This window comes from Rubrivivax gelatinosus, from assembly GCF_004340905.1.
Classification (GTDB): domain Bacteria; phylum Pseudomonadota; class Gammaproteobacteria; order Burkholderiales; family Burkholderiaceae_C; genus Rubrivivax; species Rubrivivax gelatinosus.
Window position 1 is genome coordinate 57,288 of record NZ_SLXD01000008.1, and the last position, 110,620, is coordinate 167,907.

Consider the following 110,620-nt stretch of genomic DNA (forward strand, 5'->3'; position numbering starts at 1 on the left):
GCCGACACGGCGGCGGTGGTCAGCGGCGTCTCGCTGGCCACGGCCACCGGCGCGGCGGCGACGGCGGGCACGCATGCCATCACGGCCAGCGGCGGCGCGGCGTCCAACTACGAGATCGTGCTGCACGAGGGCACGCTGACGGTGGCCAAGGCGCAGCTGACGGTGAGCGCCGACGACAAGTCCAGGATCGCCGGCGAACGCGACCCGGCGCTGACCTACAGCGTCGACTCGAGCCAGCTGCATTACGCCGACACCGCCTCGGTCGTGGGCGGCGTGCAACTCGCCGCGCCCGGCGGCGCCGGGCTGTCGCCTGGACAGTACGCCATCGTCGCCTCCGGCGGCAGCGCGGACAACTACACGCTGCAGTACGTCGACGGCACGCTGACCGTGAAGCCGTCGTCGAACGTCAACTCCGAGAAGCTGGTCGACCAGGTGACGCCGGACTCCGGCACCGGCACCGCGACCACCCCGGTCACGACCGTGCCGCCCTCAGGCGGCGCGCCGGCGCCGACGATCGGCCAACCCGGTTCGATGGTCGTCGTCGGTGGCGGGGTGTCGGGCGGGGGCGAGGCCGGTCTGGTGTCCGGCGGCGCGGCTGGCGCCGCCGTGGACCCGATCGGTTCCAACGGCTCGAGCGCTTCGAGCGGATCGAGCGGATCGAGCGGATCGAGCGGATCGAGCGGATCGAGCGGATCGAGCGGATCGAGCGGTTCGAGCGGTTCGATCGGTTCGATCGGTTCGAGCGCCGATGTCGCCGGCTCGGGTTCGACTGGCTCCGGCTCGGGCTCGGGCTCGGGCTCGGGTTCGGGTTCGGGTTCGGGTTCGGGTTCCGGTTCCGGTTCCGGTTCCGGTTCCGGTTCCGGTTCCGGTTCCGGTTCCGGTACGGAGGCCGGTTCCGCCGGGACTCCGGGCGCCGCGGCGCCGGCCGGGGGCGGCGCCGCGGCGTTGGCCGTCGTCGAGCCGCAGAGCCAGGTCAGCGCGGATTCGGCGAGTGGGTTCCGCTTCGACGCCAGCGCCAGTTTCGAGAAACCGGCCGAGGCCCGCCTGAGCTACAGCGCACGGATGGCCGACGGCTCGCCGCTGCCGCCGTGGATGGCGCTGGACACGAGCACCGGCGTGCTCAGCGGCGTGCCGCCCTCCGGCGCGGCGGCGATGCTGGAAGTGGTGGTCACCGCGCAGACCGAAGCCGGCGCCTCGGCGTCGACCGTCGTGCGCGTGGACGCCGGCCGCTGAACCCGGGACGCCGCGGCCTGCGGGCCGTGGCGTCTCAGCGGCCGCCCAGCGTGCTGCGCAGCGCCGCGCAGCGTTCGACGAGGCGGCGTGCGAGTTCGTCGCGCACGCCACCGAAGCGCATCGCCGGCACCGGGATCGAGATCGCCGCGATCTCGCCCCCGGGCAGGCGCAGCGCCGCCGCCAGTGCGCAGATGCCGGCGGCGTTCTCTTCCTGGTCGACGGCCCAGCCACAGGCCCGGACGGCCTGCAGCTCGGCTTCGAGCGTCGGCCAGTCCGTGAGCGTGGCCGGCGTCAGCGCCGTCAGGCGCAGGCGCGGGCGCAGCAGCGCCAGTTCCGTCGGCGACAGTGCCGCCAGCATCGCCTTGCCCGGCGCGCTGGCATGCAGCGGGAAGGCCACGCCGACGCCGGACTCGGCGCGCAGGCGCTGCGCGCCGGCCACCTGATCGACGAAGACCAGACGTTCTCCGTCCAGCAGCGACAGGTCCACCGTCTCGCCGCACTCGCGTGCCAGCGCCTGCAGCACCGGGCGCGCGAACTCGGCGACGTCGAAACGCGCGGCGGCCGCCAGCGCCAGCAGCGCCGGGCCCAGGCGCACGCCGCGCGTCGGGCTGGCGGCGATGACCAGCTGTTCGCGGTCCAGCGCCTCGACGATGCGCTGCACCGTCGAGCGCGGCAGCCCCAGCAGCCGCGCGAGTTCGCCCAGCGACAGGCCGCCCGGGTGGTCGCGCAGCGCACGCAGCACCGCGGCGGCACGCGCGATGACTTGCACGCCACCCGCGCGCTCGGCACCGCCGCCGGATTCTTCTGCCTCCGTCTTCGCCACGTCCCGCCCCCCGTTCTTCGCGGGCGCGAGTGTGCCATCGGGCTGGCGGTCGGCCAGGGGATGTCGAGTCATCAGGGTTAACCCTATTCCTTTAAACGATCTTGATCCGGATAGTACTGATGCATCGCAAAACGGTACACATGTACCGCATAGCGGTACATCAAACTTCATTCATCCGGAGCACGGCATGACGATCACGGTCCGCGGCATCACCTACCAAGAGAACCTCGACAACGACATGGGGCTGGAGTTCTACGACCTCAGCCATCCGTGGGGCCTGGGGCAGCCCTGCTGGCCCTACTTCGAGGACGTCAAGATCGAGCGCCTGCACACGATGGCGCGCAGCGGCGTGCTGACGCAGCGCATCACGACGGTGATGCACTCGGGCACGCACATCGACGCCCCGGCGCACGTCGTCGAGGGCACGCCGTTCATGGACGAGGTGCCGCTGCCGTACTTCTTCGGCACCGGCGTCGTCGTCTCGATTCCCAAGGGCCGCTGGGAAGTCATCACCGCCGAGGACCTGGAGCGTGCGTCGCCGCAGATCCGCGAGGGCGACATCGTCATCGTCAACACCGGCTGGCACAAACACTACGGCGACAACCGCCAGTACTACGCCTACTCGCCGGGCTTCTACAAGGAAGCCGGCGAGTGGTTCGCGAAGAAGAAGGTGAAGATGATCGGCACCGACACCCAGGCGCTGGACCACCCGCTGGGCACCGCCATCGGCCCGCACGGCCCGGGCTGGCCCAACGGCCTGCTGCCGCAGGTCAACATGGAGTACGAGCGCGAGACCGGCCGCAAGGTCATCGAGGACTTCCCCGAGTGGGAGCCCTGCCACCAGGCGATCCTGCAGGCCGGCATCTGCGGCATCGAGAACGTCGGCGGCGAGATCGACAAGGTCACCGGCAAACGCGTGACCTTCGCCGCCTTCCCCTGGCGCTGGAAGGACGGCGACGGCTGCATCGTGCGGCTGGTGGCCATCGTCGACAAACGCGGCGGCTACCGCATCGAGAACGGCCAGGGCTGAGCGCCCCGGACGCTTCCAAGCTGCAACAGCGGTATGGCGCTGTTGCAGAGCGCCTGAGCGGGGTGAGCGCTGTAAGCCGCCGCCCCGCCGTCCCCCGGTCCCAGGGGCGGTGCCCCGGCGCCGGCCTCCCCACAGTGGCCCAGCCGCGGACTTCGCGGCGCCATCCGGGGAGAGTTCAGATGTTCACTCGTCATTGCGTCGTGTTGGCGGCCGCCTGCGCCGTCGCCGGGAGCGCGGCCGCAGCGTCGGTCGAGCTGCAGAAGGGGACCCTGGGGGCGACCATCGCCGACAGCGGCAACTTCGACTACAGCGCCTACCCCGCGCTGGCCTACGGCGGACGCGAGTTCGTCAACGTCGGGACGCCCAGCAGCTGGTACTGGTTCAGCGCCGGGACGACCCAGCTCGTCGCCCAGTACGGAGCCAACCCCTTCGGTGCCAGCACCTGGGCCGCCGGGCCCGGCGACGCGACGACGGTCGGTGCCTTCGGCGACTGGTCCTTCAGCCAGACGGTGCATCTCGCCTCGGGCAACAAGCTGACGGTGCACCTGAACCTGACCAACACCGGCGACTCCGACCTCGACGGCGTGCGCTGGGGCGTCGGCTTCGATCCGGACCAGGACTACGGGATCGGGACGCCGTTCACGTTCAACCGCATCCTCGGCCAGGGGGCGGGCGCGGCGGTCAGCGCCTACGGCGAGCAATCCGGCCTCACCGTCACGCTGGCCAACGACACCGCGGCCGGCGCGAGCGCCGTCGCCTACGTCAACGCCGGCGACTGCTGCTTCGCCGTCGATCCGGCGAAGGCTCTGGCGAACGGTCAGGCGGCGGGCTACGGGCGCTACGGCGACGACTCGATCAGCCTCGCCTACGACTTGGGTACCGTGGCCGCCGGCCAGACCGTGTCGATCGGCTACTCCTACAGCTTCGCGCCGGCTGCGATCCCCGAACCGGCCACCGCGGCGATGATGCTCGGCGGCCTGGCCCTGCTGGCGGCCCGCCGGCGCCGGGCGGCCTGTTGAGGCCCGCGGCGGCGCTCAGCCGCCCAGCAGCTGGCGCAGCACGTACGGCAGGATGCCGCCGTGGCGCCAGTACTCGACCTCGATCGGGGTGTCGATGCGCAGCGTGACCGCCACCTCGCGCCGCGTGCCGTCGGCGGCGGTGAGGACCAGCGTCGCGTCGGACAGCGGCCGCACCGGCAGCGCCAGCCGCACGTCGACGGTCTCGTCGCCGGCGAGTCCCAGGCTCTGCCAGGACTCGCCGGGCTTGAACTGCAGCGGCAGCACGCCCATGCCGATCAGGTTGCTGCGGTGGATGCGTTCGAAGCTGCGCGCGACGACGGCCTGGATGCCCAGCAGCATCGTGCCCTTGGCCGCCCAGTCGCGGCTGGAGCCGGTGCCGTACTCCTCGCCGGCGAACACGACCGTCGGCACGCCGGTGGCGACGTAGCGCATCGCGGCGTCGTAGATCGGCAGCAGCTCCGGCGTGCCGGTGCCGTCGCGGTACAGCGTGTAGCCGCCTTCGACGCGTGAGCCGTCCTCGCGCGGCGGGATCATCAGGTTCTTGATGCGAACGTTGGCGAAGGTGCCGCGCATCATCACCTCGTGGTGGCCGCGGCGCGCGCCGTAGCTGTTGAAGTCCGCCGGCAGCACGCCTTGTTCGAGCAGGTAGCGGCCGGCGGGCGTCGTCTCGCGGAAGCTGCCGGCCGGCGAGATGTGGTCGGTGGTGATCGAGTCGCCGAACAGGCCGATGATGCGCGCGCCGCGCACGCCCGGCTGCACCGGCGGCGGCGCGAGCTGGAAGTCGCGGAAGAACGGCGGCTCGGCGATGTAGGTGCTCTTGGGCCAGCTGTAGACCTCGCCGCCGGCGCCGGCGATCTGCTGCCACAGCGCGCCCGGCTCGGCCTGCACGCGGGCGTAGTTGCGGCGATAGGCCGCGCCGTCCATCGCGCTGCGCATCAGCGCCGCGACCTCGTCGCTCGTGGGCCAGAGGTCGCCCAGCCAGATCTCGCGCCCGTCGTGGCCGGTGCCCACCGGCTCGGTCATCAGGTCGCGCTGCACCGTCCCGGCGATCGCGTAGGCGACGACCAGCGGCGGGCTGGCGAGGAAGTTGGCCTTCAGGTTGGGGTGGATGCGCGCCTCGAAGTTGCGGTTGCCCGAGAGCACCGCGGCGCAGACCAGATCGTTCGCCGTGATCGCGTCGTTGAGTTCCGGCGCCAGGTCGCCGGCGTTGCCGATGCAGGTCGTGCAGCCGTAGGCGGCAACGGCGAAACCCAGCCGCTCCAGGTAGGGCAGCAGCCCGGTCTTCGTCAGGTACTCGGTGACGATGCGCGAGCCCGGCGCGAGCGAGGTCTTGACGTGCGGCTTGACCGTCAGCCCGGCCTCGACCGCCTTCTTGGCCAGCAGCCCGGCGGCCAGCATCACGCCCGGGTTGCTGGTGTTGGTGCAACTCGTGATCGCGGCGATGAGCACGTCGCCGTTGCGCAGTTGCAGCCCGTCGCCCGCCTTCACGGGACGGCCCAGGCGCGAGGCTGGCTGGCCGAAGCCGTTGGCCGCCACCGGCGCCGAGAACAGCTCGGCGAAGCGGCGCTTGACGTCGCCGATCTCGATGCGGTCCTGCGGCCGCTTCGGCCCGGCCAGGCTGGGCGCGACGGTGGACAGGTCCAGCCGGATCAGCGCGCTGTATTCGATCGCGCCGGCCGCCGGCACGCCGAACAGGCCCTGGGCGCGGAAATAGGCCTCGAAGGCCTCGATCTCGGCCGTCGTGCGCCCGGTGCCGGCGAAGTACTCGACGGTCTTCTCGTCGACCGGGAAGAAGCCCATCGTCGCGCCGTACTCGGGCGCCATGTTGGCGATCGTCGCGCGGTCGGGCACCGACAGCGAGCGCGTGCCCTCGCCGCAGAACTCGACGAACTTGCCGACCACCTTCTCGCGCCGCAGGATCTCGGTGATCGTCAGCACCAGGTCGGTGGCGGTGACGCCTTCGCGCAGCCGGCCGGACAGCTCGAAGCCGACGACGTCGGGCGTCAGCAGGTAGACCGGCTGGTCGAGCATCGCCGCCTCGGCCTCGATGCCGCCGACGCCCCAGCCGACGACGCCGACGCCGTTGATCATCGTCGTGTGGCTGTCGGTGCCGACCAGCGTGTCGGGGTAGACGACGCCGTCGGCGCCGCGGTGCACGCCGCGCGCCAGGTACTCCAGGTTCACCTGGTGCACGATGCCGAAGCCCGGCGGCACCACGCCGAAGGTGCTGAACGCGCCCATGCCCCACTTCATGAACTGGTAGCGCTCGCGGTTGCGCCTGAACTCCAGCTGCATGTTCAGGTCCAGCGCCTGGGGGCTGCCGTAGTGGTCGACCATCACGCTGTGGTCGACGACCAGGTCCACCGGCACCAGCGGCTCGATGGTCTTCGGGTCGCGCCCCAGGCGCTGGGCGACGTTGCGCATCGCCGCCAGGTCGGCGAGCAGCGGCACGCCGGTGAAGTCCTGCAGCACGACGCGCGCGACGACGAACGGGATCTCCTCGCTGCGCGGCGCCTTCGGCGCCCAGCCGGCGAGCTGCTCGACGTGCTCCGCCGTCACCTTGCGGCCGTCGCAGTGGCGCAGCACGCTCTCCAGCACGATGCGCAGCGACACCGGCAGGCGCGCGACGCCCGGGAAGCGCTCGGCCAGCGCCGGCAGCGAGAACAATCGGCCCTCTTCGCCGGAGGCGGTCTCGAAGCGGCGGACGGTCTCGGCGAACGGGTGGGCGGCGGCGTTGCGGGGCATGCGGTTCCTCCGGTGGCGTGGACCGCAGCCATTGTGGGCACGAGGGGGAGGGCGGCTGGGCGGTGGGGCGATCGGGCTGCCGCCGCGCGCGAGCCGCCCCGGATGCCGCTACGCTGGCGCACGAGCATGTTCGCAGGGGGACCGACCGATGATCGTTCGTACATCAGGCCCGATCGCGATGGCCCGCCGAGCTTCCGTCCGGCCGGCATGAGCCACGGTGTCTCTGGCGCCGGAGAAGGCCCGCAGACGCCCGACGGCTGCTCGGTGGAGCTCTATCGCCGCTTGCCCTACATGGGTGAACTCGAGGCCATCGAGCCGGTGTTGATCGAGCATCCTGCGGTGCTCGAACTCGGCTGCGGCACCGGCCGTCTGTGCGCGCGGATGGTGGCGCTGGGGCTGCGGGTCACCGGCGTCGACGAATCGGCCGAGATGCTGGCCCACCTGCCCGCCGGCGTCGAGGCCGTCTGTTCGAGCATCGAGACGCTGGCCCTGGGCCGTCGCTGGCCGGCGGTGCTGCTGGCCAGCCACCTCGTCAACCACCCGGAGTCGGCCGTGCGCGAGGCCTTCGCCGCGGCGGCCTGGCGGCACCTGGCGCCGGGTGGCAGCTTCTTCGTCAAGCGCCATGACACGACGTGGCTGCAGACGGTTCAAGCCGGCTTCCTCGGCGCCGCGAACGGCGTCGCCTATCACGCCGAGCAGGTCGAGCGCCGCGGTGCCGAGGTCTCGATGCGCCTGCGTTACGAGCTGGACGGCGCCAGTTGGTGGCACTCGTTCACGACGATGGCGATGTCCGAGACCGATGTCGAGAGCCTGCTGCGCGCCCAGGGATTCGGTGCGTGCCGATGGCTGGGCGCCGGGCGGCTCTGGGTGATGGCCACGGCGCAGCCGTGACTCGTCAAGGCTAGGCCGCCAGCGCCTCCATCTCCCGCCGCAAGCGCCACGCCGGCAGTTCCGGCCGGGCGATGACGTCGTCCCAGCACAGCATCTGCCCGGCGGCGACCGGGCGCTGGAGCACCAGGTCGTGCGCCAGCCCCAGCGGCAGGCCGCCGTGGGCACGCGAGGCCTCGGCCGGCTGCAGCCGGCCGACCACCGTGTAGCCGCCTTCGCCGTCGAGCGTCTCGCCGGCGCGCAGGTCGCGTTTGGCGGTGGCCACGACGTCGGCCATCCAGGCGGTGGCCGCGCCGGTCGCCTCGCCGCGCAGCGCGACGCTGGCCACCGAATAACCGACCTCCAGCCCGATCAGGTGCCAGCGTTTGTAGAGCGTGAAGTAACGCCCGCTGGGGTCGGTCTTGGCGCCGTACTCCTCGAAGCAGTGGCGCACGTAGTCGGCCTCGCCTTCGACGGTGACCCAGACGCCCATGCGGATGTCGTAGGGGATGGTCGTGCCGTCGCGGCGCAGCGAGGAGATGACCTCGACCATGCCCTTGCGTTCGAGCACGCCGCCTTCGGCCAACGGCCGCGTGACGCCGGGGATCTCGTCGATCGCCGCCGGCGGGTACAGCAGGCCGCCCGAGGGCACGGCCAGCCCGGTGGCGTTGGCGACCGCGGTGCATTCGATCGCCGGCTTGGAGCCGTCGAGGAAGCTGTTGAACATCTTCGGGTTCAGCCCGCCGCGGTCGGCCTGCTCGGGCGTCAGGCCGTAGAAGCCCCAGACCGTCTCCGGCGTCGACTGCGCGAAGTGCGGCAGCCACTTGTGGCCGCGCCCGGCGGCGACGACCGGGAAGCCGCAGGTGCGCGCCCAGTCGACGAGGTCGCAGATCAGCGCCGGCTGGTCGCCGAAGGCCAGTGAGTAGACGACACCGGCCTCGGCCGCGCGCCGCGCCAGCAGCGGGCCGCAGAAGGCGTCGGCCTCGACGGTCACGTTGACGACGTGTTTGCCCTCGGCGATCGCCGCCAGGCAGTGTTCGACCGCGGCCACCGGGTGGCCGGTGCATTCGACGATGACGTCGATCGCCGGGTGCCGCACCAGCGCCTGCCAGTCCTCGCCGACGTGGGTGCGGCCGTCGGCCAGCGCGGCGTCCAGGCTGGGCGCGGTGGCGCGTGCCGGGTCCCAGCCGACACGCTCGAGGTTGCGGCGCGCGCCGTCCGGCGCCAGGTCGGCGATGCCGGCCAGGTGCACGCCGGGCGTGTTGGGCACCTGCGCCAGGTACATCGAGCCGAACTTGCCGGCGCCGATCAGGCCGACGCGGATCGGCCGCCCCTCGGCCGCGCGCCGGCGCAGCTGGGTGTGCAGGCCGGTCTTCATGCCGGGCGGCGCACGCGGCGCATCGGGGGGCAAAGCAGCATCGGAGTCCTTGTTGTGGCGGCAGACGGCTTGACAAGTGTCATGTCCGAGGCTGGGTGGTGCGCTACGGGTCATCCCGGGCGGGTGCGGGTGGAGGACGTGTTAGCACGCCCGTCTCCGCTGCGGGCTTTGCCCGCTACCGGGCCTTCGCCTGGCCACGGGCGCAAGACTGGCGTCTCGTTCGGTCTGCCATTGCGGCCTTGCACTTGATGCGTAGGTCAGGAATATTCCTTCGGCGTCGCGCTCCGGCCGCCGCAGTGCGCCATGGGGCCGACGGTCGTCGGCCATCGGGGAGGAGGTTGCGGAGGTGATGCACGACCCTGGAGAGCGATGGAAGCGCAAGCCGCTGCTGGATGAGAACCCCTGGTCTCTTCTCAGGCCTGTCGGCCTTGCCCGACGCACGGCGCGCGTCGTCATGGCAGGCTGGGTCATCGCGGCCCCCGCTGCGCTCTCGATCCATGAGCCTTTCGAATGGGGCTACGCCGTCGTCGGGATCCTCGGCCTGCTGATGCTCCGCTACGTTCTCCAGCGACTTCGGGGCGTTCCGGCCGAGTTCATCGGCCCGGGCGAGGCCGTCACGGAGGACTGGGCTTTCCAGATCCGCCTCTTCATCGACATCGTGGCGCTGCTCTTGCTGGCCTGGTCCGTTGCAACGCTTGTTCTCGGCTTCGAAGCGCTACGTGCCTGGCTGTCATAGTGCCGGCGGACCGCCTCAGCTGGATCGACAACGCCCATGAGCAGTGCCTCACCGCAGTCCGAAGTCTTCGTCATGCGTTCCCTCACGCCCGCTGAGGTGGACCATCTCGCGACCATCAGTGCGATCAGCTTCGTTGTCGGGGCGTTGGCGATGGCTTGCGTGCTGGGGGTCGCTCTGGCGGTAGCGCTGAAGACCAAGGCTCCCGGGCGCTGGTCCGCCTTCCTCGGCATCGCGCTTGTGTCCGCCTGGTGGGCGCTGGTGCAGTCCATGGGTGGCGATCTCGAAGCGACCTTCGGCCCCGTGGCGCTGCTCGTGACCTACACGGTCTACTCGGTATTCGCCGTGGTCTTCGCAATCGGGTACTGGCGCATGAGCTTCGCTGTCTTCCGGCAACGCGCCACCCCGGCTGCAGACCGTGAGGCCTGATCCCTTGCCGGAAAGAACCTCGGCCGACCGGCCGTGCTGCGCCGGCCGGTCCCCGGCGCCGCGCGTGTCCGGGCGTCCGCGGCCGCTACGCCGGGGCGTTCGACCATGAACCCGGCCACCCCACGTGCCGTCGTGCTTGCGGGGGGCGGTTCGGCGGGACTCGTGCTCCTGGAACTTCGGGCTGCACTGGAAGGTGCCGGCCCCTACAAGACGCTGCCTGGGCTGGAGACGGCTCTCGCCGCCGGATTGGGACTCGGCAACCTCCTGGTGCTGACCGTCGTCGGCCTGGCCGCATGTCGGGTCGGCAGCATGGGCCACGCGGTGCGGCGCCGGGCGGCTTTCGTCGGTCTGGTCATCGTGGCCGCAGCTGCCACCCTGGCGGCGCCTCTGCTGGCCTCGGCGGCGCTTGCAAGCCTCTGCCTGCGTCCGTCTCTCTGTCCGGACATCGGCAATCCTCTGCTGTGGGCTTACCTGCGAGGCTTCACCGGTCTTCCATGGCCGCCGATGGTCGTCGGGCCTCTGGTGGCCTCGGCGATGTATGTCCGCACGAGGCGTCCGGCAGGCCACCCCGGTGATCCTTGATCCCTGTCTGCGCGGCGAACTCGGGATGACCCCGACGGATCCCGGTACGAGTCGATCCCGTTTGGGATAATCTGTTGTCTCAAAGGAGATGAGGTGTGCCGATGAGCATGATGGAGAACAGGGTTCGCAGCGAGGCCGCCGCATCCGCCAAGAGCCGGCGCGCCCCGGTGCGCTCGGCGTCGTCGACGGGTGACGAGTTGCTGAGTCGCCTGCTTCAGGCCGATCCGAGCCAGGAGCCCGGCTTGCTGCAGCGACTGGATGCCCTGTCGCCGCTGCAGACGGTCACGCTGGTCAAGACCGGCGTGCGCGCCGGGTGGGTGCCGCCGCTGGCCAGCAGCCTGGGCATGAGCCGCGACCGGCTCTATGCGACGTTGGGCTTGCCGCGCGCGACGATGGAGCGGCGCCTGGCCAAGGACGAGCCGTTGTCGGCCGAGCAGAGTTCACGCGTGCTCGGCATCGCGCGGCTGATCGGCCAGGTGCAGGCCATGCTGGACGAGTCGGGCACGCCCGCCGGCTTCGACGCCGGTGCCTGGGTGGGGCGCTGGCTCGGCGAGCCCGTGCCGGCGCTCGGCGGCCGCTGCCCGGCCGAGCTGATGGACACCGCCGAGGGCCAGATGCTGGTGGCCAACCTGCTGGCGCGCGCTCAAAGCGGCGCCTACGCCTGAGTGTTCGTCTGGCGCATCGCCAGCGACACCCGCGACTTCCTCGCCGAGGACCTGTCGGGGCGCGGCGCCGAGAAGACCGGCGGGCGCTGGAACCGAGCCGGCAGCCCGGTCGTCTACTGCGCCGGCTCGATCGCACTGGCCTGCCTGGAGACCGTCGTGCATCTTCGGGTCGCCGGCCTGCCGCTGAACCGCTTCCTGGTGCGGGTCGCCATCCCCGACGAGGTCTGGGCCCGCCGCCAGACGCTGCAGGCGGCCTCGCTGCCGGTCGGCTGGAGCGCCATCCCCGAAGGGCTGGTGTCGGTCGAGCTCGGCCTGCGCTGGCTGGCGTCGATGGCGTCGGCGGTGCTCGAACTGCCGTCGGTCATCGTGCCCGAGGAGAACAACTGCCTGATCAACCCGCGCCATCCGGACGCGGCGGGCATCACGGCCTTGAAGCTCAGGAGCTGGAGTTATGACGGGCGGTTCGACCGCAGGGCGTAGGCGCCCCCGAAGGCACGCTGGTGCGTCGACTGGAGGCGGTTCGTTGCGCTCCATGGCGCCTGGGACTCGAGCTTGTCGCGTATGAGAGACCCGATCTCGTTGGAGCTGGCCGGCCCGCTGGGTGGTGCCGCGGCCGACGCGCAGAGGATCCTGCGAAGCCTGCCGCGCTGGTTCGGCGTCGACTCGGCTCTACTCCAGTACGCCCAGGACACGCAGCGACTTCCCACCTTCTGGGCTGCCGAGCGCGGCTGCGCCATCGCATTCATGACACTGAGAGAGCATTTCCCGGCGTCATGGGAGGTGCATTGCATGGCGGTGCAAGCCGACGCACGTGCGAGAGGCGTCGGGCGGCAGCTGCACCGGCATGCCGAGCGCTGGCTGCTCGGGCAGGGTGCGCGCCACCTGCAGGTCAAGACGGTGGCGGCCGGACACCCGAGCGCCGAGTACGCCGAGACACGTTCCTTCTACAAGGCCCTGGGCTATGAGGAACTGGAGGTGTTTCCCGACTTGTGGCGGCCCGGGCTTCCCGTGCTGCAACTGATCAAGGCCTTGAACGGCGCGGCTTGAAACCAGGTCTTGGAGCAGGCCGCCGGGAACCCGGAGGCCGGCAGTACTGCCCGGGTGCTGCTCTTCGCTCTTCAATCCGGTGCGCCAAACAGCGATTGAAGCAATGCCTGGGCTTTCGCCTTGCCCTGCGCCGTGAACACCACCGACCTGGCCTTTCCGGCCGGGTCGGAGATCAGGCCCTTGGCGTGCAGCCGGTCCAGGGCGTCCCAGTCGAAGGACTTCCACGCGCGCTCGCCTTCATGCAGCCCCAGCAACAGCAGCGCGAGAACGGCGTCGTCGATGCGGTCGGTGTCGAGTTTCATGGCCGTCTATCGTCGCGGCACCACTGCCTCGAGGGCAACGGGGTGCCCTCGTCGTTTGTCCGAACGGGGCGCGGGCACACTGGAAGGTACCGGCCTGCAGCTCATCGGCAAGCGACTCGAAACCAATGATGACCATTGAGACCCGTCCCGCGCACCCGTCGGACGTCGAAGCGATCGCCCGTTTCGACGAGTTCAACGGTGACCGGCTGCGTGAGATCGAGGCCGGAACGTGTTTCGTCGCGCTGGCAGGCGACCGGGTCGTCGGTTATGCCAGCTACGAGCCGCGGGGCCTGCTCGGCCAGCCACTGCTGACCTTTCTCTGCGTCAGTGTGGACTTCCGACGGCAGGGCATCGCGACCCGGCTGGTCCGACTCGTCCAGTCGAGAGCCGCTGGTCGCAAGCTGCTGTCTTCAACGGAGGATTGGTGCGTCGGCACGCAACGGATCTTCGAATGCCTGGGCTGGGAGCGTGTCGGACAGATCTCGGGTATCAACAAGGACGGTTCGTCCGAATGGTTCTATGCGGTCGATCTGAGCCGCTGAACCTTCAAACCCCGTCCCAGACGTCCCGCATCACCGCCTCGAACCGCGCCCGGATCGCCCCACGATCCGCCGCCGCCCAGCGCCCGGCCACCAGCGTGCGCTTGAACGGCGCCGCTGGCGCCCCGAACACCAGCCCGTCGAGGCGGTGACTTGGCGGCAGGCCGGCCAACGCTGGTTCAGCGGGGTCGAGTTCGACGAGATCGGCACGCGCGCCGACTTCCAGCCCCCAGCGCTCGAACCCCGCAGCCGTGCCGCCGCCGGCGCGCAGGCGCTCGAACAAGCGCGCCGCGCTTGCCGGCTCGACGCCGGGCGCCGCGGCGACGTTGCGCCGCCGGTGCAGCAGCCGCTGCCCCCATTCCAGCCAGCGCAGCTCCTCCGGCCAGGCGCGCACGACCTGGCTGTCCGAGCCGACCGCCAGCGGCACGCCGGCGTCCAGCCAGCGCGGCAGGTCGCACAAGCCGTCGCCCAGGTCGGCTTCGGTCGCCGGGCAGATGACGACACCCGCGCCGGACGCCGCGACGGCCTCGATCTCCTCGGGCGTCGCATGCGTCGCGTGCACCAGCTGCCAGCGCGCGTCCAGGCCGGCATGGCGCGCCAGCCATTCGATCGGCCGGCAGCCGGTGGCGGCCAGGCAGTCGTCGACCTCGGCGGTCTGCTCGGCGACGTGCACGTGCAGCGGGCCGTCGCAGGCCGCGGCCAGTTCGGCGATCGACGCCGGCCGCGCGGCGCGCAGCGAATGCACCGCGGCGCCGACCGTCACGCCGGGGCGGCCGCGCAGCGTGTCGGCGATGGCCAGCACCTGGCGCGGCGTCGTCGCGAAGCGGCGCTGGTCGGCGCGCAGCGCCTCGGCCTGGAAGCCGGCGCGTTCGTACAGCACCGGCAGCAGCGTCAGGCCGATGCCGGCGTCTTGCGCCGCGTCGGCCAGCGCCTGCGACATCTCGGCCGGGTCGGCATAGGGCCGGCCGTCCAGGTCGTGGTGCAGGTAGTGGAACTCGCAGACCTGGCTGTAGCCGCCGGCCAGCAGCTCGGCGTAGAGATGGGCGGCGACGGCACGCAGCTGTTCGGGCCGCAGCTTCAGCGCGACGCCGTACATGCGGTCGCGCCAGGACCAGAAGTCGTCGTGCGCGCTGTCGCGGCGTTCGGACAGGCCGACAAAAGCGCGCTGGAAGGCGTGGCTGTGGGCGTCGACCAGCGCCGGCAGCACGTCGCCGGCCAGGCGTTCGGCGCCGGGGGGCGGCGCGACGCCGCAGTCGATGGCGGCCCAGCAGCCGTCGGCGCCGGCGGCCAGCCGCACCTGCTCGCGCCAGCGCCCGCCGACCCAGGCGCGTGGCGCCCAGAACTCGCGGTTCACGGCCGCCATGCGAGCATCGTCTCGGCCAGCGTGCGCAGCACGGCGCGCGCGTCGGCGGCGCGGGCCGCGTCCCAGACCGGCGGCATCGCCTCGGCCAGGTAACACGGCCAGGTCATCTCCATCTGCACCGCGTGCACGCCGTCGGGCGGGCGGCCGTAGTGGCGCGTGATGTAGCCGCCCTTGAAGCGGCCGTCGACGACGTGGCCGAAGCGGCTCTGCGCCGCCAGCACCGCCGCCAGGCGTTCGCGCAGCGCCGGCGCACAGGCGTGGCCGGCCGCCGTGCCCAGGTTCAGGTCGGGCAGCCGGCCTTCGAACAACCAGGGCAGCTCGGCGGCGATGCTGTGGCCGTCGAAGAGCACGGCGTGGCCGTGTTCGGCCTTCAGCCGCGCCAGCTCGCCCTGCAGCGCCTCGTGGTACGGCCGCCAGTAGGTGGCGACGCGGCGCTGCACCTCGGCCTCGTCGGGCGTCCGGCCCTCGCGGTACAGCGGCTCGCCGCTGAAGAAACGTGTCGGGCAGAGCTCGGTGTTGTTCCGGCCCGGGTACATCGGCGTGTTCTCGGGCGGGCGGTTCAGGTCGACGACGTAGCGCGCGTAACGCGGCACGATCAGGCTGGCGCCGAGTTCGGCCGCGAAGTCGTAGAGCCGGTCCAGGTGCCAGTCGCAGTCCTCGACGGCCAGCGCGCGCGGCAGCAGCGCGGCGCCGACCTCGGGCGCGATCTCGGTGCCGGCGTGCGGCACGCTGATGACCAGCGGGCCCGTGCCGCGGTGCAGGGTGTAGCTCTCGTTCATCGTGCGATGCCTCCGACGACGCTGCCGCGGCAGGGTGCGCGGCCCATCCAGTAGGCCAGTTCGGCCGGGTGGTCCAGGTCCCAGACGGCGAGGTCGGCGCGCTGGCCGGCCACGAGCCGGCCGCGGTCGGCCAGGCCCAGCGCGCGCGCGGCGTTGACGGTGAAGCCGCGCAGCGCTTCTTCGGGCGTCATGCGGAACAGCGTGCAGGCCTGGTTCATCACCAGCGTCGGCGACAGGATCGGCGAGGTGCCCGGGTTGTGGTCGGTGGCCAGCGCGACGGGCACGCCGGCCTCGCGCAGCGCGGCCAGCGGCGGCAGCTTGGTCTCGCGCAGGCAGTAGAAGGCGCCGGGCAGCAGCATCGCGACGCTGCCGGCGGCGGCCATCGCGCGCACGCCGGCCGGCGACAGCCATTCCAGGTGGTCGCAGGACAGCGCGCCGTGGCGCGCCGCCAGCGCCGCGCCGCCCTGGTCGCTGAGCTGCTCGGCGTGCAGCTTGACCGGCAGGCCCAGCGTGCGCGCGGCGGCGAAGAAACGTTCGACCTGCGCCGGCGTGAAGGCGATGGTCTCGCAGAAGGCGTCGACGGCGTCGACCAGGCCTTGCGCGTGCAGCGCCGGCAGCCAGCCGATCGCGGCCGTGACGTAGTCGTCGACGCGGCCTTGGTACTCGGGCGGCAGCGCGTGCAGGCCGAGGAAGCTGGTGCGCACGGTCAGCCCGGTCTCGGCGCCCAGTCGGCGTGCGACGCGCAGGCAGCGTGCCTCGGCCTCCAGCTCCAGGCCGTAGCCGGACTTGATCTCCAGCGTCGTCACGCCGTCGGCAGCCAGCGCGCGGGCGCGGGGCAGTGCGGCGGCGAAGAGCGCCGCTTCGTCGGCGGCGCGCGTGGCCGCCACCGTCGAGCGGATGCCGCCGCCGGCACGCGTGATGTCCTCATAGCTCGCGCCTTGCAGCCGCAGCTCGAACTCGCGCGCGCGGTCGCCGCCGTAGACCAGGTGGGTGTGGCCGTCGATCAGGCCCGGCGTGACCAGCGCGCCTCCGAGGCGGTGCTCGGTCTCGGGCGCCAGCCCGGCCGGCAGCTCGGCCTCGGGGCCGACCCAGGCGATCGTGTCGCCGTCGGCGAGCAGCGCACCGTCTTCGATCAGGCCCCAGCCCGTGTCGCCGGCCAGGGTCACCAGGCGCGCGTCGCGCCAGAGCGTCGTCGTCATCGGGTGTCTCCGTCGTGCACGGCGATCCAGACGCCGCTGGCGTCGGCGTCGTTCGTGTCCCAGTGCAGCGTGCGTGTGCCGGGCTCGTAGCAGCCGCGCTGCGCGGCGGCCATCGGCGCCAGCGCGAGGCCGCCCCGGGCGCCGCGCAGCATCAGGTTCAGCGCGCGTGCCGGGGCGGCGACGCGGCAGTGCGGCGCATCGCCGCCGTCGAACTCGATCGGCGCCTCGCCGGCGTGCAGGCGCTCGACGCGCCCGCCGAACACCAGCTCGACCGGCCCGCCTTCGACCAGCGCGAACCAGCGCCGCACGCCGGGCAGGGCCGAGAAGGGCGCGTCGGTGTCGAGCTCGGCCAGGCTCAGCCGCCAGCGCCAGGGCGTGCCGCCGGTCAGCAGCTCGCGCGTGCGCCCGGCGCCGTTGGCCCAGGGCTGCGGCACGACGTCGTCGGCGAGCAGCACCGTCACGGCCTGAACCCGCCTTCGAGGTGGTAGCGCGCGCCGGGGTGCACCAGGCGGGCGATCGTGATCGGGCCTTCGAGGCGGCGTGTGCGGCGCACGACGACGAGGCAGGGGTCGCCTTCGGCGATCGCCAGGCGCCGGGCCTCCTCGGCGCTGGCGGCGCTGGCCTCGACGCTGTACTCGGCCTCCCACAGCGGCGCCACCTGCAGCAGGTAGTGCGTCGGTGTCGTCGTCGCGAAATCGACGTCCAGGTAGCCGGGCGCCGCGGCCGGGTTGACGTAGCGGTCTTCCAGCTGCAGCGGCACGCCGTCGGCGCGGTGCACGATGACGGTGTGGAACACCGGCGCGCCCGGCGCCAGCCCCAGGCGTTCGGCCAGCGCCGGCGGCGCCGATTCCTCGGCCTTCAGCAGGACTTCGGCCTCGTGCTGCTGGCCGCGCGCCGCCAGCTCCTCGTGCAGGTCGCGGATCGTCAGCGTCGAGGCCAGCCGGTGGCGCTGCGCGGCGAAGGTGCCGACGCCTTGCGAACGTTCGACCAGGCCTTCGCCCTGCAGCTCGCGCAGCGCGCGGTTGACCGTCATGCGGCTGACGCCGAAACGCGCGACGAGCTCGGCTTCGGAGGGCATCAGCGCGCCCGGCGGCCACTCGCCGCGTTCGAGACCGTCTTTCAGGAAGCGCTTGACCCGCGCGTACGGGGCCTCGGCCGTGTCCGGGGAAACCATGGCCGGATGGTAGTTGCGACGACTTGTCTAGACAAGTACAGTGCAACCCTGATCCGACCCTCCCGCGTCGCCCAGGAGTCGCCCATGTCCGAGTCTTCCGCCCATCCCGCCGGCCCGCGCCCGGTGCGCTCGCCGCGCGGCGACACGCTGCACTGCGCCAACTGGCTGATCGAGGCCGCCTACCGCATGCTGCAGAACAACCTCGACCCCGAGGTGGCCGAGAACCCCGACGCGCTCGTCGTCTACGGCGGCATCGGCAAGGCGGCGCGCAACTGGCGTGCGTTCGAGACGCTGATCTCGACGCTGGAGCGGCTGAAGCCCGACGAGACGCTGCTCGTGCAGTCGGGCCAGCCGGCGGGCGTGTTCCGCACCCATGAAGACGCGCCGCGTGTGCTGATCGCCAACTCCAACCTCGTGCCGCGCTGGGCGACCTGGGAGCATTTCGACCACCTCGACCGCGCCGGGCTGATGATGTACGGCCAGATGACCGCCGGCTCCTGGATCTACATCGGCAGCCAGGGCATCGTGCAGGGCACCTACGAGACCTTCGCCGAAGCCGGCCGCAAGCACTACGGCGGCAGCCTCGCCGGGCGCTGGATCCTCACCGCCGGCCTGGGCGGCATGGGCGGCGCGCAGCCGCTGGCCGCCAGCTTCGCCGGCGCCACCTCGCTGACCGTCGAGTGCCAGCAGAGCCGCATCGATTTCCGCCTGCGCAGCCGCTACCTCGACGAGCAGGCCGCCGACCTCGACGACGCGCTGGCGCGCATCGCGCGCTACACGGCCGAAGGCCGCGCGGTGTCGATCGGCCTGCTGGGCAACGCCGCCGAAGTGCTGCCCGAACTCGTGCGCCGCGGCGTGCGGCCGGACCTCGTCACCGACCAGACCAGCGCCCACGACCTCGTCAACGGCTACCTGCCGGCCGGCTGGACGGTCGAGCGCTGGCGCGCCGCGCAGGCCGACCCGGCACAGCACGCCGAACTGCGCGCCGCGGCAGCCGCCAGCTGCGCCGCGCACGTCAAGGCCATGCTCGCCTTCCACACGATGGGCGTGCCGACGGTCGACTATGGCAACAACATCCGCCAGGTCGCGCTCGATCAAGGTGTCGCCGACGCCTTCGCCTTCCCGGGCTTCGTGCCGGCCTACGTGCGGCCGCTGTTCTGCCGCGGCAAGGGGCCCTTCCGCTGGGTGGCGCTGTCGGGCGACCCGGAGGACATCCGCCGCACCGACGCCAAGCTGAAGCAGCTGTTCCCCGAGGACGCGCACCTGCACCGCTGGCTGGACATGGCCGGCGAGCGCATCGCCTTCCAGGGCCTGCCGGCCCGCATCTGCTGGCTGGGCCTGGGCGAGCGCCACCGCGCCGGCCTGGCTTTCAACGAGATGGTGCGCAGCGGCGAACTCAAGGCGCCGATCGTCATCGGCCGCGACCACCTGGACAGCGGCTCGGTCGCCAGCCCCAACCGCGAGACCGAGGCGATGAAGGACGGCAGCGACGCCGTCAGCGACTGGCCGCTGCTCAACGCGCTGCTCAACACCGCCGGCGGCGCCACCTGGGTCAGCCTGCACCACGGCGGCGGCGTCGGCATGGGCTATTCGCAGCACTCGGGCGTGGTCATCGTCTGCGACGGCAGCCAAGCCGCCGACCGTCGCCTGGCGCGTGTGCTCTGGAACGACCCGGCCACCGGCGTGATGCGTCACGCCGACGCCGGTTACGAGGACGCCCAGGCCTGCGCCCGTGAACAAGGTCTGGACCTGCCGATGCTGGCCCAAGGAGTCTGACGATGCTGCTGCGACCCGGAGAACTCTCGCTCGACCAGCTGCAGGCGATCCACGCCGGCGGCCACAAGCTGATGATCGACCCGCAGGCCCTGCCCGGGCTGCGCGCCAGCGCCGCCGTCGTGCACGCCGCAGCCACCGGCGAGGCGCCGGTCTACGGCGTCAACACCGGCTTCGGCAAGCTGGCCAGCACGCGCATCGGCGAGGCCGACCTCGACACGCTGCAGCGCAACCTGATCCGCTCGCACAGCGTCGGCGTCGGCGAGCCGCTGCCGGCGCCGGTCGTGCGGCTGATGCTGGCGCTGAAGGCCGCCAGCCTGGCGCGCGGCTTCTCGGGCGTGCGCCCGGTGGTCGTCGACACGCTGCTGGCGGTGCACGACGCCGGTCTCGTGCCCTGGGTGCCGGCGCAGGGCTCGGTCGGCGCCTCGGGCGACCTGGCGCCGCTGGCGCACATGACGCTGGCGCTGATGGGCGAAGGCGAGTTCCTGGTCGACGACGACGGCCGCCCGGTGCGGCGCGCCGCGGCCGAGGTGCTGCAGGCCGCCGGCATCCCGCCGCTGACGCTGGCCGCCAAGGAAGGCCTGGCGCTGATCAACGGCACGCAGACCAGCACCGCGCTGGCGCTGCACGCGCTGTTCTCGTTCGAGCCGGTGCTGGAGTCGGCGCTGGTGATCGGCGCGCTGACGGTCGACGCCGCACGCGGCAGCGACGGCCCGTTCGACCCGCGCATCCACGCGCTGCGCGGCCAGCCGGGCCAGATCGACGTCGCCGAGGTCTACCGCCGCCTGCTCGCCGGCAGCGGCATCCGCGCCAGCCATGTCGACGGCGATGATCGCGTGCAGGACCCGTACTGCCTGCGCTGCCAGCCGCAGGTCGTCGGCGCCTGCCTGGACCAGCTGCGCCACGCCGCGCTGGTGCTGCTGCGCGAAGCCAATGCCGTGACCGACAACCCGCTCGTCTTCGCCGAGGATGGCGCGCTGGTCTCGGGCGGCAACTTCCACGCCGAGCCGGTGGCGCTGGCCGCCGACGCGATGGCCACCGCGATCGCCGAGGTCGGCGCGATCGCCGAGCGCCGCATCGCGATGCTGATCGACGCCAACGTCTCGCGCCTGCCGCCCTTCCTGGCGCGCGACGCCGGCCTGAACAGCGGCTTCATGATCGCCCACGTCACCGCCGCCGCGCTGGCTTCGGAGAACAAGTCGCTGGCGCACCCGGCCAGCGTCGACAGCCTGCCGACCAGCGCCAACCAGGAGGACCACGTCTCGATGGCGACCTTCGCGGCGCGCCGGCTGCAGCCGATGATCGCCAACGTCGCGCGCATCCTCGGCATCGAGTGGCTGGCCGCGGCCCAGGGCATCGAGTTCCTGCGCCCGCTGGCGAGCTCCGAGCCGCTGGAAGCCGCGCACGCGCTGCTGCGCGCCGGCAGCCCGGCCATCGACGTCGACCGCTACCTGGCGCCGGACATCGAACACGCCGGCGCGCTGGTCGCCGACGGTGCGCTGGGCCGCATCCTGCACACGCTGCCGGGCTTGCCGCAGCTGTGGTCGCCGGCCTGACTCAAGGATCGTGACGACAGGCCGATAAACCGGTCTGACGTCGGCCGCCCGGCGGGTGGCGGCGTGCCCCCCGCGGCGGTTCGCACGCCGGAGATCCGTCCGTGTCCACGCCACGCCGCCCTTTGCTGCAGCTCTGTCCGCCCGGGCCCGGGCGTCGGCGCTCGTCCGGCTGTCCCTATCCGGACTCGCCCTGCGCGCCGGCCACGCTCGAGCCGCTGGACCTGCTGCGTGCGCCGGTCTGGATCTTCGACATCGACCACCGCCGTGTCGCCTGGGCCAACCACGCGGCGCTGGAGGTCTGGCGTGCCGACAGCCGCGAGGCGCTGGCCGCGCGCGACCTGGGCGCCGACATGTCGACCACCGTGGCCGCACGCCTGGCGCAGTACCAGGCCGACTTCGCGTCGCACGGCGCGGTCTTCAACGAGCAGTGGACGCTGTTCCCCGAAGGGCGCCCGGTGCCGATGCAGATGCAGCTCAGCGGCTGGCGGCTGGAGGACGGCCGCATGGCGATGCTCTGCGAGGGCCGGCCGATCGAACACTCGACGCCCGAGTCGCTGCGCGCCGTCGACGCGCTGCTGCACACGCCGATGATGATCTCGCTGCACGCGCTGGACGGCGCTGCGCTGTATCGCAACCCCGCGGCACGGGCCTCGGTGCGCCGCCACGACGAAGGCCTGCGCGAACGTTTTGCCGACGCCGAGGCGCTGGCCGCGCTGCTGCGCCGCCTGGAGTCCGAAGGCGAGGCGACGCTGACGATGGCCGTGCACACCGCCGCCGGCCCGCGCTGGCACGAGGTCTCGGCGCGCCGCCGCCGCGACGCCGTCACCGGCGCCGAGGTGCTGCTGCTCGGCGAGACCGACGTCACCCCGCTCAAGCAGAGCGAGGCCCAGGCGCGTTTCATGTCCGAGCACGACGGTCTCACCCAGCTGCCCAACCGCGCCGCGGCGCAGGCGCACTTCCGCCGCCTCGTCGAGCAGGTGCGCGCGGCACCGGCGGACCGGCCGCTGAAGGCCGCCGTCGTGCTGATCGACCTGGACCACTTCAAGGACGTCAACGACTCCTGGGGCCACGCCGCCGGCGACGAACTGCTGGTGCAGGTGGCGGCGCGTTTTGCCGGCGCGGTGCGGCGCGACGACCTGGTTGCGCGTTTCGGCGGCGACGAGTTCCTGATCCTGCTGGCCGCACCCGACCCGCGGCGCGAGGTCGCACGCATCCACGCCCGGCTGCGCGAGCGCCTGGCAAGGCCCTTCGAGCTCGCCGGCGTGCAGGCGCGGGTCGCGGCCACCGTCGGCGCCAGCGTCTTCCCCGACGACGGCGAGGATTTCGAGCGCCTGCTGCAGCACGCCGACCTGGCGATGTACCGCGGCAAGGCCGAAGGACGCGACGCGCTCGCCTTCTACGAAGCCGGCATGAGCCTCACCCTGCAGGCGCGCACGCGCATGGAGCAGGAGCTGCGCCTGGCACTCTCGCGCCACGAGTTCGAACTCTTCTACCAGCCGCGTGTCAGCGCCGGCGTGCCGCGAATCGTCGGCGCCGAGGCGCTGCTGCGCTGGCGCCACCCCGAACGCGGCTGGGTGCTGCCGGGCGAGTTCATCCCGGTCTGCGAGGCCGCCGGGCTGATGCGTGAACTGGGCCGGCGGGCCTTCGAGATGGCGGCGCGCCAGCAGGCCGGCTGGTGGGCGGCGGGCCGGCGGCTGAAGCTGTCGGTCAACCTCTCGCCCTGCGAGTTCGAGGATCCCTGGCTGCTCGACGAGATCCAGACCGTGCTGCGCGAGACCGGCTGCCCGCCGCAGGCGCTGGAGATCGAGATCACCGAGTCCATGCTCGTCGCCGAAGGCGAGCGCACCACCCGGCTGGTCGAGGGGCTGCGTGAACTGGGGCTGTCGGTCGCGCTCGACGACTTCGGCATCGGCTATTCGCACCTGGCCTATCTGCAGCGGCTGCCCTTCACCTCGCTGAAGATCGACCGCAGCTTCGTGCAGGCGCCGCCCCAGGAGCGCCCGGTGGCCGAGGCCATCGTCGGCCTGTGCCGGGCGATGAAGCTGCATCCGGTGGCCGAGGGGGTCGAGACCGAGGCCCAGCGGCGCTGGCTGGAGGCGCTCGGCGTCGCCGAGTTCCAGGGCTGGCTGTTCGCGCCGGCGCTGCCGCGCGAGCGTTTCGAGGCGCTGCTCGACGGCGGCACGCTGCCCTGCGCGGCGGCCCCCGCGGATCCGGTGTAACCGCCGGGCGGCTTCGTTCGTATGGCAGGAGGGCGCCGCTTGGGCGTCCGATCGCCATCCACGACGAAGGAGCCCCGATGAACCCGAACGTTTCGCTGCCCGCTGCCACGCTTGCCCTCGCGCTGGGCGCCGCGCTGACCCTGGCCGCCGCCCCGGTGCAGGCCGCCGAGGCCGGCGCCAAGGAGAAGTGCTATGGCGTCGCGATGAAGGGCCACAACGACTGCGCCGCCGGCCCCGGCACCAGCTGCGCCGGCAGCTCGCGCACCGAGCACCAGGGCAACGCCTGGTCCTACGTGCCGGCCGGTACCTGCGACAAGACGATGTCCAAGACCTCGCCCACCGGCTTCGGGCAGACCATGCCGTTCAAGGAGAAGGCCAAGGAGATGGGCAAGGAGATGTGAGCGCCATGCACGCCCGCCTGGCCGGTCTCGGCTTCAAGCCCCAGCACGCGGGCGCGCTGCTGGCCGGCGAGGCCGTGGTCGACTTCCTCGAAGTGCACGCCGAGAACTACATGGTCGACGGCGGCCCGCGGCTGCGCCTGCTCGAGCGCCTGCGCGAACGCTGGCCGCTGTCGGTGCACGGCGTCGGGCTGTCGCTGGGCGGCCTGCAGCCGCCCGACGCGGCGCACCTGGCGCGGCTGGCGGCGCTGGTGCGGCGCTTCGAGCCGCGCTGGGTGTCCGAGCATCTGGCGTGGTCGGCGCACGGCGGCACCTGTTTCCCCGACCTGCTGCCGCTGGTCTACGACGAGGCCGCGCTGGTGCGTGTCGCCGCGCACGTCGACCGCCTGCAGCAGGCGCTGGGGCGGCAGGTGCTGATCGAGAACCCCAGCACCTACCTCGAGTTCGACGCCAGCGTGCTCGACGAAGGCGAGTTCCTCGCCGAACTGGTGCGGCGCAGCGGCTGCGCGCTGCTGCTGGACCTGAACAACGCCTGGGTCGGCGCCGTCAACCACGGCCGCGACGCCTGGGCGCTGGTGGCGGCGTTGCCGCCTTCGGCGGTCGGCGAGATCCACCTCGCCGGCTTCGCCGAGGACCGCGATGCCGCTGGCGCGCCGCTGCTGATCGACAACCACGGCTCGGCCGTCGCCGATCCGGTCTGGGCGCTGTACCGGCGCACCCTGCAGCGCCTGGGCCCGGTGCCGACGCTGATCGAACGCGACCACGAGGTGCCGCCGCTGGCGGTGCTGGCGGCCGAACTGGCGCAGGTCCGCCGCGCGCTGGCCGAGACGCCGGCGGCAGCTGCCGTGGGCGCCGACGCGCCACGCCGCCTGTCCAGGCCGGCCCCGGCAGCGGCAGACGAGCCGCTGCCGGCCTTTGCCGCCGCACTGCTGGACCCGGCCGCGGCCGTGCCGCCGGGCCTGCGGGCCTGGAACGGCTCGGACCCCGCGGTGCGCCTGGCGGTGCACCGCAACAACGTCGCCGCCGCCTGGGTGCGGGCCCTGGCCGACGGCTTCCCGGTCCTGCGCCGGCTGGTCGGCGAGGCCTGCTTCGACACCCTGGCGCTGACCCACGCACGCCACGAACCTCCGCCCGGCCCGGTGCTCGGCGACTGGGGCGACGGCTTCGCCGCGACGATCAGGCGCTGCGAACCGATGCATGGCCTGCCCTGGCTGGCCGAGGTCGCGCAGCTGGAGCGGGCGCGCGTGCGCGCCGCGCTGGCCGCCGATGCCGCGCCCCTGGCCACGGCCGCCGTGCAGGCGCATCTGGCGCACCCCGAGCACCTGCCCGGCGCCCGGCTGCAACTGCATCCGTCGCTGGCGGCGCTGTGTTTCGACCACGCGGCCGTCTCGATCTGGGCGGCGCACCAGGGCGACGAACTGCCGCCGACGCTCGCGACCGACGGCGCCGAGGCTGCGCTCGTGCTGCGCGACGCCGGCGACGCGGTGCTGACGCTGGCCGTCGACGCGCCGGCCGCCACGTTCTGCGCCGCGCTGGCCGCGGGCCGGCCGCTGGGCGCCGCGGCCGCCGAGGCCGGGCCCGCCCTGGACCTGGCGGCGACGCTGGCGCTGCTGCTCCGCCACGCTGCCGTGGTCGGCTGGGAACACCGCATGGAGGCCGCATGAACCTGAAGGAACCGGCCGAGGCCGCGGTGCAGCTGCTCGCGCGCGTGGCCCTCGCCGGCCTGTTCTGGCGCTCGGGCCAGACCAAGGTGGAAGGTTTCGTGCTCGACCTGGCCGAGGGCCGCTTCGAGATCGGCTGGCCGCGGCTGGCGCCGCAGGCCGTCGACCTGTTCCGCGACGAGTACCGGCTGCCCGGGCTGCCGCCCGAGGCGGCGGCGGTGCTGGCCGCCGGCGCCGAGCACCTGCTGCCGCTGCTGCTGCTGCTCGGTCTGGGCACACGCGGCGCGGCGCTGGGCCTGCTGGGGATGACGGCGGTGATCCAGGTCTTCGTCTACCCCGGCGCCTGGCCGACGCACGGCGTCTGGGCGGCGGCACTCGCGTGGCTGGTGCTGCGCGGCGGCGGGCCGTGGTCGCTGGACGCCTGGATCGTGCGCTGGCGCACGGCCCCCGCATGAGCACGTCCGAGCTGATGTGCCCGGGCTGGCCGGGCGCCGAGAATCGGCGCGTGTCACAGCCCGACGCCCCGCCCGCCTCGCCGTCCGACGACGAGTTCGAGCGCCGCATCGCGCCGCCTTGGCGGCGCGCGCACGACGGCGACGAAGCCGCCTACCGCGAGGCGCTGACGCTGGCCGCCGCGCGGCTGCGCGCCTATCTGCGCCGGCGGCTGGCGGCGCGCCCTGACGAGGTCGAGGACCTGGTGCAGGAGACGCTGCTGGCGCTGCACCTGCACCGCGGCAGCTGGGACCCGGGCCTGCCGGTCGGCGCCTGGATGCTGGCGATCGCGCGCCACAAGCTCATCGACCACCTGCGCCGCCATGGCCGCCGCGAGGCGCTGCACGAGCCGCTGGACGAGGTCGGCGACGAGCAGCTCGCGGCGCCGGCGCCCGAGGCCGGCTCGGCGCGCGACCTGCAGCGTCTGCTGCAGGCGCTGCCGGCGGCGCAGCGGGCGGCGATCGTGCTGACGCGGCTGGAAGGCCTGTCGGTGCCCGAGGCGGCGCAGCGCACCGGCGCCAGCGAGTCGGCGATCAAGGTGCAGGTGCACCGCGGGCTCAAGCGGCTCGCGGCCCTGGTGAGGAGAACGGGATGAAGACTGAGCAGTGGATCGAACTGCTGGCCTGTTCGGCCGGCCCGGCGCCGCGCGGTGTCGCGGCACGGCGGCTGACGGCGGCGCTGGGCGCCGGCCTGGTGGCCAGTGTCGCGATCGCGGTGCTGGGGCTGGGAGCCGTGCCGGGCACGATGTTCATGACGCCGGCGCCGTGGTTCAAGCTGGTCTATGCCGCGGCGATGGTCGCCGCCGCCGCCTGGCTGGCGGCGAAGCTGGCGCGGCCGCTGGTCGCGGGTGTGCGACGCCCGGCCACGGCCGTGGCGGCCGTGCTGGCGCTGGTGGCCGCGGCGGGGCTGGCGAACTGGTTCGCAACCCCGCAGGCGGCACGCCTGCCGGCTTTGCTCGGCCACTCGTCGTGGTCGTGCCCGGCGGCGGTGCTGGGGCTGTCCCTGCCGGCGCTGGGCGCCGTGCTGTGGGCCTTGCGTGCGCTGGCACCGACGCGGCCGCGGGCCGCGGGTGCCGCAGCCGGCCTCGCGGCCGGGGCCGCGGGTGCATTCGGCTACGCGCTGTCGTGTACCGAGGCGGCGATTTCGTTCTCGGCGCTGTGGTACACGCTGGGCATTGCCGCCAGTAGCGCGCTCGGCGCGCTTCTCGGCGGACGCGCGCTGCGCTGGTGACGGCGGCTGCCGTCGCCGATCAGAGGGCGCGGATGCGCGAGGCCTGCGGGCCCTTCTGGCCTTGCGTCACCTCGAACTCGACACGCTGGTTCTCGGTCAGCGTCTTGAAACCCGTGCCCTGGATTTCCTTGAAGTGGGCGAACAGGTCCTTGCCGCCGCCGTCGGGCGTGATGAAGCCGTAGCCCTTGCTCTCGTTGAACCACTTCACGGTTCCGGTTTCGGTCGTCATGTCGTCATTTCCTTTCGGTTGGTCAATACAGTCGGAGCGCGCTCAGCGACGCGATCCGTGGTTCTGGGAAGGGGCGGGGGCCGCGCGCCGCTCGAGGTGGCGGAACGTGATGCGGCCCTTGCTGAGGTCGTAAGGCGAGAGTTCCAGCGACACGCTGTCTCCCGCGAGGATGCGGATGTGGTGCTTGCGCATCTTGCCGCCGGTGTAAGCCACCAGGCGGTGGCCGTTGTCCAGCGTCACGCGGAATCGCGAGTCCGGGAGGATCTCGTCGACCACGCCGCGCATCTCGATCAGTTCTTCCTTGGCCATGGGTGCTCCTGTTCCGTGTCGATGGCGGCGTCCCGGTCCTGGGTCCGGGCCACCCAGGCCAGGCCTTCGGTGGTCGCGTGGTGGGCGGCGGCGTCGCGTGTGGTGAAGCGGGGCAGAAGGCGCAGCACGCGGTCATGCGTGGCGCGGCCGCTGCCGCTGCGGATGGACACCGAGGCGGCAAAGCCGTCGGTGTCGTGTCGGGTCAGGGGCGACACGGTGTATCGCCCGACCTGGATCGGTGTGTGGATGAAGGTCTTTCGGTGGGGCGGAGGGCTCCGCCCCGGTATTGCAAAAGCCGCGCGAGGGCGCGACGACGAACGATCGGTACTGAGCCTGCAGGGGTATTCGCTGCGTGCTCGGCGCGGTCCGCTGGGGGACTCGGCGAGTGGAGGTGGATCAGGCCTCGGTCTCGGCGCAGCGTGCCTGCCGTGAGGCAGAAAGGACACGTTCGGGCGAGGCGCACCGCGCATTGTCGCATACCCGCGTACCGTGTGTGGTACTAATGCGCCACACCTGTTCCCGGGGGGCGCATCCCGGGTCGGGGCGGCGGCGCGCCGTGACGCAGTTCACGCGCCGGCGCTGCAGCGGCGCGTGCCCGGGCCGAAATCAGCGGGGACGGCGTGTTCTGATCGCGCCCCGAATGCCGCCCCCGCCCTGATGCCCGCCGATCCTCCGAGACACGCGACGTACCGCGCCGGCGCACTCGCTGCCGTGCGCGACGCCTACGTCGTGCTGCTGCCGATCTCGCTGTTCGGCGTCGTCGCGACGCTGCTCGGGCAGTTCCCGATCCCCGCCGTGCGCGCCTGGCTGGAGAGCCGGCTCGGACAGGGCTGGACCGGCACCGCCGACGCCGTCGTGCAGTCGACCTGGGGCGTGCTGGGGCTGGCGCTGGCGGTGACGATCGCCGCCATGGTCGCGCAGCGTGCGCCGCGCGGCGCCTCGCGTGAGCCGCTGCCGCCGATCTGGGTGGCGATCTCGGCGCTCGTCAACTTCACGCTCTGCGCCAGCGCCACCGGCCCGGTGACGCTGCAGTCCTTCGGCCAGGGCTCGATGCTCACCGGCATCATCGTCGGCCTGGCGACACCGGCGCTGCTGCGCCCGCTGGCCGACTGGGCGCCGATGCGGCGGCTGGCGATCGGCTACGACAGCAATCCGGTTTTCTATCACGCCACCCGGCTGACGCTGCCGATGATCCTGCTCGGCCTGCTGGCCAAGGCGGCGGCCGAGCTGGCGTGGCGGCTGCCGCGCCCGGACCTGCGCTGGGTGGCCGAACAGGCCTCGGACTTCGGCGTCGAGTGGCTGCTGACGCCGCTGGCCGTCGCCGTCAACCAGATCCTGTGGTTCTTCGGCGTGCACGGCGGCAAGGTGCTGGAGTCGCACTTCGGCTTCCTGTTCACGCAGGCCGGCGAGCTGGCCTCGCAGGACCGCGTGCCTCGCGTGCTGATCGACAACTTCGTGCACCTGGGCGGTTCGGGCGCGACGCTGGGGCTGCTGCTGGCGCTGCTGATCGCCGCGCGCGACGGCCAGAACCGGCGCCTGGCGCAGCTGTCGTGGCTGCCGGCGCTGTTCAACGTCAACGAGCTGCTGATGTTCGGGCTGCCGCTGGTGCTCAACCCGCGTTTCGTGCTGCCTTTCGTGCTGGCCCCGCTGGTGCTGGTGCTGCCGCCGCTGCTGGCCCTGCACCAGGGCTGGATCGTGCTGCAGCCGGTGCAGATTCCGTGGACGACGCCGGTGCTGCTGTCGGGCTGGTGGCTGACCGGCTCCTGGACCGGGGTCGGCCTGCAGGCGCTGGGCCTGGGCCTGTCGACGGCGATCTACCTGCCGTTCGTGCGCCGCGACGAGGCTGCACGCAGCGCCGAGCGCCTGGACGCCTTCCAGCACGCCAGCGCCGTCATCGTCAGCGAGGCCCCGCGCAGCGACACGCCGCTGCGCCGCAGCGACCACGTCGGCGTCATCGCCCGCGGCCTGCTGCACGACCTGGAACGCGCGATCGGCACCCCGGCGCTGTCGCTCGTCTACCAGCCGCAGCACCGGCTCGACGGCAGCGTGGTCGGCGTCGAGGCGCTGCTGCGCTGGCAGCACGCCGGCTACGGTGCCGTGCGCACCGACGTCGTCATCGCGCTGGCCGAGCAGGGCGCGGTGATCGCGGCGCTGGGCGCCTGGGTCGTCGACCAGGCCTGCGCACGCAAGGCGCAGTGGAACGCGCTCGGGCTGCCGCAGCTGACGATGTCGGTCAACGTGTCGCCGCTGCAGCTGTCGCAGCCGGGGCTGCACCGCAGGGTGGCCGAGGCGCTCGCGCGCCACCGCCTGCGTCCGGACGAACTGGAGCTGGAGATCACCGAGAGCCGCGGCATCCCGGTCGGCGACACCGCCGACGAGAACCTGGCCGGTCTGGAGGCGCTCGGCGTCGGCCTGGCGATGGACGACTTCGGCATGGGCCACGCGTCGCTGCTGCACCTGCGGCGCTTCCGCGTCGCGGCGATCAAGGTCGACGGCTCGCTCAGCCGCGAGGTGCTGGCGCACCCGGTGAGCGCCGACATCATCCGCGCCATCGCGACGCTGGGCCACACCGGCGGCGCGCGGGTCATCGCCGAGTTCGTCGAGACACGCGAGCAGCGCGACCGCCTCGCCACGCTGGGCTGCGACGTCTTCCAGGGTTATCTCTACAGCCGCGCGCTGCCCGCCGGCGAGTGCCTGGCGTACCTGCTGCGCAGCGTGCAGCCCGTCGAAGCGGCCGCGGGCTGAACAGCCGAGCCGGCGGGCCGTGAAGGATTTCACGGCCTGCGCGTGGCGCAGCGGCATGCCGGGCGGCAACAATCGGCGCCCACTGCCGGTGCGCCGGCGGTGCCCACGCCTGTCTCGATGCCTGCAGTTCCAACGTCGTACACCAAGCTGACCACGGGCTGGGCCGAGGCGATCCGCGACGCCTTCGTGGTGCTGCTGCCGCTGACGCTGTTCGGCGTTTGCGCCACCGTCGTGGCGCAGCTCCCGTTCCCGGCGGTCCGTTCCTGGCTCGACGCCGGCCTGGGCCCGGGCTGGGCTGCCGTCGCGGACGACATCCGGCGCTCGACCTGGGGCGTGTTCGGGCTGGCCCTGGCGGTCGTGCTGGCCGCGATGCTGGCGCAGCGTGCACCGCGCCAGGCGCTCGTCGAGCCCTTGCCGGCGGTCTGGGTCGCGATCTCGGCGCTGCTCAACTTCATGCTCCTGCACGGCGCGGCGGGGCCTTCGCTGGGGTCGGCGTCGCTGCTGGCCGGCATCGCCGTCGGCCTGAGCACGCCGACGCTGCTGCGGCGGCTCGCCGACTGGCGGCTGCTGCGCCGCTTCGCCACCGGCTACGACAGCGCACCGGCCTTTTTCCACGCCGCGCGGCTGACGCTGCCGGTCATCGTGCTCGGGCTGGGCTTCAAGGCGGCGGCCGAGCTGCTGCGGCGGCTGCCGCTGTCGGCGGCCGGCTGGCCGGAGCTGCTGCAGCGCGAGCTGGGCCCGCGCCTGGACGCCGACTGGCTGCTGACGCCGCTGCTGATGCTGCTGCACCAGCTGCTCTGGTTCTTCGGCGTGCACGGCGGCACCGTGATCCAGTCCAGCTTCGGCGCCTGGTTGACGTACTCGCCCGACCCGCTGATGCACGACCGCGTGCTGATGCCGCTCGTGGTCAGCTTCGTGCAGCTGGGCGGCGCCGGTGCGACGCTGGGGCTGCTGGTGGCGATGACGATCGTCGCGCGCGACGGCCCGACGCGGCGTCTGGCGCAGCTGTCGTGGCTGCCGGCGCTGTTCAACGTCAACGAGCTGCTGCTCTTCGGCCTGCCGCTGGTGCTCAACCGGCGCTTCCTGCTGCCTTTCGTGCTCGTGCCGCTGCTGCTGACGCTGCCACCGCTCGTCGCGCTGCACGCCGGCTGGCTGACGCTGCTGCCGGTGCGCGTGCCGTGGACGACGCCGGTGCTGCTGTCGGGCTGGTGGCTCACCGGCTCCTGGGTCGGGGTGGCGCTGCAGCTCTTCGGGCTGCTGGTCTCGACGCTGGTCTACCTGCCTTTCGTGCGTCGTTTCGAGGCCGAGCGCCAGGCGCGGCGGCTGGCCGAGTTCCGGGGCGCGGGCGCGGCGATCCTCGCCGGCGCCGCACTGGGCCGCGCCGACCATGTCGGCGTCATCGCACGCGGCCTGCTGCACGACCTGGAGCGCGCCATCGGCACGCCGTCGTTGTGGCTGGCCTACCAGCCGCAGCACGGGCTGGACGGGCGGCCGGTGGGCGTGGAGGCGCTGCTGCGCTGGAGCCACCCGAGCTACGGCCCCGTGCGCACCGACGTCGTCATCGCGCTGGCCGAGCGCGGCGGGCTGATCGCGCGTCTGGGCGAGTGGGTGCTGGACGAGGCCTGCGCCCGCAAGGCCGACTGGAACACGCGCGGCCTGGGCGCGCTGACGATGTCGGTCAACGTGTCGCCGCTGCAGCTGGGCGAACCCGGGCTCGCGCCGGCGGTGGCGCGCGTGCTGCAGCGCCATGCGCTGAAACCCGGGGACGTGGAACTGGAGATCACCGAGAGCCACGGCATCCCGGCCGGCGAGGCCGCCGACCGCAACCTCGCCGCGCTCGACGCGCTGGGCGTGCGTCTGGCGATGGACGACTTCGGCATGGGCCACGCGTCGCTGCTGCACCTCAAGCGTTTCCGCGTCGCGGCGATCAAGGTCGACGGCTCGCTCAGCCGCGACGTGCTGTCGCACCCGGTGAGCGCCGACATCATCCGTGCCATCACGACGCTGGGCCACAGCCGCGGCGCGCGGGTCATCGCCGAGTTCGTCGAGACCAGCGAGCAGCGCGAGTGCCTGGCGGCGCTGGGCTGCGACGTCTTCCAGGGTTACCTCTACAGCCGCGCGCTGCCGGCCGGCGAGTGTCTGGCCTACCTGGTGCAGGCCGGCTCGCCGGCCGCCGCGGAGGTGCCGGCGGTGCCGGAGGTCCCGGCGGTGCTCAGATGAACATGCCGCCCGAGGCCTCGACGCGCTGGCCGGTGATCCAGCCCGACTCGTCGGCCAGCAGCGCGGTGATCGCGCCCCCGATGTCCTCGGGCCGGCCGACGCGGCCGAGCGCGGTCTGCGAGGCGACGTAGGCGTTGAGCCGGGCGTCGTCGCGCACCGCGCCGCCGCCGAAGTCGGTCTCGATCGCGCCCGGCGCCAGCGTGTTGACGCGGATGCCGCGTGCGCCCAGCTCCTTGGCCAGGTAGCGCGTCAGCACCTCGACCGCGCCCTTCATCGTTGCGTAGGCGGCGTAACCCGGCAGGCTGAAACGCGTCAGCCCGCTGGAGACGTGCAGGATGCGCGCGCCGTCGGCCAGCAGCGGCAGCAGCGCCTGCGTCAGGAAGAACGGGCCCTTCAGGTGCACGTTCATCAGCGCGTCGAAGTCGGCTTCGGTCGTGTCGGCAAAGGCGGCATGCACGCCGAAGCCGGCGTTGTGCACGACGGCGTCCAGCGCCGGCCGGCCGATGCCGTCGGCCAGCGCGCCGCGCAGCGCCTGCACGAAGGCCGGGAAGGCCGCGACCTCGCCGGCGTCGAACTGCAGCGCCACCGCGCGCCGGCCCAGCGCGCGCACCTCGGCGGCCACCGCCTCGGCCTCGGCGGCGCGGCTGTGGAAGGTGAAGACCAGGTCCCAGCCGGCGCGCGCCAGGTGCAGCACGGCGTCGCGGCCGAGGCCGCGGCTGCCGCCGGTGACGAGGGCGGTGCGGGCAGTGGAGAGCGTGTTCATCGGATCGTCCTGTCTCGTGGAGGGCGGCGTGCTGCCGCGGTGAAGCCACTTTAGGAGTTCGTTTCTGCTGGATAAACGCCGTCGATTCGGCAACACTGGTCGACGTTTTCGACCAATCGAGCCGCCATGTCCCCCGAAGACCTGCGCATCGTGCTGCGTGTCGCCGAACTCGGCAGCTTCACTGAGGCCGCGCACCGCCTGGGCCTGCCGCGCGCCACCGTGTCGACCGCGGTGCGCCGGCTCGAGGAGCGCCTGGGCGCGCGACTGCTGCAGCGCACGACGCGGCGTGTCGGCCTCACCGACGACGGCCGGCTGTTCGTCGAGCGCTGCCAGGACGTGCTCGCCGACCTCGACGAGCTGCGCACGATGTTCCAGCAGCAGCCGCAGGCGCTGACCGGTCGGCTGCGGGTGGACATGCCGCTGGCGCTGGCGCGTTCGCTGGTGCTGCCGCGGCTGCCCGAGTTCCTGGACCGGCACCCGGGGCTCACGGTCGAGATCGGCGCCGCCGACCGTCGCGTAGACCCGGTGCGCGAAGGCTACGACGCGGTGATCCGCGTCGGCGCGGTCGTCGCCGAGCAGCTCGTCGGCCGGCCGCTGGGGGCGTACACGATGGTCAACGTCGCCAGCCCGGGTTACGTCGCGCGCCACGGCGAGCCGCGTTCGGTCGAGGACCTGGCCGCGCACCGGCTGGTGCACTACCAGCCCAACCTCGGCGACCGGCCGGCAGGCTTCGAGTACCTCGACGCCGACGGCACGCTGCGCAGCGTGGCGATGGCCGGCGTCGTCACCGTCAACGCCACCGACGCCTACCTCGCCGCCTGCGAGGCCGGGCTGGGCATCATCCAGATCCCCGAGGCCAGCGCGCGTGACGGCGTCGAGGCCGGCCGCCTCGTGACGCTGCTGCCGGCCGTCGTGCCGCCGCCGATGCCGGTGACGCTGCTGCTGCCGCACCGGCGCCACCTGCCGCGGCGCGTGCGCGCCTTCGCCGACTGGGTGGCGACGCTGTTCGTGCCGGCGCCCGGCTGACCGTGCCCAGGAAGGCCTCGACGCACAGGCGGACGGCCGGGCGACACGAAGCGGCGCGCCGGCTATGCTCGCGGCTGCCGCGGCCGGAGCCAGCCGTCCGCGGGAGATGTCCCGGACGCGCAGACAGTCCGCGCCGGGGGCCGCAGAACGCCGACGACGAGAGGTTGGAATGCAGTGCGCGGGAGGGACGCGCTCGTGAGAGGGCCGTGCGCCGGCTGGGCCGCGCTGGCCTGCAGCGTCTGGCTGGGGCTGGGCGGCGTCGCGGCGTCGGCCGAGCCGCGCCTGCCGCCCGAGGGCCACATCGGTCCGGAAGAGCGCGCGCTCGACGAGATGCTGCGCGCCGAGGTCTCCCTCCCGCCCGACGAGCGTGTTGCACGCATCGATGCGCTGCTTGCCGACCCGCGCTGGGCCGCACCCGCCTGGCAGGCCATGCTGGCCGTCGAGCACTGCGCCGTGTCGCAGGGCGCAAGCGCTGCGGTCCTGGCCTCGCTGGAGGCCCGCGCCGGCGGCAGTGCCGACCCCTACCTGCAGGCTGCGGCGCTGAAATGCCGCCAGTGGGTGGCCGACCACGCCGGCGACCCCGTCGACAACTACCGCTACGCGCGCGAAGCCTGGCAGTTGCTCGCCCGGATCCAGCTGCCGACGCTCGCCTTTCGCATCGCCCGGGACTACGCCGACGAGGCCACCTACGCCGGCGCGCTGGACGAGGCGCTGACCGCCGTCGGCCGGGCGCTGGAGATCGCGCGGACCGCCGGCGACCCGCTGCGCGAGGCCGACGCGCTGACGACGCTGGCGATGGTCCAGTCCGACCTCGGTCAGCACGAGGATGCGCTGCGCAACAGCGACCGCGCATTCCGCCTGGACCCGGAGATCTCGCGCAGTGACGACAAGCTGATCGCGCGCAGTTCGCTGCAGATCGCCGCCCGCCAGTACGACGAGGCGTCCGCCTCGCTGCGGCGTGCGATGGAGCTGGCCGAACGCGAGGGCGACCGCGAGGCCCACCTCGCCGCGCGCATCAACCTCGTCGATGTCTACCAGAAGACCCACCGCGTGCCGCAGGCACTGCAGCTGTCCGCCGAGGTCGTCGCCGAGGCCGAGCGCCTGGGCTACGAGTACCTCAAGGCCTACGCCTGGGTGACGCGTGGTTTCGCGCTGGCGGCGGCCGGACAGGTCCCGGCCGGCACCGAAGCCTTTGACCGCGGCCGGGCCTGGTTCGAGAAAGGAGGCCAGCTCGGCGAGGTCGCGCGCGCGCTACGCGACTGGGCGCGCATGATGGCCCGTGCCGGACGCTGGGAGCAGGCCTACCGGGCCGCCGAACGCGCCGACGAACTGCGCGAGCGAACCCAGCGCGAGGCACGCGAGAAGAACGCCAGCTTTCACGCCGCAGTGCTGGAGAGCAGCCGCAAGGATCTGGACATCGAGCGCCTGCGCCACCAGAGCCAGACCGCCCAGCTTCAACTCGAGACCGAACGCCTGAACCGGCGCACGACGGTGGTCGTCGCCGCCGCGGTGCTGCTGTCGGCGGCCTCGCTGCTGTTCGTGCACCTGCGCACGCGTCGCGTGAACCGCCAGCTGCGCGACGCCAACACCGCGCTCGACTACCAGAGCACGCACGACCCGCTGACCGGCGCCTACAACCGGCGCCATTTCGACCGCTACTTCGTCCGGCGCCAGGAGGCCGGCGGCCGCGTGCTGCTGGTGCTGCTGGACATCGACCACTTCAAGGCGATCAACGACCGCCACGGCCACGCCGGCGGCGACCGTGCGCTGCAGGAGACCAGCCGGCGCCTGGCCGACTGCGTGCGCAGCGAGGACTGCATCGTGCGCTGGGGCGGCGAGGAGTTCCTGCTCGTCGTCGACGACCCGGCCGATGCCGAAGCCGAACGCGCGCTCGTGCTGCGCCTGCTCGAGGTGCTGGCCGGCACGCCGATCGAGTTCGGCGGCGTGCGCAAGGCGGTCACGGCGTCGATCGGCTTCGCGTCGGTGGAGCTGGGCGCGGGCTTCGACCTCGACCGCGCGCTGGCCGACATCGACGCGATGCTCTACCGCGCCAAGGCCGGCGGGCGCCACCGTGCGGTGGGCCGGTTCAACGGTGCCGGCGAGCCGGTCGTGCTGCTGCCGCCGCCGGCCGCGGTGGCGGGCATCGCGGCGGCCTGAAGCTGCTGCTTCAGGCGCTGGCGCGGGTCGCGGGCACCATGCCCGACAGCGTCGGCATCGCCGCGCGCATCGCCGCGATGAAGGCCCGCAGCCGCGCCGGCTGCAGCCGGGCCGGCGGATGCAGCAGGACCACCGGCAGCGGCGCCGCGGCCCAGTCGGGCGCCAGCTGCACCAGCCGCCCGGCGGCCAGGTCCTCGGCCACCAGCCACGACGAGATGATCGCCGCGCCGGCGCCGCCGCGGGCCGCCTCGCGCAGCGCGTACAGGCTGTCGGTCGTCAGCCGCGGGCGGATCGCCAGGCGGCGCCAGTGGCCGCTGCGGCGGTCCTGCAGTTCCACCTCGTCGCGGTAGAAGCTGCCGGCGGCCAGCCAGGGCAGGGCGGCCAGCGCCTCGGGTTCCGACGGCGGCAGGCCCTCGCCCCAGACACCCGGCGCGGCGACGACGAAACGTGGCACCTCGGCCAGCCGCACCGCGACCAGCCCCGGCTCGTCGACCGCGCCGACGCGGATCGCGCAGTCCACGCCCTGGCCGATGAAGTCGGGCAGCCGGTCGTGCAGCAGCCACTCGACCGAGACCTCGGGGTGCCGGCGCAGGAAGTCCAGCAAGGGCACGACGAGCTGCTGCTGGCCGAAGGCGTGCGGCACGACGACACGCAGCCGGCCGCGCGGCACGTCCTGCAGGCCGCGCAGGTCGGCTTCGGCGGCGTCCCAGCGTTCGAGCAGCGAACGCGCGTGTTCGTAGCAGCGCTGGCCGTCCTCGGTCGGCGCCATCGAGTGCGTCGAGCGCCGCAGCAGCGTCAGGCCCAGCGAACGTTCGAGCTGCTGCAGCCGACGGCTGATCGTCGGCTGCGTCGTGCCCAGCGCCACCGCGGCCGCCGACAGGCTGCCGGCGTCGACGATGCGCACGAAGGTTTGCAGCAGTTCCAGGCGGTCGGTGCCGGCAAATGGTTTTGTCATGCGCAGAGCGTATGACGGATGTGAATCAGACGCTACTACAACGACTTGCGATGCGTTGGAAGAATTGCAGCCATCGAATCCCCTGCTGGAGTCCACGATGTCCGCTCTTCCCGCTCCCGCTCCGCTGTCGCCGCTGCCCGTGGCCACCCGCCCCGCCTCGCCGCCGGTCGTGCTGATGGCCGCCGGCGCCGGTTTCGCCGTCGCCTCGATCTACTACGCCCAGCCGCTGCTGGCCGCGCTCGGCAGCGAGCTCGGCGCCGGCGCCACCGGCGTCGGCCTGGTGCCGACGCTGACCCAGTTCGGCTACGCCGCCGGCCTGCTGCTGCTGGCGCCGCTGGGCGACCGCAGCGACCGGCGCACGCTGATCACCGCCAAGGCCGCGGGGCTGACGCTGGCGCTGCTGGCCGCCGGCTTCGCGCCGGGGCTGCCGGCGCTGCTGCTGGCCAGCCTGGTCATCGGCCTGGCCGCGACGATGGCCCAGGACCTGGTGCCCGCCGCCGCCGCCTTGTCGGCCCCTGAACGCCGTGGCGCCACGGTCGGCAGCGTGATGACCGGGCTGCTGCTGGGCATCCTGCTGTCGCGCGTCGCCAGCGGCCTGCTGGCGGCGTTGTGGGGCTGGCGCAGCGTGTTCTTCGCCGCCGCGGCGGCGGTCGCGGTGATCGGCCTGGCCGTCTGGCGCGGCCTGCCGCACATCGCGCCGACGACGCGCCTGGGCTACGGCGCGTTGCTGGCCTCGATGGTCTCGCTGTGGCGGCGTCATGCGGCGCTGCGCCGCGCGGCCGCCGTGCAGGGGCTGCTGTCGGTGGGCTTCAGCGCCTTCTGGTCGACGCTGGCGCTGGCGCTGCAGGCGCGCCACGGCCTGGGCGCGGCTGCCGCCGGGGCCTTCGGTCTGGCCGGTGCCGCCGGCGCGCTGGCCGCGCCGCTGGCTGGCCGGCTGGCCGACCGCCGCGGGCCGATGTTCGTCACTCGGCTGGCGGCGGCGCTGGCGGTGCTCTCGTTCGCCGTGCTCGCCGCCGAGCCGCTGCTGCCGACGGCCGCCGCGCTGGCGCTGATCGCGCTTGCCGCGGTCGGTTTCGATTTCGCGATCCAGGCCTCGCTCGTCTCGCACCAGACCCTGGTCTACGGCCTGGAGCCCGAGGCGCGCAGCCGGCTCAACGCGCTGCTGTTCACGACGATCTTCGTCGGCATGGCGGCCGGCTCGGCGCTCGGCGGCCTGGCGCTGACGCACGGCGGCTGGCTGGGCATGGTCGCGCTGGCGAGCGCGGCATCGCTGGCCGCGCTGGTGCTGCGCCTGCGCCCGCTGCGCTGAGTCAGCGCAGCAGCCGCGCGCCGGCGGCCAGCGCCAGCGCCGCGGCGACCAGCGTCGCCATCGCCAGGTTCAGCGAGCTCGCGTGGGCGATGGCGCCGACCAGCGGCGGCCCGGCGAGCAGGCCGACGTAGCCCAGCGAGGACACCGCGGCGATGCCGTCGGCCGGCGTCACGCCCGGCTGGCGGCCGCCGGCGACGAAGAGGATGGGCACGACGTTGGCGAGCCCGGCGCCGACGGCGGCCATCGCGACGATGCCGACCACCGGGTGGTGCAGCAGCAGCGCCGCGCTCATCGCCAGTGCTGCCAGGCCGGCGCTGGCGGCCAGCAGCGTGGCGGCGGGCCAGCGGCTGCGCAGCGCGTCGCCGCCGAAACGCGAGGCCGCCATCGCCGCGGCAAACGCCGCGTAGCCCAGGCCGCCGACGGCCTGGGTCTGGCCCAGCGAATCGGTGAACCAGAGCACGCTCCAGTCGTAGATCACGCCTTCGGCCAGCAGGCCCAGCGCCGCCAGGCCGCCCAGCAGCAGCAGGCGCGGCGGCGGCAGCCGCCAGCCGCGCGGGCCGGCGGGCACCGGCGGGTGGTCGGGCAGCAGCGAACGCGCGGCCACCAGCGACAGCGCCAGCACCACGATCGCCAGCGCGCCGAGCTGCCAGGCGGCCGGCACGCCGGCGGCCAGCAGCACCGAACAGCCGCCGGCGCCAGTCATCGCGCCCAGGCTCCACATGCCGTGGAAGCCGCTGACGACCTTGAAGCCGCTGCGTTCCTCCAGCAGCGTGCCTTCGGCGTTGATCGAGACGTCGTAGAACGCGCCGGCGGCGCCGAACACGACCATCGTCGCCATCAGCGCGGCAAAACCGCCGTGCAGCAGCAGCGTGCCCAGCGCCGCGGCGATGACGGCCGCGGCCACCGGCACCACCTGACGCGGGCCGTGGCGGCCGATGATGCGCCCGGCCACGAGCAGCGCGCCGACGGCGCCGACGGCCGCGGCCAGCAGCGCCAGCGCGAGCTGGGCCTCGTCCAGCCCGTAGCGCGCCTTGGCGCTGGGCACGTGCGCGCCCCAGGCGCCGGTGACGGTGCCGAAGGCGAAGAACAGGGAGCGGACGGCGATACGCGCCGGGCGCAGCGCCCGGGCGGGGGAGGGAGCGGTCAGGGTCATGGGGGCGAACCCCCGATGATGCCTGCCCGCGCGCCGCAGCCGTTCAGGCGGGCAGTTCGACGCTGCGCGGGAACGCCTGGCCGGCGGCGTCGAACAGGTGGCAGGCCTCGGCCGGGATCTGCAGCGGCACACGCGTGCCCGGCGGCACGCTGGCCGCGCCGTCGACACGCAGCGTGACCAGCGGCGCGCCGGCGCCGGCCTCCAGGTACAGCAGCGAGCTGTCGCCCAGGCGTTCGAGCTGCTGCAGCACCAGCGGCATTGCCGTGCCGGCGCGGGCGTCGTCGCCGACGACCAGGTGTTCGGGCCGCACGCCCAGCGAGACCGCCGCGCCCGGCGCCGCGGCACGCGCGTCGACCGCGGCGGTGACGGCGATGCCGGCGACGTCGACCGTCGCGTGCGTCGCCTCGGCGGCCAGCAGCCGCCCGGGCAGCACGTTCATCTTCGGGCTGCCGATGAACTGGGCGACGAAGACGTTGCGCGGGCGGTGGTACAGCTCCATCGGCGTGCCGTACTGCGCCACGCTGCCGTGTTCCTGCACCGCCGGGCCGGCGCGCAGCAGCACGATGCGGTCGGCCAGCGTCATCGCCTCGACCTGGTCGTGGGTGACGTAGATCGTGCTCGCGCGGCCGATGTCGCGGTGCAGCTTGGCGATCTCCAGCCGCGTCTGCACGCGCAGCGCGGCATCGAGGTTGGACAGCGGCTCGTCGAAGAGGAAGACCTGCGGCTCCTTGACGATCGCGCGCCCGATCGCCACGCGCTGGCGCTGGCCGCCCGACAGCGCCTTCGGCAGCCGCTCCAGCAGCGGCTCGAGCTGCAGGATCCCGGCCGCCTTCTTCACGCGGCGCTCGATGTCGGCCTGGTCGGCGCCGCGCACGCGCAGGCCGAAGGCCATGTTCTCGGCCACCGTCATGTGCGGATACAGCGCATAGCTCTGGAAGACCATCGCCACGCCGCGCTGCGCCGGCGGCACCTCGTTGACGCGCCGGCCGCCGATCTGGATCTCGCCGGAACTGATCGACTCCAGCCCCGCCACCAAACGCAGCAGCGTCGACTTGCCGCAGCCCGACGGGCCGACGAAGACGCAGAACTGGCCGTCGTCGATCGCCAGCGTCGTGTCCTGGATCGTCGTCGGGGCCGACGGCGCGTAGCGCTTGGTGACGCGGAGGAAGTCGATGCGGGCCATGGCGTCCTTTCAGCCCTTCACCGCGCCGGCGGTCAGGCCCGAGACGATGCGCTGCTGGAACAGCAGCACCAGCGCGACCAGCGGCACGGTGACGATCACCGACGCGGCCATGATGCTGCCCCACGGCACCTCCCAGGCGGTGGCGCCGGTGATCAGCGAGATGCTCACCGGCACCGTGCGCTGCTCGGCGTCGGAGACGAAGGTCAGCGCGAACAGGAACTCGTTCCAGGCGCCGATGAAGGCCAGCAGCCCGGTCGACACCAGGGCCGGCACCAGCAGCGGCATGAAGACCTGGAAGACGATGCGCAGCGGGCCGCAGCCGTCCATGATCGCCGCCTCCTCCAGCTCGACCGGCAGGCCGCGCATGAAGGTCGTCAGCACCCAGACCGTGAACGGCAGCGTGAAGATCAGGTAGGGCAGCACGAGGCCCGGCGCGCGGTCGTACAGGCCCAGCGCCTGCATCAGCTCGAACAGCCCCGACAGCACCGCGACCTGCGGGAACATCGACACCGCGAGGATCGCCAGCAGCAGCGTGCCCTTGCCGCGGAACGGGATGCGCCCCAGCGCGTACGAGGCGCTGATCGCCAGCAGCATCGACACCACCACCGTCAGCGTCGCGACGACGATCGAGTTCAGCAGGTGGCGGCCGAAGGGCGGGCCGTCGCCCTCGAAGAGCTGCTGGTAGTTGCGCAGCGTCGGCTCGGACGGCCACAGCCGGGCGTCGAACAGCGCGGTGCCGGTCTTCAGCGAGGTCGCCAGCGCGTAGAGGAAGGGGTAGACCGAGACCGCGACGACCAGCCCTGCCGCCGCGTACAGCGCGACCGTGGCCGCGGTGGAGCGCTGGCTCATCGGCTGTCCTCCGCCAGGCGCACGCGTGCCGCGCGCAGGAACAGCACCGCGGTGATGAAGATGATCGCCGTCAGCGACAGCGCCGCCGCCGAGCCGAAGCCCAGGTCGCCGTTGTCGATCATCTCGCGGCGCACGAAGCCCGACATGCTGATCGTCGCGCTGCTGTTGGAGGTCAGCACGAAGATCAGGTCGAAGACGCGCAGCGCGTCGAGCAGGCGGAAGACGACGGCGACCATCAGCGGCAGCCGGATCAGCGGCAGCGTGATGCGCCAGAACACGCGCAGCGGATGCACGCCGTCGACGCGCGCGGCCTCGTAGATGTCGCGCGGCAGCGTCTGCAGCGCCGCCAGGATCAAGAGCGCCATGAACGGGATCGTCTTCCAGACGTCGACCGCGACGACCGTCCACAGCGCGTAGGCCGGCTCGGCGGTGAAGGCGATCTTCTGCGCCACGACGCCCCAGTCGACGAGCCACTGGTTCACGACGCCGTACTGGTCGTTGAGCATCCAGCCCCACATCTTGGCCGAGACGATGGTCGGGATCGCCCAGGGCACCAGCACCGCGGTGCGCACCAGCGCGCGGCCGCGGAACTCCTGGTTCAGCAGCAGCGCCACACCCAGGCCGAGCGCCGTCTCCAGCAGCACCGAGACGACGGCGAACTTGAAGGTGTTGGCGATCGAGAGGCCCCAGTCGCCGGCCCAGAAGCCTTCGGTGTAGCCGGCGTTGCCGAACAGGCCGTAGGCGCCGACGTAGTTCTGCCAGCCGACGAAACGCCCGGCCGACAGGTCGTTGAGGTTGGTGTCGGTGACGCTGAACCACAGCGTGCGCGCCAGCGGCCAGCCGGCGACGAGCAGCATCGCGACGAGCATCGGCGCGAGGAACAGCCAGGCGGTGCGGGTGCGCTGCATCAGCGGCTCACCACTTCGCGCGCCGCGTCTGCAGCAGCCGGCCTTCGAGGCGGCGCACCGCGGCGGCGCCGTCGACCCGGCCGGACAGCACCTCGTGCGTCGCGTCCCAGAACGCGCGGCTGACGGCCGGGTACTTGAGCCCGGTGGGTGTCGCCGGGCGCGCGACGGCGTTCTCGAAGACGTCGAGCAGGTCGCCCATGAAGGGGTTGGCGGCGAGCAGCTCGGGGTCGCGGTACAGCGCCGGGATCGTCGGGTTGTAGGCGCCGCCGATCGCACGCTGCTTCTGGATCTCGGCGCTGGTCAGGTACATCACCAGCGCCGCGGCGGCCTCGACGTGGCGCGAGTACCTGGACACCGCGAGCTGCCAGCCGCCCAGCGTCGCCGCCGGGCGCGCGCCTTCGCCGTCGCCGGCGGGCAGCGGCGCGACGCCGACCTTGCCGCGGATGACGCTGTCCTCGGCCTGGCTCATCGCCCAGGCGTAGGGCCAGTTGCGCATGAAGGCCGCCTGGCCGTTCTGCCAGACGCCGCGTGCTTCTTCCTCGCCGTAGTTCAGCACGCCGCGCGGCGCGATCGTGCCGACCCACGACGCCGCTTCGTCCAGCGCACGCGCCGCCTGGGCGTTGTGGATCGTCACCTTGCCGCTGGCGTCGACGATCGTGCCGCCGCCGTAGCTGGCGACCCACTCGAGCGCGTTGCAGCTCAGGCCCTCGTAGGCGCGGCCCTGGAAGACGTAGCCGTGGAAGTCGCGGGCGCCGGCAGCGCGTTCGCCGTCCTGGATGCGCCGTGCCGCCTGGGCCATCTCGTGCCAGGTCCTGGGCAGCGCCAGGCCGTATTTCTCCAGCAGGTCCTGGCGGTAGAAGAGCAGCCCGGCGTCGGTGTACCAGGGCATGCCCAGCAGCCTGCCGCCGATCGTGTTGTTGGCGACGATGGCCGGGAAGTGCTGGCGCTCGGCGCCCTGGCTGTAAGGCTTCAGGTCGACGAGATGGTCCTTCAGCACGCCGGGCCAGACGACGTCGATCGTCAGCACGTCGAGCTTGTCGGACTTGGCCGCGAACTGCTGGCGCAGCAGCGCGAGGTTGTCGGTGGCGCTGGCCGGCGCCGAATAGATGCGCACCTCGTGGCCGTTCCTGCGCCCCCAGTCCTGCGCGTAGCGGGCGCAGAACTCGCGGTCGGCGGCGTTGGAACCGCAGGCGATCGTCAGCGTTGCCGCGTGGGCGCCCGCGGCGCCGGCGAACCAGGCCGCTGCGACCACGGCGAGCCCTCGGAAGCTGGCCATCCGTGTCTCCGTCGGTGGGTCCACCCCGACGGCGCGGCCGCGGGGACGGCGGCCGCCTCGTGCGGGCGGCTCGCCGTCAGCCCTGACGGCAAACGGCGTTCCGGCCGATCAGGCGGCCCAGCGCAGCCGGCCGACGTCGAGGCCGTTCCAGTTGACCAGCGGCTGGTCGGCGAAGGCGTGCACGAAGCCGCGTTCGGCTTCGTCCAGGCGCACGAAACGTTCGATCAGCGCGGCCATCACGACTTCGCCGGCGCGCGAGGCGCCGTCGTCCATCTTCACGGCGACGCCCAGCCCGGCCTTGGGGAAGGCAGCGCAGAACACGCCTTCGGCGCCGACCTTGCAGAACACGCGTTCGCCCAGGCGCTCGATGATGCGGGTGTCGAAACGGCCGCTGCCGCCGACCATGAAGGGTTCGGCGGTGACCGCGGCCATCAGCCGCTTCGCGGCGCGTGCGCGGCCTTCGCGCAGGCCGATGCCGCTGCCGGCGCGCGCGAAGGCCAGCGCCAGGTGGCGCAGCGGGATCGCGTAGGTCGGGATCGAGCAGCCGTCGGTGCCACGCGGTGTGTCGGCCAGGCGCCAGCCGGTCGCGGCTTCTATCGCGTCGCTCACCTCGCGCATCACCGGATGTTCGGGCTTCACGTAGCCCGAGAGGAAGGCGCGTTTGTCGGCGTCGCCGGCCAGCAGGCAGCCCAGGCAGACGAAGCCGGCGTGTTTGCCCGAGCAGTTGTTGTGCAGCGCCGTCGGCGTGCTGCCGGCGGCGGCCATCTCGCGCTGCACGACGTCGCGGTAGGGCCAGTGCGCGCCGCACTCCAGCGCCGCGTCGTCGACCCCGGCGGCGGCCAGCATCGAGGCCGCGACGGCGACGTGGCGGGGTTCGCCGTTGTGCGAGGCGCAGGCGATCGCGAGCTGTTCATCGTTCAGACCGTAGCGCTCGGCGGCGCCGCTTTCCACGAGCGGCAGCGCCTGCAGCAGCTTGACCGCCGAACGCGGGAAGATCGGCCGGTCGATGTCGCCGGCCGAGGCGACGACGTCGCCGTCGGCGTCGACGACGGCCCAGGCGCCGCGGTGGAAGGATTCGACGGCGCCGCCGCGCAGCGCCTCGACGAGGGTCGGATTGGCAGTCATGCGGCGACTGTAGCGGCGCCACCGCGACAATCGATGCGATGACCCCGACCGCTACAACGCTGCCGCTGCTCGGCGTGGACTTCAGCTGCGCGCCGTCGCGCCGCAAGCCGATCACCGTCGCGCGCGGCACGCTGCACGGCGCCGTGCTGCGCCTGGAACGTGTGGACGAGCTGCCGACGCTCGCCGGCTTCGAGGCCGTGCTCGCCGAGCGCCCCTGGTTCGGCGGCTTCGACTTCCCGTTCGGCCTGCCGCGTACCTTCGTCGAGGCCCAAGGCCTGGGCACCAGCGCCGCCGAAGTCGTTGCCGAACTGCGCCGGCGCTGCGCGGCGCGCATGGACTTCCGCGCCCTGGTCGACGCCTGGGGCAACAGCCGTCCGGCCGGCCAGCGCCTGCTGCACCGCCGCACCGACGTCTCGCTGCCCGGCACGACCAGTTCCAGCCCGCTGCAGACCCGCTACGTGCCGGTCGGCTTCATGTACTACGAAGGTTTCTCGCGCCTGGTCGCCGCCGGTGTGCAGGTGCCGGGGTTGGTGGCCGGCGACGCCGAGCGCCGCGCGGTCGAGGCCTATCCGGGCCTGCTGGCCGCCGAGATCCTCGGCCGGCGTTCGTACAAGAACAGCGAGGCCGCCGACCGGCTCATCGCGCGCAAGGACCTCGTCGACGCGCTGGAGCAGGGCCGCACGCGGCTGGGGCTGCGGCTCAAGCTGACGCACGCCCAGCGCGACGCGCTGGTCGCCGACGCCTCGGGCGACCGGCTCGACGCCGCGCTGTGCCTGCTGCAGGCCGGCTGGGCCAGCTTGCGCGACAACGCCGGCATCCCGGCCGACGTCGACCCGGTCGAAGGCTGGATCGCCACCGCATGAACGAAGGCACTGGCCTCGTGCACGCCGAATCCTGGTTCGGCTCACGCGGCTGGTTGCCTTTCGAGTTCCAGCGTGCCGTCTGGGCCGCGATGGCCGCGGGCGACAGCGGCCTGCTGCACGCCACCACCGGCAGCGGCAAGACCTACGCCGTCTGGTTCGGCGCGCTGGCGCGTGCGGCGCCGCGGCGCGGGCTGCAGGTGCTGTGGCTGACGCCGATGCGTGCGCTGGCCGCCGACACCACGCGCGCGCTGCAGGCCGCCGCGCCGCCGGGCTGGGAGGTCGCCCAGCGCACCGGCGACACCGGCAGCGCCGAACGGGCGCGCCAGGACCGGCGCCTGCCCGAGACGCTGGTGACGACGCCCGAGTCGCTGTCGCTGCTGCTGACGCGCGAGTCGGCGCGCGCCCAGCTGGCCGGCGTGCAGACCGTCATCGTCGACGAATGGCACGAGCTGATCGGCAGCAAACGCGGCGTTCAGGTGCAGCTGGCGCTGGCGCGGCTCAAGCGCTGGAACCCGCAGCTCGCCGTCTGGGGCCTGTCGGCGACGATCGGCAACCTGGCCGAGGCGATGGCGACGCTGGTCGGCCACGGACACGGCAGGCTGGTCCAGGGCCGCATCGAGAAGCGCCTGGTCGTCGACACGCTGCTGCCGCACGAGCCCGGGCGTTTCTCCTGGGGCGGCCACCTCGGCGCGCAGATGCTGCAGCCGGTGGTCGACGAGATCGAGTCCTCGTCGACGACGCTGGTCTTCACCAACGTGCGTTCGCAGGCCGAGATCTGGTACCGGCTGATCCTCGACGCGCGCCCCGACTGGGCGGGCCTGGTCGCGCTGCACCACGGCTCGCTGGACCGCAGCGTGCGCGACTGGGTCGAAGCCGGGCTGAAGGACGGGCGGCTGAAGGCGGTGGTCGCCACCTCCAGCCTGGACCTGGGCGTCGACTTCCTGCCGGTCGAACGTGTGCTGCAGATCGGCAGCGCCAAGGGCGTCGCGCGCCTGCTGCAGCGCGCCGGCCGCAGCGGCCACGCACCGGGGCGCGCCAGCCGCGTGACGCTGGTGCCGACGAACACGCTGGAACTCGTCGAGGCCGCGGCGGCGCGGCGTGCGGCGCTGGCCGGGCGCGTCGAGTCGCGGCGCACGCCCGACAAGCCGCTGGACGTGCTGGTGCAGCACCTGGTGACGGTGGCGCTGGGCGGCGGTTTCGAGCCCGACGCGCTGTACGACGAGGTCTGCACCGCACCCGCCTACCGCAGGCTGAGCCGCGCCGAGTTCGACTGGGCGCTGGCTTTCGTCGAACGCGGTGGCGACAGCCTGGGCGCCTACCCCGAGTACCACCGCGTGCAGTGTGTCGACGGCGTCTGGCGCGTCGTCGACCGCGGCATCGCGCGCCGCCACCGGCTGCAGGTCGGCACCATCGTCGCCGACGCGACGATGCAGGTGAAATGGCTGTCGGGCGGCACCATCGGCAGCGTCGAGGAAGGTTTCATCGCGCGGCTCAAACCCGGCGACGTCTTCGTCTTCGCCGGCCGGCTGCTGGAGTACGTGCGCACCCAGGACCTGGCGGCCTACGTGCGCAAGGCGACGAAGCCCAAAGGTCTGGTGCCGGCCTGGAACGGCAGCCGCATGCCGCTGTCCTCGGAACTCGCCGACGCGGTGCAGGCGCTGCTCGACGAGGTCGCGGCCGGCGGCTTCGCCGAGCCGGAGCTGCAAGCCGCGCGGCCGATGCTGGAGGCCCAGGCGCGGCTGTCGCGGCTGCCGCGGCGCGGCCGGCTGCTGGTCGAGCGGCTGCGCACGCGCGAAGGCTGGCACCTCTTCCTTTACCCCTTCGCCGGGCGCAACGTGCACGTCGGCCTGGCGCAGCTGCTGGCCTGGCGGCTGGCGCAGGCGCGGCCCAACACCTTCTCGCTGTGCGTCAACGACTACGGCCTGGAGATCCTGGCCGCCGAGCTGCCGGACCTGGCGGCGCTGGAGGACAAGCGCCTGTTCGCCACCCACACGCTGCTGGCCGACGTGCTCGCCAGCCTGAACTCGGGTGAACTGGCGCAGCGGCGCTTCCGCGAGATCGCGCGCATCGCCGGGCTGGTGTTCGGCGGGTATCCGGGCGCGCCGAAAAGCCTGCGCCAGCTGCAGGCGTCCAGCTCCTTGTTCTGGGGCGTGTTCCGGCGCTACGACGCCGGCAACCGCCTGCTCGAGCAGGCCGAACGCGAGGTGCTGGCGCAGGAACTGGAAATCGGCCGCCTCGCCACCACCTTGCAGCAGATGGACACGATGGACCTGGAGATCGTCGAGCTGAAGGCCGCCAGCCCCTTCGCGCTGCCGCTGCTCGTCGAACGGCTGCGCGAGCGGCTGTCGACCGAGCAGATGAAGGACCGGCTCGAGCGCCTGCTCGCCGCGTCGAACGCGGCGCTCGACAAGCCGGCGCCGCGCCGCCGCCGCGCTGCGTCATGAAGCGCGTTCGCCGCCTCTTCGCCGCCGGCAACGCCGCGCGCCTGGGCACCTACCTGCTGGCGCTGTGGAAGCTGTTCAAGCACCGCGACACGCCACGTGCGGTGCGCTGGATCGCCGTCGCGGTGCTGGCCTACGCGCTGTCGCCGATCGACCTGATCCCCGACTTCATCCCGGTGCTCGGCATGCTCGATGACTTGATCCTGGTGCCGCTGGGCATCGCGCTCGTGGTCAAGCTCACGCCGCCCGAACTCTGGCAGGCGCGGCTGCGCGAAGCCGAGGCCGGGCGCGAGCAGCTGCCGCGCCTGGTCTGGGGCGCGGTGCTGGTCGTCGCACTCTGGCTTTTGTTGCTGGCCGGCTTCGTCGCGGGGATCATCGCGCTCGCGTTCTGACCGTTTCCCGCACGACATGAAGACACTCCCGGGCCTGGCGCTCGCGCTGCTGGCCGGCGCCGCGCTCGCCGCACCGCCGAAGAAGGCGCTCGAAGGCCGCGTCACCCAGGTCGTCGACGGCAACACCGTCGTCGTCACGCCCGCCGAGGGCGCTCCGGTGCGTGTGCGCCTGGCCGGCGCCGAGGCGCCGCTGGCCTGCCAGGACTGGGGGCCCGAGTCGCGCCGTGAACTCGCCGACCGGGCCCAGGGCCATGCCGTCACGGTCACCCGGCCGGTGACCGGGCGCGACGGGGTCGTCACCGGCTCGGTGATGCTCGACGGCCAGGATCTGGCGCGCCACATGGTGTCCGAAGGCCACGCCTGGAGCACGCGCGTGAAGTGGGACCGCGGCCCCTTCGTCAAGGAGGAGCGCGTGGCCCATGCGCTGCAGCGCGGGCTGCATTCGATGCGCGGTGCGCTGCGGCCGGCGGACTTCCGCCGCCAGCACGGCCCCTGCTGATCAAGGCACGCGCACCCAGCGCAGTTCGAGCACGTCGTCGGGCCGCATCACGGCCTTGACCTCGTGTTTCATCGCCCAGGCCAGCGTGCGTCGGTACAGCGGCACCGCCGGCAGCGTGTCGCGCAACTGCTGCAGCACGACGGCGACCATCGCACGCCGGCGCGTGCGGTCGGGCTCGACACGCAGGCCGTCGATCAGCGCGTCCAGCGCCGGGTCCGAGAAGTTGCCGGCGTTGAACGCGCCGCGGCCTTCGGCGGCGCGGGTGCGGTACAGCGCGTTCAGCGTCGCCCAGGCGTCGGTGGTCGGCGTCCAGCCGAACTCGGCGAAGCTGGCCGTGGCCTGCGTCAGCTTGGGGAAGAACTGGTTCGCCGGGCTGGAACGCAGCGTCGTGCGGATGCCGACCTGCGTCAGCATCGCCGCGGCGGCCTGGCACACCGCCTCGCGCCAGGCCACGTTGACGCAGTCCAGCGTGACGCCGAAGCCGTTCGCGTAGCCCGCCTCGGCCAGCAGCGCGCGTGCGCGTGCCGGGTCGTAGGGCAGGCGGCGGTCGAGTTCGGCCGGCGAACCCTCGACACGCGGCGACAGATAGGCACCGGTGGGCACGCCCTGGCCGCGCAGCACCTTCTGCACGATCAGGTCGACGTTGATCGCGTGGTAGACCGCCTGGCGCACGCGTTTGTCGCGCCAGGGGTTGCGGCCGCGCACATCGGAGAACTCCAGCTCGTCGCGGCCGAGGTCGAAGACGAGGTACTGCTGGCCCAGGTCGGCGCTGCGCTGCACCGTCAGGCGCGGGTCGCGCATCAGGCGCTCGACGTCCTGGAACGGCGGGTCGAGCACGAGGTCGACTTCGCCCGAGGCCAGCGCCGCCAGCCGCGTGGCGTCGGACTTGATCGTCGTGAACACCACCTCCTGCAGGTTGCCGTGGCGCCGGGTGTCGGCCCAGCCCCACCAGCGCGCGTGGCGCGCGAGCGTGGTGCGCATGTCGGCCTCGTAGCGCACGAGGCGGAACGGGCCGGTGCCGTTGGCGTTGCGCAGCGTGTGCGTCTCCTGGCGGCTGGCGATGTCCTGCGCGCGTTCGACGCCGTGGCGGCGGCTCCAGGCCCGGCTCATGATCGCGATCGACTGCAGCTTCTCGGGCAGCACCGCGTCGGGCTGGGCGCAGCGGATCTCGACCGTCGACGCGTCGATCACGCGCGCGCCTTCGACACCCAGCAGCTGGAACGCACGCTGCGACGGCGGCGCCAGCGCCCGTTCGATCGAGAACACGACGTCGTCGGCGGTCATCGGCGTGCCGTCATGGAAGACGACGCCCGGGCGCAGCGTGAAGCGCCAGGCGCGCGGGCCGGCGGGCTGCCAGGCGGTGGCCAGCGCCGGCTCGAGTTCGTAGCGTTCGTTGCGGCCCACCAGCGACTCGTAGACCTGCGAGGCGATGCGCTGGTGGTACAGCAGCGCCAGCGCGTGCGGGTCCAGGGTCTGCGGGTCGAAGGCCGAGGCCACGCGCAGCGTGGCGGCCTGCGCCAGCGAGACGGCGGCCAGTGCCAGCGCGGCGGCGACGCGCAGGACGGGGCGGAGCGATCGCACGGACACCTCCAGCGCGGCGGTGACGGCGCGGCGCGCGCCGATTCTAGGCAGCGTCGCGGCGCCTGCGGGCGGCGGCCAGGAAGTCGGCGAGCAGGCGCGAATCGTCGAAGGTCGCCGGGTCACCCGGCACGTGGAACTCGGGGTGCCACTGCACCGCGGCGATCCAGGCCTCGCCGCTGTGGCGCACCGCCTCGACGGTGCCGTCGTCCGGGCACCGGGCTTCGACGGCGAAGCCCGGTGCGAGCTTCTCGATCGCCTGGTGGTGGATGCTGTTGACGGTGGCCTGCGCCAGCCCGCCGTAGAGCTGCGCCAGCCGCGTGCCGGGCACGATCTCGACGTCGTGGAAATGGCGCTCGTAGTTGGAACTGTCGCGGTGCGCACGGGCGGCCGGGCGCTGCGTGGCGATGTCCTGCACCAGCGTGCCGCCGTACATCACGTTGAGCAGCTGCAGCCCGCGGCAGATGCCGAACACCGGCTTGCCGGCCGAGACGAAGGCATCGACGAGCTCGATCTCGTAGAGGTCGCGCACGCGGTCGCCGTGCCAGTCGGGGTGCAGCGGCGTCTGGCCGTAGGTCTCGGGCGCGACGTCGTTGCCGCCCTGCAGGACCAGGCCGTCGAGCGCGTCGGCGTACTGGCGCAGGTTCAGGTCGCCGCGCGTGACGACGCTGTCGGTGGTGACCGCCGGGACCATCAGCGCCACCGCACCACCCCGCAGCACCCAGTTCGCGACCGACTGCTCCAGGAAGTGCAGCGTGCGGGTCCAGACGCCGTCGAGGTGGATGCCGGGCGTCCCGGGCGTGTAGATGCGCGCCGAGAAGCCGATCAGCAGCGGGGACTCTCCTGCCATGGTGCCCATGCTATGCAAGAACGGTTCCCCCCGGCGCTGCAGGGCGCTGATACGCTCGGCAGATGACGTTGCGAAGGAGTGCGCGCGCGCCGTGGGCGCGCTGGCTGGGGCCGTGGGTCGGGGACGTGAACCGCACGAGCCTGCGTGCCGATGCCGCCGCCGGCCTGCTGGGCGCGGTGCTGGCGCTGCCGCAGGCCATCGCCTTCGCGGCGCTGGCCGGGCTGCCGCCGACCTGGGGGCTGTACACCGCGATCGTGCCCTGCATCGTCGCCGCGCTGGCCGGCTCCAGCCGGCTGGTGGCCACCGGGCCGACCAACGCCGTGTCGCTGGCGCTGGCGGCGATGCTGGCGCCGCTGGCGCTGCCGGGCAGCCCCGAGTACCTGCGCCTGGCGCTGGTCGCGACGCTGGGCGTCGGGCTGATGCAGACCGCGATCGCGCTGCTGCGGCTGGGTTCGCTGGCGCACTTCATCTCGCCGTCGGTGCTGCTGGGTTTCACCAGCGGCGCGGCGCTGCTGATCGCCTGGCACGCGCTGGAGTCCGTCGTCGGCGACCTGCCCGGCGTCGTGCTCGCCTGCGGCACGCTGGTCGTCGCCTGGGGGTTGCGCCAGCTCTGGCGGCGCGGGCCCTTCCTGCTGGCGACGCTGGCGCTGGCCGCGCTGGCCGCCTGGCTGGCGATGCGCGAAGGTGTGGTGCTGGACTTCGTCGGCGAGCAGCGCATCGACCACCTCTCCTGGGGTCCGCCGGCGCTGGCCTGGGCCGATCTGCCGCGGCTGGCCGGCGTCTCGCTGGCGCTGACCGTCGTCGCGACGGGCCAGAGCATCGCCATCGCCAAGGCGCTGGCCGCACGCACCGACCAGCCGCTGGACGTCAACCGCGAGTGTCTGGGCCAGGGGCTTGCCAACCTGGCCGGCGCCTGCAGCTCGGGCTTCGTCGCCAGCGGGTCGCTCAACCGTTCGATGCCCAACCTGGAGGCCGGCGCGCGCACGCCGCTGGCGGCGGTGTTCTCCGGGCTGTTCGTGCTGCTGCTGGCGCTGCTGGCGGCCCCGGCAATCGCCTGGATCCCGATGGCGGCCATCGCCGGCCTGCTGCTGTGGGTGGCCGCCACGCTGATCGACCGCGAGCAGTGGCGCGAGCGCCTGCGCCAGGACCGCGCCGAAGCCGCGGTGGCCGCGGCGACGCTGGCCGCGACGCTGGCGCTGCCGCTGGAGCAGGCGATCGTCGGCGGTGTCGGGCTGTCGCTCGTGGTCTACCTCTACCGCACCTCGCGCCCGGCGCTGCGCACGATGGGTTTCGACCGGCCGCCGCCCGAGCGTGCGATGGTCGTCGTCGATGACGCGCCCGGCGCCGAGTGCCCGCAGCTGAAGATGCTGCGCATGGAAGGCTCGGTCTGGTTCGGTGCCGTCGCCCACGTCGGCGAACGCCTGCAGGCGCTGCGCGCCGCGCCCGGCGCCCCGAAACACCTGCTGGTGATGGCCAAGAGCATGAACTTCATCGACCACGCCGGCGCCGCGCTCTGGGAGCAGGAGCACACGCGGCGGCTGGCGATCGGCGGCGACCTGTACTTCCACCGCCCGCGCCCCGAGGTGCTGCAGACCTGGCAGCGGCGGCAGTTCCTGGCGCGCCTGGGCGAGGACCACGTCTTCGCCGACAAGACCAGCGCGCTGGCCACCATCGTGCCGCGGCTGGACCCTGCGGTCTGCGCCGGCTGCCGGGTGCGGCTTTACGAGGAGTGCCGGCGCATGCCGGGGCCGCCGGACTGACGCCGTTCAGCGTGGTGCGGCCCAGACGACGTTGTCCGCGCCCGGGGTGCTGCAGCCGGTGATGCACGGCGTCGTGCCCGGGTCGTAGGCGCCGGAGCCGGCCGGGACCTTGATCGTCGTCGAGCCGCCCTGCTGGTTGGACGTGCGTGTCGTCGAGCCGCCCTGGGCCGCCGAGTAGGTGGAGCCGGCCACCACCGTGCTGCCCGAGGTGTTCAGATACTGGCCGGCGAGCACCGAGCCGTAGATCTCGTTGGACGAGCCCAGCAGGATGTTGCCGCCGACGAAGCTGCCTTCGTCCTTCAGCCCGCCCGACAGCAGCGCGATGTTGCCGATCGCCGCGCCGCCGAGTTCCAGCGGCGTGCCCTTGCACAGCTGGGTCGCGTAGTCGGTCGTCGCGAAGCCGTAGCTGCTCCAGGCGGCGAGTCCCAGGCCGCTGCTGGCGCGCCCGAGGCAGGTGTAGTCCGAGCCGGCGTAGTTCGGCGCGTAGACCTTCACGCCGCCGGCGGTGCTGATGTCGCCGGTCGCCAGGAAGGTGTTGACCCAGACGCCGTTGCTGATCGTCAGGTTGCCCTCGAACCACAGCACGCCGGGCAGCATCGTCTTGCCCTGCAGCGTCCAGTTGCCCGAGGCGTAGCTGAGGCAGCTGTTGTAGTCGGAGTAGCCCTGGCAGAGCTTGAGCAGCGGGCTCACGCAGGTCGTGCCGGTGACCGCCCGGCACAGATAGTTGCGGCCGCCGCTGGCGTTGCCGGCGACGTAGTAGCTGCCGTCTTCCAGGCCGTTGATGCCCTTCGCTTCCAGCCTCGGGTTGCCGCTGCCGTCGACGCCGGTGAAGACGAAGTTGGCCTGCGGCTTCAGCGCGTAGGCGTCGACCGTGACGCGCGGCTGCTCGAAGGTGGCGACGGTGGTCACCGTCACCGGCGTGATCGCGACGCTGTAGCCGGACACGACCTTCACCTTCACCGTGCCCGGGTAGGGCGCGACGATGCTGCCCACCGTGCCCGAGGCGACGACGGCGCCGCCGTAGGCGCCCCAGGACGAGCCGCCGAGCAGCCCGGCGCCGTCCAGCCGGCCGGAGATGCCCTGGCCCCAGTAGCCGACCAGCGTCGTCGTGCCGCCGGTGCGCACGGTGCCGGCCGATGTCAGCGTGACGTCGCCGATCGCGCTGATCGTCGTTCCGACGCCGCTGCCCGAAGGCCGGTAGTTGACGCTGCCGTTGGCGGCCAGCGCCGTCGCGGTGGCGCTGGAGGTCCAGTCGATGCTGCTCTCGGTGTAGATCTCGTTGGCCTTGGCCGCGCCGCCGCTGACCGTCACCTTGCCGCTGGCCTGGATGGTGCCGGCGTTGGCCGAGCCGCCGCTGAGCGTCACGGCGCCGTTGCTGTGGATCGTGCCGATCGTCGAGGCCGCGCCGCCGGCCAGCGTGACGTTGCCTTTGGCGGAGATCTTGTTGACCTTGGCTGCGCCGTTGAGCGTGACGTTGCCGTTGCTGCACAGCTCGTCGACCGTGATCGCGGCGTTGACCGTGATGTCGCCGGTGGCGCACACCTGCTGCAGCCCGGTGACCGAGCCGCTGAGCGTCAGCGAGCCGTCGAGCACGTAGAGGTTGCGTGCGTCGGTGCCGGTGTAGCTCACCGAGCCATCGAGCCGGGTGTCGCCATGGAAGGTGGCGCCGGAGGGCAGGGGGGTCTCGTCGTCGGAGCCGTTCTGCGGCGGGCGGATCGCCACGCGCAGCACGCTGCGTGCTCCGGCGCTGGCGCCGACGACGTCGAAGACATAGAGGCCGTCGGCGTTCTTCTCGACCAGCGTCGCGCCGAGGCCCTCGGGCGCGCCGTTGCCGAAGGCCACCGCCCCACCGGCCGCGAGTTCGGTCGTCGTGGGCATCGCCGCGACGGCCCTGGACAGCAGCACGACGCCGTTCCAGGCCTTCATCTCGGCCTGGGTCGCGGTGTGTTCGGCCTGCTGCAGCCGCATCGAGCCCTGCATCGCCCAGGCGGCCATCGCCGAGGCGGCCGCCAGGCCGAGCGTGATCAGCACGATCATCAGCAGCGTCGCGATGCCACGCTGCCCTCCGGCGCCGCAGGCGTTCGTGGGTTGCCGTCGCATCGTCAGCCTCGGATGTTGGGCAGGCAGACCGCCGACAGCGTGTCGCGCACCCCGCTGACCTGCACGCTGGCGCTGCTGCGCTTGAGCGGGCCGCCGTAAGGCCAGCACTCGGCGGTGCCGACGCTGAAGGCCAGGTCCGGAAACACGCCCTGGGGCACCAGCGTCACGACCTCGTCCCAGGACGAGCCCAGCGCCGACAGCGCCGTGGTGCAGGGCTTGGGGCCGAGCATCTGCAGGCCTTGCGATGCGCGGCTGATCAGCGCCGAGCAGGCGAGCGAACCGTCGATCGCCGTCGCCCAGACGATGGCGTTGCCGGCGTGCGCCGTCGCCGACAGCGTCTGCTGGCTGCCCGACAAGCCGTTCGTGCCGCTCAGCGTCGCGTTGGCCAGCAACACCAGATGCTGGTTCAGCGTGCCGCCCGGATTGCTGCTGCCGCCGCCGATGCCCCAGCCGGCCGCCGGCAGCAGCTTGGCGAGCTGGACTTCCAGCCCGGAGGCGGTGCCGGTGAAACGCGCTGCCGAGCCGGTGCTGCGTGACCCGACGACGACGGCGCGCCAGGCGTGCAGCGCCGTCACCAGGCAGATCAGCGCCAGCGCCATCGCCACCAGCAGCGACACCAGCGACATCCCGCGTGCCGACTTCAACGCGAGGCTCCCAGCGTCAGGCTGCCGCCGACCAGCGGCGAGTCGACCTCGACGTCGATGACACGCGCCGCGTCATCGGGAACCGTGACCACGCGTGCACTGTCGCCCGGCAGCGTCACCGTGACGTTGCCCAGGCTGGTGCATTCGACCGTCGTGCCCGAGACGGTGCTCGCATGCACCGTCAGCGTCGGGCTGCTGTCGCACAGGTCCAGGCCCTGGCTGGCGATCTGGCCGCGCAACTGGTCGATGACCTGGGCGCGACCGTTGTTGACGTGCTGCTGGCGCGTGCCCTGGGCCAGCAGCAGCAGCGAGCCCAGCACGGCGACGCTCAGCACCAGCATGCCGATCACCGCTTCGAGCAGGGCCACGCCGCGCTGGCGGCGCGGGTCAGAAGCTCTTGTTTTCGACATGCGCCGACCCCGTCGTGATCGAGAACCGCAGGTCGGTGCTGCAGTCGGCCGCGGCGATCGCGACCCCGGCGCTGTCCAGCGTGATGCAGCGGCTGTCGGGGTCGGCGAGCGAGACGCCGACAACGGCGTCGTAGGCGAAGCTCCACACCGCGTGGGCGGCGCAGTCGTCGCCCAGCACGACCGCGAAGGCGCCGTCGAGCAGGCAGAGCGTGGCCGCACTTTCGCCGCGAGTGGAGGCCAGAGGGTTCTGCAGCGCGGCCGACTTCGTGCTGTCGTAAGCGTGCTGCAACTGAGCCTGCACGCGCGTGAGCCGCGCGTTGTCGCTCCAGTGCGAACCGAGCTGCACGACGAGCAGTGCCATGACGACCGTCAGCACGAGCACGATCATCATCTCCACCAGCGTGAAACCACGCCGGCGGCGCGACGTGGCGCGACTCACCATGTCGAAGCGCTGCCGGGACAGCCCGACTTCGTGCGGCTGCCGCCGCTGGTCAGCACGATTTCGCAACCCGAGACCATCGACGAACTGCCGCTGGCCTTCACTTCGTAGGCCGGTGGAAAGCTGGTGTTGTCCACCGAGACGAGCTCGTAGTCGAAGTCCGCGGACGCCACCGGCTTCCAGCCCGGCAGCGCCGCCATCAGGTTCGAGGTGCCGGCCACCGCAGCGGGATAGGTGGTGTTGTTCAGCAGATGACCGTCGAGGTTCAGCCCCAGCGAGACGAGGTCTGCCTGGGCGGACGCGACACGCTGCCGGGCGATGTACTGGCGATAGCTCGGGAAGGCGATCGCGGCCAGGATCGCCAGCACCACCAGGGCCACCATCAGCTCGATCAACGTGAAGCCGTCCGCGCGGCGCGGCTGGCGTTCGAGAGCATGCATGGCGGAACTTCCTGACGACGGCGAATGAACCCCGCCCGGGGCTCCGTCAGAACCCCGGGCGTGCAAGGGCCGGCCGCCGGGGTGATGCTCGATGTCGTTCGGGAACGATCGGCGACGTCGGCGGCTAGCTCAACATATTGTTACATGGCAAGCGATTCAGCCCGCCAAGTTAGGGGGCTCATTGCGCAGTCTTGCCGGTGCCATCGCCCCGGGCTCGACGCCTTCACGCGCCAGCGCCTCGGGCAGCGGCGCCTTGAGGATCAGCGACTCGGCCAGCAGCGCCGCGCCGGCGGCGCTCTGGATGCCGTAGCCGCCCTGGCCGGCGAGCCAGAAGAAGCCGGCGGCCGTCGGGTCGAAGCCGATCACCAGCTCGCCGTCGGGCGCGAAGGTGCGCAGCCCGGCCCAGGTGTGGCGCGGGCGGCGGATCGTCATCGTCGTGCGCTGCTGGATGCGGTCGATCGCGATCGCGATGTCCAGCTCCTCGGCGACGACGTCGTGCGGCTCGACCGGGTCGGCGTTGGCCGGCGAGCCCAGCAGCTGGCCGGCGTCGGGCTTGAGGTACCAGCCGTCGTCGGCGGCGCAGACGGTGGGCCAGTGGCGGTGGTCCACGCCCGCTGGCGGGTCGAAGCTGAAGGCGCTGCGGCGCCGGGGCTGCAGCCCCAGCGGCGCCAGTCCGGCACGCTGCGCGACCCCGTCGGCCCAGGCGCCGGCGGCGTCGACCAGCACCGGCGCCGCGGCCCGGCGGCCGTCGGCCAGCGTGATCTGCCAGGTCTCGCCGTCGCGGCGCGCGGTGGCGAGTTCGGCGTCGGTCCAGACCGTGGCGCCGTGCGAGCGCGCCACCGCCAGCCAGCCCTGCAGCGCGGCGTGCACGTCGATGTCCATCGCGTCGGGTTCGGCGACCGCGCCGATCAGGCCTTCGGCGCGCAGCACCGGCACGCGCGCCAGCGTCTGCCCGGCGTCCAGGCGTTCGACGCCCGGGCCGGCGGCGAGCGCGTCCAGCAGCGCCTCCTGGCCCTGCCAGGCGACGTAGAGCACGCCGCGCGGTGACAGCAGGGGCACGATCGACGGCGCGGCGTAGCTGGCGCGGCTGGCGCGTGTCAGCGCACGCGCCTGCGGCGGGCCGTAGCTCTCCATGAACATCGCCGCGCTGCGGCCGCTGGCCTGCGTGCCGGGCTGGCTCTCGCGCTCGAGCAGCAGCACGCGGCCGTGGCCGGCCAGGCGCGCGGCGAGCGAGACGCCGGCGATGCCGGCGCCGACGATGGCGTAGTCGAAGGCGTTGTCGGTGGTCATGGTGGCGTGTGCACGTGCGGCGCCGCGATTGTGCGCCGCCCCCGTCTGTGTGCGCTGCCCGACAGACGCTGCCGGATGCCGCGGCCAGCATGGGTTCTCCACTGAACGAGGATCCGCCATGCAAACCAACTTCCAGAAACGCGACCGCTACGGCATGTACGCGCGCGGCAACGGCGGCCCCGGCCCGGCGCTGATGGGCGCCGACACGCTGCTGGGCAACGACGTCTGCAACCGCGAAGGCGAGGCCCTGGGAGACATCAAGGAGTTGATGATCGACATGGCTTCGGGCCGCGTCGCCTATGCGGTGCTGTCCTTCGGCGGCGTGTTCGGCCTCGGCGAGAAGCTGTTTGCCGTGCCCTGGTCGGCGCTGTCGCTGGACACCGTGAACCAGCGTTTCACGCTGGGTGTGCCGAAGTCGCTGCTGCGCGACGCGCCGGGCTTCGACAAGGGCCACTGGCCCGACATGGCCGACCCGTCGTGGGAGCGCGTGCTGCACGCCTTCTACGGCGTGAGCGTTCCCGGCGGCTGAGTCCCAGGCGACGCCGGCGGCTCAGGTGGCCGGCGCCGGCTCGAGGCGGCGGCCCAACAGGTCGGTGCTCGCCTCGAAGAACGCCAGGCCGCAGCGCTGCCGCTTGGCGCGGAACATTGCCGCGTCGGCGCGCTGCAGCAGCGTTGCCGCGTCGGCGCCGTCCTCCGGGCAGACCGCGATGCCGACGCTCGGACGCACGCCGAACTGCAGCTCGCCCAGCTGCAGCGGCGCCGACACCGTGGTGATCAGCGTCGTCGCCAGACGCGTGAGTTCGGGCCTGCCCAGCGTCCCGGACACGAGGCAGGCGAACTCGTCGCCGCCCAGGCGGCAGACCAGGTCGCCGCTGCGCAGCGCGCCGCGCAGGCGCCGGGCGACGATGCGCAGCAGCTCGTCGCCGACGGCGTGGCCGTGCACGTCGTTGACACGCTTGAAATCGTCCAGGTCCAGGAACAGCACCGCCAGCGTCGGCCGGTCGGCCCGGCGTCGGCCCAGCGCCTGCTGCAGCTGCAGGTCGAAGCGGCGCCGGTTGGGCAGCTCGGTCAGGCTGTCGTGCTCGGCCTGCCGGCAGGCCTGGCGCTCGCCGGCCCGGGCCAGCGTCAGTGCCCGGCGCAGCGCGGCCGCTTCGCCGATCAGTTGCACCAGGTCGTGGGCGCACTCGCGCGCGATCTCGCGCTGGGCCGCGACCGATGTCGCGTCGTCCGCGGCCCCGGCCCGCAGCCGCCAGGCCACGGCAGCGAGCTTCAGATCCAGGTCGGTGGCCTCCGCCGCGATGGGCTCGGCGGCTTCGGTCGGCAAGGGCAGGGGCGCGAGCATGCGGGACTCCTGTGCCGGGTCGGGCGTTCAGCACCAAGGTGTCGAGCATCGAGTCGCGCGCCGGCCGGGTCTGTACGCTGGCGCACGCAGGCGGGTCACGCCAGGTAACGGGCGTAAAGCAGGCGGTCGCCGGCGTAACAGGGGCAGGCGGCGGCCTCGAGCCCGGCGCGGTCGAGCACGCTCAGCTCGCCACGGTGATAGCGGATCAGCCCCTGGCGCTGCAGCGCACCCGCGGCGATCGTGATGCCCACCCGGCGCACGCCCAGCAGGCCGGCCAGCAGCTCGTGCGTGACGTGGAAGCGGTCGCTGCCGGCGCGGTCCTGGCCCATCAGCAGCCAGCGCGCCAGGCGCTGCACGATCGGGTGGTAGCGCATGCAGCCGGCCGCCGTGACCAGCTGCGTCATCAGCACGTGGATGTAGCGCAGCAGGTGATCCCGCAGCGCCTCGCTGGCCGCCAGTTCACGGCGCAGTGCCGGCGCCGCGACCCGCCAGGACTCGCCTCGGCACTGCACCTGCGCCCGCACCGGCGAGACGTCCAGGCCCAGCAGCAGCGGGGTGCCCAGCATGCCCTCGCGGCCGACCAGGCCGACCTCCAGTCCGGCGTGGCGCTCCACCCGCGCCACCAGCGAGATGAAGCCCGAGCTGGGGAAGTAGGCGTGGCGCGCCGCGGCACCGCATTCGCACAGCACGTCGCCCAGCACCAGCAGCACCGGTTCGCAGACCGCGAGCAGGCGCGTGCGTTCGATCGGCGGGAGGCTGTCGATCAGGTGGTTCCGGTCGGGGGGCACGCGGCTCCTTCTGGCCCCGCTGGACGCCGGGCGGCGGGCACGAGGCCGTGCAGCGTCAGTCTGGGCACTTTCGCGCCCGCCGTCGGTACCCCAGCGCACGCACGCGCCGCCTCAGGTGGCGGTGCCGGGGGGCAGCAGGCGGTCGTATTCGCGCTTGACCACCGCATAGCACTCGCAGGTGCGGGCTTCGAGCCCGGCGCGGTCGAGCACCGTGATGTGTCCGCGTGCGTAGCGGATCAGGCCGTGGCGCTGCAGCCGCATCGCCGCTTCGGTGACGCCTTCGCGGCGCACGCCCAGCATGTTGGCGATCAGCTCCTGCGTCATCACCAGCTCGTTGCCGCGCAGCCGGTCCAGGCTGAGCAGCAGCCAGCGGCACAGCTGCTGGTCCAGCGAGTGGTGGCGGTTGCACACCGCCGTCTGCGCCATCTGCGTGATCAGCGCCTGGGTGTAACGCAGCAGCAGGTGCATCACCGGCCCGGGCCTGCTGAACGCCTCCTTCACCGCCGCGGCGTTCAGCCGCCAGCCCTCGCCCGCGCTCTGCACCACGGCCCGGCTGGGCGTGGTCTCGCCACCCATGAACAGTGAGATGCCGACCAGGCCTTCGTTGCCGACGACGGCGATCTCCGCCGAGGCTCCGTCCTCCATCACGTAGAGCAGCGAGACGATGGCGGTGGTGGGAAAGTAGAGGTGGCCCAGCGGCCGTCCCGACTCGTAGACCACCAGGCCCAGCGGAAGCTCCACCCATTCCAGCTGCGGCAGCCAGCGCTGCAGGTCGGCGGCGGGCAGGGCGGCCAGCAGGTGGTTGTCCTGCACGGGGGAGCGTGGTGACATGGCGGCCTGGCGGTGGGCAGCGCGGACACACGCGCCATGCGCAAGCACTGTAGATCGCCTGCGCGGGCCAGTATGTTCGCCAGCGCACAGTCCCCGCTATCCCGCGACACGACAGTCGTCTTCAGGCCGCAGGACCGTGGCCGCCTTCGCCGCCTCTGCGGCGGCGCTTCAGCGCAGCGTCGGCATGCCGTTCTCGTCGGACAGCACGATCTCGACGCGGCGGTTCATCTGCCGGCCGTCGGCACTGTCGTTGGCGGCCACCGGCTGCGAGGCGCCGTAGCCCTGGGCGGTGAGCTGGGCGCGGTTCACGCCCAGGTCCAGCAGCGCCCCCAGCACCGCATCGGCGCGCCGGCGCGACAGCGACAGGTTGCCCGATTCGCTGCCGGTGCTGTCGGTGTAGCCCTCGATGGATGCCCGGCGCTGCGGCTCCTGCCGGAGCACGTCGCCCAGCTGCTGCAGCTTGCGCAGGCCGCCGGCGCGCAGCTCGGCACGGCCGGAGTCGAAGAGCACGTCGTCCAGCGTCAGCACCAGGCCGCGCTCGGTCTTCCGGGCTTCGAGCTCGCTCAGCTGCGTGCGCAACTGGGCGTTGCGGCGTTCGGCGTCGCCGGCCTGGCGCTGCGCCACCGCGGCCGCCTGCGCCGAGACGTCGGCTTCGCGCGTGCGCGCCGCCAGGCGCTGCTGGTCGCGCTCGGCGGCCGCGCCCGCCACCGCTTCCTCGGACGCCTTGCGGCGGCCGGCTTCGCGCGCCAGCGCGATGCGCTGCTTGGCGAGGTAGCTCAGCTGCTCGACCTGGGCGGCGTCGTCGCGGCGCGCCTGCGCCGCCTCGGCCTGGGCGAGCGCGTCGCCGGCCTGCTTGGCTTCCAGCGGCGCCAGGCGCTGGGTCTGGGCGTCGCCCTGCAGGCTGCGGTAGTCGCTGCGGGCCTGGTCGAGCGCGGGGGTGGTGGTGGGCTGGGTGCTGCACGCGCCCAGGGCGGCGGCGGCGAGCACGGCGAGCGTGAAGTGTCGGAGGGTGGTCATGAGGGTGTCCGGTTCGGTGGATCAGCGGGTCGGGCGCGCCATCTCGTCGCGCAGGGCGCCGGCGGCGTCCTGGACGGCGAGTTCTGAGCGCCGTGCGCGTTCGCTCTCGGCGCGGGCCTGGGCGAGCTGGGCGTCGAGCTGGGCCTGCTGCGCCAGCGCACGCGCGCCTTCGGGCTCGTCGGCCGCCAGGGCCTGGTTGGCGCGGTTCATCTTCTCGCGCGCGGCGGACATCTCGACGGCGGCGAGTTCGGGTGCCCCGGCGGCGACTGCACGCGCCAGCGCGGCGTTGGCCAGCGCCATCTCGGGCGGCGGCGGCGCGCTGGCACAGGCGGCCAGCGCCAGCAGCACGCCCAGTGCCGGCAGCAGCCGGCGGGTCGTTCGGGTGTTCATGGAGTTCCCTTCCTGGGACCAGGCCCACCGGCTGTGCAGCGTGATGCCGGCACCGGCCAGAAGCCGTTGCGCACAGCATGGGCGCCGCGCGGCCGGCTGTCGGTGCGATGGCGTACCCAGTGGGCCAGCGCACCGACGCGGCGCCGGGCGCTGCGCAGCATGGCGGCACGGCGCGCCGCGGGCGTGCCGGTGTCAGGGAAGGGACAGGCGGGCCGTCATGCTGCGCGACAGACGCTTGTGGGGCTGGCTGGCGGCGGTATGCGCCGCCGCGGCGCTGCTCGGCTTCGAGCAGCTCGTGCGCCTGAGCGTGGTGCAGGGCGACGAACGGCGGGCCGCGGCGCGCGAGCGCCAGATGGCCGTCTGGCGCTGCGCGTTGCTGCCGGCGAGCCTGGAGCGCCGCGCCTGCCGCGCGGCGCTGCCCTGAGGCTCAGCGCGGCGCGCGCATCAGCGTGCTCTTGCCGAACAGGCTCTCGATCAGGTCGACGGCGAGCGCCGCGGTCTTGTTGCGCACGTCCAGCGCCGGGTTCAGCTCCATCACGTCGAGGCTGGCCAGGCGGCCGGTGTCGGCGATCATCTCCATGCAGAGCTGGGCCTCGCGGTACGTCGGGCCGCCGGGGATCGTCGTGCCGACGCCCGGCGCGATCTCGGGATCGAGGAAGTCGACGTCGAAGCTCACGTGCAGGTGGGTGTTGGCGTCCAGAGTCGCCAGCGCGAGTTCCATCGTGTGGCGCATGCCCATCTCGTCGATGTAGCGCATGTCGAAGACCTCGAGCCCGACCTCGTGCACGAAACGCTTCTCGCCCGGGTCGACGCTGCGGATGCCGATCTGGCGCACCCACTTCGCATTCAGCGCCGGCACCTGGCCGCCGATCTCGACCAGTTCCTTCGGCCCGTGGCCGCACAGGCAGGCCACCGGCATGCCGTGGATGTTGCCGCTGGGCGTCAGCAGGCTGGTGTTGAAGTCGGCGTGCGCGTCCAGCCACAGCACGCGCAGGCGCTTGCCGGCTTCGCGGCAGTGGCGCGCGACGGCGCTGATCGAGCCGATCGCCAGGCAGTGGTCGCCGCCGAGCAGGATCGGCATGCGGCCGCCGGCCAGCTCGGCGTGCACCGCGTCGTGCACGGCGACGTTCCAGGCGACGACCTGGTCGAGGTGGCGATAGCCCTCCACCGGCGGCTGCCAGGGATTGCGCGGGCCGGCGAGGTTGCCGCGGTCCAGCACCTCGACACCGTGCGACTCCAGCGTCGCCTGCAGGTCGGCGACACGCATCGCCTCCGGGCCCATGCTGGCGCCGCGTGCGCCGGCGCCGACGTCGGTGGGCGCGCCGATCAGGCTGACGCGGCGGACGGGGTCAGACATTGTTCGTCTCCTCGTTCGGGATGGCGTCGAAGCCGTAGAACGAAGCCAGGTGGTCCCAGGCCTCCTCGGCGGTCTCGACGAAGCGGAACAGGTTCAGGTCGCCGGCGCCGATCATGCCGGTGGCCACCAGGTGCTCGAAGTTGATCAGCTTCTCCCAGAACGCGCGCCCGAACAGCAGGATGGGCCGCGGCCGGCTCTTGCCGGTCTGGATCAGCGTCATCGTCTCGAAGAGTTCGTCGAGCGTGCCGAAGCCGCCGGGGAAGCACACCAGCGCCTTGCTGCGCATCAGGAAGTGCATCTTGCGCAGCGCGAAGTAGTGGAACTGGAAACACAGCTCCGGCGTGATGTACGGGTTGGGCGCCTGCTCGTGCGGCAGCACGATGTTCAGGCCGATGCTCTTGCCGCCGACCTCGAAGGCGCCGCGGTTGCCCGCTTCCATGATGCCGGGGCCGCCGCCGGTGACGACGTAGATCGGCGTTTCCAGCTTGGCCGAGCGTTCGGTGACGATGGCCGCGAAACGCCGCGCCTGCTCGTAGTAGGCGCTCATCGCCAGCGCCGCCTCGGCGCGGGCGGCGGCGGTGGCGTCGCCGGTCGAGCGCGCCGCCTCGAGCCGCTCACGCGCCTGGTCCTCGGGCAGGATGCGCGCGCTGCCGAAGATGACGATCGTCGACTCGATGCCCAGCTCGCGCTGCAGCATCTCGGGCTTGAGCAGCTCGAGCTGCATGCGCACGGTGCGCAGCTCCTCGCGCAGCAGGAAGTTGGTGTCGGTGAACGCCAGCCGGTAGGCGCTCTCGGGGCCGGCGTAGCGCTGGGACTCCAGCGTGCGCGCGTCTTCTTCGGCGGTCGGGAAGTTGCGGGACGTGAGGTTCGGAAGTCGAGGATCGTTCATGGTTGTGTGGGGCTCATACGGCAGACCGGGCAGTCCTCGGCACGCGCGACGCGGATCTCGTCGAAGCGCATGCCCATCGCGTCGACCAGCAGCAGCCGCCCGGCGAGCGGCTCGCCGATGCCGGCGAGCAACTTCAGTGCCTCGGCGGCCTGGGTGCTGCCGACCAGGCCCACGAGCGGCGCGAAGACGCCCATCGTCGCGCAGGCCGCGTCCTCGTGGCCGGCGTCGGGCGGGAACAGGCAGGCGTAACACGGCACGTCGTCGCGGCGCGCATCGAACACCGAGACCTGGCCGTCGAAGCCGATCGCCGCGCCCGACACCAGTGGCCGGCGGTGGCGCACGCAGGCGGCGTTGACGGCGTGGCGGGTGCGGAAGTTGTCGCTGCAGTCGAGCACCACGTCGGCCTGCGGCACCAGGGCGTCGAGCAGCGCGGCGTCGGCGCGCTGTACCCGCACGTCCACTTTCACGTCCGGGTTCAGCGCCGCGATGCTGGCGGCCAGCGACTCGGCCTTCGGCGTGCCGATGCGGTCCAGCCGGTGGGCGATCTGGCGCTGCAGGTTGGTGGCGTCGACGCGGTCGTCGTCGACGACGGTGATGCGGCCGACGCCGGCGCTGCCCAGGTACAGCCCGACCGGCGAGCCCAGGCCGCCGGCGCCGATGACCAGCGCGTGTGCGGCCAGCAGGCGCTGCTGGCCTTCGATGCCCAGCGCGTCGAGCAGGATGTGGCGCGAGTAGCGCAGCAGCTGGTCGTCTCTCACGTCCGGCAACAGCTCTTTCGTCAAACAGCCCTTTGGCGCTCGGGATGCGGGGTGGGGCATGACATCCGGCCTGGGCAGGCTGCGCGCACCGTCAAGCGCAGGAGATTGCCGTGTCGCCGTTGCAGCATTGTGTGGCCGTCGCCGCCCTGGCCGGTGCCGGCCTGGCCCAGGCCGTCGAGACCGTGGACTTCGACGAGTTCACCGAGCGCGTGGAAGCCGTCGACAGCCTCGTCTCCGGGCCGCTCGCCTTCAGTTCCGACTCGGGTTACCTCGGCATCGAACTGACGGCGCCGAACGTCGGCGCCTTCAACGGCACGCCCTACCTGATCGACTCGCGCGGCACGCTGAGCGTCGCACGCAGCGACGGCCAGGCCTTCCGGCTGGAAGGCTTCGACATCGGCCAGAGCTGGTTCACGAACCAGCCGACGGCCGGGATCACCGTCACCTACGACCTGGCCGGCGGTGGCAGCACCAGCCAGGCGCTGGTGCTGACACGCGGCTTCCTGCGTCTGGAACCCGGGCTCGGCATCACGGCGATGCACTTCGCGCTGGACGTGCCGGCCCTGGGCGGCGGTTACGTCGCGCTGGACAACCTGGTGATCTCCGCGGTGCCCGAGCCGGCCACCTGGGCCGGCTTCGCGCTCGGCCTGGTGGTGCTGGGCGGGGCGGCGCGCCGGCGGCGTCGCCCGTCCTGAACGGCAGCCGGCGCGGACGCCATCGCCCGCTCCGTCGCCGTCGCTCACTGCTTGTCTTCGGGCGCTTCGGCCTGGCGCTCGACGGCGGTCTTGCTGACCATCACCGGCTTGCCGCGCAGCTGGTTGAAGGCCTGCACCAGCGGGAAGTCCTCGGCGCTGCCGAACTCGGGCAGCGGCTTGGGGGTTTCCTTGTTCTTCGCGAACTGCTCCTCGAGCTTCTGGCGCGCTTCCTCGCGCGCCTTCTCGCGAGCGTCGTCCTTCTTCTCGTCGGCCCCCTGCAGGTGCTTCTCCAGGTCGGCCTCGCGCATGCGCAGCGCGGCGAAGACGTTGCCCTCGGCGGTCTCGTCGAGCCAGATGTCGGGCACGATGCCCTTGGCCTGGATCGAGCGGCCCGAGGGCGTGTAGTAACGCGCCGTCGTGATCTTCAGCGCGGTGTCGGCCGACAGCGGACGCACCGTCTGCACCGAGCCCTTGCCGAAGGTCTGTGCGCCCATCACGGTGGCGCGCTTGTGGTCCTGCAGCGCGCCGGCGACGATCTCGCTGGCCGAGGCCGAGCCTTCGTTGACCAGCACCACCAGCGGCACCGTCTTCAGCGCCGCCGGCAGCTTGCGCAGCGGGTCGTTGCCGGCGCGGCGCAGGTAGTACTCGGGCGCGGCCTTGAAGGTGGCCTTGGAGTCGGCGATCTGGCCGTTGGTCGAGACGACGACGACGTCCGGCTGCAGGAAGGCCGCGGAGATGGCCACCGCGCCGTCGAGCAGGCCGCCCGGGTCGTTGCGCAGGTCGAGCACGATGCCCTTGATGTTCGGGTCCTGCTTGTACAGATCCTCGACCTTGCGCGCGAAATCGTCGACGGTGCGGTCCTGGAACTGGCTCACGCGGATCCAGGCGTAACCCGGCTCGAACATCTTCGCGCGCACGCTCTGCACGCGGATCTCCTCGCGCGTGATCGTCACCGGGAAGCTGCGGTTCTCGCTCTTGCGCAGCACCGTCAGGCTGACCTTGGTGTTGGGCTCGCCGCGCATGCGCTTGACGGCCTGGTCGACCGACAGGCCCTTGACCGCGGTGTCGTCGATGCGCGTGATCAGGTCCCCCGGCTTCAGCCCGGCGCGAAAGGCCGGCGAGCCTTCGATCGGCGAGACGACCTTCACGAGGCCGTCTTCCATGCCCATCTCGATGCCGATGCCGACGAACTTGCCGCCGGTGCTCTCGCGGAATTCCTTGAAGCTCTTCTTGTCGAAGTACTGCGAATGCGGGTCCAGCCCGGCGACCATGCCGCCGATGGCATCCGAGATCAGCTTCTTCTCGTCGACCGACTCGACGTAGTCGCTCTTGATCATGCCGAACACGGCGGCCAGCTGCTGCAGCTCTTCCAGCGGCAGCGGCGCCAGCGTCTCGCGCGCGTTGGCCTGCAGCTGCAGCGTCGTCATCGCGCCCGCGAGGGCCCCCACCGCCAGCAGCCCGGCAACTCTCAGTTTTGCACCCATGACGTCCTGCTCCGAAGCCGACTCTCTACTGCGGCGCAGTATAGGGTGCGGGGTTGTGCCGCCACAGGACAGGGGGATGGGTGAGGACCCTCGTCAGGCGTGGCGTGCTGCACGCCGGGCCGCGCTTCACGCGCTGCGTTCGCGTGCGAACGTGACGAGATGGTCCACCTCGGCGCGGATGCCGATCCACTCGCCGACCGCGTGGTCGTGGTGCGAGGGCACGTGCGCCAGCAGGCGTTCGCCGCCGGGCAGGCGCAGCGTGTAGAGGAACTCGGACCCGCGGAAGGCCTTGCGTTCGATGCAGGCCTTCACCGGGCTGGCGTCGTCGTGCACGACGTCGTCGGCGCGCAGCAGCAGCTCGCATTCGTCGCCGGGGTAGGCCCCGGGCAGCGGGCATTCGGCGACGCCGGCCAGCGCGCCCAGCGGCGTGTGCACGGCCGGCGTGCCGCCGTCGGCGGCGATGCGCGCCGGCGCGAACACCCCGTGCCCGATGAAGCCGGCGACGAACCGGCTCGCCGGACGGTGGTACAGCGTGTAAGGCTGGTCCCATTGTTCGAGCCGGCCCTGCTGCATCACGCCGACGACGTCGCCGAGCGCAAACGCCTCCAGCTGGTCGTGCGTCACCAGCAGCGCCGTCGTGCCGCTGTCCTTGAGGATTGCGCGCAGCTCCTGGGCCAGCGACTCGCGCAGGTCGGCGTCCAGGCTGGAGAAGGGTTCGTCCAGCAGCAGCAGCTCGGGCCGCGGCGCCAGCGCACGCGCCAGCGCGATGCGTTGCTGCTGGCCGCCCGACAGCTGGTGCGGCGCCCGCCGCGCCGCATGGCCCAGGCCGACGAGATCCAGCATCGCCGTCACGCGCGCCTCGCGTTCGGCGCGCGGCAGCGCCTTCAGCCCGAAGCCGACGTTCTGGGCCACCGTCAGGTGCGGGAACAGCGCGTAGTCCTGGAACACCATGCCGATGCGCCGGGCCTCGGGCTCCAGGTGCACGCCGGCCGACGCGTCCGACAGCGTTCGCCCGGCCATCGTGACGCGGCCGGCGGCGCAGCGTTCCAGGCCGGCGACGGCGCGCAGCAGCGATGTCTTGCCGCAACCCGAAGGCCCCAGCAGCACGCCGATCTCGCCGGCCGCCAGACCGATCGACACCGAGTCGACCGCCGCGCGTGCCGTGCCGCGGCCGTAGCGCACGGAGACCGAATCCACGTTCAGGAACATCGGTCCATGATAATTGTTCGCATTTCCACCCGTGCCCCGCCGGACTCCCGGCGCGAGGCCGCCATCGCCGGCGGTTCCCGGGCCGACCGCGATGCGAACGCTGCTGACCTTGTTGTGCGTGTTGCTGGCGCTGCCGGTGCTGGGCGTGCTCGGCGCCTGGGCGACGCTGGACGCCGATGCGCTGGCCGTGCTGCGCCACCAGGCTTCCACCGTGATGGCCGGCTATGCCGCGCAGTCGGCGCTGCTGGTGCTTGGCGTCGGCGTCGGCGTTGCGCTGGTCGGCACCGGCGCGGCGGCCGCGGTGACGCTGTTCGACTTCCCCGGCCGGCGCGTGCTGGAGTGGGCGCTGCTGCTGCCGCTGGCGATGCCGGCCTACGTGCTGGCCTACGCCTGGACCGACGCGCTGCAGTACAGCGGCCCGGTCCAGGTGGCCTTGCGCGCGCTGACCGGCGCGCAGGGCGCGCTGTGGCCCGACGTGCGCAGCCTGTGGGGCGCGGTGCTGCTGTTCGTACTTTGCCTCTACCCCTACGTCTACCTGCTGGCGCGCACCGCGCTGGGCGAACGCGCGGCGCCGATGATGGAGGCCGCGCGCCTGCTCGGCGCCGGCCTGCGCCGGCGCGTGCTGGAGGTGGCGCTGCCGCTGGCGCGCCCGGCGATCGCCGCCGGCATCGCGCTGGCGCTGATGGAGACGCTGGCCGACTACGGCGTCGGCAGCTACTTCGGGCTCACGACCTTCAGCACCGGCATCTACAAGGCCTGGCTGGTGATGGACGACCGCGTCGCCGCGGCGCAGCTGGCCTCGATGCTGCTGGCCGTCGTCGCGCTGCTGCTGGTCGTCGAGCGCCGGGCGCAGCGGCGGCTGCGTTTCGCCGCCTCGCGCCCGGGCGGCGCCGGTTCGGCCGACGCGCGGCCGCTGGTGCTGCGCGGCGGCGCCGCAGCGGCGGTGCTGGCGCTGTGTGCGCTGCCGGTGCTGCTGGGTTTCGTGCTGCCGGTCGGCTGGCTGGGCTGGCTGGTGTGGCAGGAGGCGACGGTGTCCGAGTTCGGGCTGCCTCTGGCGCGCTTCGCCGGCTGGGCGCGCAACAGCTTCGAGCTCGCCGGGCTGGCGGCGCTGGCGGCCACCGCGCTGGCGCTGGCGCTGGGCTACGCGTTGCGCCGCGGCGGTGGCGGGCCGCTGCCGGTGGCCGCGCGCGTGCTGTCGCTGGGTTACGCGGTGCCCGGCGCGGTGATCGCCGTCGGCCTGCTGCTGCCGGTGGCCTATGTCCAGCGCGTCTGGCCCGACGCGCCGCTGGGCGCGCTGTTCACCGGCACCGCCTTCGGGCTGGTCTACGCCTACCTGGTGCGGTTCTCGGCGGTGGCGCTGCAGTCGGTGGAGTCGGGTTATGCGCGCGTGCCGGCCTCGGTCGACGAGAGCGCGCGCCTGCTGGGCGGCGGCGGCTGGCGGCTGTGGCGCGAGCTGCACCTGCCGCTCTTGCGCCGCTCGGCGCTGGCTGCGGCGCTGCTGGTCTTCGTCGACGCGATGAAGGAACTGCCGGCGACGCTGGTGCTGCGCCCCTTCGGCCGCGACACGCTGGCCGTCGTGGCCTACAACCTCGCGCGCGACGAGCGCCTGGCCGAGGCCGCGCTGCCGTCGCTGGCCATCGTCGCCGTCGGCCTGATCCCGGTGGTGCTGCTGTCGCGTGCGCTGCGCCACTAGCGCCGCGCGCCGGCGGCACGTTTGGCCGATGGCGCGGTGCGGGGCTTGGCTGCGCTCTTGGCCGGCGGCTTGGCCGCGGCGCGCCGTGCCGGGCGTTCGCCGCGCGCCGGGGCCCGCGTCGGCGACGCGGCCTTGCCGCCCTTCGGCCCGCCCAGGCTGGCGCGCAGCGCGTCCATCAGGTCGATGACCTGGGCGCCGGCGCGCTCCTCGCGCGGCGCCTGCTCGACGACCTGGCGCCCGGCGATCTTGCGTTCGATCGCCGCCTGGATGCGCTCACGCTCCTCGTCGTGGAACTGCGCCGGGTCGTAGTGGTCCTGCGAGATCTGGTCGATCAGCTGGCGCGCCAGCTGCAGCTCGGCCTTGGCAACGGTCACCGGCGCGATGTCCAGGTCGGCCGGGCGGCGCAGCTCGTCGGCGTAGAGCAGCGTCTGCAGCACCAGGCCTTCGTCCAGCGGGCGCACCTGCACCACCGACTGCTTGCCGCGGAAGGTCCAGCGTGCCAGCGCGCAGCGGCCGCTCTCGCGCATCGCCTCGCGCAGCAGCGCGTAGGGCTTGGCGCCGCGTTTGTCGGGCGCCAGCAGCCAGGCCTTGTCGACGTACAGCGGGTCCACCGCGTCGGCGGGCACGAAGGCGACGATGTCGATCGCCGGGTCGTCGTGTTCGTCGAGTTCGTGCAGCTCGTCGGGCGTGAAGACCACGTAACGGTCTTTCTCGAACTCGTAGCCCTTCACCATCTCGCGGCGTTCGATGCGCTTGCCGCTCCTCTCGGACACGTACTGCTGGCGCACCCGCGCGCCGTCGGGCGCCAGCAGGTGCAGGCGGACGCCGGCCGAGGGTTCGGCGGCGGAGAACAGCTTCACCGGGATGCTGACGAGGCCGAATCCCAGTGACAGCGAGGCGATCGGGCGCGCGGACATGCCGGCCGCAGGCAGGCGGCGTGCCCGAGGGCGGAACGCGGGTTGCCGCGCCGGGCTCCCGCGCTCGACCGCGGACACGAGGAGACGACGATGACCCGACTTCATGCAGCCGCCCTGCTGGCGGCCTTGGCCACCGCCACGTCGCTGGCCGCCGCGCAGGCCCCGGCCGGCGGCGCCACCGACCCCGCCGCCACCGGCCAGCGCCAGGGCAGCGAGACGACGCCGTCGACGCTGCCGCCCGGCGCCACCTCCGACGACGGCAACAAGGCCGCGGTGCCCGCCAGCGGCGTGCCGGGCACGCGGCCCGGCGACCTGTCGAGGATGCCGGCCGATCCGGCGACCGGCTCGACGCCCGGCCAGCCGCCCGGTGTCGGCAGCCCGGCCGACAAGGCGATGACGCCGCGTGGCCGCGGTTCGGCGGCGTCGGCGCCGACGACCGGCCGCTGATTCAGGCGCGTGCCGGGCGCGGCAGGCGCCGCCAGTCGGCCGCCGCCGAGCGCCGCGGCAGCGGCGGGATCTCGAATCGCGGCATCTCCTGCAGGCAGAAGCTGAGCGCCAGCACCAGCGTCGGCAGGTGGTAGAAAACGAACCACAGCCCGGGCGTGCTGCGGTCGTCGCCGCCGTGCGGCATCAGCGCGACGGTGGCGACCAGCGCGACCGCGGTCAGCGACGGGATCGCCCGCCGGAAGGCCGCCACCCAGCGCGCCGCGGCCAGGCGCTCGTGATATCGCGCCGGCGCCTCGGCCAGCGTCAGCGCCAGGTGCGCGGCGGCGCGGTCGAGCTCGGCTTCGGCGCGCCGGCAGCGCTGGGCGATGCTGCCCGGCACGCGCAGCCGGCTTTCCCAGCCGCCGGGCTTGCGCGCCAGCGGCGCCCAGTTCCAGCCCAGCACGGCGAGCAGGTCTTCGGGCAGCTCCAGCTCGTGGCCGCCGGTGGCCGCCAGCGTCAGCTCGGCCGACATGCGGCGCACCGCCGGCAGCGCCAGCGTCAGGGTCAGCCCGCCGGCGATGCGTGCGACGCCGCGCTGCAGGATCAGGCCGTCCTCGCCGTCGCCGTCGACCGCGTAGTCGCGTGCCACCGTCCAGCCCTCTCCGGCGCTGAAGGCGCGCTGCGGCGCGACGGCCGTCAGCCGCTCGTGCAGCACGTCGAGGTCGGGCCCGGCGGCTTCGAGCCGGGCGCGTGCGCCGGCCATCGTCAGCACGCGTGCGAGCTTGAAGCGGCCTTCGGTGCTGCAGTCGAGTTCGAGCTGGTCGTGGATGGCGGGCAGCGCGTCGGTGGCCGCGTGCTCGACGGCGCGGAAGACCAGGCGGCGCGCGAGGCGGTCGCTGGCGGTGAGGTCGACGCGGCAGCCGCGGCGCGACAGCGGCGCGACCCGCGCCAGGATCTCGTGGTGGGACAGCGGCGGCAGGGACATCGGCCGCGAGCATCGCCGAAAGCGCGCCGCGACGCGTGCCATGGCGTCAAACGGGCAGGGCTCGTGGCATGCCGCCACCCTCACCCTGGCCCTCTCCCGCGGGCGGGAGAGGGGACGGCGGGTGCGTGCCGGCGGGGCCGGGCTGCGGGCGTGGTGCGCCCCTTGTGGACTGCACCGCCGCTGAGGCCTGCTCCCTCTCCCGCAGGTGCGGGAGAGGGCTGGGGTGAGGGCTCGTGGCATGCCGCCACCCTCACCCTGGCCCTCTCCCGCGGGCGGGAGAGGGGACGGCGGGTGCGTGCCGGCGGGGCCGGGGGCTCAGCCGGCCGTGTCCAGCCGCCGCACCGGCACGCCCAGGTCGCGCCACTGCGCCGGGTGGCAGCTGAAGACCAGCAGCTGGTGGCGCTGCGAGGCGTCGAAGACGATGCGTTTCATGCGCTCCAGGCGCTCGGCGTCGGTGTGCACCAGCGCGTCGTCGAGGATCACCAGCGTCGGCCGCCCGGCTTCGCGCAGCAGGTCGGCGTAGGCCAGGCGGCAGACCAGGCCGAGCTGCTCGCGCGCGCCGAAGGACAGCGTCTCGAAGGCGCCGCGTTCCTCGCCGCGGTGCCCGGGCCGCGCCAGCACCTCGGGGCGCAGGCTCTCGCCGACTTCCAGCCGCCCGGCCGGGAACAGCAGCGAGGCGTAGTGGTCCAGGTGTTTCTGCAGCGGCGCCTGCAGCCGGCGTGTCAGCGCCTGGCGGCGGGCGTCGAGCTTGGTGGCCAGCAGGTCCAGCGCGTCGGCGCGGCGCTGCAGCTCGTCGCGGCGGCGTGCCGCGTGGTCGGCGGCGGCGCGTTCGCCGGCGAGCTGTTCGTCCAGGCCTTGCGCGCCGACGGCGGCGAGTTCGGCGGCCAGGCGTGCGACTTCGAGTTCGCGGGCGCGGTGGGCGCGTTCGGCTTCGTCGGCGCTGCGGCGCAGGCGTTCGACGTCCTGGCGCAGGATGTCCGCGCGCACGGCGGCGATGCGTGTCTGCACCGCCTCCAGCCGGGCCTGCGCCGCGGCCTGCTGGGCCTGGGCATCGGCGAGCGCGAGCTGCTGGCGGCGCTGGGCCTCGGCGCGCTCCGGGGCGGCCAGCGCCGCGGCCAGCGCCTGGTGCTCCCGCTCGGCGGCCTGGTGCTCGGCTTCGGCGGTGGCACGTTCGCGCTGGCGGGCCTCGGCCTGGCGCGCGGCGTCGGCGCGTGCCTGTTCGGCGGCTGCGGATTCGGCCTCGGCGGCGGCGACGGCCGGCGGCGCGGCCTCGGGCGCCGGCGGCAGCGCGGCCAGCGCCTGTTCGGCTTCGGCGCGGCGTGCCTGGGCGCGCGACAGCTCGGCTTCAAGCGTGTCCAGCCCTTGCGGCGCCAGCAGCGCCAGGGCCTGCCGGGCGGTCTCGGCTTCCCGCGACTTCAGCGCGTGCGCCGCGGCGCGCGCTTCGGCCTCGTCGGCCGAGGCCAGCCCCAGGCGCTGCAGCAGCGCCGCACGGTCGTCGGCAAGGCGGTCGTGTTCACGCACCAGCGCCGCCAGGTCCTCGCCGCCGGGCACGACGGTGATCGTGCCGCCGGGCAGCGACAGCGTCGCGGCCTGGGTCAGCCGTCGTTCGCCCTGGCCCACGAGCGGCGCGCCGTCGAGCGCGACGCCGGCGTCGGCCTGCAGCTCGAAGGCCAGCCGGGTCGCGACCGCGTCCTGGCGGATGCCGAGTTCGTGCAGGCGCTGGCTGTGCTGGCGCAGCGTCTTCAGCTCGGCGGGCGGCACGGCCAGCGTGTCGGCCTCGCGGTGCAGCGCAGTGGCGCGGGTGGCCTCGGCGCGGGCGCGTTCCAGCGCCGCAGCGGCGGTGTCGGCGGCCTGGCGCGCGGCGGCGAGGTCGCGGCCGAGCTGGGCGCGGGTCTGCTCCTGGCGCGCCAGCGCCAGCGCGGCGCGTGCGGCGGCGAAGCGCGTCTCGGCGGCGGCCAGCGCCTGGCGCGCGGCGGCCTCGGTGCCGGTGGCCGCTTCGTGCCGGCGCTGGGCGGCGGCGCGCGTGGTTTCGCGTGTCGCCAGTTGCTGCTGGCGCTGGCCCTCGTCGGCGATCTGCTGGCGCAGCAACCCGGCCAGCCCGTCGGCCTGGCGCAGCGTGGCGGCCGCCGCGTCGTGTTCGCGCTGCAGGCCGTCGGCGGTGGCGAGTGCGGTCTCGGCCTGGGCGAGCTGCTCGCGCAGCGCCTTCCACGGCGCCTCGCGTGTCTCGGCCTCGTGTTCGTCGCGCAGGCGCTTGAGCCGGTCGACCTGCTCGGCGTGGCGGTGTACCGCGGCTTCGGTCTCGGCGACGCGGGCAGCGCTGTCTTCGGCGGCCCGCTGGGCTTCGGCCAGCGCGCCGGTGGGCCGGCCGGTGGCGGTCAGCAGCTCGCGGCGCAGCAGGCGCACACGGTCCAGCACCTCGTCGCCGCCGGTGGCCGCGACTTCGCCGAGCGAGGCGTTCAGCGCGCGCTGCAGATGTGCCGCGGCGTGTTCCACCGGCTCGGCGATGGCCTGCGTCGTGCCTTGTTCGACCCACAGCAGCCCCGGGATGCCCCAGTGTTTCTGGCCGCTGGCGCCCTTCAGCGCGTACTCGAAGCCCAGCAGCTCGGCCAGGTGGTCCTCGGCCTCGGCGCCTTCCCAGCGCCGCGCGCCGGCGACCAGTTCGCAGCGTTTCTTCTGCAGAAAGCTCTTCACCAGCCGGTAGTCGCTGCCGCCGAGCGTGAAGTCCAGTTCGACGGTCGGCGCCGCGGCCGAGTCGCCCCAGGGCCGCAGGTCTTCGGCGCCGCTGGAGCGGTGGCGCTCGAAGAAGGCGGCGCGGATCGCGCGCACCAGCGTGCTCTTGCCGCTTTCGTTGGGTGCGGCGAAGACGTTCAGGCCTGGGGCGAAGCCGGTGATCTCGAAGGGTTCGCGGAAGCGCCGCAGCTCGGCGACACGCAGCCGGGTGATCTTCATGCCGCGGCCTCCTCGCGCCCGGCCAGCAGGCCGGCGAGCAGCGCCAGCGCCTCCTGCTCGACCGGGCCGTCGGCTTCGCGCAGCTCGGCCAGCACCTCGCCGAGGTAGCCGTCGGCGTGCAGCGCGGCCAGGTCTTCGGCGGTCGGCGCCAGACGCAGGCCGCCGCGCTCGCAGCGCAGCGCACGCACCCGCGCCTCGGCGGCGGCGATGGCTTCGTCCAGGCGGGCGCGGCCGGCCAGGTCCAGCGTGCCGGCGAGCGTCAGCTGCAGCACCTCGTCGGCGCCGCAGGCGGCGAGCTCGGCGACCAGCGCCTCGACGTCGGACGGCACGGCCAGCCGGCGCTCCAGCGTGCGCCAGCGGTGGCGGCCCAGCGGCAGCGCCTGGACCTCGGGCACGGCGCCGGGGCCGGCGAGGCGCACACGCAGCACCTGGCCGGCGCCGTTGTCCTTGAAACGGTCCTGCTCGGGCGTGCCGGCGTACCAGCAGCGTTCGGCGATGCGTTTGGCACCGTGCCAGTCGCCCAGCGCCAGGTAGTCCAGGCGCGCACGTTCTGCGCGGTCGGGGGCGATCGGGTTGGCCGAGTCGATGTCCTCGGCCAGCAGGCCTTGCACCGCGCCGTGCGCCAGCCCCAGGCGCAGCCAGCCTTCGGGCGTGGTCCAGCCGTCGAAGGCCTCGGTGAGGTCGGTGTAGGTGTGGCGCTGGGTCAGCGGCGCGCACAGCACCGCGGCACGCGCCTCGGGCAGTTCGACGACGCCGGGCTCCAGCGCCAGCTTCACGTTCGCCGGCACGACGCCCAGGCGCAGCGCGTGGCGCCACACGCCTTCGGCCAGCGCGGCGTCGTGGTTGCCGGGGATCAGCACCCAGGGGCCGGCGAAGGGCTCCATGGCGTTGAACATCCGGCGGATCGTGCGTGCCGAGACGCCTTGGGCGTCGAAGACGTCGCCGGCGACGAGCACCGCGTCGGCCTGTTCGTCGGCGGCCAGATGCGCGATGCGTTCGACGGCGGCAAAACGTGCGTCGGCCAGCGCCGCCGCGTCCTCGGGTTCGAAGCCGCCGTACTGGCGGCCGATCTGCCAGTCGGCGGTGTGGATCAGCGTGGTCATCGGGATTCCAGTTCGTGCAGGCGGGCGGCCAGGCCCGAGCGGCGCCGCGTCGGCGAGCGCACCGCGGCCGTCAGCGCCGCGGCCGGGCCGGCCAGCGTGACACGCTGGCGGGCGCGTGTGATGCCGGTGTAGAGCAGCTCGCGTGTCATCGCGCGCAGCGGGCGGTCGGGCGTCAGCAGCAGCAGGTCGCTGAACTCCGAGCCTTGCGACTGGTGCACCGTCATGCCGAAAGCGGTGTCGTGCGGCGGCAGCCGTGCCGGCGCGACGCGGCGCCAGCCGCCGCCGGGCGCCGGGAAGACGACGTCGAGCCGGCCCTGGGCGTCGGGCAGCGCCAGGCCGATGTCGCCGTTGAACAGCCGCAGCACGTAGTCGTTGCGGCGCACCATCACCGGCCGGCCGGGGTACCAGGCGCCGGGTGCGGCGCCGAGCGCGCGGCGCAGCAAGGTCGCCGCGAACGCGTTGACGCCGGCGACGCCGCGGGCGCCGTCGCGTGTCGCGCAGAGCACACGAAAGCCATCGAAGGCGCGCATCGCCGCGGCGGCGTCCTGCGGGTCGCGGCGCAGCGCCTCGACGTAGGGCGCGAAGCCGGCGGCGATGGCCTCGCGCACCGCCACGCCGGGTTCGGCGCCGCGGTCGTCCAGCCACTGCACCGAGGCGTCGCCGCCGGCGCCCAGCCAGGCCAGCGCCTCGTCGGCGCGGCCGCCGTTGACCAGGCCGGCCAGCCGGCCGATGCCCGAGTCGGCGGCGAAACGGAAGGTGCGACGGAACCAGACCACGCTGTCGGCCAGCGCCGGCGCGGCGGCCGGCGGCGGCTGCAGCGCCTCGGGGCTGACGCCGCAAGCCGCGGCGAGTTCGGCGCGGCAGCCGGGCGTCAGCGTCGTGTCGGCGCTCAGTTCGGCGAAGACGGCGCCGCTCTCGACCGCGGCGAGCTGGTCCTTGTCGCCGAGCAGCACGATGCGCGCGTGCGCCGGCACCGCGTCGAGCAGCCGGCGCGCCAGCGCCAGGTCCAGCATCGAGGCTTCGTCGACGACCAGCGCGTCGATCGCCAGCGGCCGCTCGGCGCCGTGGAAGAAGCCGTCGGGCCCGGCGCGCAGCAGCCGGTGCACGGTGCTGGCCTCCTGCGGCAGCCGCGCGCGGATCGCCTCGGGCAGCTGCGCGGCACGGCCGCGGATCGCCTCGGTCATGCGTGCCGCGGCCTTGCCGGTGGGCGCGGCCAGCGCGATGCGTGCCTCGGGGTTGTCGGCCAGCAGGCAGGCGAGCAGCGCGACGACGGTCGTCGTCTTGCCGGTGCCCGGGCCGCCGCTGATGACGGCCAGGCGCTGGCGCAGCGCCAGCGCGGCGGCGGCACGCTGCCAGTCGGGCGCGTCGTCGGTGCTGGTGTTGGCGGCGAAGAGTTCGGCCAGCCGCGCGCGGGCGGCGGCGTCCAGCGCGCCGGGCACCGGCCGCGCCGCGGCCTTGAGCCGCGCGGCGAGGCGGCGCTCGTGGTCGAAGTCGCGCTGCAGGTACAGCCGGCCGTCGGCGTCGAGCACCAGCGGCGCCGCGCCGGGTGCGTGCGCCGGGCCGACGACGCGCGAGGCTTCGAGCCGGGCGCGCCAGTCGCCGGGCTCGCCGTCGAGTTCGTCCAGCATCAGGCAGACGTGGCCGGCGGCGGTGGCGCGCGACAGCGCTTCGGCGGCGCGGCCGGCGGCGCGGGCGTCGTCGGCCTCGGCACCGAGGCGGCGCGACCAGGCTTCGACGTGCGCGCCCAGGCCGGCGGCCAGCGCTTCGGCCGGTGTTTCGGGGCGGGCCGGCGTCTCGTCCGCCGTTTCGGGCGTCTCGGGCTCCGGCTCGGCGTCGATCACGCCGCCGTCTTCCTCGAAGAAGACGTCGAGGTCGGGCAGGGCGTCCTCGGGCAGGTCCCCGACCCAGCCGGCGTCGGGCGCCGGTTCGGGCGGTGGGGCCACGACCGGCGGCGGCGCCGGTTCGTCGGCGAACAGCGGCAGCGTGGCCTCGTCGGGCGTGCGGCGGCGGCTCATCAGGTGTTCTCCACGGCGTCGAACAGCGCCGACAGGCGCTCGATCAGCGCGACGCTGGGCCGGTAGGCCCAGACGCCGGCGGCGCTGCCGTCGGCGTTGCGCCAGCCCGGGCGCACGCCGCGCACGAACAGCAGCATCGCGCCGCCGAGGTGGCGCTCGGGGTCGTAACCGGCGCGGCGTGCACGCTGCCAGCGGTGCAGCGCGACGAGGTACAGCAGCGCCTGCAGCTGATAGCCGTGCGCGGCGACCTCGCGTGTCACCGGCTCGGGGCCGTAGTCGGCGGCGGTCCAGCCCAGGTGGTTGGACTTCCAGTCGAGCACGTGGCAGCGGCCGCGGTGCTCGAAGATCAGGTCGATGAAGCCGCGCAGGTAGCCGCGCAGCGTGCCGAAGGCCAGCGCCGGCACCGGCAGGCCGGCCTCGCGCAGCACTGCGGCCAGCGCGTCGGCGGCCAGCGCCGGCGCCGGCAGCGTGAACTCCAGCTCGGCCAGGCGTTTGCCCGGCGGCAGGTCGCCGAGCACGACGCCGCCCGGCAGCCGTGTCGCCAGCACGTCGCCGAGCAGGCTCTCCAGCATCGGCACCCGCCGGCCGGCGTCGGCCTCGGCTTCGGGCGGGTGCGCGGCCAGCGCACGCGCCGCGGCCTCGGGCCAGCGTGCGGCGTCGGCGAAGTCGGCGTGTTCGAACAGCGTGTGCAGGCATTCGCCGGCCACCGCGCCGCGCGGGAAACGCAGCACGTCGTCGGCGGCCAGCGCCGCCGGCGCGGCGCGGCGCGCCGGGCGCTGGGCCTCGTCGCGGTCCTGGGCCGCGCCTTCGTGGCGCAGGCCCTGGGTCAGGCTGCTGTAGCTGCCGATCCACCAGGCCGGCGGCACGGCCGGCGCCGGCAGCGCGACGATGGCCTCGGGGTCGGCGGCCTCGGCGGCCAGCGGCGTGCCGGGCGCGTCGGGCAGCGTGCGCAGCGCGACCGTGTGCGGGTGCGCGGCGGCGAAGGTCAACCAGGCGGCGTCGACTTCTTCCGGCGTGCGTTTGCCTTTCAGCCAGTCGGCCGGGGCGTCCTGGCCGTCGGCGACGAACCAGTTGAGCAAGGCGCGTGCGCTTTCGGCCGCCGACTTGCGCACCCCGTAAGGCCCGACGACCAGCACCAGCCGGTGCACCGCGCGCGTCAGCGCGACGTAGAGCAGGCGCAGCGTCTCGGCGGCGTGTTCGACCTTCGCACGTTCCTCGCTGCCGGGCTCGACCTCGGCGTCGCCGAAGGCCCAGAGCTGCTGCCCCGCGGCGTCGTGCAGCTCGCGGCCTTCGCCGTCCGTGCCACCGCCGCCGGCGTGGCCGTCGAAGACGAAGGGGCAGAAGACGACCGGGTACTCCAGGCCCTTGCTCTTGTGGATGGTGACGATCTGCACCAGGTTGCGGTCGGACTCCAGGCGCAGCTGCGCCTCCTCGTCGCCGCCGGGCGCACGGCGTTCGTCGTGCAGCCAGCGCTGCAGCGCCTCGGGCGAGGTGGTGGTCTCGGCGGCGCGCTGCAGGCATTCGGCCAGATGCAGCCAGTTGGTCATGCGGCGTTCGCCGTCGGCGCGCGACAGCAGCCGCGCGGCGACGCCTTCGTCCTGCATCCAGCGCCGCAGCATCACCGCGACGCCGCGCGTGAACCAGGTCTCGCGGTAGGCGGCGAAACGCTGCACCAGCTCGGCCAGCGCCGCCTCGTCGTCGGCCAGCGCGGCGATGCGTGCGGCGTCGAAGCCCATCGCCTCGGTCGCCAGAGCGGCGCGCAGCCGCGCGGCATTGGCCGGTTCCAGCACCGCGCCGAGCAGGCGCTCCAGGTCTTCGGCGTCGCGGCTGGCGAAGACGCTGGCCTGCGACAGCTCGACGCTGGCCACGCCCAGCGCCGCCAGCGCCTGGCGCATGCGGGCGCCCTGGCGGTGGCTGCGCACCAGCACCGCGATGTCGCCGGCGGCCAGGCCGCGGCCGGCCAGCGTCGCTTCGCCACGGCGGCCGGCGTCGACCAGGCGTGCGATCTCGGCGGCGCAGGCCGCGGCGGCGCCGGCCATCGCGTTGCTCTTGGCCAGCGGCTGGCCTTCGTCGTCGCGCGGCAGCGACCAGAGTTCGAGCGCGGCGCGTTCGGCGCCGCGGTCGGCGAAGGCCGCGCGCGGCTTGGCGCCGTAGTCCACCGGCTGGTAGTCCAGCCCGTCCTGCATGAAGGCGCGCGGCTGGTGGCCGAAGAGGCCGTTCAGCGCCGCCAGCAGCGGCTCGGACGAACGCTGGTTCTGCGCCAGCGTCCAGCTCGCGGTGGCGCTGCGCCGCGCCGCGAGATAGGTGTTCAGGTCGGCGTTGCGGAAGCTGTAGATCGCCTGCTTGGGGTCGCCGATCAGGAACAGCGGCGCGTCGCCGGCGCCGTAGACGGCTTCGAAGATCGCCCACTGCAGCGGGTCGGTGTCCTGGAACTCGTCGATCAGCGCCGCCGGGAAACGGGCTTTCAGCGCCGCAGCCAGCTGCGGGCAGGCGCCGCCGGTCAGGCGCTCGTGCAGGTTCTGCAGCATGTCGTCGAAGGCCAGCACACGCCGTTCGCGCTTCAGCGCGCGCAGACGTTCGGGCGCGTCTTCGAGCAGCCGGCGCACGAGGCGCAGGCGTTCGACTTCCAGCGCGGCGCGTGCCGCGGCCAGCGCTTCCAGCAGCGCGTCGGCGGCCTCGAAGAAGGCGTGCGGCGCCGGCGGCGCCAGGCCTTTTTTCGGCTGCAGCTTCGCGGCGCCGAGCAGCGCGGCCTTGCCTTTGTCCAGCAGCTTGTCGGACGGCGCCAGCAGCGCCGACGGCGCGGCGGCGATCTCGTCCCAGCAGCGTGCCGCGGTGGCGACGCTGTCGGTTTTGTAGCGGTTGGCATTGAGCCGCGGCAGCGCCTCGTGAACGGCAGCGAGCACGGTCTCGCGCTCGGCGCTCCAGAGCTGGCGGGCGTCGTCGAACGCGAGGTCCAGCGCCGTCGTGTCGGCGGCGACCGGCTCGTCCAGCACCGCCGGCCAGACCAGGCGCGCCAGCGGCTTGGCGCTGCGCCGGCGCACCAGCTCGACCCAGGCTTCGGGCGTGTCGCCACGCGACAGCAGCAGCTCGGCGACACCGGCCGGCAGCGTGCCGCCGGCGACGTGGCGGCGCCAGAAGTCGAACACCACTTCGCGCACCAGCGCCGCGTCGTCGCCCAGCTCCTGGCGCAGCGGCATCGCCGACGCGAACGGCGCGTCGGCCAGCGCACGCTGGCAGAAGCCGTGGATCGTGAAGATCCCCGCTTCGTCGAAGGTCTGCAGCGCGCGGTCGACGCGGGCGCGCATCTCGGCGTCGTCCAGGCCGATGTCGGGCCGGCGCAGCGCGGCCAGCAGCCCGGCGACGAAGGGGTCGGCCAGCGCCGCCGGGCGGCCGTCGAGCGCGGCCTGCACGTCGACCAGGCGGGCGCGGATGCGCTCGCGCAGCTCGGCGGTGGCGGCGTTGGTGAAGGTGACGACCAGCACCTGCTGCACCTCGAGCCGGCGCTCGAGCAGCAGGCGCAGGAACAGGCCGCAGAGGTTCCAGGTCTTGCCGGTGCCGGCCGAGGCCTCGACCAGCGCGATGCCGTCCAGCGGGCAGGCGAAGACGTCCAGCGGACGCGCGACGAGGGGGCTCATTTCAGCGCGCTCCCTTCGGCGTGGGCCAGCAGCGGGGAGAAGACGGCCTGCGCCAGGTCCTCGAAGTCGCCTTCCAGCGCCTCGGCTTCGCGGCCGCGCCAGGCCAGGCGAATCGCCTCCTCGCCGCCTTCGGCATAAGGCGCACGTTCGCTCGGCGTCCAGCGCTTCAGCGCCGCAGCCCAGCCCTGCTGCACCATCGCCAGCGAGGTCCGCGGGTACAGCCGCAGCGGCTCGGCCAGGCCGCGGCGGTACAGGCGCAGCAGCGCGGCCAGATGTTCACGCGGCGCCTCGGGGGCGTGCAGCACCAGCTCGCCGTTGCTCAGCAGCCAGCGCGTGCGCGGCGCGACGCCGGGCGGCGCCGCGGCCGCCAGCACCAGGTGGTGCAGCCAGGCTTCGAGCAGGTCGGCGCCCCGCAGCACGCCCCAGCGCCAGCGCACGAGGCCGCTGGCGCGCAGGTCGGCGAAGCCGGCGGCGACGGTCCAGCGTTCGCCGCCGAGATCGAAGTCCATTTCGGCGCCCTGGGCGTCGAGCACCGGCTCGGCCAGCGCCTCGCGCACGCGTTCGGCGAAGCCGGAGACACGCGCGAACTCGGCGTCGCGCTGGCAGCGGCCCAGCGTGCCCGACGGCAGCTCGACGCCGGCTTCGGCCCGGCGCAGGGCGGCCCCGGGTTCGAGGCCGGCCAGCAGCGGCGGCAGCAGGCGCTCGGCGAAGGCGCGGCGCGCCAGCGTGTCGGCGACCAGCGGTTCGTCGTCTTCCAGCGCGGCCTCGTCGAACTGCAGCGCGATCTGCAGCCGCCGGCGCAGCAGGAAACGCGTCGGCTGGCGGAAGAACTCCACGAGCTGCAGCAGCGTCGGCGTGCGCCACTCGGGGCCGGGCGGCGGCAGTGGCGTGGTGAAGAAGGGCAGCGCGGGGTCCGGGGTGGCGTCGGCTTCCTCTTCTTCGTCATCGCCGACCTCGGCCTCGGTGGCCGGCGGCAGCGCCGCGGCCACGGCGCCGGCGCGCAGCGCGGCGGCGAGTTCGGCGTCGTGGCTGCGCCGGCGGGTGTCGGCTGCGGCGTCGAAGAGCTCGGGCGCGAAGGACTGCAACGGGTGTTCGACGACCAGGCGCTGGCGCGCCGCGGCCACCGAAGCCGGATCGTCGGGGTCTTCGGCCGTGGCCGCGGCCAGCAGCTCCAGCAGCTCGGCGACCAGCACCGACGGCGGCAGCGGCGCGTTGTCGCGCACGCTGCGGCCGCGCCAGCTCAGGTGCAGGTGCTCGCGCGCGGCCAGCAGCAGGTCGAGGAAGACGTTGCGCTCGTCGTGGCGGCGCTGGCGGTCGCCACGCCGCGGCGCCAGCGCGATCAGATCGAACTCGGGCGGGCGGGCCGTCGTCGGGAAGGCGCCGTCGTCCAGGCCGATGGCGCAGACGACGCGGTAGGGCAGGCCGCGCAGGCTGCTCATCGCCGAGAAGGTGACGGCGCCCGAGGGCACACCGCCGCGCGCCGGGTCGTCCAGCCGGGCTTCGAGCGCGCGGCGCAGCACGGCCAGCGGCAGCGCCGTCGTCGCGCCGGCGCCGGAGGCGACGTCGTCGGCCAGGCGGGCGATCGTCGCGCGCAGTTCACGCAGCGCCGGCAGCTCGTCGCCGGCCGGGGCGACGAAACGGTCCAGCGCCGCATGCAGCAGCCGCGCCCAGGCCGCGGCCGGGCGCGGGCGCACGCTTTCGGCCTGCAGCCAGCGCAGCGCCTCGGCATAACGCCAGAAGGCGCCCAGCGTCGCCGCGGCCGAGCCTTCGGCGTCGCCGGCCGGCAGCAGCCCGGGCAGCGGCGACTCGGCGCCGGCCGGCAGCGCGTGGCCGAGGAACAGCCGGTCCAGCGCGTCGGCCAGCGTGTGGCGGGCTTCGGCCGGCAGGTCGAAACCGGCGCGGTGCGTGGCGTCCAGGCCCCAGTGCAGGCCGCTGGCGAGCAGCCAGCCGTGCAGCCGTTCCAGCGCCGGTTCGTCCAGGCCGAAACGCCGCGCCACCGCCGGCTGCTGCAGCAGCGCGAACAGCTCGCTGGCGGCCACACGCGAGGCGGTCAGCGACAGCAGCGCCAGCAGCGCCCGCGCCGCCGGGTCCTGGCCGCTGCGCGCGCGGCCGGTGACGGCGTAGGGGATGCGGCGCTCGGCCGGCACGGTGCCGAAGACCGCGTCGACCAGCGGCGCGGCGGCTTCCAGGTCGGGCGTGACGACGAGCACGTCGCCGGGCGTCAGCGTGGCGTCGGCGGCGAACAGCGCCAGCAGCCGGTCGTGCAGCGCCTCCAGCTCGCGGGTGCGCGAGTGCGCGACGTGGAACTCGATGCTGCGTTCGCCGGCCAGATCGGCGGCCGATCCCGCGTCGAGTTCGACCGAGTCGAGGATCGCGCCCTGCAGCCGGCCGAGCAGCGTGTGCTCCGGCGGCTGGACGAACAGGTGCTCGTCGACGACGGCGTCGCCGGCGGCGTCGAGCAGGCCGTCGATCTGGGCCTGGGTCTGTTTGCCCCAGCCGGCCAGCAACCGGTTGCCGACCTCGTGGCCGGCGTCGCGCCCGGTGGCCTGCAGCCAGGCCAGGCGGCGCGGGTCGACGAGCTCGAACCAGTATTCGCGGCAGGGGTTGAGCAGGTAGACCTCGACCTCGATCGCCCGCCCCAGCGCCGCCAGCAGGCGCGCGTGCAGCGGCGGCATCGTCGGCAGCGCGACGACGTGCACGCGCTCGGGCAGCCCGGCTTCGCGGGCGCGCGCCGCGCCGCCGGGGCGCGACAGCGTGTCGATGAACCCTTCGATCGGATGCCGGCCCGAGACGCCGGTCTCGGCGACGACGCGCCGCCAGAGATCGGCCTGCCAGGCGGCGTCGGCCGGCGCCGCGCCGCCGGGGAAGGCGACCGGCCGCCCGGCCAGCCACTCGGCCAGCCATTCGGGGCGGTAGGTGACGTACTGCTCGACGGTGGCGGCGATGCGTTCGGCCAGCTCCCAGCGCATCACCTCGTCGGCCTGCGCCAGGTAGCCCGTCAGCCGCGGGTGCTGAGCCACCCAGTCGCGGTCGCCCAGCGCGCGCCAGACGCGCCAGGCCAGCACCTCGGGCGCGAACGGCGAACGTTCGGCGTCGATGCCCGGCACGACGGCGGCGATCTGGCGCCACAGCCATTGCGCCAGATAGTCGAAATGCAGGTGCGCGCAGACGCCTTCGACCTGGGCGAACTCCAGCGTCAGCCGGCGGCGCAGCGCGGCGCTGGGCACGACGATCTCGTCGGCGACGAACAGGTCCTCGCGCGGCGCGGCCAGGTGCGCGCCCAGCAGCGTGGCCAGGGCTTCGAAACGGTTGGAGAAGTGCAGCGACAGCATCGGCGCGGGGAGTCTAGAGCGTGGCGGGGGCGCCACCGGGGGCATCCGCCGCCAGTCTGAGCCGCATCAGGCTCATGGCCTGAGCTTGTGCCATCGCACAGGATGAGAACTATTGTTCGTCGGCAGCGCCGGATTGATTCAAGTTCAGACGCTGTCCAGCCGAAATTCCGCCGATACGGCCCGCAGAGGCTGTTGGACGGAAAGGCTCCCGGCATGCGATTGAACGAACCCGTGACCCAGCGCGAGGTTGAAATGGATGACGGCAGCGTGCTGGTGTCGACCACCGACGCGCAGGGCCGCATCACGCACTGCAACAACGCGTTCGTGCGCCTCAGCGGCTTCGACTACGCCGAGCTGATCGGCCAGCCGCACAACATGGTTCGCCACCCGGACATGCCGCCGGAAGCCTTCAAGGACATGTGGCAGACCATCGGCCACGGTCGGCCGTGGTCGGCGGTGGTGAAGAACCGCTGCAAGAACGGCGACCACTACTGGGTCGTCGCCAACGTCACGCCGGTGCTGGAGAACGGCAAGCCCATCGGCTACATGTCGGTGCGCCAGAAACCCACACGCGAGCAGATCCGCGGCGCCGAGGCGCTGTACGCGAAGCTCAAGGCCGAACGCGAGTCGGGCCGCCACACGATCCGCCTGCACGCCGGCGGCGTGCGCTACCACGGCCTGCGCGATCTGCCGTACCGCGTGTTCCGCATGTCGCTGACGGTGCGTGTGGTCGGCGCGCTGGTCGCCTTGTTCCTCGGCGCGTCGCTGGCCGGCTGGTACTTCGACGCGCTGTGGGCGGAGATGCTGGCCACGGCCGTGGGCTGCGGCGTCATCGGCACCTGGTTCCACCTCTCGGTCGGCAAGCGCCTGGACGAGTGCACGCAGACGGCGGCGCAGATCGCCGGCTGCAACCTCACCGGCCACATCGATTACGACCCGCGCCACCCGCTGGGCAAGCTGACGCGCAACATCTGGCTGGCCAACCTGAACATGCAGGCCATCGTCGCCGACGTGCGCGCCGAGGTCTCGGGCATGACCTCGGCGTCCAAGGAGATCGCCCAGGGCAGCAACGACCTGTCGCAGCGCACCGAGACCCAGTCCTCCGAGGTCCAGCGCACGGCTTCGGTGATGGAGCAGATCACCGGCACCGTCAAGGCCACGGCCGGCACCGCGCAGCAGGTGGCGCGTGTCAGCGAGGACGCACGCGGCGTCGCCAGCCGCGGTGGCGAGGCCGTCGTCGAGCTGGTGAAGACGATGGACGCGATCGAGTCCTCGTCCAAACGTGTCGCCGAGGTCATCCAGGTGATCGAAGGCATCGCCTTCCAGACCAACATCCTGTCGCTCAACGCCGCGGTCGAGGCCGCGCGCGCCGGCGAGCAGGGCCGCGGTTTCGCCGTCGTCGCCAGCGAGGTGCGTGCGCTGGCCCAGCGCAGCAGCCAGGCGGCCAAGGAGATCCGCGAGCTGATCGGCAGCTCGGTCCAGCAGGTGACCGACGGCGCGCGCCGCGTGCAGACCGCCGAAAGCGTGATCGCCGACGTCGTGCAGTCGGTGCACCGCGTCGGCACGCTGGTCGCCGAGATCACCCATGCGACCGGCGAGCAGTCGCAGGGCATCGCCGAGGTCAACGGCGCGATCTCGACGATCGACCAGTCGACGCAGCAGAACGCGGCGCTGGCCGAACAGGCCGCCGCGGCCTGCGTGTCGCTGGAAGCGCGTGCCGCGACGCTGGTGCGCGCGGTGCAGATCTTCCGCGTCAGCGCCTGATCAGGGCTGGCGTCGCGGCAAGGCGATGACGGTGCCTTCGCGGCGCGCGTCGGCGGCGCCGTACTGGCGCCCGGTCACCGGGTCGACGAGCACCGCCTGCACCGAGCCGATGTCGGTGATCGACACCGAGTAGCCCAGCGCCTTCAGCGCGTCCACCGTGGACTGCGGCATCGCCGTCTCGGTGGCGACGTTGCTGCCGGCGCTGGCGACCGAGACGCGCGGCGCGTCGATCGCCTGCTGCAGCCCCATGCCGTGGTCGACGAGGTTCAGCGTCACGTTGAACACCGAGTTGATGATCGTCGCCCCGCCCGGCGAGCCGTAGGCCACGACCGGCTGGCCCTCGGGCGTGAAGATCATCGTCGGCGCCATGCTGCTGCGCGGGCGCTTGCCGGGCTGCACGTCGTTCGTGCCGGCCGCGCCGGTGTACGGGTTGACGGTGGGCGCGAGGTTGAAGTCGGTCAGCTCGTTGTTCAGCAGGAAGCCGAAGTTGCGGAAGCTGCCGTCCTCGCGCGTGTAGCCGGCGAAGACGCCGATGCCGTGCGAGGACTCGATGGTGTTGGTGTAGGACACCATGTTGCCCCAGCGGTCGACGACCGAGAAGTGCGTCGTCGTTTCGCCGGGGCCGTTGACCGGCGCGGCGACCGCCAGCGGGCGGCTGCTGCGCAGCGGCTTGACGTCATAAGGGCGCGGGTCGCCGGCCGTCGGGTCGGGCTGGGCGCGAACCTCGGGCACGATCTGCGCGCTGCGCTGGGCGACGTACTCGGGATCCAGCAGGCCGGTGGCCGGCACGTGCACGAAGTCGTCGTCGCCCATCCAGACGGCGCGGTCGGCGAAGGCCAGGCGCATCGCCTCGACCATGGTCTGAACGGTCTTCGGTTCGCCGAAGCCCCAGCCCTGGCTTGCATCGCCGATCGGAAAACGTTCGACCATCGCCAGCATCTGCAGCACCGTCAGACCGCCCGAGGACGGCGGCGGCATCGATTTCAGCGTCCAGCCGCGATAGCGCCCTTCGACCGGCACGCGCAGCGCTGGCTGGTAACCCTGCAGGTCGGTGTAGGTCATGCTGCCGCCCTTGCTGCCGGGCTCGCCGCGCGTGAACTTCTGGCCTTCGACGATGCCCTTGGCGATGTCGCAGCCGAGTTCGGGCTTCATGACGTAGAAGCAGTCCGGCCCGCGCGTGGCGATCAGGCGCAGCGTCTCGGCCAGCGGCTCGTTGCGGATCAGCTGGCCGACGGCCGGCGGCACGCCGCCGGGGCAGAAGAAGGCCTCGGCTTCGGGCGAGTTGCGGGCGCGGGCGTTGCAGCTCGCGCTGACGTAGCGCGGCGTCGCCTCGAAGCCCTGTGACGCGAGCCGGATCGCCGGCTGCACCACCTGGCCGAGCTTGAGCCGGCCCCAGTGTTCGACCGCCCAGGCGGTGCCGCGCACCATGCCTGGCACGCCGACGGCCACGCCCTGCAGCGAGGCGCTGGGCACGCCGACGAACATGTCCGGCGTCGCGCCGGCCGGTGCGGTCTCGCGGCTGTCGAGCACGAAGGTCTCGCCGGTCTCGGCGAGGTGGACCATCATGAAACCGCCACCGCCGATGCCGGCGGACTGCGGCTCGACGACGTTGAGCGCGTAGGCGATGCCCACCGCGGCGTCGATCGCGTTGCCGCCCCAGCCGAGGATGCGCGCGCCGGCTTCGGCCGCGTAGGGGTTGGCGGTGGCGACGACACCGCGTTTGAGCCCCTGGACCTTGGCTGCCTCGGCGACGGCCGCCAGACGTGGCCCGGGCTTCGCGACGTCGCGCGCGAGCGCCTCGGGGGCGAGCGGGGCGAGCAGCAGCAGCGCGGCCAGCGGCACGGCGGCGGCGCGGGAATCGAGTGTCATCGTGATCTCCGCATCGCAGGCGGCGCCCGCGGCCGGGCGATGCTCGCGCCGCCGTCCATAGGCGGCAAGGCCAAGACCCTGCCGCCGTCGGCGGCGCGGTATCAGAACGTGACCTTGCCGGTCTCGGCGTCGACCTTGACCAGGTCGCGCGCCAGTGCCGCCGAGGCCGCGCGCGCGAAGTCCATGCGGAAGGCCTCGTCGTCGTGGAAGCCCTGCAGGCCGATCGCACGCGCGATCGCGGCCAGCTTGTCGGCCACCAGCACCTTGCCCAGCGCGCGCAGCGGCTCGCAGTCGTTGGCGACGAACTGGTCGTCGAGCCAGCGGCGGGCCTCGTCGGCGGCCCAGGGTTTGTCGTGCTCGGGCAGGTTCACCGTCAGTTCGTCGGGGCCGAACACGAGGCGCAGGGTCGATCTCATCGCAGGGCTCTCCTGGGAAGTCGTGCCGAGTCTAGGCGTGCCGGCCTGCGGGCCGTGATGGGGCGATCCCGGCCATCGCCGGACGGCCCCGTTGTCATCATATTTATCGTTTGCAATCAAAGGCTTGGTGTCGTTTTTGTGGGTTCCAAAAGGGTTCCGTGACGGAGTTCTTCCCGGTGATCAAGACGCTTCAGCGCGCCTCAATTCCGGTCGCCCAGGGACGATAAGCGTATGCATACGGCAAACCTACCGCTTCCGGTACGGCGCCGGACTCCTGGCCGACCCATGACCGAACTCTCCTTGCCGTCCCTGCCGGCGGCCGATCCGAAAGGCAGCCCCCTGCGGCTGCCCTGGCGCTGGCCCGCGACCACGATCGCGCTGCCGCTGGCGCTGCTGATCGCCTGGGCCGGCGAGGGGCAGCTCTGGGCCTGCGCCGGCGCCTTGGCGGCGGTGCTGGCCGCCGGCATCGGCGACCGGCGCGTGGACCTCGCCCGCCGCGAGCGCGACCACCTGGCCGGCGAATGGGCCGCCGCGCAGCGTGCGCTGGGCACCGAGCTGGCGCCGCTGTGGGCCGCCCATGTCGAGGGCGCGCGTGGCCAGACCGAGGCCGCCGTCTGCGCGCTGACCGAACGTTTCGGCGCCATCGTCTCGCGCCTGGACACCACGCTGGCCGCGGCGGGCAGCGGCGGCGACCACGGTGCCGGCGAAGTGCAGCTGCGCAGCCGCCACGACCTCGAAGGCATCCTCGAGTCGCTGCGTCGCGCCACCGGCGGCAACGCCGAGCTGCGTCAGGCGGTGCAGCAGCTCGTGCCTTTCGTCGCCGAACTGCGCGAGATGGCCGTCGAGGTGTCGGCCATCGCCTCCAAGACCAACCTGCTGGCGATCAACGCCGCGATCGAGGCCGCACACGCCGGCCCCGAGGGCCGCGGCTTCGGCGTGCTGGCGCAGGAAGTGCGCAAGCTCTCGGCGCAGTCGGCTTCGACCGGCGAGCGCATGGCGCGCGACGTGGACGCGATCTCCAACGCCATCCTCAAGGCCTGCGGCGACGCGCGCCAGTCCGAGAGCACCGAAGGCGAGATGCTCGCCGCGTCGGGCCAGGCGATCCAGCGCGTGCTGTCGGACTTCGAGGGCGTGACGCGCTCGCTCGAAGACGCCGCCGCACGGCTGCAGGGCGACAGCCAGGGCATCCAGGCCGAGGTCGTCGAGGCGCTGGTGCAGCTGCAGTTCCAGGACCGGGTCAGCCAGCGGCTGAGCCACGTGCGCGACAGCCTGCAGCACCTGGACCGCCTGGCAGGCGAGCTCCCCGCCACGCCACTGGACACCGCGGTGCTGATGGACGAGCTGCGCCGCAGCTACGCAATGGCCGACGAACACGCCGCCGAGACGGGACGCTCGGCAGCCGCGGCGCCTGCCGCACCGGCGCCGGCCGAAGAGGCCGTCACCTTCTTCTGATCACCCCGGCAGCACAGGAAACGCCGACATGGCCAAGACCATCATGATCGTCGACGACTCGGCCTCGCTGCGCCAGGTCGTCGCCATTGCCCTTCGCGGCGCCGGCTACGACGTGCTCGAGGCCTGCGACGGCGCCGACGCGCTGCGCAAGCTGACGGGCGCCAAGATCCACCTCATCGTCAGCGACGTGAACATGCCCAACCTCGACGGCATCGGTTTCGTCAAGGCGGTCAAGCAGCTCGCGGCCTACCGCTTCACGCCGATCGTGATGCTGACCACCGAGTCGGCGGCGAACAAGAAGGCCGAGGGTCAGGCCGCCGGCGCCAAGGCCTGGGTGGTCAAGCCCTTCAGCCCGCCGCAGCTGCTGGCGGTGGTGCAGAAGCTCGTGCTGCCCTAGCCACCGGAGTCGACGATGAGCAACCCGACGACGCTCGCCATCGAAGGCGAACTGACGATCTACCGCGCCGCCGAGCTGCGCCAGGCGCTGCTCGCCGCGCTCGACCAGCACGGCGCCGACCTCGAGGTCGACCTGGCCGGCGTGACCGAGTTCGACAGCGCCGGCGTGCAGCTGCTGATGGCCGCCGCCAAGAGCGCCGCGGCGCGCGGCGGCGTGCTGCGCCTCGTGCGCCACAGCCCGGCGGTGCTCGATGCCTTCGCCGTGCTGGACCTCGCCGCCCACTTCGGCGCCCCGCTCAACCCGCCGGCGTCGCACTGACGCCGCCGCCCCAGGGAGAACCACCGTGGACATGGACGACGCGCTGAAGACCTTCTTCAGCGAGGCGCGCGAACTGCTCGCCGACATGGAAGCTGCGCTGCTCGGGGCCGACGAGAGCCCGACGGCGGAGCTCGACGTCAACGCGATCTTCCGCGCCGCGCACACCATCAAGGGCTCGGCCGGCCTGTTCGGGCTGGACGGCGTGGTGCGCTTCACGCACGTGCTGGAAAGCGTGCTCGACGAGGTGCGCGCCGGCGCCGTGGCGATCCACGGCCCGCTGCTGCCGCTGCTGCTGCGTTGCTGCGACCACGTCGGCGCCTGGGTCGACGCGCTGGAGGCCGGTGCAGAACCCGAGTCCGCGCATCGTGCCGCCGAAGAGACGCTGGTCACGCAGCTGCGGGCCTTCCTTGACACTCCGGCCGCGGCGCCCGAGCCGGCCGCCGCCGAGACCTCGCAGGGCGCCGAAGGCCAGTGGCATCTGTCGATCCGCTTCGGCGCCGACGTGCTGCGCAACGGCATGGACCCGCTGGCCTTCGTGCGCTACCTGTCGACGATCGGCCGCATCGAGCGCATCGTCACGCTGCCCGACGCCGTGCCGGCGCTGGAGGCGCTGGACCCCGAAGGCTGCTGCCTGGGCTTCGAGATCGCGCTCGTCACCGCCGCCGACCGCGCGACGATCGAAAGCGTGTTCGAGTTCGTCATCGACGACTGCGAGCTGCGCCTGGTGCCGCCGCGCAGCCGCGTCGCCGAGTACGTGGACTTGATCCGCGCGCTGCCCGAGGAGCCCGAGCGCATCGGCGAGATCCTGGTGCGCTGCGGCAGCCTCACCGGGCGCGAGCTGGAGGAGGCGCTGGGCCGCCAGCGCGAGGCCGACCCGGCACCGCGCCTGGGCGTGCTGCTGTCCGAGCAGGGCCAGGTCGCGCCCGAGGTCGTCGAGGCGGCGCTGGACCGCCAGCGCCTGGTGCGCGAGACGCGTTCGACCGAGGCCTCGACGATCCGCGTCGACGCCCACAAGCTCGACCGGCTGATCACGCTGGTCGGCGAGCTCGTCATCGCCGCAGCCGGCGCGCAGCTGGCCGGGCGCCGCGTGCGTGACCTCGAGCTGCAGGAGGCCCACGCGACGCTGGACGCGCTGGTGCAGGACGTGCGCGACAGCGCGCTGAACCTGCGCATGGTGCGCATCGGCGCCACCTTCTCGCGTTTCAAGCGTGTCGTGCACGATGTCGCCGCCGAGCTCGGCAAGGACATCGAGCTGCGTGTCAGCGGCGAGGACACCGAGCTCGACAAGACCGTCGTCGAGAAGCTCGGCGACCCGCTGATGCACCTGGTGCGCAACGCCATCGACCACGGCATCGACTCGCCCGAGCAGCGCGCCGCACGCGGCAAGCCGGCACGCGGCGTGCTGAGCCTCAACGCCTTCCACGACTCGGGGGCCATCGTCATCGAGGTCAGCGACGACGGCGGCGGCCTGAACCGCGAGCGCATCCTGGCCAAGGCGCGCGAGCGTGGCCTGGTCGGCGCCGAGCAGGACCTGGCCGACCACGAGATCGACCAACTGATCTTCGAGGCCGGCTTCTCGACCGCCGAGCAGGTGACCAACCTGTCGGGCCGCGGCGTCGGCATGGACGTCGTCAAGCAGAACATCACCGCGCTGCGCGGCAGCGTCGCGCTGGCCAGCCGGCCCGGCGAGGGCACGACGGTGACGGTGCGCCTGCCGCTGACGCTGGCCATCATCAACGGCTTCCAGGTCGGCGTCGGCCGCTCGATGTTCGTCGTGCCGATGGAGATGGTCGACGAATGCGTGGCCTACAGCTGCGCCGACGGCCACGACTACACCGACCTGCGTGGCGGCGTGCTGCCGCTGGTGCGCTTGCGCGACCTCTTCGGCCTCGGCGGGACGCCGCCGGTGCGCCAGAACATCGTCGTCGTGCAGTGCGGCGCCGCGCGCTGCGGCCTCGTCGTCGACGCGCTGCTCGGCGAGAGCCAGACCGTCATCCGGCCCCTTTCGCGCATGTTCAAGGACGTGCACGGCATCAGCGGCTCTGCGCTGCTGGGCTCCGGCGACGTGGCCTTGATCCTCGACGTGCTCGCCATCGCGAAGCTCGCGCTGGCGTGCAACCCCGCCCGTACGAAACCCACCGAGTCCGATCGCCAACGGCGCGTCGAGACCGCCTGACCGTCATCGGTCAACTTTTCATCGAGAGGAATGACCGTGTTCAAGAACATGAAGCTGGCAACGAAGCTGTTCGGCTCGTTCGTCGTCCTGCTGCTGCTGATGGCGGCGCTGGGTGTCTTTTCCGTCTCCCGCCTGGCCTCGGTCAACGGCTCGACGGTGGAGGTCGGCGAGAACTGGCTGCCGAGCGTGCAGGCCGTCATCACGTCGAAGTCGCTGCTCAACCGCGCCCGCGTGCTGGAGAACCAGCTCTTGCTGGCCGACGAACCGCAGGAGATGGACGGCCGCGAGAAGGAGTTCGTCGAGACTCTCGATCGCCTGAAGAAGACCTGGGTCGACTATGGAAAGCTGGTCAACTCTCCCGAGGAGCAGCGAGGGCACGAAGCGTTCGCGGCCGCACTCGAGACCTATGCCGTCGAGCACGCCAGGTTCGCCGGTCTCGCGTTGAAGAACGCGGACGCCGAGGCGCGCGAGGTGCTCGGCGGCGGCAGCCGCACGGCCTACAACACGATGCGTACGCTCAGCGACAAGCTGGCCGAGATGAATGCCGCGGGGGCCGAACACGCCGTCGAGATGGCAGCGGAGACCTACGCCGCTGCGCGTGCCTGGACCATCGGCATCATCGGCGGCTGCACGCTGGTGGCCCTGATCATGGCGTTCGTCATCACGCGTTCGATCACCCGCCAGGTCGGCGGTGAACCGGCCTACGTCGTCGACATCGCCAACAGCGTCGCGCAAGGCGACCTGACGTCCGACATCCGGGTTCGCGAGGGCGACAGCACCAGCATCCTGGCCGCGGTGAAGACCATGGTCGGCCGCCTGTCGCAGGTGGTGACCGAGGTCAACCAGAGCGCCGAAGCCCTGGCCGGTGCGTCCGAGGAAGTCAGCGCCACCGCCCAGTCGCTGTCGCAGGCCTCCAGCGAGCAGGCCGCCGGCGTCGAGGAGACCAGCGCGTCGATGGAGCAGATGACGGCGTCGATCTCGCAGAACACCGAGAACGCCAAGGTCACCGACGGCATGGCGACCAAGGCCGCCACCGAGGCCCAGGAAGGCGGCGAGGCGGTCAAGTCCACGGTCTCGGCGATGAAGCAGATCGCGCAGAAGATCTCGATCATCGACGACATCGCCTACCAGACCAACCTGCTGGCGCTCAACGCCGCGATCGAGGCCGCGCGTGCCGGCGAGCACGGCAAGGGCTTCGCCGTCGTCGCTGCCGAGGTGCGCAAGCTGGCCGAGCGCAGCCAGGTCGCGGCGCAGGAGATCGGCGACGTCGCCGGCTCCAGCGTCGAGCTGGCCGAACGCGCCGGCCACCTGCTCGACCAGATCGTGCCCAACATCCAGAAGACCTCCGACCTGGTGCAGGAGATCGCCGCCGCGTCGCAGGAGCAGTCCACCGGCGTCGGCCAGATCAACGCCGCGGTGACGCAGCTCAGCCAGACGACGCAGCAGAACGCCTCCAGCTCCGAGGAACTGGCCGCCACGGCCGAGGAGATGAGCAGCCAGGCCGAGCAGCTGCAGCAGGCGATGTCCTTCTTCAAGCTGCCGGGCACGGCGGCGGCCGCGCCGCGGGCGCGTCCTGCCGGCGACGGCCACAAGCGCAAGGCGGCCGGCGTGATCCGCCGTGCCGCGGCGCCGGCCGGCCGGGCGCCGGCCGAGTCGGTCGACGAATCGCAGTACGTGCAGTTCTGAGGGGGCGGCGATGACTGCTCTTGCCAACCCGGCCAGCGCCGCCGTGCGCCGCGCCCCGCCGGTCCAGGCGGCGTCCGAGCCCAGCCTGGTGCTGACCTTCCAGCTCGGCGGCGAGCTGTTCGCGATCACGATCCGCACGATCAAGGAGATCATCGAGTACCGCCGCCCGACCGAGGTGCCGGCGATGCCGGCGGCGGTGCTGGGTGTCATCAACCTGCGCGGCGCGGTCGTGCCGGTGATGGACCTGCAGCTGCGCCTGGGCCGTGCGCCGGCGACGGTGGGCCGGCGCACCTGCATCGTCATCGTCGAGATCGCCGACGGCGACGACGCGCAGACGGTGGGCGTCGTCGTCGACGCCGTCAGCGAGGTGCTGGAGATCCCGCACGAGGACATCGAGCCGCCGCCGAGCTTCGGCGCGCGCGTGGCCGCCGAGTTCATCGCCGGCATGGGCAAGGTGCGCGGGCGTTTCGTCATCCTGCTGGACGTCGCGCGCGTGCTGGCGGTCGGCGCGGTGGCCGAGACCCCGGCCGCGCTGTCCTGACCCGCAGGGCGCCGACACCATGCCGACGCTGCGCGACGTGGTCGCCTCGATCCTCGTCGTCGATGACAGCGAGGTCCAGCGCCGGCACATCGCCGACGTCTGCCGCGAGCTCGGCATCGCCCGCGTCGACGAGGCCGACGGCGGCGAAGCGGCGCTGGAGATCCTCGCCGCGCACCCGCCGCCGCAGGCCGTCGTCGTCGACCTGGAGATGCCGGGCATGGACGGCGTCGAGCTGATCGAGGCGATGCAGCGCCGCGGGCTGCTGCTGCCGCTGGTCGTCGTCTCGGCGCACGACGGGGCGCTGATCCACACCGTCGAGGCGCTGGCGCGCGAGATGGGCATGCCGGTGTTGGCCGCGCTGCACAAGCCGCTGGCGCTGGACGTGCTGGCCGAGGCGCTGAGCCGCACCGCCAGCGTGCCGCCTCGCCGCAGCGCGCCGGCGGAGCTGCCGCCGGCCGATGACCTCGCGCGCGCGATCGCGCAAGGCGAGATCGCGGTGCACTACCAGCCCAAGGTCTGCCTGCGCACCGGGTTGCTGCGCGGCGTCGAGGCGCTGGCGCGCTGGCACCACGCCCAGGCCGGCGACGTGCCGGCCGGCCGCTTCGTCGAACTCGCCGAGGCCAGCGGGCTGATCCGCGAGCTGAGCTTCGCCGTCATCGAGACGGCGCTCGCCGCGCTGGCGCACTGGTGCTCGCGCGGGCTGCGGCTGTCGCTGGCGCTGAACCTGTCGCCGCGCCTGCTGACCGTGCCCGACCTCGTCGGCGAGCTGCTCGCGCGCGTGCGCGACCACGGGCTGGAGCCTTCGCAGGTCGTGCTCGAGCTCACCGAAGGCTCGGTCGTCGCCGCCTACGACGGCGGCATCGGCGTGCTGACGCGGCTGCGGCTCAAGGGCTTCGGCCTGTCGATCGACGACTACGGCACCGGCTACGCGTCGATGAGCCAGCTCGCGCGCATTCCGTTCAGCGAACTGAAGGTCGACCGCCAGTTCGTGCACGGCGCCGCGGTGCGCCATGCCCAGCGCATGCTGCTGGAGTCGGCGCTGGAGACCGCGCGCCGCTTCGGCCTTCTCTGCGTTGCCGAAGGCGTCGAGCGCATCGGCGACTGGCGCCTGCTGCAGCAGCTGGGCTGCGATGTCGCCCAGGGCTACCTGATCGCCCGGCCGATGGCCGGCGACAGCCTGCAGTCCTGGCTCAAGCTCCACCAGACGCGGCTCGCAGAGCTGCGTTCCCCGGCGTCCCCCGGCGCCCTCTGATCCGATGCACGACCCCGCCATCACCGAACGCGAGTTCGAACGTTTCCAGCGCTTCATCCACGAGGCCGCCGGCATCCGCCTGTCGCCGGCGAAGAAGGCGCTGGTCAGCGGCCGCCTGTCGCGCCGGCTGCGCGAGCACGCGCTGGGCAGCTACGACGAGTACTACCGGCTGCTGGCCAGCGGCGAGCAGCCGGCCGAGGTGCAGACCGCGATCGACCTGCTGACGACCAACGAGACCTACTTCTTTCGCGAGCCGCGCCACTTCGAGCTGCTTGGCCGCCTGGCGGGCGAGGCGGCGGCCGCCGCCCGGCCGCTGCGCGTCTGGAGCGCCGCCAGCTCCAGCGGCGAGGAGTGCTACACGATCGCGATGGTGCTGGCCGAGGCGATGGGCAGCACGCCCTGGGAGGTGCTGGGCACCGACATCAGCTCCCGGGTGCTGGAGCGCGCGCGTCGCGGTCTGTACCCGCTGGAGCGCACCGAAGGCATCCCGCCTGCGTTGCTCAAGCGCCATTGCCTGCGCGGCACCGGCAAGGCCGAAGGCACGCTGCTCGTCAGCCGCGCGCTGCGCGAGCGCGTGCGTTTCGCCCAGGTCAACCTCAACCGGCCGCTGCCGGCGCTCGGGCGTTTCGACGTCGTCTTCCTGCGCAACGTGATGATCTACTTCGATGCCGACACCAAAGCCCAGATCGTCGCGCGCGTGCTCGGCCAGCTCGAGCCCGGCGGCCACCTGATGATCGGCCACTCCGAAACGCTGCACGGTGTCAGCGACGCGGTGCGCCAGGTGGCGCCGTCCACCTACGTCAAGCGCTGAGCCGCGGCGGCCAATGAAGTCCATCCGCGTGCTCGTCGTCGATGACTCCGCCGTCGTGCGTCAGGTGCTGGGCGCGTTGCTCGGCGAGGTGCCTGACTTCGAGGTCACGACGGCTTCGGACCCGCTGATCGCGATGGAGCGCATGCAGCGCGCCTGGCCCGACGTCATCGTGCTCGACGTCGAGATGCCGCGCATGGACGGGCTGACCTTCCTGCGCAAGCTGATGCACGAGCGGCCGACGCCGGTGGTCATCTGCTCGACGCTGACCGAGAAGGGCGCACGCACGACGATGGAGGCGATGGCCGCCGGCGCCGTGGCCATCGTCACCAAGCCCCGGCTGGGGCTCAAGCAGTTCCTCGGCGAGGCGGCGGCCGAACTCACGGCGACGGTGCGCGGCGCCTCGCACGCGCGCGTGTTGCCGCGCCGTGCGGCGGCCGAGCCGCCGCCGGTGGCCGCCAAGCTGAGCGCCGACGCGGTGCTGCCGCCCGGCGGCACGCGCGCGATGTCGCAGACCACCGAACGCATCGTCGCGCTGGGCACCTCCACCGGCGGCACGCAGGCGCTGGAGCAGGTGCTGACGGCGCTGCCGCGGGTCTGCCCGGGCATCGTGCTCGTGCAGCACATGCCCGAACGTTTCACCGCCGCCTTCGCCGAGCGCCTGGACAAGATCTGCAAGGTCGAGGTGCGCGAGGCGCGCCACCAGGACCGCGTGATCCCGGGCCGGGTGCTGATCGCGCCGGGAGGCCGACACCTCGTGCTGCGCCGCAGCGGCGCCTACTACCACGTCGACGTGGTCGACGGCCCGCCGGTCAACCGCCACCGGCCCTCGGTGGACGTGCTGTTCCGTTCGGTGGCCCGCGCGGCCGGCGCCAACGCCACCGGCATCATCATGACCGGCATGGGCGACGACGGCGCCGCCGGCCTGCTGGAGATGCGCCAGGCCGGGGCACACACGCTCGCGCAGGACGAATCGAGCTGCGTTGTCTATGGAATGCCGAAGGAAGCGGTTAGACGTGGAGCTGTCGAGCGTTCCATTGGACTGGATCAAATTGCCCGCGAGATCGTCACCCAGGCTTGATGCCCCGTAAGCCGAAGCGCGCCGTGATGACGGAATGTGACGGCATTGCCTAGACTCGTCGCTCCTTCTGGCGGCCGGTCCGTCATACACCGGAGCGCATCATGGCCCCCAGAAAGTCACCGGCGCCCAAGCGCCGCCGCAGTGCCGCGGCACGGGCATCGTTCCGCCAGGCGCTCGTCGAGCAGGCCCAGGCCTTGATGCGCAGCGCGGGCTCCGAGGCGGTGACGATCCGTGCCGTGACCGAGCCGCTGGGCGTCTCGCAGATGGCCTTCTACACCTACTTCGAGAGCCGCACCGAACTGCTGAGGGCCGTCTGGAGCGAGTGCGTCGGCGAACTCCATCAAGACCTGCTGACGGCCCCGGCGCCGGAGGCCTCGCCGCGCGAGGTACTGCGCGCCCACGTCGAGACCTTTATTCGCTACTGGGAGCAGAACCCGGACCTCTACCGCACCGTCTACAACCCGGCGCTGAGCATCGAGTCGACGCCTGAGACGCAGCGCGCCTATCCCGTCTACTACGAGATGGTGGAACTGGGACGCCAACGTGTCGCCGCGGTGATCGGCGCCAAGCCGCACGACGCTGCCGTGCTGACGCTGGGCGAGCAGATCTTCACCAAGGCCGTGGGCTATCTGCACACCATGCTGGTGCTGCGGCGCTACCCGATCGCTGACCCGGCCCGCTTGCGCGCGTGGGTCATCGACGACATCGTCGAAGGCGTCGTCCGGCATGGCGGTGTGCCGGCGGCCACCCGAAAGCGCAAGCAAAGCTGATCGTCTTGGCTGACCGCCCGGTTCCTGCCAGGTCGGCCAGTCCGTGGAGGTGTTCCCGCTCGGGACCCCGCGCCGGCGTTTTCGGGGGGCGGCCGCCTCGTTACCGGCCGGCACCGGGCCGGGGGCGGGCCCCATAGTAGACTTTGGCGCGGTTTCCCCCTTGCGCGTCGTCCGGCAGCGCGCCTGCCGCGTCGTCGTCCGTCCCCGTGTCCATGTCTGTTTCGCCGGCTTCCCCCCTGTTCGACCTGAAGAGCACCGCCTGGTGGCTCACCGCGCTGCGCCTGCACGTCGCCGACGCCGCCGCGCTGGGCGCCGCGCTGGACGAACGTTTCGCCGACAGCCCCGGGCTGTTCGACGACGAGCCGCTGGTGCTGGACCTGAGCCCGCTGCGCGACGGCGAGGCGGTGCCCGACTTCGCAGCGCTGCTGCAGCACCTGACGCGCCACCGCATGCGTGCGGTGGCGGTGCAGGGCGGCAGCGAGGCGCAGATGGCCGCGGCGCGCGAAGCCGGCCTGCCGCCGGCGACCGAGCCCGAGACGCGCGCCGAGCCGCGCCCGGAGCCCGAGGTGCGCGAGGTCGTGCGGGAAGTCGTGCGCGAGGTCGAGGTGATCCGCGAGGTCGAGGTCCCGGCCGCGGCGGCAGCCGCGACGACGCTCATCGTCGACAAGCCGCTGCGTTCGGGCCAGCGCGTCTACGCGCGCGGTGGCGACCTGGTCGTGCTGTCGGTCGTCAGCTTCGGCGCCGAGGTCATCGCCGATGGCAGCATCCACGTCTACGCGCCGCTGCGCGGCCGCGCCATCGCCGGCGCGCGCGGCGACGTCAACGCCCGCATCTTCAGCACCTGCATGGAGCCGCAGCTCGTCTCGGTGGCCGGCATGTACCGCACGACCGAGACGCCGCTGGCCGACGACATCGTCGGCAAGCCGGCGCAGGTGAGATTGGAAGGCGAGCGGCTCGTCGTCGAGCCGCTGGCCGTGAATTGAGAGGGCGCGCGAGCGCCCGCCACCCCAGAGGAACCCCCCAGCGATGACCAGAATCATTGTCGTCACGTCCGGCAAGGGCGGCGTGGGCAAGACCACGACCAGCGCCAGCTTCGCCTCGGGCCTCGCGCTGCGCGGCCACAAGACCGCGGTGATCGACTTCGACGTCGGCCTGCGCAACCTCGACCTGATCATGGGCTGCGAACGCCGCGTGGTCTACGACCTGATCAACGTGATCCACGGCGAGGCCAAGCTGCAGCAGGCGCTCATCAAGGACAAGAACTGCGAGAACCTGTTCGTGCTCGCCGCCAGCCAGACGCGCGACAAGGACGCGCTGGTGCAGGACGGCGTCGAGCGCGTGCTCGCCGAGCTCGCCGAGATGGGCTTCGACTACGTCGTCTGCGACTCCCCGGCCGGCATCGAGACCGGCGCGCTGATGGCGATGCACTTCGCCGACGAGGCGCTGGTCGTCACCAACCCCGAGGTCTCGTCGGTGCGCGACAGCGACCGCATCCTGGGCATGCTGTCGTCCAAGACGCGCCGCGCCATCGACGGCAAGGAGCCCGTCAAGGAGCACCTGCTGATCACGCGCTACGACCCCGAGCGTGTCGAAGGCGGCCAGATGCTGTCGCTGGCCGACGTGCAGGAGATCCTGCGCATCCCGCTGATCGGGGTGGTGCCCGAGAGCCAGGCCGTGCTCGACGCCAGCAACCAGGGCCTGCCGGCGATCCACCTGAAGGACACCGACGTCGCCGAGGCCTACAAGGACGTGGTCGCACGTTTCCTCGGCGAGGAACGCCCGATGCGTTTCACCGACTTCCAGAAGCCCGGCTTCTTCAAGCGTCTTTTCGGGAGGTGAGCGCGATGTCCTTCCTCTCGTTCTTCCTCGGGGAGAAGAAGCAGACGGCGACGGTCGCCAAGGAGCGGCTGCAGATCATCCTCGCCCACGAACGCTCGGGCCGCGGCACGCGCGCGGACTACCTGCCGCAGATGCAGCAGGAGCTGATGGCGGTGATCGCCAAGTACGTGAAGATCGCGCCCGAGGACGTGAAGGTCAGCGTCGAACGCCAGGACAACTTCGAGATCCTGGAAGTGAAGATCGAGCTGCCGGACGACATCCGCTAGGAGTCTGCGCGGCAGAAGCCGCGCCGCCTCCCAGCCTGGGGCATGACGCACAGCTCCCCCGAGCCCCCTCCGGGTGGGTGCTCCAGCTCGTTCGACGGCACCCTCCAGCCTCCCTCCCCGAGGGAGGCTCCAGTCAGTCCGACGAGCGGTTCTGCCCTTTGGGGCCGCGCAGAGCACCGCCATGTGCCGCCTCCTAGTCGTCGGCCGCGTCGAGGTCGCGCGCCTGGCGCGGCAGTTCGCCGGCCAGCGGCGGGGGCAACTCGTCGCCGGCGTGGCGGCGGCGGAACAGCGCCGCGCGCGCCAGCACGATGGTCGTCACCGGCGCGGTGATCGACAGCAGCGCCACCGCCAGCCAGACGTGCAGCGACAGCTCGCCCTCGCGGGTGCTGAAGTGCAGGATCGTCGCCGCGGCCACCAGCCAGGCTGCCAGGGTCGAGGCCAGCGCCGGCGCGTGCATGCGGGCGAAGAAGTCGGGCAGCCGCCACAGCCCCAGCGCCGCGGTCAGCACCACGCCGCCGCTGGCCAGCAGCAGCACGGCGACCAGCAGTTCGGTCCAGACGATGTTCATTCGATGGCCTCGCCGCGCAGCAGGAACTTGGCCAGCGCCACCGAGCCGACGAAGCCGAAGAGCACCATCAGCAGCGCGCCCTCGAAGTACATGCGGCTGTCGTAGCGCACGGCCAGCGTCAGCATCATCAGCATGCCGACGACGTAGATGAAGTCCAGCGCGAGCACGCGGTCCTGCGCGCTCGGGCCGCGCAACAGGCGCGCCAGCCCGAGTGCCATCGCCAGCGCGTACAGCGCCAGCGTCGCGGCCACCGACCACACGAGCAGCGGCGTCATCCGAAAATCTCCTTCAACGGCTGTTCGTAGCGCTGCTTGAAGTACGCCACGAACTCGGCTTCGCCCACCAGGTCGAACACGTGCAGGCGCAGCGCGCTGCGGTCGGGCGCCAGTTCGCACCAGATCGTTCCCGGCACGACGGTGGTGATCATCGCCAGCGCCGCCAGGCCGTGCACGTCGCGCAGCTCCAGCGGCACGACGACGAAGCTGCCGCGCGGCGGCTGGCGGCGCGCGCGGACCACGCCGCGTGCCACGTCCAGCGCCGAGTTCACGACGTCCACGGCGACGATGGCCACCAGGCGCAGCACCACCAGCGGCCGGCGTATCGGCCCGGCGGGCGGGCGCAGCGGCGCCATCAGCAGCGGCATCACCAGCGCCAGCAGCGCGCCCAGCAGCAGCGAACCGGGCGCCAGCGAAGGCCGCAGCAGCAGCCACATGACGAACAGCCCCAGCGACAGCAGCGGGGCGGGCAGCAGGCGTTTCATCGTGCGGCCTCCGGCGTCGGCAGCGGCGCCGGCAGCGGCGTGGCGCGCAGCACGGCGTCGATGTAGAGCGCGGGCGACTGCAGCGCCTGGCTGGTCGCCCGGGTGTACTCGAGCATCGGCTCGCCGAGCACGACCAGCGTGCCCAGCGCGGCCAGCAACGCGGCCACCGGCAGGCCCTCGACCAGGCGCAGCGTCGGCGCCGGCCGGTCGCCCGAGGTCCAGAAGTGGCGGATGCCGATGCGCACCAGCGCCGTCGCGGCCATCAGCCCGGAGAGGATCAGCGTGGCGAAGAAAACCCAGGCCGCGAGGTCCTGGCGCGGCAGCAGCGCCGAGAGCATGGCCAGCTTGCCGACGAAGCCCGACAGCGGCGGCAGCCCCGACAGCGCCAGCCCGCAGATGCCGAAAGCCACGCCGATGAAAGCCAGCGCTGCCGGGATCGCGCGGCCGATCAGCACCTGCTCGTCGTCGTCGAGGTTGACGATGGCCGGCGGCGCGGTGTCGACGAAATCGGGCAGCGCCTCGTCGCCCGAGTCGGCCTGCGGCGGTGCGGTCTCGACCTCGCGTGAACGTTCGAGCAGCTCGACGAGCAGGAACATCGCCGCGCCGGCCAGCGTCGAGCTGGCGAGGTAGTACAGCGCGCCGCCGGCGAGCACCGTCTCGTGCAGACCGATCGCCGCGATCAGCGTGCCCGACGAGGCGATGATGCTGTAGCCGGCCAGCCGCCCCGGCTGCTGCGACGCCAGCATGCCCACCGAGCCGTAGGCCAGCGTCGCGATGCCGCCCCAGGCCAGCAGCTCGGCGCCATAGAACGCCGAGGCGCCGGCGCTGGCGGGGAAACACAGCGTCCACAGCCGCAGCACGCCGTAGACGCCGACCTTGGTGAGGATCGCGAACACCGCCGCCGACGGCGCGCCGGCCGCGGCATAGGCCGGGGGCAGCCAGAAGTTCAGCGGCCACAGCGCCGCCTTGGCCAGGAAGGCCACGCCGAGGATCGACGCGCCGGCCAGCAGCAGGCCGCGGTCGGAGTCGGGCACCAGCGCCAGCTTGCGCGCGATGTCGGCCATGTTCAGCGTGCCGGTCACGCCGTAGAGCACGGCCACGCCGATCAGGAACAGCAGCGAGGCGAACAGGTTGATCGCGATGTAGTGCAGCCCGGCGCGCACGCGTTCGGGGCCGCCGCCGTGCAGCAGCAGCGCGTAGCTGGCCGCCAGCAGCACCTCGAAGAAGACGAAGAGGTTGAACAGGTCGGCCGTCAGGAAGGCGCCGTACAGCCCCATCAGCTGCAGCTGGAAGAGCACGTGGAAATACACCCCGGCGCGGTGCCAGCGCGCCAGCGAGAACAGCAGCGCGGCCAGCGCCACGCTGCCGGCCAGCACCATCATCAGCGCCGACAGCCGGTCGGCCACGAGCACGATGCCGTAGGGCACCGGCCAGTTGCCCGGCAGGTAGACGGCGTAGGCCGAGGGCGCGTCCTGGGCGTGCACGTGCTGCAGCAGCACGATCGCGATCGCCAGGCCGGCGGCGGTGGACAGCGTGTTGAGCACGGACTTGATGCCGCGGCGCTGCTCGCCCAGCAGCAGCATGCCGGCGGCGGTGGCCAGCGGCAGCAGCACCGGGGCGACGATCAGGTCGGCGGCGTTCATCAGCGCTCCTCTTGGCCGTCGACGTGGTCACCACCGGACAGCCCGCGCAGCGCCAGCAGCACGACGAGGAACAGCGCCGTCGTCGCGAAGCCGATGACGATGGCCGTCAGCACCAGCGCCTGCGGCAGCGGGTCGGTGTAGTTCAGCAGGTCGGGCGTGACGCCGGGCGCGACGATGGGCTCGCGGTCCACGGCCAGGCTGCCGACGCTGAAGATGAACAGGTTCACGGCATACGACAGCAGCGACAGGCCGATCAGCACCTGGAAGGTCCGCGGCCGCAGCAGCAGCCACACGCCGGCCCCGCCGAGCACGCCGATGGCGATCGAGACCACGACTTCCATCAGGCCTCCTCCCTCGGCATGCCGGGGCGGCGCTGGGCGCGCAGCGACTGGTGGGCGATGGCCGTCAGCAGCAGCAGCGTCGAGCCGACGACGACGGCGAACACGCCGAGGTCGAACAGCGCCGCGCTCGGCAGGTGCAGCGTGCCGATCCACGGCAGCGTCAGGTGCGCGGTGTGCGTTGTCAGGAACGGGTAGCCGAACCACCACGATCCCAGCCCGGTGGCCAGCGCGACGAGCAGGCCGACGGCGATCCAGCGCGGCGGCTTGAGCGCCATGCGCTCCTCCACCCAGCGTGTGCCCGAGACCATGTACTGGGCGATGAAGGCGATCGACACCACCAGCCCGGCGACGAAACCGCCGCCCGGCTCGTCGTGGCCGCGCAGGAACAGGTGGGCCGCGAAGACGCCGGCCACCGGCAGCAGCAGCCGCACCAGCACCGCCGGCACTTCCAGGTAGCGCTGCGCGGTGCCGCCGCCGTCGGCGTCCTCGGCCAGGTCGCTGGGGCCGTCGGGTGCGACCAGCTGCTGCTGCGTCGGCCGGTGGATCACCTCGCGCGGCGGGCGGAACCGCCGCAGCAGCGCGTAGACCGTGATGCCGACGATGCCCAGCACCGTGATCTCGCCCAGCGTGTCGAAGGCGCGGAAGTCGACCAGCATCACGTTGACGACGTTGGTGCCGCCGCCCAGCGGCTGGGCGTTCTCGAGGTAGTACGGCGAGATGCTGAGCGGCGCGTGGCGCGTCAGCAGCGCGAAGGACAGCGCCGCCAGCCCGGTGCCGATGGCCAGCGCGATGAAGAAGTCGCGCCGGCGGCGCCAGCGTGCGCGGCGGCCGATGTCGGGCCCGTCGGCTTCCAGCCGCTTGGGCAGCCAGCGCAGGCCGAGCAGGAACAGCACGACGGTGACCACCTCCACGGCCAGCTGCGTCAGCGCCAGGTCGGGTGCCGAGAACCAGGCGAAGGTGATGCACAGCGCCAGGCCGACCACGCCGAGCATCGTCAGCGCCGCCAGCCGGTGGTACTTGGCCTGGAAGGCCGCGCCGATGGCGCAGGCGCCGCCGACGGTCCACAGCAGCACGAAGCCCGGTGCCGCCGGGATGCGCGCGCGGTCGCCCCATTCCAGCGGCACGACCAGCGCCGAAGCCAGCCCGGTGAGCCCGGCGGCGGCCACCATCGCCAGCAGCTGCGGCTGCAGCCGCTGCGTGCCGGCCACGCGCAGCACGCGGCGCGACAGGGCCGTCACCCAGGCCAGCGTGCGCTCGAAGACGACGCGGCCGTCGTAGCGCCCGACCAGCGGCGCGCCGCGCCGCGGCCGGCGCTTGAAGGCCTCGGCGTAGGACAGATAAATGATCAGCCCGCCGGCCAGCGCCACCGCGCTCATGATCAGCGGCGTGTTCAGGCCGTGCCAGATCGCCAGGCTGTAGTCGGGCAGCGTGCCGCCGACCACCGGCCGCGCGGCCGTCTCCAGCAGCGGCCCGATGACGATCGCCGGCAGCGTGCCCACCGCGATGCAGGCGAAGACCAGCAGCTCCACCGGCACGCGCATCCAGCGCACCGGCTCGTGCGGCTCGCGCGGCAGGTCGCGTGGTTCGGGGCCGAAGAACACGTCGTGGCCGAAACGCAGCGAATAGACGACCGCGAAGATGCCGGCCAGCGTCGCCGCCACCGGCAGCCCGTAGCGCACCGCCGGGTTGGCGCCGGCGTGCACCGTCTCGGCGAAGAACATCTCCTTGGACAGGAAGCCGTTGAGCAGCGGCACCCCGGCCATCGCCGCGCAGGCGACGATGGCCAGCGTGCCGGTGATCGGCATGCAGCGGTACAGGCCGTCGAGGCGGCGCATGTCGCGCGTGCCGGTCTCGTGGTCGATGATGCCCACCGACATGAACAGCGAGGCCTTGAAGGTCGCGTGGTTCATCATGTGGAACACCGCCGCGACCGCGGCCACCGGGCTGTCCAGCCCGAGCAGCAGCGTCACCAGCCCGAGGTGGCTGATGGTCGAATAGGCCAGCAGCGCCTTCAGGTCGTTCTGGAACATCGCCGCCCAGGCGCCCAGCAGCAGCGTCGCCAGACCGGCGCCGCCGACGATCCAGAACCAGGGCTCGGTGCCCGACAGCACCGGCCACAGCCGCGCCAGCAGGAAGACACCGGCCTTGACCATCGTCGCCGAGTGCAGATAGGCCGACACCGGCGTCGGCGCCGCCATCGCGTGCGGCAGCCAGAAGTGGAACGGGAACTGCGCGCTCTTGGTCAGCGCGCCGGCCAGCACCAGCACGAGGATCCACGGGTACAGCGCGTGACCGCGCACCGTGTCGCCGGCGGCCAGCACCGCGTCGAGCTCGTAGCTGCCGACCACGTGGCCCAGCAGCAGCACGCCGGCCAGCAGCGCCAGGCCGCCGGTGGCGGTGACGGTGAAGGCCATGCGTGCGCCGCGGCGCGCGTCGCGGCGGTGGGTCCAGTAGCCGATCAGCAGGAAGGAGAAGACGCTGGTCAGCTCCCAGAACACCACCATCTGCAGCAGGTTGCCCGAGACCACGACGCCCAGCATCGCGCCCATGAAACCCAGCAGCAGCGAATAAAAGCGCGCCGCCGGGTCCTCGGGCGACAGGTAGTAGCGCGCGTAGAGGATGACCAGCAGCCCCATGCCCGCGACCAGCATCGCGAACATCCAGGCGAAGCCGTCCAGGCGCACGACGATGTCCAGCCCCAGGCTGGGCAGCCAGGCCAGGCGTTCGACGACCACGCCGCCGGCGGCGACTTCGGGGTACAGCAGCGCCAGCGGCAGCGCGACCGCCAGCGCGACCAGCGCCGCCCAGAGCGAGTCGAGGTTGCGCGCGTTCGTCGGCAACAGCGCGGCCACCGCGCTGCCGAGGAACGGCAATACGAGCAGGATCAGCAGGGACATCGGGGCCCGAGTCTAGGGGCGAAGTGCCCGCGATCTGCGGTCGACGCCGGAAAACGGCCCGGATTCAAGGACTTGCGAGAAGTTCCGCGACTCCACATGAATGCCGTTGGGCCTTGACGGAGCGCAGATGCAAACCCCCATCGGCCCGGGACCCAGGGCCTGGTTTCGCAGAATGAAGCCGGCCCCGTCGCGTGGAGCGGGGCGCCACCGAGGACGAGCGCATGCACCCGACCGCCCCCGTGATTGCCGCCACCGACTTCTCGCCGCAGGCCCGCCAGGCCGCCGAACGTGCCGCGCGGCTGGCGCACGAGAACGGCGCGCCGCTGGCCCTGGTGCACGTGCTGCCCGGCGACACGCTGGAGGCCTTGCGGGCCTGGCTGGGCAGCGACACCGCGCCCGAGCGGGCGATGCACGACGAGGCGCGCGCCGCGCTGGCCATCCAGGCGGCCGATCTGAAGGCTCGCCGCCACGTCGAGCCGGCCGTGGTGTGCCGCAGCGGCCCGGTGCTCGACGAGATCCTGCGCGAGGCCGAGGCGCGCGACGCCAGCCTGCTGGTGCTGGGCGCACGCGGCAGCGGCTTCCTGCGCCGCCTGGTGCTGGGCAGCACCGCCGAGCGGCTGATGCGGCGCAGCGCCAAGCCGCTGCTCGTCGTGCGCCAGGCGCCGCACGAGCCCTACCGGCGTGTGCTCGTCGCGGTCGACTTCTCGCCCTGGTCCAAGGCGGCCGTGGCGCTGGCGCACCGCGTCGCGCCGCATGCGCAGCTGGTGCTGATGGCGGCGTTCGAGGTGCCGTTCGGCGAGAAGCTGCGTTAT

The 110,620-nt window shown here is 73.0% G+C and carries 101 protein-coding genes and 1 pseudogene (1 of these 102 running past the window's edge); 49 read left to right on the forward strand and 53 right to left on the reverse strand.

The window, feature by feature from the left end:
* A partial coding sequence (locus tag EV684_RS24035; RefSeq protein WP_243651158.1) for an MBG domain-containing protein occupies positions 1-1,233 on the forward strand: 1,233 nt, incomplete at its 5' end.
* A gap of 34 nt (positions 1,234-1,267) precedes the next feature.
* Here the strand turns inward: EV684_RS24035 and EV684_RS13355 are convergent.
* Positions 1,268-2,002, reverse strand: a complete 735-nt coding sequence (locus tag EV684_RS13355) for an IclR family transcriptional regulator (RefSeq protein ID WP_200222344.1) — start codon at positions 2,000-2,002, stop codon at positions 1,268-1,270.
* A gap of 241 nt (positions 2,003-2,243) precedes the next feature.
* On the opposite strand from EV684_RS13355, the gene EV684_RS13360 reads away from it, so the two are divergent.
* Positions 2,244-3,086 (forward strand): cyclase family protein, encoded by an 843-nt coding sequence (locus tag EV684_RS13360; RefSeq protein ID WP_165908486.1) that lies wholly within the window; start codon positions 2,244-2,246, stop codon positions 3,084-3,086.
* Between the two features lie 179 nt (positions 3,087-3,265).
* Entirely contained in the window at positions 3,266-4,105 is an 840-nt protein-coding gene (locus EV684_RS13365; protein WP_132647786.1) for a PEP-CTERM sorting domain-containing protein, read from the forward strand.
* A gap of 15 nt (positions 4,106-4,120) precedes the next feature.
* On the opposite strand, the gene acnA is transcribed toward EV684_RS13365, so the two are convergent.
* Positions 4,121-6,850, reverse strand: coding sequence for an aconitate hydratase AcnA (gene acnA / locus EV684_RS13370; RefSeq protein ID WP_132647787.1), 2,730 nt, complete (start codon positions 6,848-6,850; stop codon positions 4,121-4,123).
* 207 nt (positions 6,851-7,057) lie between these two features.
* On the opposite strand from acnA, the gene EV684_RS13375 reads away from it, so the two are divergent.
* Positions 7,058-7,741 (forward strand): class I SAM-dependent methyltransferase, encoded by a 684-nt coding sequence (locus EV684_RS13375; RefSeq protein WP_165908487.1) that lies wholly within the window; start codon positions 7,058-7,060, stop codon positions 7,739-7,741.
* Between the two features lie 10 nt (positions 7,742-7,751).
* On the opposite strand, the gene EV684_RS13380 is transcribed toward EV684_RS13375, so the two are convergent.
* A complete protein-coding gene (locus tag EV684_RS13380; RefSeq protein WP_132647789.1) occupies positions 7,752-9,095 on the reverse strand; it encodes an NAD(P)H-dependent oxidoreductase in 1,344 nt (447 codons plus the stop codon).
* A gap of 346 nt (positions 9,096-9,441) precedes the next feature.
* Here EV684_RS13380 and EV684_RS13385 point away from each other — a divergent pair, with 346 nt between their 5' ends.
* The 6 genes from EV684_RS13385 (at position 9,442) to EV684_RS13410 (ending at position 12,551) form a co-directional block, all read left to right on the forward strand.
* Positions 9,442-9,831 (forward strand): hypothetical protein, encoded by a 390-nt coding sequence (locus EV684_RS13385; RefSeq protein WP_132647790.1) that lies wholly within the window; start codon positions 9,442-9,444, stop codon positions 9,829-9,831.
* A 36-nt stretch (positions 9,832-9,867) separates the two neighbouring features.
* Entirely contained in the window at positions 9,868-10,257 is a 390-nt protein-coding gene (locus EV684_RS13390; protein WP_132647791.1) for a hypothetical protein, read from the forward strand.
* A 105-nt stretch (positions 10,258-10,362) separates the two neighbouring features.
* Positions 10,363-10,839: a hypothetical protein gene (locus EV684_RS13395; protein ID WP_132647792.1), complete on the forward strand. Its 477-nt coding sequence runs from the start codon at positions 10,363-10,365 to the stop codon at positions 10,837-10,839.
* Between the two features lie 242 nt (positions 10,840-11,081).
* On the forward strand, positions 11,082-11,504 hold the full coding sequence (locus EV684_RS13400; protein WP_237704841.1) for an antitoxin Xre/MbcA/ParS toxin-binding domain-containing protein: 423 nt from the start codon (positions 11,082-11,084) through the stop codon (positions 11,502-11,504).
* On the forward strand, positions 11,505-11,984 hold the full coding sequence (locus EV684_RS13405) for an RES family NAD+ phosphorylase (RefSeq protein WP_132647793.1): 480 nt from the start codon (positions 11,505-11,507) through the stop codon (positions 11,982-11,984).
* Positions 11,985-12,065: 81 nt separating this feature from the next.
* Entirely contained in the window at positions 12,066-12,551 is a 486-nt protein-coding gene (locus tag EV684_RS13410) for a GNAT family N-acetyltransferase (RefSeq protein ID WP_132647794.1), read from the forward strand.
* 71 nt (positions 12,552-12,622) lie between these two features.
* Here EV684_RS13410 and EV684_RS13415 read toward each other — a convergent pair whose 3' ends face one another.
* Entirely contained in the window at positions 12,623-12,853 is a 231-nt protein-coding gene (locus tag EV684_RS13415) for a DUF6429 family protein (RefSeq protein WP_132647795.1), read from the reverse strand.
* A 128-nt stretch (positions 12,854-12,981) separates the two neighbouring features.
* On the opposite strand from EV684_RS13415, the gene EV684_RS13420 reads away from it, so the two are divergent.
* Entirely contained in the window at positions 12,982-13,395 is a 414-nt protein-coding gene (locus EV684_RS13420) for a GNAT family N-acetyltransferase (RefSeq protein WP_165908488.1), read from the forward strand.
* A gap of 4 nt (positions 13,396-13,399) precedes the next feature.
* Here EV684_RS13420 and hutF read toward each other — a convergent pair whose 3' ends face one another.
* From hutF to hutC, 5 genes are read right to left on the reverse strand one after another with little or no spacing between them, the layout of a single operon-like run.
* Complete coding sequence (gene hutF, locus EV684_RS13425) at positions 13,400-14,755, reverse strand: formimidoylglutamate deiminase (protein ID WP_132647797.1); 1,356 nt, start codon at positions 14,753-14,755, stop codon at positions 13,400-13,402.
* Entirely contained in the window at positions 14,743-15,534 is a 792-nt protein-coding gene (gene hutG, locus EV684_RS13430) for an N-formylglutamate deformylase (protein ID WP_132647798.1), read from the reverse strand. The genes hutF and hutG overlap by 13 nt, the downstream gene beginning before the upstream one ends.
* Positions 15,531-16,733, reverse strand: a complete 1,203-nt coding sequence (gene hutI / locus EV684_RS13435) for an imidazolonepropionase (protein WP_132647799.1) — start codon at positions 16,731-16,733, stop codon at positions 15,531-15,533. Before hutI ends, hutG begins: the two co-directional genes overlap by 4 nt.
* Positions 16,730-17,194 carry a HutD/Ves family protein gene (locus tag EV684_RS13440; RefSeq protein WP_132647800.1) on the reverse strand — a complete coding sequence of 155 codons (465 nt, stop codon included), beginning with the start codon at positions 17,192-17,194 and terminating at the stop codon, positions 16,730-16,732. Before EV684_RS13440 ends, hutI begins: the two co-directional genes overlap by 4 nt.
* Positions 17,191-17,907, reverse strand: coding sequence for a histidine utilization repressor (hutC, locus tag EV684_RS13445; protein ID WP_132647801.1), 717 nt, complete (start codon positions 17,905-17,907; stop codon positions 17,191-17,193). Before hutC ends, EV684_RS13440 begins: the two co-directional genes overlap by 4 nt.
* An 84-nt stretch (positions 17,908-17,991) precedes the next feature.
* On the opposite strand from hutC, the gene hutU reads away from it, so the two are divergent.
* From hutU to EV684_RS13485, 8 genes are all read left to right on the forward strand, one after another.
* Positions 17,992-19,683: a urocanate hydratase gene (gene hutU / locus EV684_RS13450; RefSeq protein WP_132647802.1), complete on the forward strand. Its 1,692-nt coding sequence runs from the start codon at positions 17,992-17,994 to the stop codon at positions 19,681-19,683.
* Positions 19,684-19,685: 2 nt separating this feature from the next.
* Positions 19,686-21,236: a histidine ammonia-lyase gene (hutH, locus tag EV684_RS13455; protein ID WP_132647803.1), complete on the forward strand. Its 1,551-nt coding sequence runs from the start codon at positions 19,686-19,688 to the stop codon at positions 21,234-21,236.
* A 101-nt stretch (positions 21,237-21,337) separates the two neighbouring features.
* Positions 21,338-23,455 (forward strand): putative bifunctional diguanylate cyclase/phosphodiesterase, encoded by a 2,118-nt coding sequence (locus EV684_RS13460; RefSeq protein WP_132647804.1) that lies wholly within the window; start codon positions 21,338-21,340, stop codon positions 23,453-23,455.
* A 77-nt stretch (positions 23,456-23,532) separates the two neighbouring features.
* A complete protein-coding gene (locus EV684_RS13465) occupies positions 23,533-23,856 on the forward strand; it encodes a BufA1 family periplasmic bufferin-type metallophore (protein WP_132647805.1) in 324 nt (107 codons plus the stop codon).
* Between the two features lie 5 nt (positions 23,857-23,861).
* A complete protein-coding gene (gene bufB / locus EV684_RS24190; RefSeq protein WP_200222345.1) occupies positions 23,862-25,517 on the forward strand; it encodes an MNIO family bufferin maturase in 1,656 nt (551 codons plus the stop codon).
* Positions 25,514-25,969 (forward strand): DoxX family protein, encoded by a 456-nt coding sequence (locus tag EV684_RS13475; RefSeq protein ID WP_132647806.1) that lies wholly within the window; start codon positions 25,514-25,516, stop codon positions 25,967-25,969. Before bufB ends, EV684_RS13475 begins: the two co-directional genes overlap by 4 nt.
* The gene (locus EV684_RS13480; RefSeq protein WP_132647807.1) at positions 25,966-26,601 is read left to right on the forward strand and encodes a sigma-70 family RNA polymerase sigma factor; all 636 of its coding nucleotides are present in this window, start codon (positions 25,966-25,968) and stop codon (positions 26,599-26,601) included. Before EV684_RS13475 ends, EV684_RS13480 begins: the two co-directional genes overlap by 4 nt.
* The gene (locus tag EV684_RS13485; RefSeq protein ID WP_132647808.1) at positions 26,598-27,236 is read left to right on the forward strand and encodes an NrsF family protein; all 639 of its coding nucleotides are present in this window, start codon (positions 26,598-26,600) and stop codon (positions 27,234-27,236) included. The genes EV684_RS13480 and EV684_RS13485 overlap by 4 nt, the downstream gene beginning before the upstream one ends.
* A 19-nt stretch (positions 27,237-27,255) precedes the next feature.
* On the opposite strand, the gene cspE is transcribed toward EV684_RS13485, so the two are convergent.
* From cspE to EV684_RS13500, 3 genes are read right to left on the reverse strand one after another with little or no spacing between them, the layout of a single operon-like run.
* Positions 27,256-27,465, reverse strand: coding sequence for a transcription antiterminator/RNA stability regulator CspE (cspE, locus tag EV684_RS13490; RefSeq protein ID WP_132647809.1), 210 nt, complete (start codon positions 27,463-27,465; stop codon positions 27,256-27,258).
* A 42-nt stretch (positions 27,466-27,507) separates the two neighbouring features.
* Entirely contained in the window at positions 27,508-27,774 is a 267-nt protein-coding gene (infA, locus tag EV684_RS13495; protein ID WP_132647810.1) for a translation initiation factor IF-1, read from the reverse strand.
* Positions 27,756-27,989 carry a hypothetical protein gene (locus EV684_RS13500; RefSeq protein WP_207184462.1) on the reverse strand — a complete coding sequence of 78 codons (234 nt, stop codon included), beginning with the start codon at positions 27,987-27,989 and terminating at the stop codon, positions 27,756-27,758. The genes infA and EV684_RS13500 overlap by 19 nt, the downstream gene beginning before the upstream one ends.
* Before the next feature lie 442 nt (positions 27,990-28,431).
* Here EV684_RS13500 and EV684_RS13505 point away from each other — a divergent pair, with 442 nt between their 5' ends.
* On the forward strand, positions 28,432-30,519 hold the full coding sequence (locus EV684_RS13505) for an EAL domain-containing protein (RefSeq protein WP_132647811.1): 2,088 nt from the start codon (positions 28,432-28,434) through the stop codon (positions 30,517-30,519).
* A 117-nt stretch (positions 30,520-30,636) separates the two neighbouring features.
* Complete coding sequence (locus EV684_RS13510; protein WP_132647812.1) at positions 30,637-32,739, forward strand: EAL domain-containing protein; 2,103 nt, start codon at positions 30,637-30,639, stop codon at positions 32,737-32,739.
* Here the strand turns inward: EV684_RS13510 and EV684_RS13515 are convergent.
* Entirely contained in the window at positions 32,732-33,502 is a 771-nt protein-coding gene (locus EV684_RS13515; protein ID WP_132647813.1) for an SDR family NAD(P)-dependent oxidoreductase, read from the reverse strand. The genes EV684_RS13510 and EV684_RS13515 overlap by 8 nt on opposite strands.
* 126 nt (positions 33,503-33,628) lie before the next feature.
* Here EV684_RS13515 and EV684_RS13520 point away from each other — a divergent pair, with 126 nt between their 5' ends.
* Positions 33,629-34,528, forward strand: a complete 900-nt coding sequence (locus tag EV684_RS13520) for a LysR family transcriptional regulator (RefSeq protein WP_132647814.1) — start codon at positions 33,629-33,631, stop codon at positions 34,526-34,528.
* 195 nt (positions 34,529-34,723) lie between these two features.
* The gene (locus EV684_RS13525; protein WP_243651159.1) at positions 34,724-36,685 is read left to right on the forward strand and encodes a GGDEF domain-containing protein; all 1,962 of its coding nucleotides are present in this window, start codon (positions 34,724-34,726) and stop codon (positions 36,683-36,685) included.
* Between the two features lie 10 nt (positions 36,686-36,695).
* Here EV684_RS13525 and EV684_RS13530 read toward each other — a convergent pair whose 3' ends face one another.
* On the reverse strand, positions 36,696-37,640 hold the full coding sequence (locus tag EV684_RS13530; protein WP_132647815.1) for a LysR family transcriptional regulator: 945 nt from the start codon (positions 37,638-37,640) through the stop codon (positions 36,696-36,698).
* A gap of 97 nt (positions 37,641-37,737) precedes the next feature.
* Here EV684_RS13530 and EV684_RS13535 point away from each other — a divergent pair, with 97 nt between their 5' ends.
* On the forward strand, positions 37,738-38,949 hold the full coding sequence (locus EV684_RS13535) for an MFS transporter (RefSeq protein WP_132647816.1): 1,212 nt from the start codon (positions 37,738-37,740) through the stop codon (positions 38,947-38,949).
* Position 38,950: 1 nt separating this feature from the next.
* Here EV684_RS13535 and EV684_RS13540 read toward each other — a convergent pair whose 3' ends face one another.
* From EV684_RS13540 to EV684_RS13565, 6 genes are all read right to left on the reverse strand, one after another.
* The gene (locus EV684_RS13540; protein WP_132647817.1) at positions 38,951-40,102 is read right to left on the reverse strand and encodes an MFS transporter; all 1,152 of its coding nucleotides are present in this window, start codon (positions 40,100-40,102) and stop codon (positions 38,951-38,953) included.
* Positions 40,103-40,145: 43 nt separating this feature from the next.
* The gene (locus EV684_RS13545) at positions 40,146-41,285 is read right to left on the reverse strand and encodes an ABC transporter ATP-binding protein (protein ID WP_132647818.1); all 1,140 of its coding nucleotides are present in this window, start codon (positions 41,283-41,285) and stop codon (positions 40,146-40,148) included.
* 9 nt (positions 41,286-41,294) lie between these two features.
* Positions 41,295-42,134 (reverse strand): carbohydrate ABC transporter permease, encoded by an 840-nt coding sequence (locus EV684_RS13550; protein WP_132647819.1) that lies wholly within the window; start codon positions 42,132-42,134, stop codon positions 41,295-41,297.
* Positions 42,131-43,042: a carbohydrate ABC transporter permease gene (locus EV684_RS13555; protein WP_132647820.1), complete on the reverse strand. Its 912-nt coding sequence runs from the start codon at positions 43,040-43,042 to the stop codon at positions 42,131-42,133. Before EV684_RS13555 ends, EV684_RS13550 begins: the two co-directional genes overlap by 4 nt.
* 7 nt (positions 43,043-43,049) lie before the next feature.
* Positions 43,050-44,318 (reverse strand): ABC transporter substrate-binding protein, encoded by a 1,269-nt coding sequence (locus EV684_RS13560; RefSeq protein WP_132647821.1) that lies wholly within the window; start codon positions 44,316-44,318, stop codon positions 43,050-43,052.
* A gap of 108 nt (positions 44,319-44,426) precedes the next feature.
* On the reverse strand, positions 44,427-45,443 hold the full coding sequence (locus EV684_RS13565) for an asparaginase (protein ID WP_132647822.1): 1,017 nt from the start codon (positions 45,441-45,443) through the stop codon (positions 44,427-44,429).
* A 38-nt stretch (positions 45,444-45,481) separates the two neighbouring features.
* Between EV684_RS13565 and EV684_RS13570 the strand changes: the two genes are divergently transcribed.
* The 4 genes and pseudogenes from EV684_RS13570 (at position 45,482) to EV684_RS13585 (ending at position 49,638) form a co-directional block, all read left to right on the forward strand.
* A complete protein-coding gene (locus EV684_RS13570) occupies positions 45,482-46,306 on the forward strand; it encodes a DUF429 domain-containing protein (protein ID WP_132647823.1) in 825 nt (274 codons plus the stop codon).
* Complete coding sequence (locus EV684_RS13575) at positions 46,303-48,750, forward strand: ligase-associated DNA damage response DEXH box helicase (RefSeq protein ID WP_132647824.1); 2,448 nt, start codon at positions 46,303-46,305, stop codon at positions 48,748-48,750. Before EV684_RS13570 ends, EV684_RS13575 begins: the two co-directional genes overlap by 4 nt.
* 122 nt (positions 48,751-48,872) lie before the next feature.
* A pseudogene (locus EV684_RS24685) lies at positions 48,873-48,978 on the forward strand (YkvA family protein); the annotation flags it as partial.
* A gap of 177 nt (positions 48,979-49,155) precedes the next feature.
* Entirely contained in the window at positions 49,156-49,638 is a 483-nt protein-coding gene (locus tag EV684_RS13585; protein WP_132647826.1) for a thermonuclease family protein, read from the forward strand.
* On the opposite strand, the gene EV684_RS13590 is transcribed toward EV684_RS13585, so the two are convergent.
* Complete coding sequence (locus tag EV684_RS13590) at positions 49,639-51,219, reverse strand: ABC transporter substrate-binding protein (RefSeq protein ID WP_165908489.1); 1,581 nt, start codon at positions 51,217-51,219, stop codon at positions 49,639-49,641.
* 43 nt (positions 51,220-51,262) lie between these two features.
* Positions 51,263-52,066 carry a gamma-glutamyl-gamma-aminobutyrate hydrolase family protein gene (locus EV684_RS13595; RefSeq protein WP_242478525.1) on the reverse strand — a complete coding sequence of 268 codons (804 nt, stop codon included), beginning with the start codon at positions 52,064-52,066 and terminating at the stop codon, positions 51,263-51,265.
* A gap of 62 nt (positions 52,067-52,128) precedes the next feature.
* Here EV684_RS13595 and EV684_RS13600 point away from each other — a divergent pair, with 62 nt between their 5' ends.
* A complete protein-coding gene (locus tag EV684_RS13600) occupies positions 52,129-53,826 on the forward strand; it encodes a SulP family inorganic anion transporter (RefSeq protein ID WP_132647829.1) in 1,698 nt (565 codons plus the stop codon).
* A gap of 6 nt (positions 53,827-53,832) precedes the next feature.
* Here EV684_RS13600 and EV684_RS13605 read toward each other — a convergent pair whose 3' ends face one another.
* From EV684_RS13605 to EV684_RS13630, 6 genes are all read right to left on the reverse strand, one after another.
* The gene (locus EV684_RS13605; protein WP_132647830.1) at positions 53,833-55,926 is read right to left on the reverse strand and encodes a hypothetical protein; all 2,094 of its coding nucleotides are present in this window, start codon (positions 55,924-55,926) and stop codon (positions 53,833-53,835) included.
* A 2-nt stretch (positions 55,927-55,928) separates the two neighbouring features.
* Positions 55,929-56,570 (reverse strand): hypothetical protein, encoded by a 642-nt coding sequence (locus tag EV684_RS13610; protein ID WP_132647831.1) that lies wholly within the window; start codon positions 56,568-56,570, stop codon positions 55,929-55,931.
* On the reverse strand, positions 56,567-56,938 hold the full coding sequence (locus tag EV684_RS13615) for a hypothetical protein (protein ID WP_132647832.1): 372 nt from the start codon (positions 56,936-56,938) through the stop codon (positions 56,567-56,569). Before EV684_RS13615 ends, EV684_RS13610 begins: the two co-directional genes overlap by 4 nt.
* A gap of 19 nt (positions 56,939-56,957) precedes the next feature.
* Positions 56,958-57,419, reverse strand: a complete 462-nt coding sequence (locus EV684_RS13620) for a type II secretion system protein (protein ID WP_200222346.1) — start codon at positions 57,417-57,419, stop codon at positions 56,958-56,960.
* Positions 57,416-57,859 (reverse strand): type IV pilin protein, encoded by a 444-nt coding sequence (locus EV684_RS13625; protein WP_132647834.1) that lies wholly within the window; start codon positions 57,857-57,859, stop codon positions 57,416-57,418. Before EV684_RS13625 ends, EV684_RS13620 begins: the two co-directional genes overlap by 4 nt.
* A 156-nt stretch (positions 57,860-58,015) precedes the next feature.
* Positions 58,016-59,149 (reverse strand): NAD(P)/FAD-dependent oxidoreductase, encoded by a 1,134-nt coding sequence (locus EV684_RS13630; RefSeq protein ID WP_132647835.1) that lies wholly within the window; start codon positions 59,147-59,149, stop codon positions 58,016-58,018.
* Positions 59,150-59,267: 118 nt separating this feature from the next.
* Here EV684_RS13630 and EV684_RS13635 point away from each other — a divergent pair, with 118 nt between their 5' ends.
* Positions 59,268-59,678, forward strand: coding sequence for a PRC-barrel domain-containing protein (locus EV684_RS13635; protein ID WP_132647836.1), 411 nt, complete (start codon positions 59,268-59,270; stop codon positions 59,676-59,678).
* 21 nt (positions 59,679-59,699) lie between these two features.
* Here EV684_RS13635 and EV684_RS13640 read toward each other — a convergent pair whose 3' ends face one another.
* The 5 genes from EV684_RS13640 to EV684_RS13660 all read right to left on the reverse strand — a co-directional run bounded on the left by EV684_RS13640 (position 59,700) and on the right by EV684_RS13660 (position 63,517).
* The gene (locus EV684_RS13640) at positions 59,700-60,491 is read right to left on the reverse strand and encodes a GGDEF domain-containing protein (RefSeq protein WP_132647837.1); all 792 of its coding nucleotides are present in this window, start codon (positions 60,489-60,491) and stop codon (positions 59,700-59,702) included.
* A 95-nt stretch (positions 60,492-60,586) separates the two neighbouring features.
* Positions 60,587-61,279 carry a Crp/Fnr family transcriptional regulator gene (locus tag EV684_RS13645; protein WP_132647838.1) on the reverse strand — a complete coding sequence of 231 codons (693 nt, stop codon included), beginning with the start codon at positions 61,277-61,279 and terminating at the stop codon, positions 60,587-60,589.
* A 111-nt stretch (positions 61,280-61,390) separates the two neighbouring features.
* Complete coding sequence (locus tag EV684_RS13650; protein WP_200222347.1) at positions 61,391-62,110, reverse strand: Crp/Fnr family transcriptional regulator; 720 nt, start codon at positions 62,108-62,110, stop codon at positions 61,391-61,393.
* A 168-nt stretch (positions 62,111-62,278) separates the two neighbouring features.
* Positions 62,279-63,127: an OmpA family protein gene (locus tag EV684_RS13655; protein ID WP_132647839.1), complete on the reverse strand. Its 849-nt coding sequence runs from the start codon at positions 63,125-63,127 to the stop codon at positions 62,279-62,281.
* 21 nt (positions 63,128-63,148) lie between these two features.
* Positions 63,149-63,517: a DUF4398 domain-containing protein gene (locus EV684_RS13660; RefSeq protein ID WP_132647840.1), complete on the reverse strand. Its 369-nt coding sequence runs from the start codon at positions 63,515-63,517 to the stop codon at positions 63,149-63,151.
* A gap of 217 nt (positions 63,518-63,734) precedes the next feature.
* Between EV684_RS13660 and EV684_RS13665 the strand changes: the two genes are divergently transcribed.
* Positions 63,735-63,941, forward strand: coding sequence for a hypothetical protein (locus EV684_RS13665; RefSeq protein ID WP_132647841.1), 207 nt, complete (start codon positions 63,735-63,737; stop codon positions 63,939-63,941).
* A 3-nt stretch (positions 63,942-63,944) separates the two neighbouring features.
* Here EV684_RS13665 and rocF read toward each other — a convergent pair whose 3' ends face one another.
* Genes rocF through EV684_RS13680 form a run of 3 tightly spaced genes read right to left on the reverse strand, consistent with a single transcriptional unit; the run spans position 63,945 to position 66,521 of the window.
* Entirely contained in the window at positions 63,945-64,874 is a 930-nt protein-coding gene (rocF, locus tag EV684_RS13670; RefSeq protein ID WP_132647842.1) for an arginase, read from the reverse strand.
* Positions 64,867-65,763 (reverse strand): LOG family protein, encoded by an 897-nt coding sequence (locus EV684_RS13675; protein WP_132647843.1) that lies wholly within the window; start codon positions 65,761-65,763, stop codon positions 64,867-64,869. The genes rocF and EV684_RS13675 overlap by 8 nt, the downstream gene beginning before the upstream one ends.
* The gene (locus EV684_RS13680; RefSeq protein WP_132647958.1) at positions 65,760-66,521 is read right to left on the reverse strand and encodes a HesA/MoeB/ThiF family protein; all 762 of its coding nucleotides are present in this window, start codon (positions 66,519-66,521) and stop codon (positions 65,760-65,762) included. The genes EV684_RS13675 and EV684_RS13680 overlap by 4 nt, the downstream gene beginning before the upstream one ends.
* 131 nt (positions 66,522-66,652) lie before the next feature.
* Between EV684_RS13680 and EV684_RS24195 the strand changes: the two genes are divergently transcribed.
* Complete coding sequence (locus EV684_RS24195; protein WP_200222349.1) at positions 66,653-67,216, forward strand: PEP-CTERM sorting domain-containing protein; 564 nt, start codon at positions 66,653-66,655, stop codon at positions 67,214-67,216.
* A gap of 44 nt (positions 67,217-67,260) precedes the next feature.
* Here the strand turns inward: EV684_RS24195 and EV684_RS13690 are convergent, their stop codons facing one another.
* On the reverse strand, positions 67,261-68,700 hold the full coding sequence (locus tag EV684_RS13690) for a S41 family peptidase (protein ID WP_132647844.1): 1,440 nt from the start codon (positions 68,698-68,700) through the stop codon (positions 67,261-67,263).
* Positions 68,701-68,826: 126 nt separating this feature from the next.
* Positions 68,827-69,909: an ABC transporter ATP-binding protein gene (locus EV684_RS13695; protein WP_132647845.1), complete on the reverse strand. Its 1,083-nt coding sequence runs from the start codon at positions 69,907-69,909 to the stop codon at positions 68,827-68,829.
* Positions 69,910-70,000: 91 nt separating this feature from the next.
* On the opposite strand from EV684_RS13695, the gene EV684_RS13700 reads away from it, so the two are divergent.
* A complete protein-coding gene (locus EV684_RS13700; protein WP_132647846.1) occupies positions 70,001-71,602 on the forward strand; it encodes an ABC transporter permease in 1,602 nt (533 codons plus the stop codon).
* Here EV684_RS13700 and ku read toward each other — a convergent pair.
* On the reverse strand, positions 71,599-72,519 hold the full coding sequence (ku, locus tag EV684_RS13705; RefSeq protein WP_132647847.1) for a non-homologous end joining protein Ku: 921 nt from the start codon (positions 72,517-72,519) through the stop codon (positions 71,599-71,601). The two genes, EV684_RS13700 and ku, sit on opposite strands and share 4 nt — an antisense overlap.
* A 90-nt stretch (positions 72,520-72,609) precedes the next feature.
* Between ku and EV684_RS13710 the strand changes: the two genes are divergently transcribed.
* Positions 72,610-72,966 carry a hypothetical protein gene (locus EV684_RS13710; protein ID WP_132647848.1) on the forward strand — a complete coding sequence of 119 codons (357 nt, stop codon included), beginning with the start codon at positions 72,610-72,612 and terminating at the stop codon, positions 72,964-72,966.
* A gap of 1 nt (position 72,967) precedes the next feature.
* Here EV684_RS13710 and EV684_RS13715 read toward each other — a convergent pair whose 3' ends face one another.
* The 6 genes from EV684_RS13715 to recC form a co-directional block, all read right to left on the reverse strand.
* Positions 72,968-73,930: a hypothetical protein gene (locus tag EV684_RS13715; RefSeq protein WP_132647849.1), complete on the reverse strand. Its 963-nt coding sequence runs from the start codon at positions 73,928-73,930 to the stop codon at positions 72,968-72,970.
* A gap of 315 nt (positions 73,931-74,245) precedes the next feature.
* A complete protein-coding gene (locus EV684_RS13720) occupies positions 74,246-76,879 on the reverse strand; it encodes an AAA family ATPase (protein WP_132647850.1) in 2,634 nt (877 codons plus the stop codon).
* Entirely contained in the window at positions 76,876-77,982 is a 1,107-nt protein-coding gene (locus tag EV684_RS13725) for a metallophosphoesterase family protein (protein WP_132647851.1), read from the reverse strand. Before EV684_RS13725 ends, EV684_RS13720 begins: the two co-directional genes overlap by 4 nt.
* On the reverse strand, positions 77,979-79,997 hold the full coding sequence (recD, locus tag EV684_RS13730) for an exodeoxyribonuclease V subunit alpha (RefSeq protein WP_200222438.1): 2,019 nt from the start codon (positions 79,995-79,997) through the stop codon (positions 77,979-77,981). The genes EV684_RS13725 and recD overlap by 4 nt, the downstream gene beginning before the upstream one ends.
* Positions 79,997-83,632, reverse strand: a complete 3,636-nt coding sequence (gene recB / locus EV684_RS13735; protein ID WP_132647852.1) for an exodeoxyribonuclease V subunit beta — start codon at positions 83,630-83,632, stop codon at positions 79,997-79,999. Before recB ends, recD begins: the two co-directional genes overlap by 1 nt.
* Positions 83,629-86,964 carry an exodeoxyribonuclease V subunit gamma gene (gene recC, locus EV684_RS13740; protein WP_132647853.1) on the reverse strand — a complete coding sequence of 1,112 codons (3,336 nt, stop codon included), beginning with the start codon at positions 86,962-86,964 and terminating at the stop codon, positions 83,629-83,631. Before recC ends, recB begins: the two co-directional genes overlap by 4 nt.
* A gap of 252 nt (positions 86,965-87,216) precedes the next feature.
* Here recC and EV684_RS13745 point away from each other — a divergent pair, with 252 nt between their 5' ends.
* A complete protein-coding gene (locus EV684_RS13745; protein WP_242478685.1) occupies positions 87,217-88,728 on the forward strand; it encodes a methyl-accepting chemotaxis protein in 1,512 nt (503 codons plus the stop codon).
* On the opposite strand, the gene ggt is transcribed toward EV684_RS13745, so the two are convergent.
* Positions 88,729-90,597 carry a gamma-glutamyltransferase gene (gene ggt, locus EV684_RS13750; protein WP_132647855.1) on the reverse strand — a complete coding sequence of 623 codons (1,869 nt, stop codon included), beginning with the start codon at positions 90,595-90,597 and terminating at the stop codon, positions 88,729-88,731. It abuts the gene before it with no gap.
* Between the two features lie 101 nt (positions 90,598-90,698).
* A complete protein-coding gene (locus EV684_RS13755) occupies positions 90,699-91,013 on the reverse strand; it encodes a hypothetical protein (protein ID WP_242478686.1) in 315 nt (104 codons plus the stop codon).
* Positions 91,014-91,298: 285 nt separating this feature from the next.
* On the opposite strand from EV684_RS13755, the gene EV684_RS13760 reads away from it, so the two are divergent.
* The 13 genes from EV684_RS13760 to minE all read left to right on the forward strand — a co-directional run bounded on the left by EV684_RS13760 (position 91,299) and on the right by minE (position 103,599).
* On the forward strand, positions 91,299-92,465 hold the full coding sequence (locus tag EV684_RS13760; protein WP_132647856.1) for a methyl-accepting chemotaxis protein: 1,167 nt from the start codon (positions 91,299-91,301) through the stop codon (positions 92,463-92,465).
* 28 nt (positions 92,466-92,493) lie between these two features.
* On the forward strand, positions 92,494-92,862 hold the full coding sequence (locus tag EV684_RS13765; protein ID WP_009858027.1) for a response regulator: 369 nt from the start codon (positions 92,494-92,496) through the stop codon (positions 92,860-92,862).
* A 15-nt stretch (positions 92,863-92,877) separates the two neighbouring features.
* On the forward strand, positions 92,878-93,180 hold the full coding sequence (locus EV684_RS13770; RefSeq protein ID WP_132647857.1) for an STAS domain-containing protein: 303 nt from the start codon (positions 92,878-92,880) through the stop codon (positions 93,178-93,180).
* A gap of 31 nt (positions 93,181-93,211) precedes the next feature.
* On the forward strand, positions 93,212-95,356 hold the full coding sequence (locus EV684_RS13775) for a chemotaxis protein CheA (protein ID WP_132647962.1): 2,145 nt from the start codon (positions 93,212-93,214) through the stop codon (positions 95,354-95,356).
* A gap of 30 nt (positions 95,357-95,386) precedes the next feature.
* The gene (locus EV684_RS13780; RefSeq protein ID WP_132647858.1) at positions 95,387-97,042 is read left to right on the forward strand and encodes a methyl-accepting chemotaxis protein; all 1,656 of its coding nucleotides are present in this window, start codon (positions 95,387-95,389) and stop codon (positions 97,040-97,042) included.
* Between the two features lie 10 nt (positions 97,043-97,052).
* Positions 97,053-97,583, forward strand: coding sequence for a chemotaxis protein CheW (locus tag EV684_RS13785; RefSeq protein WP_207184612.1), 531 nt, complete (start codon positions 97,053-97,055; stop codon positions 97,581-97,583).
* 19 nt (positions 97,584-97,602) lie between these two features.
* Positions 97,603-98,835, forward strand: coding sequence for an EAL domain-containing response regulator (locus EV684_RS13790; RefSeq protein WP_132647859.1), 1,233 nt, complete (start codon positions 97,603-97,605; stop codon positions 98,833-98,835).
* A 4-nt stretch (positions 98,836-98,839) separates the two neighbouring features.
* Positions 98,840-99,646, forward strand: coding sequence for a CheR family methyltransferase (locus EV684_RS13795; RefSeq protein WP_132647860.1), 807 nt, complete (start codon positions 98,840-98,842; stop codon positions 99,644-99,646).
* A 13-nt stretch (positions 99,647-99,659) separates the two neighbouring features.
* Complete coding sequence (locus EV684_RS13800; protein ID WP_132647861.1) at positions 99,660-100,724, forward strand: protein-glutamate methylesterase/protein-glutamine glutaminase; 1,065 nt, start codon at positions 99,660-99,662, stop codon at positions 100,722-100,724.
* A 101-nt stretch (positions 100,725-100,825) separates the two neighbouring features.
* Positions 100,826-101,494 carry a TetR/AcrR family transcriptional regulator gene (locus tag EV684_RS13805; protein WP_132647862.1) on the forward strand — a complete coding sequence of 223 codons (669 nt, stop codon included), beginning with the start codon at positions 100,826-100,828 and terminating at the stop codon, positions 101,492-101,494.
* 212 nt (positions 101,495-101,706) lie between these two features.
* A complete protein-coding gene (gene minC / locus EV684_RS13810; RefSeq protein WP_132647863.1) occupies positions 101,707-102,477 on the forward strand; it encodes a septum site-determining protein MinC in 771 nt (256 codons plus the stop codon).
* 43 nt (positions 102,478-102,520) lie between these two features.
* Positions 102,521-103,333: a septum site-determining protein MinD gene (gene minD, locus EV684_RS13815; RefSeq protein ID WP_132647864.1), complete on the forward strand. Its 813-nt coding sequence runs from the start codon at positions 102,521-102,523 to the stop codon at positions 103,331-103,333.
* A gap of 5 nt (positions 103,334-103,338) precedes the next feature.
* A complete protein-coding gene (minE, locus tag EV684_RS13820; RefSeq protein ID WP_132647865.1) occupies positions 103,339-103,599 on the forward strand; it encodes a cell division topological specificity factor MinE in 261 nt (86 codons plus the stop codon).
* 193 nt (positions 103,600-103,792) lie between these two features.
* On the opposite strand, the gene mnhG is transcribed toward minE, so the two are convergent.
* From mnhG to EV684_RS13850, 6 genes are read right to left on the reverse strand one after another with little or no spacing between them, the layout of a single operon-like run.
* Positions 103,793-104,167 (reverse strand): monovalent cation/H(+) antiporter subunit G, encoded by a 375-nt coding sequence (gene mnhG, locus EV684_RS13825; protein ID WP_132647866.1) that lies wholly within the window; start codon positions 104,165-104,167, stop codon positions 103,793-103,795.
* The gene (locus tag EV684_RS13830) at positions 104,164-104,442 is read right to left on the reverse strand and encodes a K+/H+ antiporter subunit F (RefSeq protein WP_132647867.1); all 279 of its coding nucleotides are present in this window, start codon (positions 104,440-104,442) and stop codon (positions 104,164-104,166) included. The genes mnhG and EV684_RS13830 overlap by 4 nt, the downstream gene beginning before the upstream one ends.
* The gene (locus EV684_RS13835) at positions 104,439-104,927 is read right to left on the reverse strand and encodes a Na+/H+ antiporter subunit E (RefSeq protein WP_132647868.1); all 489 of its coding nucleotides are present in this window, start codon (positions 104,925-104,927) and stop codon (positions 104,439-104,441) included. The genes EV684_RS13830 and EV684_RS13835 overlap by 4 nt, the downstream gene beginning before the upstream one ends.
* The gene (locus EV684_RS13840; protein ID WP_132647869.1) at positions 104,924-106,570 is read right to left on the reverse strand and encodes a monovalent cation/H+ antiporter subunit D; all 1,647 of its coding nucleotides are present in this window, start codon (positions 106,568-106,570) and stop codon (positions 104,924-104,926) included. The genes EV684_RS13835 and EV684_RS13840 overlap by 4 nt, the downstream gene beginning before the upstream one ends.
* Positions 106,570-106,911 carry a Na+/H+ antiporter subunit C gene (locus EV684_RS13845; RefSeq protein ID WP_132647870.1) on the reverse strand — a complete coding sequence of 114 codons (342 nt, stop codon included), beginning with the start codon at positions 106,909-106,911 and terminating at the stop codon, positions 106,570-106,572. The genes EV684_RS13840 and EV684_RS13845 overlap by 1 nt, the downstream gene beginning before the upstream one ends.
* Positions 106,911-109,808, reverse strand: coding sequence for a monovalent cation/H+ antiporter subunit A (locus EV684_RS13850; RefSeq protein WP_132647871.1), 2,898 nt, complete (start codon positions 109,806-109,808; stop codon positions 106,911-106,913). Before EV684_RS13850 ends, EV684_RS13845 begins: the two co-directional genes overlap by 1 nt.
* Positions 109,809-110,029: 221 nt before the next feature.
* On the opposite strand from EV684_RS13850, the gene EV684_RS13855 reads away from it, so the two are divergent.
* Positions 110,030-110,620 carry the 5' portion of a universal stress protein gene (locus EV684_RS13855; protein ID WP_132647872.1) on the forward strand. It continues 300 nt past the right edge of the window, so 591 of the gene's 891 nt are visible here — the first part of the coding sequence; it begins with the start codon at positions 110,030-110,032; the stop codon falls past the right edge of the window.

What these genes read in the sequence shown, in the direction of transcription:
- infA (WP_132647810.1), bottom strand. Translation starts at nt 27,774, where the DNA reads ATGGCCAAGGAAGAACTGATCGAGATGCGCGGCGTGGTCGACGAGATC.
- EV684_RS13480 (WP_132647807.1), top strand. Translation starts at nt 25,966, where the DNA reads ATGAGCACGTCCGAGCTGATGTGCCCGGGCTGGCCGGGCGCCGAGAAT.
- EV684_RS13520 (WP_132647814.1), top strand. Translation starts at nt 33,629, where the DNA reads ATGTCCCCCGAAGACCTGCGCATCGTGCTGCGTGTCGCCGAACTCGGC.
- hutF (WP_132647797.1), bottom strand. Translation starts at nt 14,755, where the DNA reads ATGGCGGCCGTGAACCGCGAGTTCTGGGCGCCACGCGCCTGGGTCGGC.
- EV684_RS13395 (WP_132647792.1), top strand. Translation starts at nt 10,363, where the DNA reads ATGAACCCGGCCACCCCACGTGCCGTCGTGCTTGCGGGGGGCGGTTCG.
- EV684_RS13545 (WP_132647818.1), bottom strand. Translation starts at nt 41,285, where the DNA reads ATGGCCCGCATCGACTTCCTCCGCGTCACCAAGCGCTACGCGCCGTCG.
- bufB (WP_200222345.1), top strand. Translation starts at nt 23,862, where the DNA reads ATGCACGCCCGCCTGGCCGGTCTCGGCTTCAAGCCCCAGCACGCGGGC.
- EV684_RS13675 (WP_132647843.1), bottom strand. Translation starts at nt 65,763, where the DNA reads ATGAACGATCCTCGACTTCCGAACCTCACGTCCCGCAACTTCCCGACC.
- EV684_RS13505 (WP_132647811.1), top strand. Translation starts at nt 28,432, where the DNA reads ATGCCCGCCGATCCTCCGAGACACGCGACGTACCGCGCCGGCGCACTC.
- EV684_RS13850 (WP_132647871.1), bottom strand. Translation starts at nt 109,808, where the DNA reads ATGTCCCTGCTGATCCTGCTCGTATTGCCGTTCCTCGGCAGCGCGGTG.
- rocF (WP_132647842.1), bottom strand. Translation starts at nt 64,874, where the DNA reads ATGTCTGACCCCGTCCGCCGCGTCAGCCTGATCGGCGCGCCCACCGAC.
- EV684_RS13755 (WP_242478686.1), bottom strand. Translation starts at nt 91,013, where the DNA reads ATGAGATCGACCCTGCGCCTCGTGTTCGGCCCCGACGAACTGACGGTG.
- EV684_RS13800 (WP_132647861.1), top strand. Translation starts at nt 99,660, where the DNA reads ATGAAGTCCATCCGCGTGCTCGTCGTCGATGACTCCGCCGTCGTGCGT.
- EV684_RS13665 (WP_132647841.1), top strand. Translation starts at nt 63,735, where the DNA reads ATGCTGCGCGACAGACGCTTGTGGGGCTGGCTGGCGGCGGTATGCGCC.
- EV684_RS13360 (WP_165908486.1), top strand. Translation starts at nt 2,244, where the DNA reads ATGACGATCACGGTCCGCGGCATCACCTACCAAGAGAACCTCGACAAC.
- EV684_RS13785 (WP_207184612.1), top strand. Translation starts at nt 97,053, where the DNA reads ATGACTGCTCTTGCCAACCCGGCCAGCGCCGCCGTGCGCCGCGCCCCG.
- EV684_RS13380 (WP_132647789.1), bottom strand. Translation starts at nt 9,095, where the DNA reads ATGAAGACCGGCCTGCACACCCAGCTGCGCCGGCGCGCGGCCGAGGGG.
- minE (WP_132647865.1), top strand. Translation starts at nt 103,339, where the DNA reads ATGTCCTTCCTCTCGTTCTTCCTCGGGGAGAAGAAGCAGACGGCGACG.
- EV684_RS13365 (WP_132647786.1), top strand. Translation starts at nt 3,266, where the DNA reads ATGTTCACTCGTCATTGCGTCGTGTTGGCGGCCGCCTGCGCCGTCGCC.
- EV684_RS13720 (WP_132647850.1), bottom strand. Translation starts at nt 76,879, where the DNA reads ATGAAGATCACCCGGCTGCGTGTCGCCGAGCTGCGGCGCTTCCGCGAA.
- EV684_RS13375 (WP_165908487.1), top strand. Translation starts at nt 7,058, where the DNA reads ATGAGCCACGGTGTCTCTGGCGCCGGAGAAGGCCCGCAGACGCCCGAC.
- EV684_RS13535 (WP_132647816.1), top strand. Translation starts at nt 37,738, where the DNA reads ATGTCCGCTCTTCCCGCTCCCGCTCCGCTGTCGCCGCTGCCCGTGGCC.
- EV684_RS13575 (WP_132647824.1), top strand. Translation starts at nt 46,303, where the DNA reads ATGAACGAAGGCACTGGCCTCGTGCACGCCGAATCCTGGTTCGGCTCA.
- EV684_RS13415 (WP_132647795.1), bottom strand. Translation starts at nt 12,853, where the DNA reads ATGAAACTCGACACCGACCGCATCGACGACGCCGTTCTCGCGCTGCTG.
- EV684_RS13475 (WP_132647806.1), top strand. Translation starts at nt 25,514, where the DNA reads ATGAACCTGAAGGAACCGGCCGAGGCCGCGGTGCAGCTGCTCGCGCGC.
- EV684_RS13765 (WP_009858027.1), top strand. Translation starts at nt 92,494, where the DNA reads ATGGCCAAGACCATCATGATCGTCGACGACTCGGCCTCGCTGCGCCAG.
- EV684_RS13540 (WP_132647817.1), bottom strand. Translation starts at nt 40,102, where the DNA reads ATGACCCTGACCGCTCCCTCCCCCGCCCGGGCGCTGCGCCCGGCGCGT.
- EV684_RS13625 (WP_132647834.1), bottom strand. Translation starts at nt 57,859, where the DNA reads ATGCATGCTCTCGAACGCCAGCCGCGCCGCGCGGACGGCTTCACGTTG.
- mnhG (WP_132647866.1), bottom strand. Translation starts at nt 104,167, where the DNA reads ATGAACATCGTCTGGACCGAACTGCTGGTCGCCGTGCTGCTGCTGGCC.
- EV684_RS13550 (WP_132647819.1), bottom strand. Translation starts at nt 42,134, where the DNA reads ATGAGCCAGCGCTCCACCGCGGCCACGGTCGCGCTGTACGCGGCGGCA.
- EV684_RS13715 (WP_132647849.1), bottom strand. Translation starts at nt 73,930, where the DNA reads ATGTCCCTGCCGCCGCTGTCCCACCACGAGATCCTGGCGCGGGTCGCG.
- EV684_RS13485 (WP_132647808.1), top strand. Translation starts at nt 26,598, where the DNA reads ATGAAGACTGAGCAGTGGATCGAACTGCTGGCCTGTTCGGCCGGCCCG.
- EV684_RS13840 (WP_132647869.1), bottom strand. Translation starts at nt 106,570, where the DNA reads ATGAACGCCGCCGACCTGATCGTCGCCCCGGTGCTGCTGCCGCTGGCC.
- EV684_RS13795 (WP_132647860.1), top strand. Translation starts at nt 98,840, where the DNA reads ATGCACGACCCCGCCATCACCGAACGCGAGTTCGAACGTTTCCAGCGC.
- EV684_RS13585 (WP_132647826.1), top strand. Translation starts at nt 49,156, where the DNA reads ATGAAGACACTCCCGGGCCTGGCGCTCGCGCTGCTGGCCGGCGCCGCG.
- EV684_RS13760 (WP_132647856.1), top strand. Translation starts at nt 91,299, where the DNA reads ATGACCGAACTCTCCTTGCCGTCCCTGCCGGCGGCCGATCCGAAAGGC.
- cspE (WP_132647809.1), bottom strand. Translation starts at nt 27,465, where the DNA reads ATGACGACCGAAACCGGAACCGTGAAGTGGTTCAACGAGAGCAAGGGC.
- EV684_RS13635 (WP_132647836.1), top strand. Translation starts at nt 59,268, where the DNA reads ATGCAAACCAACTTCCAGAAACGCGACCGCTACGGCATGTACGCGCGC.
- EV684_RS13530 (WP_132647815.1), bottom strand. Translation starts at nt 37,640, where the DNA reads ATGACAAAACCATTTGCCGGCACCGACCGCCTGGAACTGCTGCAAACC.
- minC (WP_132647863.1), top strand. Translation starts at nt 101,707, where the DNA reads ATGTCTGTTTCGCCGGCTTCCCCCCTGTTCGACCTGAAGAGCACCGCC.
- EV684_RS13690 (WP_132647844.1), bottom strand. Translation starts at nt 68,700, where the DNA reads ATGGGTGCAAAACTGAGAGTTGCCGGGCTGCTGGCGGTGGGGGCCCTC.
- acnA (WP_132647787.1), bottom strand. Translation starts at nt 6,850, where the DNA reads ATGCCCCGCAACGCCGCCGCCCACCCGTTCGCCGAGACCGTCCGCCGC.
- EV684_RS13745 (WP_242478685.1), top strand. Translation starts at nt 87,217, where the DNA reads ATGGATGACGGCAGCGTGCTGGTGTCGACCACCGACGCGCAGGGCCGC.
- EV684_RS13830 (WP_132647867.1), bottom strand. Translation starts at nt 104,442, where the DNA reads ATGACGCCGCTGCTCGTGTGGTCGGTGGCCGCGACGCTGGCGCTGTAC.
- ggt (WP_132647855.1), bottom strand. Translation starts at nt 90,597, where the DNA reads ATGACACTCGATTCCCGCGCCGCCGCCGTGCCGCTGGCCGCGCTGCTG.
- EV684_RS13775 (WP_132647962.1), top strand. Translation starts at nt 93,212, where the DNA reads ATGGACGACGCGCTGAAGACCTTCTTCAGCGAGGCGCGCGAACTGCTC.
- hutG (WP_132647798.1), bottom strand. Translation starts at nt 15,534, where the DNA reads ATGAACGAGAGCTACACCCTGCACCGCGGCACGGGCCCGCTGGTCATC.
- EV684_RS13845 (WP_132647870.1), bottom strand. Translation starts at nt 106,911, where the DNA reads ATGGAAGTCGTGGTCTCGATCGCCATCGGCGTGCTCGGCGGGGCCGGC.
- EV684_RS13640 (WP_132647837.1), bottom strand. Translation starts at nt 60,491, where the DNA reads ATGCTCGCGCCCCTGCCCTTGCCGACCGAAGCCGCCGAGCCCATCGCG.
- hutU (WP_132647802.1), top strand. Translation starts at nt 17,992, where the DNA reads ATGTCCGAGTCTTCCGCCCATCCCGCCGGCCCGCGCCCGGTGCGCTCG.
- EV684_RS13555 (WP_132647820.1), bottom strand. Translation starts at nt 43,042, where the DNA reads ATGCAGCGCACCCGCACCGCCTGGCTGTTCCTCGCGCCGATGCTCGTC.
- EV684_RS13650 (WP_200222347.1), bottom strand. Translation starts at nt 62,110, where the DNA reads ATGTCACCACGCTCCCCCGTGCAGGACAACCACCTGCTGGCCGCCCTG.
- EV684_RS13770 (WP_132647857.1), top strand. Translation starts at nt 92,878, where the DNA reads ATGAGCAACCCGACGACGCTCGCCATCGAAGGCGAACTGACGATCTAC.
- EV684_RS13805 (WP_132647862.1), top strand. Translation starts at nt 100,826, where the DNA reads ATGGCCCCCAGAAAGTCACCGGCGCCCAAGCGCCGCCGCAGTGCCGCG.
- recB (WP_132647852.1), bottom strand. Translation starts at nt 83,632, where the DNA reads ATGAGCCCCCTCGTCGCGCGTCCGCTGGACGTCTTCGCCTGCCCGCTG.
- EV684_RS13710 (WP_132647848.1), top strand. Translation starts at nt 72,610, where the DNA reads ATGACCCGACTTCATGCAGCCGCCCTGCTGGCGGCCTTGGCCACCGCC.
- EV684_RS13660 (WP_132647840.1), bottom strand. Translation starts at nt 63,517, where the DNA reads ATGAACACCCGAACGACCCGCCGGCTGCTGCCGGCACTGGGCGTGCTG.
- EV684_RS13570 (WP_132647823.1), top strand. Translation starts at nt 45,482, where the DNA reads ATGACCCCGACCGCTACAACGCTGCCGCTGCTCGGCGTGGACTTCAGC.
- EV684_RS13600 (WP_132647829.1), top strand. Translation starts at nt 52,129, where the DNA reads ATGACGTTGCGAAGGAGTGCGCGCGCGCCGTGGGCGCGCTGGCTGGGG.
- EV684_RS13560 (WP_132647821.1), bottom strand. Translation starts at nt 44,318, where the DNA reads ATGGCCAGCTTCCGAGGGCTCGCCGTGGTCGCAGCGGCCTGGTTCGCC.
- EV684_RS13780 (WP_132647858.1), top strand. Translation starts at nt 95,387, where the DNA reads ATGACCGTGTTCAAGAACATGAAGCTGGCAACGAAGCTGTTCGGCTCG.
- hutH (WP_132647803.1), top strand. Translation starts at nt 19,686, where the DNA reads ATGCTGCTGCGACCCGGAGAACTCTCGCTCGACCAGCTGCAGGCGATC.
- EV684_RS13605 (WP_132647830.1), bottom strand. Translation starts at nt 55,926, where the DNA reads ATGCGACGGCAACCCACGAACGCCTGCGGCGCCGGAGGGCAGCGTGGC.
- ku (WP_132647847.1), bottom strand. Translation starts at nt 72,519, where the DNA reads ATGTCCGCGCGCCCGATCGCCTCGCTGTCACTGGGATTCGGCCTCGTC.
- EV684_RS13790 (WP_132647859.1), top strand. Translation starts at nt 97,603, where the DNA reads ATGCCGACGCTGCGCGACGTGGTCGCCTCGATCCTCGTCGTCGATGAC.
- EV684_RS13510 (WP_132647812.1), top strand. Translation starts at nt 30,637, where the DNA reads ATGCCTGCAGTTCCAACGTCGTACACCAAGCTGACCACGGGCTGGGCC.
- recC (WP_132647853.1), bottom strand. Translation starts at nt 86,964, where the DNA reads ATGCTGTCGCTGCACTTCTCCAACCGTTTCGAAGCCCTGGCCACGCTG.
- EV684_RS13700 (WP_132647846.1), top strand. Translation starts at nt 70,001, where the DNA reads ATGCGAACGCTGCTGACCTTGTTGTGCGTGTTGCTGGCGCTGCCGGTG.
- EV684_RS13630 (WP_132647835.1), bottom strand. Translation starts at nt 59,149, where the DNA reads ATGACCACCGACAACGCCTTCGACTACGCCATCGTCGGCGCCGGCATC.
- minD (WP_132647864.1), top strand. Translation starts at nt 102,521, where the DNA reads ATGACCAGAATCATTGTCGTCACGTCCGGCAAGGGCGGCGTGGGCAAG.
- EV684_RS13655 (WP_132647839.1), bottom strand. Translation starts at nt 63,127, where the DNA reads ATGACCACCCTCCGACACTTCACGCTCGCCGTGCTCGCCGCCGCCGCC.
- EV684_RS13390 (WP_132647791.1), top strand. Translation starts at nt 9,868, where the DNA reads ATGAGCAGTGCCTCACCGCAGTCCGAAGTCTTCGTCATGCGTTCCCTC.
- EV684_RS13595 (WP_242478525.1), bottom strand. Translation starts at nt 52,066, where the DNA reads ATGGCAGGAGAGTCCCCGCTGCTGATCGGCTTCTCGGCGCGCATCTAC.
- EV684_RS13695 (WP_132647845.1), bottom strand. Translation starts at nt 69,909, where the DNA reads ATGTTCCTGAACGTGGATTCGGTCTCCGTGCGCTACGGCCGCGGCACG.
- EV684_RS13565 (WP_132647822.1), bottom strand. Translation starts at nt 45,443, where the DNA reads ATGACTGCCAATCCGACCCTCGTCGAGGCGCTGCGCGGCGGCGCCGTC.
- EV684_RS13410 (WP_132647794.1), top strand. Translation starts at nt 12,066, where the DNA reads ATGAGAGACCCGATCTCGTTGGAGCTGGCCGGCCCGCTGGGTGGTGCC.
- EV684_RS13835 (WP_132647868.1), bottom strand. Translation starts at nt 104,927, where the DNA reads ATGAAACGCCTGCTGCCCGCCCCGCTGCTGTCGCTGGGGCTGTTCGTC.
- recD (WP_200222438.1), bottom strand. Translation starts at nt 79,997, where the DNA reads ATGAGCCGCCGCCGCACGCCCGACGAGGCCACGCTGCCGCTGTTCGCC.
- hutI (WP_132647799.1), bottom strand. Translation starts at nt 16,733, where the DNA reads ATGACGACGACGCTCTGGCGCGACGCGCGCCTGGTGACCCTGGCCGGC.
- EV684_RS13725 (WP_132647851.1), bottom strand. Translation starts at nt 77,982, where the DNA reads ATGACCACGCTGATCCACACCGCCGACTGGCAGATCGGCCGCCAGTAC.
- hutC (WP_132647801.1), bottom strand. Translation starts at nt 17,907, where the DNA reads ATGGTTTCCCCGGACACGGCCGAGGCCCCGTACGCGCGGGTCAAGCGC.
- EV684_RS13515 (WP_132647813.1), bottom strand. Translation starts at nt 33,502, where the DNA reads ATGAACACGCTCTCCACTGCCCGCACCGCCCTCGTCACCGGCGGCAGC.
- EV684_RS13465 (WP_132647805.1), top strand. Translation starts at nt 23,533, where the DNA reads ATGAACCCGAACGTTTCGCTGCCCGCTGCCACGCTTGCCCTCGCGCTG.
- EV684_RS13420 (WP_165908488.1), top strand. Translation starts at nt 12,982, where the DNA reads ATGACCATTGAGACCCGTCCCGCGCACCCGTCGGACGTCGAAGCGATC.